The 102,920-nt window shown below is 65.2% G+C and carries 84 protein-coding genes, 1 tRNA gene and 1 riboswitch (1 of these 86 running past the window's edge); of the genes, 24 read left to right on the forward strand and 61 right to left on the reverse strand.

Going from position 1 to position 102,920, the window contains the following annotated elements; all coding sequences use genetic code 11:
* Positions 1-76, forward strand: partial view of a DUF559 domain-containing protein gene (locus BW11_RS01310; protein ID WP_140444404.1) — the final stretch only. The gene continues 875 nt to the left of window position 1, outside the view; the window shows 76 of its 951 coding nt (coding positions 876-951); its start codon lies beyond the left edge, outside the window; its stop codon occupies positions 74-76.
* A gap of 617 nt (positions 77-693) precedes the next feature.
* Here the strand turns inward: BW11_RS01310 and aspS are convergent.
* Positions 694-2,493, reverse strand: coding sequence for an aspartate--tRNA ligase (aspS, locus tag BW11_RS01315; protein WP_043165364.1), 1,800 nt, complete (start codon positions 2,491-2,493; stop codon positions 694-696).
* Positions 2,494-2,574: 81 nt separating this feature from the next.
* The gene (gene hisS / locus BW11_RS01320) at positions 2,575-3,897 is read right to left on the reverse strand and encodes a histidine--tRNA ligase (RefSeq protein ID WP_258184444.1); all 1,323 of its coding nucleotides are present in this window, start codon (positions 3,895-3,897) and stop codon (positions 2,575-2,577) included.
* Between the two features lie 157 nt (positions 3,898-4,054).
* On the opposite strand from hisS, the gene BW11_RS01325 reads away from it, so the two are divergent.
* Positions 4,055-5,473, forward strand: a complete 1,419-nt coding sequence (locus tag BW11_RS01325) for a DUF349 domain-containing protein (protein WP_043165366.1) — start codon at positions 4,055-4,057, stop codon at positions 5,471-5,473.
* 127 nt (positions 5,474-5,600) lie between these two features.
* On the opposite strand, the gene BW11_RS01330 is transcribed toward BW11_RS01325, so the two are convergent.
* Together BW11_RS01330 and BW11_RS01335 are read right to left on the reverse strand one after the other, a co-directional pair.
* Positions 5,601-7,946 (reverse strand): hypothetical protein, encoded by a 2,346-nt coding sequence (locus BW11_RS01330; protein WP_140444406.1) that lies wholly within the window; start codon positions 7,944-7,946, stop codon positions 5,601-5,603.
* Positions 7,947-8,098: 152 nt separating this feature from the next.
* Positions 8,099-9,892: a bifunctional UDP-sugar hydrolase/5'-nucleotidase gene (locus BW11_RS01335; protein ID WP_140444446.1), complete on the reverse strand. Its 1,794-nt coding sequence runs from the start codon at positions 9,890-9,892 to the stop codon at positions 8,099-8,101.
* 167 nt (positions 9,893-10,059) lie between these two features.
* On the opposite strand from BW11_RS01335, the gene BW11_RS01340 reads away from it, so the two are divergent.
* Positions 10,060-11,832: an acetolactate synthase large subunit gene (locus tag BW11_RS01340; RefSeq protein WP_140444407.1), complete on the forward strand. Its 1,773-nt coding sequence runs from the start codon at positions 10,060-10,062 to the stop codon at positions 11,830-11,832.
* 109 nt (positions 11,833-11,941) lie between these two features.
* Here the strand turns inward: BW11_RS01340 and BW11_RS01345 are convergent, their stop codons facing one another.
* The gene (locus tag BW11_RS01345; RefSeq protein WP_140444408.1) at positions 11,942-14,536 is read right to left on the reverse strand and encodes an ATP-dependent Clp protease ATP-binding subunit; all 2,595 of its coding nucleotides are present in this window, start codon (positions 14,534-14,536) and stop codon (positions 11,942-11,944) included.
* Positions 14,537-14,675: 139 nt separating this feature from the next.
* On the opposite strand from BW11_RS01345, the gene BW11_RS01350 reads away from it, so the two are divergent.
* Positions 14,676-15,641 (forward strand): universal stress protein, encoded by a 966-nt coding sequence (locus BW11_RS01350; RefSeq protein WP_140444409.1) that lies wholly within the window; start codon positions 14,676-14,678, stop codon positions 15,639-15,641.
* Between the two features lie 167 nt (positions 15,642-15,808).
* Here the strand turns inward: BW11_RS01350 and pyk are convergent, their stop codons facing one another.
* The 6 genes from pyk to BW11_RS01380 all read right to left on the reverse strand — a co-directional run bounded on the left by pyk (position 15,809) and on the right by BW11_RS01380 (position 23,960).
* Positions 15,809-17,251: a pyruvate kinase gene (gene pyk / locus BW11_RS01355; RefSeq protein ID WP_140444410.1), complete on the reverse strand. Its 1,443-nt coding sequence runs from the start codon at positions 17,249-17,251 to the stop codon at positions 15,809-15,811.
* A gap of 261 nt (positions 17,252-17,512) precedes the next feature.
* Positions 17,513-18,508 (reverse strand): TerC family protein, encoded by a 996-nt coding sequence (locus BW11_RS01360; RefSeq protein ID WP_140444411.1) that lies wholly within the window; start codon positions 18,506-18,508, stop codon positions 17,513-17,515.
* Positions 18,509-18,641: 133 nt separating this feature from the next.
* The gene (gene uvrB, locus BW11_RS01365) at positions 18,642-20,753 is read right to left on the reverse strand and encodes an excinuclease ABC subunit UvrB (RefSeq protein WP_043165378.1); all 2,112 of its coding nucleotides are present in this window, start codon (positions 20,751-20,753) and stop codon (positions 18,642-18,644) included.
* A gap of 6 nt (positions 20,754-20,759) precedes the next feature.
* Positions 20,760-21,365, reverse strand: a complete 606-nt coding sequence (gene coaE, locus BW11_RS01370) for a dephospho-CoA kinase (RefSeq protein WP_140444412.1) — start codon at positions 21,363-21,365, stop codon at positions 20,760-20,762.
* A 116-nt stretch (positions 21,366-21,481) separates the two neighbouring features.
* Positions 21,482-22,954, reverse strand: a complete 1,473-nt coding sequence (gene rpsA, locus BW11_RS01375) for a 30S ribosomal protein S1 (RefSeq protein ID WP_043165382.1) — start codon at positions 22,952-22,954, stop codon at positions 21,482-21,484.
* Positions 22,955-23,075: 121 nt separating this feature from the next.
* Positions 23,076-23,960, reverse strand: coding sequence for a bifunctional methylenetetrahydrofolate dehydrogenase/methenyltetrahydrofolate cyclohydrolase (locus BW11_RS01380; RefSeq protein ID WP_043165384.1), 885 nt, complete (start codon positions 23,958-23,960; stop codon positions 23,076-23,078).
* Between the two features lie 167 nt (positions 23,961-24,127).
* Between BW11_RS01380 and BW11_RS01385 the strand changes: the two genes are divergently transcribed.
* The 3 genes from BW11_RS01385 (at position 24,128) to BW11_RS01395 (ending at position 27,197) form a co-directional block, all read left to right on the forward strand.
* Positions 24,128-25,264, forward strand: a complete 1,137-nt coding sequence (locus BW11_RS01385) for a metal ABC transporter solute-binding protein, Zn/Mn family (protein ID WP_140444413.1) — start codon at positions 24,128-24,130, stop codon at positions 25,262-25,264.
* A 113-nt stretch (positions 25,265-25,377) separates the two neighbouring features.
* Positions 25,378-26,334 (forward strand): ABC transporter ATP-binding protein, encoded by a 957-nt coding sequence (locus tag BW11_RS01390; RefSeq protein WP_052119087.1) that lies wholly within the window; start codon positions 25,378-25,380, stop codon positions 26,332-26,334.
* 26 nt (positions 26,335-26,360) lie between these two features.
* The gene (locus BW11_RS01395) at positions 26,361-27,197 is read left to right on the forward strand and encodes a metal ABC transporter permease (protein ID WP_140444414.1); all 837 of its coding nucleotides are present in this window, start codon (positions 26,361-26,363) and stop codon (positions 27,195-27,197) included.
* Position 27,198: 1 nt separating this feature from the next.
* Here BW11_RS01395 and ispF read toward each other — a convergent pair whose 3' ends face one another.
* Positions 27,199-27,693, reverse strand: a complete 495-nt coding sequence (ispF, locus tag BW11_RS01400; protein WP_140444415.1) for a 2-C-methyl-D-erythritol 2,4-cyclodiphosphate synthase — start codon at positions 27,691-27,693, stop codon at positions 27,199-27,201.
* Positions 27,693-28,289 (reverse strand): CarD family transcriptional regulator, encoded by a 597-nt coding sequence (locus tag BW11_RS01405; protein WP_140444416.1) that lies wholly within the window; start codon positions 28,287-28,289, stop codon positions 27,693-27,695. Before BW11_RS01405 ends, ispF begins: the two co-directional genes overlap by 1 nt.
* Before the next feature lie 140 nt (positions 28,290-28,429).
* Here BW11_RS01405 and glgB point away from each other — a divergent pair, with 140 nt between their 5' ends.
* From glgB to BW11_RS01420, 3 genes are read left to right on the forward strand one after another with little or no spacing between them, the layout of a single operon-like run.
* The gene (gene glgB / locus BW11_RS01410) at positions 28,430-30,685 is read left to right on the forward strand and encodes a 1,4-alpha-glucan branching protein GlgB (RefSeq protein WP_043165509.1); all 2,256 of its coding nucleotides are present in this window, start codon (positions 28,430-28,432) and stop codon (positions 30,683-30,685) included.
* 33 nt (positions 30,686-30,718) lie between these two features.
* A complete protein-coding gene (locus BW11_RS01415) occupies positions 30,719-31,474 on the forward strand; it encodes a response regulator transcription factor (protein ID WP_043165393.1) in 756 nt (251 codons plus the stop codon).
* A gap of 11 nt (positions 31,475-31,485) precedes the next feature.
* Positions 31,486-32,565, forward strand: coding sequence for a cell wall metabolism sensor histidine kinase WalK (locus BW11_RS01420; protein ID WP_043165395.1), 1,080 nt, complete (start codon positions 31,486-31,488; stop codon positions 32,563-32,565).
* On the opposite strand, the gene BW11_RS01425 is transcribed toward BW11_RS01420, so the two are convergent.
* Positions 32,538-33,239, reverse strand: coding sequence for a ComF family protein (locus tag BW11_RS01425; RefSeq protein ID WP_258184454.1), 702 nt, complete (start codon positions 33,237-33,239; stop codon positions 32,538-32,540). The two genes, BW11_RS01420 and BW11_RS01425, sit on opposite strands and share 28 nt — an antisense overlap.
* 48 nt (positions 33,240-33,287) lie before the next feature.
* Complete coding sequence (locus BW11_RS01430; RefSeq protein WP_052119089.1) at positions 33,288-34,112, reverse strand: HAD-IIB family hydrolase; 825 nt, start codon at positions 34,110-34,112, stop codon at positions 33,288-33,290.
* Positions 34,113-34,273: 161 nt separating this feature from the next.
* Between BW11_RS01430 and BW11_RS01435 the strand changes: the two genes are divergently transcribed.
* Positions 34,274-34,702: a metallopeptidase family protein gene (locus tag BW11_RS01435; protein ID WP_081887230.1), complete on the forward strand. Its 429-nt coding sequence runs from the start codon at positions 34,274-34,276 to the stop codon at positions 34,700-34,702.
* A gap of 3 nt (positions 34,703-34,705) precedes the next feature.
* On the opposite strand, the gene BW11_RS01440 is transcribed toward BW11_RS01435, so the two are convergent.
* From BW11_RS01440 to BW11_RS01450, 3 genes are all read right to left on the reverse strand, one after another.
* The gene (locus BW11_RS01440; RefSeq protein WP_140444417.1) at positions 34,706-36,229 is read right to left on the reverse strand and encodes a DUF5719 family protein; all 1,524 of its coding nucleotides are present in this window, start codon (positions 36,227-36,229) and stop codon (positions 34,706-34,708) included.
* Complete coding sequence (locus BW11_RS01445; protein WP_375137616.1) at positions 36,226-39,363, reverse strand: glycosyltransferase family 2 protein; 3,138 nt, start codon at positions 39,361-39,363, stop codon at positions 36,226-36,228. Before BW11_RS01445 ends, BW11_RS01440 begins: the two co-directional genes overlap by 4 nt.
* Positions 39,364-39,464: 101 nt before the next feature.
* A complete protein-coding gene (locus BW11_RS01450; protein ID WP_043165517.1) occupies positions 39,465-39,767 on the reverse strand; it encodes a WhiB family transcriptional regulator in 303 nt (100 codons plus the stop codon).
* A 364-nt stretch (positions 39,768-40,131) separates the two neighbouring features.
* On the opposite strand from BW11_RS01450, the gene BW11_RS01455 reads away from it, so the two are divergent.
* Positions 40,132-41,604 (forward strand): LCP family protein, encoded by a 1,473-nt coding sequence (locus BW11_RS01455; RefSeq protein WP_258184455.1) that lies wholly within the window; start codon positions 40,132-40,134, stop codon positions 41,602-41,604.
* A gap of 182 nt (positions 41,605-41,786) precedes the next feature.
* Here BW11_RS01455 and BW11_RS11735 read toward each other — a convergent pair whose 3' ends face one another.
* Entirely contained in the window at positions 41,787-42,380 is a 594-nt protein-coding gene (locus tag BW11_RS11735) for a hypothetical protein (protein ID WP_140444418.1), read from the reverse strand.
* A gap of 4 nt (positions 42,381-42,384) precedes the next feature.
* On the opposite strand from BW11_RS11735, the gene BW11_RS01465 reads away from it, so the two are divergent.
* Both BW11_RS01465 and BW11_RS01470 read left to right on the forward strand, forming a co-directional pair.
* Positions 42,385-43,332, forward strand: a complete 948-nt coding sequence (locus BW11_RS01465; protein ID WP_258184456.1) for an LCP family protein — start codon at positions 42,385-42,387, stop codon at positions 43,330-43,332.
* A 169-nt stretch (positions 43,333-43,501) separates the two neighbouring features.
* Positions 43,502-43,780: a WhiB family transcriptional regulator gene (locus BW11_RS01470; protein ID WP_043165403.1), complete on the forward strand. Its 279-nt coding sequence runs from the start codon at positions 43,502-43,504 to the stop codon at positions 43,778-43,780.
* 91 nt (positions 43,781-43,871) lie between these two features.
* Here BW11_RS01470 and BW11_RS01475 read toward each other — a convergent pair whose 3' ends face one another.
* Positions 43,872-45,362 carry a sensor histidine kinase gene (locus tag BW11_RS01475; RefSeq protein ID WP_043165404.1) on the reverse strand — a complete coding sequence of 497 codons (1,491 nt, stop codon included), beginning with the start codon at positions 45,360-45,362 and terminating at the stop codon, positions 43,872-43,874.
* A 202-nt stretch (positions 45,363-45,564) separates the two neighbouring features.
* Here BW11_RS01475 and BW11_RS01480 point away from each other — a divergent pair, with 202 nt between their 5' ends.
* A complete protein-coding gene (locus BW11_RS01480) occupies positions 45,565-46,443 on the forward strand; it encodes a hemolysin III family protein (protein ID WP_181162449.1) in 879 nt (292 codons plus the stop codon).
* Positions 46,444-46,539: 96 nt separating this feature from the next.
* On the opposite strand, the gene BW11_RS01485 is transcribed toward BW11_RS01480, so the two are convergent.
* From BW11_RS01485 to eno, 9 genes are all read right to left on the reverse strand, one after another.
* Complete coding sequence (locus BW11_RS01485; protein ID WP_140444420.1) at positions 46,540-47,019, reverse strand: GreA/GreB family elongation factor; 480 nt, start codon at positions 47,017-47,019, stop codon at positions 46,540-46,542.
* Between the two features lie 124 nt (positions 47,020-47,143).
* Positions 47,144-47,548: an FKBP-type peptidyl-prolyl cis-trans isomerase gene (locus tag BW11_RS01490; protein WP_043165408.1), complete on the reverse strand. Its 405-nt coding sequence runs from the start codon at positions 47,546-47,548 to the stop codon at positions 47,144-47,146.
* A 122-nt stretch (positions 47,549-47,670) separates the two neighbouring features.
* The gene (locus tag BW11_RS01495) at positions 47,671-49,131 is read right to left on the reverse strand and encodes an L-serine ammonia-lyase (RefSeq protein WP_043165410.1); all 1,461 of its coding nucleotides are present in this window, start codon (positions 49,129-49,131) and stop codon (positions 47,671-47,673) included.
* A 71-nt stretch (positions 49,132-49,202) separates the two neighbouring features.
* Positions 49,203-49,772 carry a hypothetical protein gene (locus BW11_RS01500; protein ID WP_043165413.1) on the reverse strand — a complete coding sequence of 190 codons (570 nt, stop codon included), beginning with the start codon at positions 49,770-49,772 and terminating at the stop codon, positions 49,203-49,205.
* Positions 49,773-49,878: 106 nt separating this feature from the next.
* A tRNA-Leu gene (locus BW11_RS01505) sits at positions 49,879-49,958 on the reverse strand.
* A 74-nt stretch (positions 49,959-50,032) separates the two neighbouring features.
* Positions 50,033-51,031, reverse strand: a complete 999-nt coding sequence (locus tag BW11_RS01510; RefSeq protein WP_043165415.1) for a Ppx/GppA phosphatase family protein — start codon at positions 51,029-51,031, stop codon at positions 50,033-50,035.
* 97 nt (positions 51,032-51,128) lie between these two features.
* On the reverse strand, positions 51,129-51,683 hold the full coding sequence (locus BW11_RS01515) for a DUF501 domain-containing protein (protein ID WP_043165417.1): 555 nt from the start codon (positions 51,681-51,683) through the stop codon (positions 51,129-51,131).
* Positions 51,684-51,686: 3 nt separating this feature from the next.
* Positions 51,687-52,277, reverse strand: a complete 591-nt coding sequence (locus tag BW11_RS01520) for a septum formation initiator family protein (protein ID WP_375137614.1) — start codon at positions 52,275-52,277, stop codon at positions 51,687-51,689.
* A gap of 75 nt (positions 52,278-52,352) precedes the next feature.
* A complete protein-coding gene (gene eno, locus BW11_RS01525; RefSeq protein ID WP_043165421.1) occupies positions 52,353-53,651 on the reverse strand; it encodes a phosphopyruvate hydratase in 1,299 nt (432 codons plus the stop codon).
* Between the two features lie 318 nt (positions 53,652-53,969).
* Here eno and BW11_RS01530 point away from each other — a divergent pair, with 318 nt between their 5' ends.
* Positions 53,970-54,455, forward strand: coding sequence for a GNAT family N-acetyltransferase (locus BW11_RS01530; RefSeq protein ID WP_043165423.1), 486 nt, complete (start codon positions 53,970-53,972; stop codon positions 54,453-54,455).
* A gap of 295 nt (positions 54,456-54,750) precedes the next feature.
* Complete coding sequence (locus BW11_RS01535) at positions 54,751-55,398, forward strand: hypothetical protein (protein ID WP_043165425.1); 648 nt, start codon at positions 54,751-54,753, stop codon at positions 55,396-55,398.
* Positions 55,399-55,587: 189 nt separating this feature from the next.
* Here the strand turns inward: BW11_RS01535 and mfd are convergent, their stop codons facing one another.
* The 4 genes from mfd to BW11_RS01555 are packed head-to-tail and all read right to left on the reverse strand — an operon-like array spanning position 55,588 to position 63,592.
* Entirely contained in the window at positions 55,588-59,178 is a 3,591-nt protein-coding gene (gene mfd / locus BW11_RS01540) for a transcription-repair coupling factor (RefSeq protein ID WP_052119092.1), read from the reverse strand.
* A complete protein-coding gene (pth, locus tag BW11_RS01545; RefSeq protein WP_043165427.1) occupies positions 59,168-59,767 on the reverse strand; it encodes an aminoacyl-tRNA hydrolase in 600 nt (199 codons plus the stop codon). The genes mfd and pth overlap by 11 nt, the downstream gene beginning before the upstream one ends.
* A gap of 58 nt (positions 59,768-59,825) precedes the next feature.
* Complete coding sequence (locus tag BW11_RS01550) at positions 59,826-60,338, reverse strand: GNAT family N-acetyltransferase (protein ID WP_043165522.1); 513 nt, start codon at positions 60,336-60,338, stop codon at positions 59,826-59,828.
* 17 nt (positions 60,339-60,355) lie between these two features.
* Positions 60,356-63,592, reverse strand: coding sequence for a UPF0182 family protein (locus BW11_RS01555; RefSeq protein ID WP_043165429.1), 3,237 nt, complete (start codon positions 63,590-63,592; stop codon positions 60,356-60,358).
* Between the two features lie 236 nt (positions 63,593-63,828).
* On the opposite strand from BW11_RS01555, the gene BW11_RS01560 reads away from it, so the two are divergent.
* Positions 63,829-65,181, forward strand: a complete 1,353-nt coding sequence (locus tag BW11_RS01560; protein ID WP_258184463.1) for a glycoside hydrolase family 3 N-terminal domain-containing protein — start codon at positions 63,829-63,831, stop codon at positions 65,179-65,181.
* A gap of 143 nt (positions 65,182-65,324) precedes the next feature.
* Here the strand turns inward: BW11_RS01560 and nadD are convergent, their stop codons facing one another.
* From nadD to glyA, 4 genes are all read right to left on the reverse strand, one after another.
* Entirely contained in the window at positions 65,325-66,044 is a 720-nt protein-coding gene (gene nadD, locus BW11_RS01565) for a nicotinate-nucleotide adenylyltransferase (protein ID WP_375137617.1), read from the reverse strand.
* 14 nt (positions 66,045-66,058) lie between these two features.
* A complete protein-coding gene (locus BW11_RS01570; RefSeq protein ID WP_181162450.1) occupies positions 66,059-66,679 on the reverse strand; it encodes a phosphoribosylglycinamide synthetase in 621 nt (206 codons plus the stop codon).
* Positions 66,680-66,738: 59 nt separating this feature from the next.
* Entirely contained in the window at positions 66,739-68,046 is a 1,308-nt protein-coding gene (locus BW11_RS01575) for a glutamate-5-semialdehyde dehydrogenase (protein ID WP_181162442.1), read from the reverse strand.
* 155 nt (positions 68,047-68,201) lie between these two features.
* Entirely contained in the window at positions 68,202-69,509 is a 1,308-nt protein-coding gene (gene glyA / locus BW11_RS01580) for a serine hydroxymethyltransferase (RefSeq protein ID WP_140444421.1), read from the reverse strand.
* A 339-nt stretch (positions 69,510-69,848) separates the two neighbouring features.
* Between glyA and thrC the strand changes: the two genes are divergently transcribed.
* Complete coding sequence (gene thrC, locus BW11_RS01585; RefSeq protein WP_140444422.1) at positions 69,849-71,339, forward strand: threonine synthase; 1,491 nt, start codon at positions 69,849-69,851, stop codon at positions 71,337-71,339.
* Between the two features lie 36 nt (positions 71,340-71,375).
* On the opposite strand, the gene BW11_RS01590 is transcribed toward thrC, so the two are convergent.
* The 4 genes from BW11_RS01590 to BW11_RS01605 form a co-directional block, all read right to left on the reverse strand.
* On the reverse strand, positions 71,376-72,155 hold the full coding sequence (locus BW11_RS01590; RefSeq protein ID WP_140444423.1) for a DUF1648 domain-containing protein: 780 nt from the start codon (positions 72,153-72,155) through the stop codon (positions 71,376-71,378).
* A 48-nt stretch (positions 72,156-72,203) separates the two neighbouring features.
* The gene (locus tag BW11_RS01595) at positions 72,204-72,905 is read right to left on the reverse strand and encodes an ABC-2 transporter permease (RefSeq protein ID WP_181162443.1); all 702 of its coding nucleotides are present in this window, start codon (positions 72,903-72,905) and stop codon (positions 72,204-72,206) included.
* Between the two features lie 8 nt (positions 72,906-72,913).
* On the reverse strand, positions 72,914-73,852 hold the full coding sequence (locus BW11_RS01600) for an ABC transporter ATP-binding protein (RefSeq protein ID WP_140444425.1): 939 nt from the start codon (positions 73,850-73,852) through the stop codon (positions 72,914-72,916).
* 63 nt (positions 73,853-73,915) lie between these two features.
* Entirely contained in the window at positions 73,916-74,293 is a 378-nt protein-coding gene (locus tag BW11_RS01605; RefSeq protein ID WP_043165441.1) for a GntR family transcriptional regulator, read from the reverse strand.
* Positions 74,294-74,641: 348 nt separating this feature from the next.
* On the opposite strand from BW11_RS01605, the gene BW11_RS01610 reads away from it, so the two are divergent.
* A complete protein-coding gene (locus BW11_RS01610) occupies positions 74,642-75,262 on the forward strand; it encodes a GNAT family N-acetyltransferase (protein ID WP_140444426.1) in 621 nt (206 codons plus the stop codon).
* Between the two features lie 13 nt (positions 75,263-75,275).
* Here the strand turns inward: BW11_RS01610 and yidC are convergent, their stop codons facing one another.
* The 5 genes from yidC to BW11_RS01635 all read right to left on the reverse strand — a co-directional run bounded on the left by yidC (position 75,276) and on the right by BW11_RS01635 (position 80,222).
* Positions 75,276-76,280: a membrane protein insertase YidC gene (yidC, locus tag BW11_RS01615; RefSeq protein ID WP_258184467.1), complete on the reverse strand. Its 1,005-nt coding sequence runs from the start codon at positions 76,278-76,280 to the stop codon at positions 75,276-75,278.
* Between the two features lie 143 nt (positions 76,281-76,423).
* A complete protein-coding gene (locus tag BW11_RS01620; RefSeq protein WP_140444428.1) occupies positions 76,424-76,786 on the reverse strand; it encodes a hypothetical protein in 363 nt (120 codons plus the stop codon).
* Between the two features lie 72 nt (positions 76,787-76,858).
* Entirely contained in the window at positions 76,859-77,530 is a 672-nt protein-coding gene (locus BW11_RS01625) for an HAD family phosphatase (RefSeq protein WP_140444429.1), read from the reverse strand.
* Positions 77,527-79,308 carry a DNA repair protein RecN gene (gene recN / locus BW11_RS01630; RefSeq protein WP_140444430.1) on the reverse strand — a complete coding sequence of 594 codons (1,782 nt, stop codon included), beginning with the start codon at positions 79,306-79,308 and terminating at the stop codon, positions 77,527-77,529. The genes BW11_RS01625 and recN overlap by 4 nt, the downstream gene beginning before the upstream one ends.
* Entirely contained in the window at positions 79,308-80,222 is a 915-nt protein-coding gene (locus tag BW11_RS01635; RefSeq protein ID WP_140444431.1) for an NAD kinase, read from the reverse strand. Before BW11_RS01635 ends, recN begins: the two co-directional genes overlap by 1 nt.
* Before the next feature lie 236 nt (positions 80,223-80,458).
* On the opposite strand from BW11_RS01635, the gene BW11_RS01640 reads away from it, so the two are divergent.
* Both BW11_RS01640 and BW11_RS01645 read left to right on the forward strand, forming a co-directional pair.
* Positions 80,459-81,922: a TrkH family potassium uptake protein gene (locus BW11_RS01640; RefSeq protein ID WP_043165448.1), complete on the forward strand. Its 1,464-nt coding sequence runs from the start codon at positions 80,459-80,461 to the stop codon at positions 81,920-81,922.
* A gap of 92 nt (positions 81,923-82,014) precedes the next feature.
* Positions 82,015-82,668, forward strand: a complete 654-nt coding sequence (locus BW11_RS01645) for a TrkA family potassium uptake protein (RefSeq protein WP_140444432.1) — start codon at positions 82,015-82,017, stop codon at positions 82,666-82,668.
* Between the two features lie 73 nt (positions 82,669-82,741).
* On the opposite strand, the gene BW11_RS01650 is transcribed toward BW11_RS01645, so the two are convergent.
* The 13 genes from BW11_RS01650 to argH all read right to left on the reverse strand — a co-directional run bounded on the left by BW11_RS01650 (position 82,742) and on the right by argH (position 95,750).
* Positions 82,742-84,220: a TrkH family potassium uptake protein gene (locus tag BW11_RS01650; protein WP_140444433.1), complete on the reverse strand. Its 1,479-nt coding sequence runs from the start codon at positions 84,218-84,220 to the stop codon at positions 82,742-82,744.
* A 49-nt stretch (positions 84,221-84,269) separates the two neighbouring features.
* Positions 84,270-85,115 carry a TlyA family RNA methyltransferase gene (locus tag BW11_RS01655; protein WP_375137615.1) on the reverse strand — a complete coding sequence of 282 codons (846 nt, stop codon included), beginning with the start codon at positions 85,113-85,115 and terminating at the stop codon, positions 84,270-84,272.
* Complete coding sequence (locus BW11_RS01660) at positions 85,108-85,317, reverse strand: hypothetical protein (RefSeq protein WP_043260107.1); 210 nt, start codon at positions 85,315-85,317, stop codon at positions 85,108-85,110. Before BW11_RS01660 ends, BW11_RS01655 begins: the two co-directional genes overlap by 8 nt.
* Positions 85,314-86,372 carry an HAD-IIA family hydrolase gene (locus BW11_RS01665; RefSeq protein ID WP_181162444.1) on the reverse strand — a complete coding sequence of 353 codons (1,059 nt, stop codon included), beginning with the start codon at positions 86,370-86,372 and terminating at the stop codon, positions 85,314-85,316. Before BW11_RS01665 ends, BW11_RS01660 begins: the two co-directional genes overlap by 4 nt.
* The gene (locus BW11_RS01670) at positions 86,369-88,273 is read right to left on the reverse strand and encodes a tetratricopeptide repeat protein (RefSeq protein WP_140444434.1); all 1,905 of its coding nucleotides are present in this window, start codon (positions 88,271-88,273) and stop codon (positions 86,369-86,371) included. Before BW11_RS01670 ends, BW11_RS01665 begins: the two co-directional genes overlap by 4 nt.
* 163 nt (positions 88,274-88,436) lie before the next feature.
* The gene (tyrS, locus tag BW11_RS01675; protein ID WP_140444435.1) at positions 88,437-89,759 is read right to left on the reverse strand and encodes a tyrosine--tRNA ligase; all 1,323 of its coding nucleotides are present in this window, start codon (positions 89,757-89,759) and stop codon (positions 88,437-88,439) included.
* Positions 89,760-89,856: 97 nt separating this feature from the next.
* The gene (locus tag BW11_RS01680) at positions 89,857-90,708 is read right to left on the reverse strand and encodes a putative ABC transporter permease (RefSeq protein ID WP_181162445.1); all 852 of its coding nucleotides are present in this window, start codon (positions 90,706-90,708) and stop codon (positions 89,857-89,859) included.
* Positions 90,705-91,205: an HD domain-containing protein gene (locus BW11_RS01685; RefSeq protein ID WP_140444436.1), complete on the reverse strand. Its 501-nt coding sequence runs from the start codon at positions 91,203-91,205 to the stop codon at positions 90,705-90,707. Before BW11_RS01685 ends, BW11_RS01680 begins: the two co-directional genes overlap by 4 nt.
* A gap of 208 nt (positions 91,206-91,413) precedes the next feature.
* Positions 91,414-91,809, reverse strand: a complete 396-nt coding sequence (locus tag BW11_RS01690) for a rhodanese-like domain-containing protein (protein WP_140444437.1) — start codon at positions 91,807-91,809, stop codon at positions 91,414-91,416.
* Between the two features lie 49 nt (positions 91,810-91,858).
* Positions 91,859-92,668 carry a thiazole biosynthesis adenylyltransferase ThiF gene (gene thiF, locus BW11_RS01695; RefSeq protein ID WP_140444438.1) on the reverse strand — a complete coding sequence of 270 codons (810 nt, stop codon included), beginning with the start codon at positions 92,666-92,668 and terminating at the stop codon, positions 91,859-91,861.
* Between the two features lie 30 nt (positions 92,669-92,698).
* Entirely contained in the window at positions 92,699-93,568 is an 870-nt protein-coding gene (locus BW11_RS01700) for a thiazole synthase (protein ID WP_081887440.1), read from the reverse strand.
* 59 nt (positions 93,569-93,627) lie between these two features.
* Positions 93,628-93,822: a sulfur carrier protein ThiS gene (gene thiS, locus BW11_RS01705; protein ID WP_043165460.1), complete on the reverse strand. Its 195-nt coding sequence runs from the start codon at positions 93,820-93,822 to the stop codon at positions 93,628-93,630.
* Positions 93,823-94,144: 322 nt separating this feature from the next.
* Positions 94,145-94,247: riboswitch (TPP riboswitch) on the reverse strand.
* A 30-nt stretch (positions 94,248-94,277) separates the two neighbouring features.
* Positions 94,278-95,750 carry an argininosuccinate lyase gene (argH, locus tag BW11_RS01710; protein WP_043165461.1) on the reverse strand — a complete coding sequence of 491 codons (1,473 nt, stop codon included), beginning with the start codon at positions 95,748-95,750 and terminating at the stop codon, positions 94,278-94,280.
* Positions 95,751-95,935: 185 nt separating this feature from the next.
* On the opposite strand from argH, the gene BW11_RS01715 reads away from it, so the two are divergent.
* On the forward strand, positions 95,936-97,084 hold the full coding sequence (locus BW11_RS01715) for a macro domain-containing protein (RefSeq protein WP_140444439.1): 1,149 nt from the start codon (positions 95,936-95,938) through the stop codon (positions 97,082-97,084).
* Between the two features lie 125 nt (positions 97,085-97,209).
* Entirely contained in the window at positions 97,210-97,938 is a 729-nt protein-coding gene (locus tag BW11_RS01720; protein ID WP_258184471.1) for a vWA domain-containing protein, read from the forward strand.
* A 138-nt stretch (positions 97,939-98,076) separates the two neighbouring features.
* Here the strand turns inward: BW11_RS01720 and BW11_RS01725 are convergent, their stop codons facing one another.
* Both BW11_RS01725 and BW11_RS01730 read right to left on the reverse strand, forming a co-directional pair.
* A complete protein-coding gene (locus tag BW11_RS01725) occupies positions 98,077-101,316 on the reverse strand; it encodes a type I restriction endonuclease subunit R (RefSeq protein WP_140444440.1) in 3,240 nt (1,079 codons plus the stop codon).
* Positions 101,313-102,854, reverse strand: coding sequence for an RNA-binding domain-containing protein (locus BW11_RS01730; RefSeq protein WP_140444441.1), 1,542 nt, complete (start codon positions 102,852-102,854; stop codon positions 101,313-101,315). The genes BW11_RS01725 and BW11_RS01730 overlap by 4 nt, the downstream gene beginning before the upstream one ends.
* Between the last annotated feature and the right edge of the window lie 66 nt (positions 102,855-102,920).

The following is a 102,920-nucleotide window of genomic DNA, read 5'->3' on the forward strand; positions in this document are numbered from 1 at the left end:
GAAACTCGCCATACACGCGCGCAAGGGCGAGTATGCAAGAGCGACCCGGGCGCGGGGAAACGCACGCGGGAGGTGATGGCACGGCGTGTCGTGCATCCGTCGCCCGACGATCACATAGCGTGATGGCCCCGACCGGCGACCAAGACCAGTTACACTTACCGAGACACTCCCCCATCGCGCGATCTCGTTCCCCATGAAGCAGTGACTTTCCCATGAAGCGGTGAGGCGTTTTTGAGAAACGGCGAAATAAAGCCGTTTTCCATCACCGCTTCATGGACAGGTCACTACTTCATGGGCAAGTCACCGCGTCATGGGCACTCCAAAGACTCGATGGGGATGTGAGTAAAAGGGTTTAGGGATGGGGTTTAGGGATGGGGGTGACAGTGTGACAGGAGGTAATGGAAAGTAACGGGAGATGAAGGGAGATAACAGGAGTAACGAAGTAACGAAGTACGGGAGGAGATGGTAACTGTGCAGGGTAACGGGGTAACGAGGTAACAGGAGGAGATGGTGACTGTGCAAAGTGACGGGAAGTAGCAGGAGGTAACGAAGGCAACGAAAGCAACAGAAGGTAACGAGGGTAACAGGAGGTGCGAAGGAGGCATACGAGGAGGCATACGAGGAGGCATACGAAAAAGGTGAGGCCATGCACTATGCATGACCTCACCTTTCATCCCCTAATGGCGAAACGGATCAGTCCTGATCCTCGTCCGGGTCGTAGTCGACGCCGGTCTCGGCACGCTGCTCGGCCGAGATCGGGGCCGGGGCACCGGTCAGCGGGTCACGGCCGCCACCGGCCTTCGGGAAGGCGATGACGTCGCGGATCGAGTCGGCGCCGGCGAGGATCGACACGGTGCGATCCCAGCCGAGGGCGATGCCCGCGTGCGGCGGGGCGCCGTACTTGAAGGCGTCGAGCAGGAAGCCGAACTTCTCCTGAGCCTCCTCGGAGCCGATGCCGAGGACGTTCAGGACGCGGTCCTGGATGTCGTCGCGGTGGATACGCACGGAGCCGCCGCCCATCTCCTCGCCGTTGCAGACGATGTCGTAGGAGTCGGACATGGCGTGCTCGGGATCCTTGTCGAACTTGTCGATCCAGTCCTTGCTCGGCATGGTGAACGGGTGGTGCATGGAGGTCCACTTGGAGTGGCCGACCGCCACGTCGTCGTCGTCCGGATCGTCGGTGGGCTTGAACAGCGGGAAGTCGACGACCCACGTGAAGGCGAACTTCTTCGGATCGAGCAGGCCCTCACGGCGGGCGAGCTCGACTCGCACGGCACCCAGCAGCAGCTGGGAGGACTCGCGGGAGCCGGCGGCGAAGAACACGGCGTCACCGTTCTCGGCGCCGACGGCCTCCTTGAGGCCGTTGCGCTCCTCTTCGGACAGGTTCTTGGCGACGGGTCCCTTGAGCTCGCCGTCATCGGCGAAGGACACGTACGCAAGACCCTTGGCGCCGCGCTGCTTGGCCCACTCCTGCCATGCGTCGAACTGGCGACGCGGTGTGGAGGCGCCGCCCTTGAACAGGACCGCGCCCACGTACGGGGCCTGGAACACGCGGAACGGCGTGCCCTTGAAGTAGTCGGTGAGCTCGACGAGCGGGTTGCCGAAGCGCAGATCCGGCTTGTCGGAGCCGTACTTGTCCATCGCGTCCTGCCAGGTGATGCGCGGCAGCGGCAGCGTGACCTCGTAGCCGGCGGACTTCCAGATGGCGGCGATGACCTTCTCGGCCATGGCCATGACGTCCTCCTGATCGACGAACGCCATCTCCATGTCGAGCTGGGTGAACTCGGGCTGGCGGTCGGCGCGGAAGTCCTCGTCGCGGTAGCAGCGGGCCAGCTGGTAGTAGCGCTCGACGCCGGAGACCATGAGCAGCTGCTTGAGGAGCTGCGGGGACTGCGGCAGCGCGTACCAGGAGCCGGGCACGAGACGGGCCGGCACGACGAAGTCGCGCGCGCCCTCCGGGGTGGACTTGATGAAGGTCGGGGTCTCGACCTCGGTGAAGTCCATCTCCTCGAGCGCGTGGCGGGCGGCCTTGGTCATGTCGGAGCGCAGCTTGAGGTTGTACTGCATGGACGGGCGGCGCAGGTCGAGGTAGCGGTACTTGAGACGCACGTCCTCGCCGGGCAGCTTGTTCTCGGACTCGTTCTCGAGGGCGGTGGACACCTGGAACGGCAGCGCGTCGGCCTTGGCGAGGATCTCGATGTTCTCGGCCACGACCTCGATCTTGCCGGTGGCCAGATGGGTGTTCTCGTTGCCGTCCGGGCGCAGGCGGACCTCGCCGGTGACGCGGATGACGAACTCGCTACGCAGCGGGCGGGCCACCTCCTCGTCGTAGATGACGACCTGCACGAGACCGGTGGAATCGCGAAGATCGATGAAGGCGACGCCGCCGTGGTCGCGACGACGGTCGACCCAACCGGCAAGGGTGACCTTCTGACCGACCAGGGCCTCGGTGACCTCGGTCGCATGGTGTGTTCTGTAAGCCGTCTGGCTCATGCTTCCTCTTTCAGTGATTCAGTTTTCAGTGATCACAATGTTGGTTTTTCCGCCGCGCGCAGGGCACGGAGACATGAAAAATCAGCCAATGACAACGGTTTGCCGGGCATTAACAGTATCCGGCTCCCACGACGTGGCGTCGGCCGGGGCCTGATCGCCGGTGACGATGTTCTTGACCTCGTCTCCCGCGCCCTCCTGACCGGGGAACCACACGTAGGGGATGCCGAGCTTGTCGGCGTACTTGATCTGCTTGCCGAGCTTGGCCGCGGTGGGCGCCACGTCGGCGGCGATGCCGCGCGAACGCAGCTCTGCCGCGATCCGGTTGGACGCGGCGCGATCGGCCTCGTCCCACACGGCCACGAGCACGCTGGCCGGGGAGACGCGGCTGGCGTGCGCGCCCGCGGTGTGCAGCATGTAGCTGACGAGTCGGCTCAGGCCGATGGACAGGCCGACGCCCGGGTACTTGCGGCTGCCCTGCGAGGCGAGGTTGTCGTAGCGTCCGCCGGAGCAGATCGAGCCGAGGGAGGCGGCGCCGTCGAGGAACGTCTCGTAGACGGAGCCGGTGTAGTAGTCGAGTCCGCGCGCGATCTTCAGATCGGCGATCACGGAGCCGGGGCGGATGGCCGCGGCCTCGTCGACGATCATCGCGAGCGTGGCGAGGCCCTCACGGGCCAGCGCGTACGCCTCGGAGTCGGTGGCGATGCCGTGCGACGCGCACAGGGCGTCGAACCTAGAGGAGAGCTCGGCGCCGTCGGCGGCGGTCAGCTCGGCCAGTTCAAGGCAGGCACGGGCCTGCGACTCGTCCGCGCCGCAGTTCTCGACGAGCAGGCGAGACACCTCGTCGGCACCGATCTTGTCGATCTTGTCGATCTCGCGCAGCACGCCCTCGATGTCGGTCAGGCCCAGTCCGCGGTAGAAGCCCTCGGACAGCTTGCGGTTGTTCGCGTGCACGGTGGCCTTGGGCAGACCGAACGCGCGCAGGCGCTCGAGCGCGGAGACCATGACCAGCGGCAGCTCGACCTCGTAGTGGTCGGGCAGCTCGCCGGCACCGATCACGTCGATGTCGGCCTGAACGAACTCGCGGAAGCGGCCCTCCTGCGGACGCTCGCCACGCCAGACCTTCTGGATCTGCCACCGCTTGAACGGGAACGCCAGCTGGCCGGAGTGCTCGACCACGTACCGGCTCAGCGGCACGGTCAGATCGAAGTGCAGGCCAAGCCGCTCCTCGATCGGAGTGTCGGATTCGTGTCCGACCTCCTGCAGACGGGACAGCAGGTAGATCTCCTTGCTGGTCTCGCCCTTCTTCAGCAGCGATGCCCCGGTTTCCACGGCACGAGTCTCGATGCCGAGGAAGCCGTTGAGCTCGAAAACTTCACGGAGCGTGTCGATGACACGCTGCTCCACAACGCGTTCAGAGGGGAGCCACTCTGGAAATCCTGATATTGATGCGCCTTTAGCCACGAAATCAATATAATAGGTGAGGGTTGCGTCAACGTTGTGGAATTCCTCCATGACGTAGGGACGTACACCGCACATACTTCCAAGCTGTAAGGAGCTGGCCATGGCCGACGAAAACGCCACCGAACCCGTGAACACCACCGAGACGACCGAGCAGGCAGTGAAGCCCGCTGCGCCCAAGCCGAGCGCCATGCCGAAACCGCATGCGCCCTCCCCGGCCGCCTTTGCGAAGAAGGCTCCGGCCGCGCATGTCGCCGCCCCCTCCCCCGCCGGGTTCTCGGAGGCGGACATCAAGCAGGCCGAGACCTTCGGCCGCGTGGACGACAACGGCACCGTGTTCGTCAAGGAGGGCGAGTCCGAGCGCGAGGTCGGCCAGTTCCCGGACGTCTCCAAGGAGGAGGCGCTGGCGCTGTACGCCCGTCGCTATCTGGATCTCAAGGCCAAGCTCGACACGCTCGAGGCGCGCCTGAAGTCCAAGAACATCAAGCCGCGCGAGATCGACGACTCGATCAAGATGCTCGCCGAGGAGACCGAGGCCCCGGCCGTCGTGGGCGACATCTCCTCCCTCAAGGCCCAGTTCGAGGCGCTCAAGACCGCCGGCGAGGCCAAGAAGGCCGAGATCTCGGAAGCGCGCAAGGCCGCCATGGCCAAGGCCATCGAGGGCCGCACCGCCATCGTCGAGAAGGCCGAGGCGCTGGCCGCCTCGCTGGGCGAGAACACGAACTGGCGTTCCACCGCCGACAAGTTCCGCGCCCTGTTCGACGAGTGGCAGGCCCACCAGCGCAACAACGTGCGCATCGACAAGAAGGACGCCGACGAGCTGTGGAAGCGCTTCTCCGCCGCGCGCACCACGTTCAACCAGGGACGTCGCAAGTGGGCCCAGGCGCGCGACAACGAGCGCAAGGAGGCCCGCACCGTCAAGGAGGAGATCATCAAGGAGGCGAACGAGCTCAAGGACTCGACCGCCTGGGGTGAGACCTCCCACAGGTTCCAGGAGCTGATGGATCGCTGGAAGCAGGCGGGCCGTGCCGGCCGCAACGAGGACGACGAGCTGTGGGCACAGTTCCGCGAGGCCGCCGACGCGTTCTTCAACGCGCGTCAGGCCGATCGCGATCAGATCTCCGCCGACGAGAAGCAGAACCTCGCCGCCAAGGAGGAGCTGCTCGTCAAGGCCGAGGCGCTGGTCCCCGTCGCCGACGAGAAGGCCGCCAAGCACGCCCGTCAGGAGCTGGCGAAGATCCAGGAGGAGTGGGATCAGATCGGCTACGTGCCGCGTGACGACATGCGCCGCATCGAGGGCCGTCTCGACGCCGTCGACAAGCAGATCAAGGCCGTCGAGGACGCCGCATGGAAGCAGTCCGATCCTGAGGCCGACGCCCGCAAGTCGAGCTTCGAGGAGCAGCTCAACGCGCAGCTGGCCGAGCTCGATCAGAAGATCGCCGCCGAGTCGGATCCGAAGAAGAAGGCCAAGCTGGAGGCCGAGAAGGCCACCAAGGAGCAGTGGCTCAACGCGGTGAAGTGATGTCCGGCATCACACGATCAATCGTGTGATCACAGGTTCGCCAAGACGAATGGCCGGTCGGCGTAGGATGCGCCGACCGGCCATTCGTCGTTTCGGATGTCGTTTCGGAAGATGTCGTTTCGGAAGGCTAGCGTTTGCGGGTGCGGGTCGTGTAGTTCTCCAGATGTCGTCCGATCGCCCCGATCACGATGCGTCCGGTGTCCGGGTTCCACGCGAAGTAGACGCGCAGCGAGGCATCGTCCTCCCGGTTGCCGATGCGCAGATGGGGCTCCATGAGCAGGGTCCGGCCGTGGTCCTCGATCTGGCGCAATCGCATGAACTTGGCGTCGCGATGCGTCTGCTGACCTTCGTTCTCGGCCAGTTCGAACCCTCCCACGTCCGGGTACGTCCTGAACCGGTCGCCCGGATTGCCGCTGCCCTGACCGGTGGCGTAGATGTCGTAGACCGCCGTGCACATCAGCTGCATGGCCTGCCAGACCAGAGACGGTTTGGTGACGCATTCGCGCAGCGTGCGCCATGCGTTGTCATGCACGCTGATGCGATCCGGATACAACGTCTCGTAGAAGCGGACGATGTCCTGATCGTACCGACTGTTGGACACCCGGCTGTTCGAGACGAGTTTCGCGGGCAGCTTCGCCGAAAGCAGTCCACGTGCGGCCTCGAGTTCCGCCGCCACGCCGGAGCCCGCCACACGCGCCATGATGCGCTGCCTCAGCTGCTCGTTCTTGCGAGTCAGCTCGCCCATCCGTCGTTCGTATTCGCGCGCCTCGTGTTCGAGCCGTCGGTTGTCGTCGTTGAGCAGGGCGATGATCTGCGCGTCCTCGTTCTGGTCCGCCATGGTGCGCATGCCAGTGACGCCCGTTCCGCCCGTCGCGCCGTTGCCGTTCGCCGCGACTTCGACCTGACTGTGTTGCGCCGTCATGGCCCGCAGCTCACGTTCCGCCTTGTTCGCGCGCCCCTTGAGTGCGATCTTGTCGGCGCGCAGACGCATCATCGACCGTTCGAGCAGATCGCGTTCCTCGTCCATCAGGTTCTGCCGGCGTGAGAGACGGTCGTTGTCCTTCTCCAGATCGCGGATTCTGTCGTCGTATGCGGCCCGTTCGCGTTCCGTCTGCCGCCCCAGTCGTTCGATCCTGTTCGTCGCCTCCTTGAGCTGGCGTTCAAGACGCACCGATTTCGCCGTCTCCTCATGCCGGTTTCGCACACGCAGGATGGAGTCCACGTCCACCGTCATGTCCGGCATCCGCTCTTCGAGCAGGTCGCGCAGCAGCAGCGTCGCCGCGTCCCGGGTCCGGGTGCCGTCGGTCGGCGGCCAGATGGCGTCGCGCCACGTCGTCCCGTCAGTCCGCGTATCCGTAGTATCCGTAATATCCGTATCCGCAGTATCCGCGACGGACCGTGTGAGGCTCCGATACGCGTCGATCTGCACGCGGGTCACGCTCGGATGCCGGCCCAGTTCGGCCGTGATCAGTCGCGCCAGCTTCGGATCCTCGTCCGGATCGTCATCACATGCCGGAAATGCGGGATGCGCCGCGTAGACGCGCACGGCGTCGGCGCGCGGTGACGAGCCCGGCATCCGTGCGTCGAAGACGCGGCGGATCTCGCCGATGGCGCGCATATCGCGCGGCACGCACACCATCATGTCCGGAAACAGCATGTCGTGCAGCGCGTCGACGTCGATCAGGGGACGCCGCGTACCGGCGTCGAGGCCGACGACCGCCAGCGGCACGTCGCGCTTGGGATCGGACACGATGTCCCACAGGTCGTGTGCGCTGATGCGGGAGCGCGTTCCGTCCTGCGCGACGCCGTCCCTCCCGTCCGCATCAGGCGCGGCCGGCTGTGCCGTCACAGTCAGATCCATCATCGTCAGCGGCACGCTGGAGCATTCGCAGATGAGGCGCTCGTTGTCGATCAGGAACCGCAGCAGGCGCGGCGGACGGGGATCGGGAACAACCTGTGCGACGCCGAAGCCGGATCGCTCGTCACGATACGAGACCGCGATATCCACGACCAGCGAACGGGCGTGACGGGCCGCACCGTCGTCCGGCTCGGACAACGCGATGTCGGTGCGCCACATCCGCGGGAACCGACGCAGCGACTCGTCGGGGTCCATGACCGTGACCCGCTCCTGCACACGGCACGCCCACGTTTCGATCTCACCGTCCGCTCCCCTGATGCTGCAGGCGGTGCCCTGCACGTCGGATCGGGCGTGACGCAGAGTGCTCACGAAGGTCATCTTCGGCAGATCACCGCCCATCTCCCATGAATTCCAGTACCGCTTGGGCCAGAACATGGCGTTGAGATACTCCACGGAATACGGTGAGGCGTCCTTGCCGTACGTGTCCTCCAACCAGTCGCGCACCGACCAGACGATGGCGTGGATGAGTCTGCTGCGACCCTCCCCCGCAGGCCGCGGTACACTGAGCCGAACACTGAACCGTGTGCGATACCACGCGGTAAACCCTTGCTCCACATCGTCTCCTTGACGTGCCGATACGTGCCACGAGCACACGGCCGTCATGCATGCCCCATGTAATGACCGACATTCACTCATCGGACCACTTACATGGCCATGGTATCACCGTTCATCCTGCGTTTACCGCGGAATGGACGCGACGGGATGGTTCACACCAGCACGGTGCCGGTCACGGGCGCCGAGAATCCGACCTTCGGATGACGTGAGAGATAGTCGACGAGCGCCTGCCCGTATCCCTTGTCGAGCTCCCGGTAGTCGGTGCCGGCACGGAAGGCGGTGTATCGGTCTCCTCCCTGCAGGAGGAACGAGTTGGATGCCGCGATGACCAGATCGTCGTCGTCGATCGGCCTGCCGTCGATCTTCAGGTCGACGATCGAGACGCTGCCGGCGTCCTCGACGCTCTCCCCCGGCACCAGCGGCGACTTGCCGTCTGTGGTGTACCGGTAGGAGACGTTCGACGACACGCCGAGACGAGAGACGACGAGCCGGCCGGCCTTGCCCCTCCACTGCTGGGCGAGCACCGCCTTGAGCTGGCGTCCGGTGAGCACGCGCTTGGCCACCTTGAACTGCAGGGCCATCATGCTGTCCACCTCGCGCAGGCTGATCTTGCCGTCGCCGTTCAGGTCAAGGTTGTCGGTGCGCAGGCTGCCGTCGTTGGAGAAGCCGATGACGGGGATGCGGTCGCCCGCGTAGAAGGCACGTCGTACCGCGTCGCGTTCGGCGTCGGCGACCAGCATGCCGAGCGCGCTTTCGGTGCCGTGCGAGGCCACCTTGCCGAAGTACGCGCCCTTGGCGGTGGTGCCGACCACTCGCGAGCCGACCCGATCGGCCCGATCCGCGGCGTCGGCGTAGATGTCGTCCGTGCGCCTGACGATGGGCGCGGCGTCATCGGCGCCCGCCGACTGCCATGCCGCCTGCCCCACATGCGCGCCGTTCCAGCCCTCCACGAGTCCCTTCAGATCGTAGACGCCCTTGGCGTTGGCGGTCTGGGTCATGCCGTTGCCGAGGTCCACGTCACGCACCTCGACCTTGGCGTGGCGTCCGGAACCGGTGATGACCAGATCCTGCACGGCCATCTGTCTGCCGAACGACCCCGCCTCGATGACCGGCGCGCCGGCGGCGGTGCGTCCGCGCTTGATGGCGTGGCTGTGGCCGGTGTAGACCAGATCCACGTTGCCGTCGATCGCCTCGCCGCGCTTCGTGCCTTCAGCGGCGCTGGCGTCGGCGTGCAGGAGCGCGACCACCGCATCGGCCTCGCCGTTGGCCTCGCTGCCGTCGCGCAGCCTGTCCGCCACGCGGTTGATCGCGTGGACGGCGTCCTCGGTCAGATCGGCGTCCTTGGTGATCTGAGGAGTGGCCACGGCGCCGAGCGCGTCGGTCAGCGCGCCGACGAATGCGATGCGCTTGCCGTTGACCTTGCGGATCACGTAGTCCTTGACGCGGCTCAGCTTGCCGTTCGGTGATTTGTTGGCGGCGGAGACGTTCGCGCACAACCAGTCGATGCCGTTGGCCGGGTCCGCGATGCGGTCGTTGAAGTCCTTCACGCCGCGGTCCAGCTCGTGGTTGCCCATCGCGGAGATCGTCAGCCCCCATGCGCGGGCCATGTCGAGCGTCGGGCGATCCTGCTCGAACGCGGATTCGTACGGGCTGCCGCCGACCAGATCGCCGGCGGAGACCTTCACCATGGCTCCCGGGTTGTGGGCTTCGGCGAGCGCGAACGCCGAGGCGTTGTCCTCGCCGCGTTCGACGTGTCCGTGGAAATCGGTGATGTCGGCGATGGTCACCGTGCGCGTGTCGGATGCGCCGGCCCCGGGGAAGAGTGTGATTCCCGGGTTTGTCGCGGAGGCGCGGGGAACGATGAAGGCCGTTGCGGCCAATGCGATGACGACTGCGATGACGACCCCCGGTCGCCTGCCGGCCATTGTGCGCCGGCCCAACTTCATCCTGCTCACGTTTGCAACGCTATGCCCGGCGATTGAACGCATGTGGTGCCATACGCAACTCCGAGGTGAATTTCCGCCGACGCATCGGTGCGACGACGGTGGCACACCATTTCCGCTCGTGATAGGCAACACGCATACGTAACATTGTCCGTTTAGATTCCTCTTGCATGACATCAGCAGTTGAGGAACAAGTGCAGGAACAGCACTGCAGCACCCGGAACAACAACATTGACAACGACGTCACGGACACGTCGCACACCGCTTCGAAGTCCAGGACGCATGTGCGCACGGTGGCCGATCTGTTCGTCGAATGCCTCGTCAACGAGGGCGTGAAGACGATGTACGGCATCCCCGGCGAGGAGAACATCCCGCTGATGGAGGCGATCGCCCGCGACGGACGCATCCGATTCATCCTGACGCGCCACGAGCAGGGGGCCGGTTTCATGGCGGCCACGCAGGCGCATCTGACCGGCAGACCGGGCGTGTGTCTGGCGACGCTCGGGCCGGGGGCGCTCAATCTGACGCTGCCGGTCGCGCAGGCGAATGCGAGCACCGTGCCGTTGGTGGCGATCTGCGCGCAGGGCAATGTGACGCGCCTGTATAAGGAGTCGCATCAGATCGTCGATCTGGTCTCAGTGTTCCGTCCGCTCACGCAGTGGACGTCGATGGTGGTGGAGCCGGCGTCAGTGCCGGAGATGGTGCGCAAGGCGTTCTCGATCGCGCAGCGCAACCGCCCGGGTGCGACCTGCCTGATCCTGCCGGAGGATGTGGCCGAGATGCCGGCGCCCGAGGACGCGCATCCGCTGCCGCTGCCCGATCCGATGGACTTCGCGCCGACCGAGGACACGATCGCGCGCGCGGTCGACATCATCCGCAGCGCGAAGCATCCGATCATCCTCGCCGGCAACGGCGTGGCGCGAGGTCACGCCGAGAACCGTCTGCTCGAGCTCGCCGAACAGCTCAACGTGCCGGTGGCGACGACGTTCGAGGGCAAGGGCGTGATCTCTGATCGCATCCCGCTGGCGCTCGGCGTGGTCGGGTTCATGCGTCACGACTACGAGAACTTCGCGTTCGACGAGGCGGATCTCATCATCGCGGTCGGATTCTCGATCCAGCAGTTCGATCCGAAGAAGATCAATCCGAACGACGACAAGACGATCATCCACATCAACACGTTCATCGAGGACACGGACGCGCACTATTCGACGGCCCTGAACATCATGGGCAACATCGACGCCACGTTGAAGGCGTTGATCGCCGCGCTGCGCGAGCACCGGATCACGTTCGGCGTATCGCATCCGAAGATCCACGAGCTGCTCACGGACGAGTACGACGCGTATCTTCACGATGACTCGTTCCCGATGAAGCCGCAGCGCATCGTCGCCGACACGCGCCGCGCGATGGAGACGGACACCGACATCGCACTGGTCGATACGGGCGCGCTGAAGATGTGGATGGCGCGCCTCTACCCCACCTACTATTCCAACACATGCGTGATCGACAATTCGCTCTCCACGATGGCGTGGACGCTGCCCGGCGCGGTGTCCGCCTCGCTCGAGCATCCGGGCAGGCCCGTGCTCGCGGTGATGGGCGACGGCTCGTTCATGATGAACGTGCAGGAGATCGAGACGGCGGTGCGCGTGGGCGCGCGCATCGTGATCCTCGTGTGGGTGGACGAGGCGTACGGTCTGATCAAGTGGAAGATGGACATCCATGACGGGGCGCACGAATACGTCGACTTCAACAATCCGGATGTGGTCGCGCTCGGCATGAGCTTCGGCGCGAAGGGCCATCTGATCGAATCGGCGGACGAGCTCTACCCCGTGCTGCGCGCGGCGCTGCGCTCGGGGTCGGGCATCGACATCATCGCCTGCCCGGTCGACTATTCGGAGAACATGAAGCTCATCGACAAGCTCGGCGAGGTCGATTTCAGCGGCTGAGCGATGGTGGGGTCCGATCAGCCGATCGGTCCCGAAACGACATGAGGTCCCTGATTCCTTGGAATCAGGGACCTCATCGGCTATTGGGGGAACCGAGAATAACCGGCCGTCACTCCTGAGGAGCGTCGGCGCCGTCGGCTTGAGCCGGGGCGTCACCGGACGCAGCCGGAGCGGACGCACCGACCAGCTCGGGCTTGTCGTCCTCGCCCTCGGCACCGTCGGCCTTCGGCTCCTCGAACGCCTCGCCCTTGAAGGTGAATTCACCCAGGATGCCCTCGCCCTCGGAGTCGACCACCACGCGCTGGCCGTCCTTGAGATCGCCCATGAGGATCTTCTCCGAGATGGCGTCCTCGATGTCGCGCTGGATCACGCGACGCAGCGGACGGGCGCCGAGCAGCGGGTCGAAGCCCTTCTGCGCGAGCAGGTCCTTGGCGGAGTCGGTGAGCTCGAGCGACATGTGACGCTCGAACAGACGATCGTTGAGCTGCTTGATGTCGAGGTCGACGATCTGACGCACCTGCGGCTCGGTGAGCTGCTTGAAGACGATGATGTCGTCCAGACGGTTGAGGAACTCGGGGCGGAACTGCTGCTTGAGTTCGGCGCTCACCTGCTCCTTCATGCGCTGGTAGCTCGACTCGGTGTTGGAGCCGAGGTTGAAGCCGGTGTTGGCGGCCTTGGCGATGTCGCGCGTGCCGAGGTTGGTCGTCAGGATGATGATCGTGTTCTTGAAGTCCACCTTGCGGCCCTGGCCGTCGGTCAGATGGCCGTCGTCCAGCACCTGCAGCAGCGTGTTGAAGATATCCGGATGGGCCTTCTCGATCTCGTCGAACAGGACGACGGAGAACGGCTTGCGGCGCACCTTCTCGGTGAGCTCGCCGCCCTCCTCGTAGCCGACGTACCCCGGAGGGGCACCGAAGAGACGCGAGGCGGCGTACTTCTCGGAGAACTCGGACATGTCGACGCGGATCAGCGCGTCCTCGTCGTCGAACAGGAACTCGGCGAGGGTCTTGGCCAGCTCGGTCTTGCCCACGCCGGTCGGGCCGGCGAAGATGAACGAGCCGGACGGACGCTTCGGATCCTTGAGGCCCACGCGCGTGCGGCGGATCGAACGGGACAGTGCGGAGACCGCCTCGTCCTGACCGATGATGCGCTTGTGCAGCTCGGCCTCCATGTTGAGCAGCTTCTTCGACTCGGCCTGGGTGAGCTTGAACACCGGGATGCCGGTGGAGGAGGAGATGACCTCGGCGATCACGTCCTCGTCCACGACCATCTTGGAGTCGGATTCGCCCTCATGCCATGCGGTCTGCCTGGCCTTGAGATCGGCCTGCATCTTCTCGAGGCTGTCACGCAGCGACGCGGCCTTCTCGAAGTCCTGGTCCTTGACGGCCTGCTCCTTCTCGGCGGAGACCTTGGTGACCTTGTCCTCGAGCTCCTTGAGCTCCGGAGGCGTGGTCAGACGCTTGATGCGCAGACGCGCGCCGGCCTCGTCGATCAGGTCGATGGCCTTGTCCGGCAGGTTGCGGTCCTGGATGTAGCGCGCCGACAGTTCGGCGGCCGCCTGCAGGGCGCCGTCGGTGATGGTCACGTGATGGTGGTTCTCGTAACGGCCGCGCAGGCCCTTGAGGATCTCGATGGTCTCGGCCACGGTCGGCTCGTGCACCTGGATCGGCTGGAAACGACGTTCGAGGGCCGCGTCCTTCTCGATGTACTTGCGGTACTCATCGGTCGTGGTCGCGCCGATGGTCTGGAGCTCGCCACGCGCGAGCATCGGCTTCAACATGTCGGACGCGCCGAGCGCGCCGTCGGCCGAGCCGGCGCCGACGATCGTGTGGATCTCGTCGATGAACAGCACGATGTCGCCGCGCGTCTTGATCTCCTTGAGGACCTTCTTCAGACGCTCCTCGAAGTCGCCGCGGTAGCGGGAGCCGGCCACCATGGAGCCGAGGTCCAGCGAGTAGACCTGCTTGCCCTTCAAGGTCTCCGGCACGTCTCCGGCCTGAATCTTCTGGGCGAGGCCCTCGACGACGGCGGTCTTGCCGACGCCGGGCTCGCCGATCAGCACCGGGTTGTTCTTCGTGCGGCGGCTCAGGACCACCATCACGCGCTCGATCTCCTTGGAGCGGCCGATGACCGGATCGAGCTTGCCCTCGGCGGCCTCCTGCGTCAGGTTGCGGCCGAACTGGTCGAGGATGGCGGAGCCGGTCTTGTTGGACTTGTCGGCCACGCCGCCGGCGTTCGCCAGATCGCCCTTGGCATCGGCGGTGCCCGAGTTGCCGCGGATCATGTCGATGGTGGTCGAGCGCAGCTCGCCCAGATCGACGTCCATCTTGATGAGCACCTGGGTGCCCACGCCCTCACCCTCGCGGATGAGACCAAGGAGGATGTGCTCGGTGCCGATGTAGCTGTGGCCGAGCTGCAGCGCCTCGCGCAGGCTCAGTTCGAGCACCTGCTTGGCGTGCGTGGTGAAGGGGATGTGACCGTTGGACGTCGCGTTGCCCTTGCCGATCATCTCCTCGACCTGCTTGCGGGTGGCGTCCAGCTCGACGCCCTTCGCGGCGAGCGCCTTGGCCGCCACGCCCTCACCCTCGCGGATCAGGCCGAGCAACAGATGTTCGGTGCCGATGTAGTTGTGCTGAAGGGCTCGCGCCTCTTCCTGCGCCAACACGATCACGCGCCGCGCACGGTCTGTAAACCGTTCGAACATACTTGTCCTTCCTCAATTGACACTGTGGTTCACTCTAGCGATTCGCGATGACGTTTGGCGACTTACCGCCCATATTCCGCTCAAAACGTATCCGTGGCCATTATGCTGATGGTATAGCCACATTGATAGGAGGCACATGATGACCACACAGCAGTTTGACGCCGACATCGTCGTCGGTGTCGATGGCTCCGACGAGTCGTTCGCGGCGTTGAAGTGGGCGCTGCGCGAGGCGGCTCTGACCGGGCAGACGATCAACGCCGTGTTCGGCTGGACGCAATCGTGGGATATGGGTTCCGAGCCGGACAGCGAGGAGGCGTGGGCCCAGATGCGCCACGACATCGCCACCCAGCTGCGGCAGTGGGTGGATAAGGCGTCTGAGGGCATCGACTTCGATCCCGAGCATTTGAAGCTCACCTCGGTGAAGGCGTCCGGCACGTCCGCGCTGCTGCAGATCGGCAAGGATTCGCAGCAGATCGTGGTCGGCCGTCGTTCGCTGGGACGTGTGGCGCGCTGGTTCATGGGATCCCTGTCCGCCTCGCTCGCCGAGGAGGCGGAGGTGCCGGTGACGGTGGTGCGCATCGCCGGCAGCGAGGACGAGACCGTGACCGACGACATCGCCAACGCCCTGACGCCGGTCGAGGAGAAGGTGCATTACGTGCCCAGCGAGGGCGTGGTCGAGGAGTCGCGTCGTCCGATCGTGGTCGGCGTGGACGGCTCCGAAACCTCGAAGCGCGCGCTGAAGTTCGCGATGCACGAGGCGCAGGTCCACGATTCGCCGCTGCATGTGCTGTTCTGCTGGCAGCTGCGCGATCTCGGCCACATCGAAGGGTATGAGAACTCGGTGGCCCCGATCGAGGTCGGGCAGCGCCGCGCCGAGGAGCTGCTCAATGCTCTGATGAGCGATACCGCGGTGCCGGAGGGACTGGCCGTCCAGACGCATGCGTTCCACATCCCCGCCTCGAAGGGCCTGATCGCCGCCTCACGCTACGCCAGCCATCTGGTGGTCGGTTCGCGCGGCCTGAGTGGTCTGGACGCACACTTCCTTGGATCGGTCTCCCGTCAGATCGTCAACTTCGCCGAGTCGACCGTGACCGTCGTGCACTGACGGCATGCGCGTTGATGCGTCGCGTGCGTGCGTATCAACGCATCAACGAGTGATCCCCCACCCTAAACGGATGGGGGATCACTCATATCCATCAGATCACACGCACCGTTGTCAGTGCAGACGGCTCATTCCTCCGGTCTGACTGACGGCGGTGCGGTTGGCGCTGATCAGTCGCAGGCGCCGACGGTGTGGACGTAGATGGAGTCGGTGCTGCCCGGCTGGTGCAGACCCTGGGCGGAGCTCAGGATGACGACCTTGTCGCCGTCGGAGACCTTGCCGGCCTCGCGCAGGATCTTGTCGGTGAAGACCATGAGATCCTTGCGGGACTTGTCGTGGTAGTCCTCGTCGAGCAGGAACGCCTCGGTGCCCCAGGACAGAGCCAGCCAGTGGTAGGTGTGCACGTTGTTGGTGATGCCGTAGATCGGGGCGGCCGGACGCTCGCGGGAGACGCGGTGCACGGTGTTGCCGGTCTGGGTGTAGGCGACGATGGCCTTGGCGTTGAGCTTGTCGGCCAGGTCGACGGCGGCGGAGGAGACGGCGCCGGTGGAGGACATGTCCAGGTTCTTCAGAGCCGGGATACGGTCGAAACCGTGCTCGGTGGCGAAGCCGGAGATACGGGCCATGGTGGAGACGGTGACGGCCGGGTACTCGCCGACGGCGGTCTCGTTGGAGGTCATGGTGGCGTCGGCGCCGTCGAGGACGGCGTTGGCGCAGTCGGAGGCCTCAGCGCGGGACGGAACCGGGGAGTGGACCATGGAGCCGAGGACCTCGGTGGCCACGATGACCGGCTTGGCGTACTGGCGGGAGAGCTCGATGATGCGCTTGGTGGCCAGCGGGACCTCCTCGAGCGGGCACTCGACGGCCATATCGCCACGGGCGGCCATGATGCCGTCGAAGGTCTTGACGATGTCCTCGAGGTTCTCCAGAGCCTGCGGCTTCTCGATCTTGGCGACGATCGGGATGCGACGGCCTTCCTCGTCCATGATCTCGTGGGCGCGGTCGATGTCGGTGGCGAAGCGCACGAAGGACATGGCGATGATGTCGGCGCCGGTGCGGATGGCCCAGCGCAGGTCCTCCTCATCCTTCTCGGTCAGAGCCGGCAGGGAGACGGCGACGCCCGGCAGGTTGATGCCCTTGTGGGAGGAGACCGGTCCGGCGACGACGACCTTGGTGTGGACGTTGTTGCCCTCGACCTTGGTGACCTCGAGGCGGACCTTGCCGTCATCGATCAGGATCGGATCGCCCGGGTGGCAGTCGCCCGGCAGGCCCTTGAAGGTGGTGGAGGTGATGTGCTCGTCGCCCTCGACGTCGTCGGTGGTGATGACGAACTCCTGGCCTTCCTTGAGCTCGACCTTGTCCTCGCCTTCGGCGTTCTTCTTGAACCAGCCGCAGCGGATCTTCGGGCCCTGCAGATCGACCAGCACGGCCACGTTGCGGCCGGCGGCCTTGGAGGCCTGACGCACGTTGTTGTAGACCTTGAGGTGGTCCTCAGGCGTGCCGTGGGAACGGTTCAGACGGGCCACGTCCATGCCGGCCTCAACGAGGCTGGTGATGCCTTCAAGGGACTCGCTGGCGGGGCCGATGGTGTCGACGATCTTGGCTTTGCGCATGTTGCCTATTCCTAACTTTGCAACGGACGGAACCGGAATGGCTCCGTTTTCCACTACAGCAGTGTACTAGGTTCCCTCCGGTGAATCCAGTTTTTCGCAAGGCGTGTTGTTAGCGCTCACAACCCAATAGCCGCAACAATGGGAACGCTCACGGAATCAGCCCTTCCAAGGCAATTCCGTGAGCGTTCCCATAGCGTTCACGATGCGGTAAACATCGCATCCGTCCCTTGGCCGGCGGCGGTTCCGTCTCCGGCCACGCCGTCACTTGGACGAGGCAGCGGGCTTCCCCTCCACCTGCTTCATCTTGACGACGGACGCGATCGCGGCGCCGCCGATCGCCACGACGATGACCGCCAGCGACAGCCAGGTCGGCACCTCGGGCACCCAGTGGACGCCCTGACCGCCGTTGATGAACGGCAGGGTGTTGCCGTGCAGGGCCTCCATGATGAGCTTGACGCCGATGAAGCCCAGCACGATCGACAGGCCGGCGGGCAGGTAGACGAGCTTGTCGAGCAGTGCGCCGAGCAGGAAGTACAGCTGCTGCAGACCCAACAGCGCGAACACGTTCGAGGTGAACACGAGGAACGGGTCCTTGGTCAGGCCGAAGATCGCGGGGATCGAGTCGAACGCGAACATCACGTCGGTGGTGCCGATCGCGAGGAAGACGATGAGCATCGGCGTCCAGTAGCGTACGCCGTTCTTGGTGGTGCGCAGCTTCTCGCCGTCGTATTCGTTGGAGATGCGGATCACCTTGCGCAGCGTGCGGATGATGCCGTTCTCCTTGTATTCCTCGTCATCGTCTCCCCCGGCGATGAGCTTGATGGCGGTGTAGATCAGGAACGCGCCGAAGATGAAGAACACCCAGGTGAAGCGGGTGATGAGCGCGGCGCCGATGAGGATGAAGATGCCGCGGAAGATCAGCGCGACGGTGATGCCGACCGACAGCACGAACTTCTGCAGCTGCTTCGGCACGGCGAAGTTCGACATGATGATGACGAACACGAACAGGTTGTCGACCGACAGCGAGTATTCGGTGAGCCATCCGGAGTAGAACTCGATGGCGGGCTTCGAACCGGCGAAGTACCATATGAATCCGCCGAAGATCAGCGCCATCACCACGAAGAAGGCGATATGCTGCACGCATTCCTTCGTGGAGGGCACATGCGGCCGCCGTCCGATGACGAACAGGTCGACGATGAAGAACAGGGCAAGCACCACGAACGTGGCGATTTCAAAAGCAAGAGGGGTTTCGGCCATGATTCATTACCCTAACCCATCATGTTGACGCCTATGTATCCTGTTCCGCCCCGTCTCATGCCCATCATCTCGACCTCCATCCCGTTCTCCCGGCGAGCTACATGAGGTCTCCCGGCCGGGCCTTTCCGGAAACCTACTTGCCGGCCTCGGTCATCTGCCGCAGCTCCTTCTTGAGGTCGCGGATCTCGTCGCGCAGGCGCGCGGCGAGCTCGAACTGGAGCTGCTCGGCGGCGGTGTGCATCTGCTCGCTCAGCTGGCGGATCAGATCGGCGAGATCCTGCGCCGGCAGCCCCGCCTTGAGGATCTCCTCATGGCGCCTGTCCGCCTCCGTCGGGTCGTACACCGGCACGCCGAGATGCGTGTTGCCCGCTTTGCCGGCGTTGCGATAGCCGCCTTCGAGCAGGGTCTGGGTATCGACGTCCTCCTTGGCAAGCATGTCGTTGACGTCGCTGATCTTCTTGATCAGCGGCTTGGGGTCGATATGGTGCTCCTTGTTGTACGCGATCTGCTTGGCGCGGCGGCGTTCGGTCTCGTCGATCGCCTTGCGCATCGCGTCGGTGGTCTCGTCGGCGTACATGATGACGGTGCCGGACACGTTTCGCGCGGCGCGGCCGATCGTCTGGATGAGTGAGCGATAGGAGCGCAGGAAGCCCTCCTTGTCGGCGTCGAGGATCGCGACGAGCGACACCTCCGGCAGGTCGAGGCCCTCGCGAAGCAGGTTGATGCCGACGATCACGTCGATCTTGCCCTCGCGCAGCATACGCAGCAGCTCGACGCGGCGCAGCGTGTCCACGTCGGAATGCAGGTATTCGACCTTGATGCCGCGTTCGATCAGGTAGTCGGTCAGATCCTCCGCCATCTTCTTGGTGAGGGTCGTCACCAGCGCGCGCTCGTTGCGCGAGACGCGGTCCTTGATCTCGGCCAGCAGATCGTCGATCTGCCCCTTGGTCGGCCGCACCTCGACCTTCGGATCGAGCAGGCCGGTCGGACGGATGATCTGCTCGACCACCCCGTCGGACAGTCCAAGCTCGTAGTCGCCGGGGGTGGCGGACAGGTAGACGGTCTGGCCGACGCGCTCCAGGAACTCCGGCCATTTGAGCGGACGGTTGTCCATCGCGGAGGGCAGGCGGAAGCCGTGTTCGACGAGCGTGCGCTTGCGTGAGGCGTCCCCCTCGTACATCGCGCCGATCTGCGGGACGGTCACGTGGCTTTCGTCGATGACAAGCAGGAAGTCGTCGGGGAAGAAGTCGAGCAGCGTGTGCGGAGGCGTACCGGGGGCGCGGCCGTCGAAGTGCCGTGAATAGTTCTCGATGCCGGAGCACACGCCCACCTGCGTGAGCATCTCCAGATCGTAGGTGGTGCGCATCGTCAGCCGCTGCGCCTCCAGATCCTTGCCCTGTTTCCTGAGTTCGGCGACGCGCTCGTCGAGCTCCTCGCGGATGGTCTTCAGCGCCCGTTCCATGCGTTCGGGGCCGGCCACGTAGTGCGAGGCCGGGAAGATGTGGACCTGTTCCTCATGGGCGATGACGTCGCCGGTCAACGGATGGAGCGTTGAGATGCGGTCAATCTCGTCGCCGAAGAACTCGATGCGCACGGCGAGCTCCTCGTAGACGGGGATGATTTCGACGGTGTCGCCGCGCACGCGGAACGTGCCGCGGGTGAAGGCGATGTCGTTGCGCTTGTATTGCATGTCGACGAACCGGCGCAGCAGCTGGTCGCGGTCGATCTGCATGCCCTCGCGAAGCAGCAGCATGCGCCCCGCGTATTCCTCGGGCGTACCGAGGCCGTAGATGCACGAGACGGTGGCGACGACCACGCAGTCGCGTCGGGTGAGCAGGTTCGCGGTGGCGGCGTGACGCAGTCGCTCCACATCGTCGTTGATGTTGGAGTCCTTTTCGATATAGGTGTCGGTCTGCGGGATGTACGCCTCAGGCTGGTAGTAGTCGTAGTAGCTGACGAAGTAGCTGACGGCGTTGTCGGGCATGAGCTCGCGGAATTCGGCGCACAGCTGCGCGGCGAGCGTCTTGTTCGGTTCGATGATGAGGGTCGGCCGCTGGAGACGTTCGATGAGCCACGCGGTGGTGGCGGTCTTGCCGGTGCCGGTGGCGCCCATGAGCACGACGTCGTTCTCACCGTCCTCGATGCGTCTGGCGAGCTCCTCGATGGCCTGAGGCTGATCGCCGGACGGTTTGTACGGCGATTTGACGACGAACGGCTTGTTCGTGCGCTCGATGTTGAATCCCATAAGGCCTTATAGTAGCTGTTCCGCGTTCGCCCACCGATCAACCGCGGCCATCATCTCGCCCACGGGCCGCGAAGAATCGATGACGACGTCGGCGATGGCCTCGCGCTCGGCACGGGTCGACTGGCTGCGGATACGCGCCTCGGCCTGCGTACGCGTCATGCCTCGCGTCGAGACCATGCGTTCTATCCGGGTCTCGACCGGCGCCTCGACGGTGATGATCCAGTCAAACCGGAACGGGATCTCGCCGATCACCTCGGCGAGCAGTGGCACATCATGCACGACGACGCGCGTCTCGGGGTGATCACGCTCGATGCGTGCAGCCTCCTTATAGATCAGCGGATGCTCGATGGCGTCGAGCCGCTCACGCGCACCGGGTTCGGCGGTGTCGCCGAAGACGTGCTCGGCCACCCACGCACGGTTCATCGACCCGTCCGGATTGAGCGCGTCGGGACCGAACTCCCGTGCGATCCGCGGCAGCGCCGCTCCCCCGGGCTCGACGACCCTGCGCGCCAGAACGTCATAGTCGATGTGCAGCGCGCCGAGCTCGACGAGATGCGCGGCGACGGTGCTCTTGCCCGCCGCAATGCCGCCGGTCAGTCCGATTCGTATCATGACTCGCCATTCTACGAAGAAAAACGTACGAGCATACGAGAAAACCCCGGCTCCCTTTCGGGAAGAACCGGGGTTTTCCTAGGCGTTACGCCACAAGTTCAGCGACGAGGCGGAACTCACTTGCCGAGGAGCTGGTCGCGCAGGGCGGCGAGCTGATCGGAGTCGGCGAGGGTGCCGGCGGAAGTGGACTCGGAGGAGTAGTTGGACACCTCTTCGACCTTCTCTTCCTTCGGAGCCTGGCCGTCGGCGGCAGCGGACTCGTCCGCGTGCTCAAGTTCCTTGGCGACGAACTCCTTGTGCTCCTCCCACAGCTGGTGGGCGGCCGCGTACTGGGCCTCCCACTCCTCACGCTGCTTCTCGTAGCCAGCGATCCACTCGTTAGTGTTCGGGTCGAAGCCTTCGGGGTACTTGTAGTTGCCCTGCTCGTCGTACTCGGCCGGCATGCCGTACAGCGCCGGATCGAAGTCCTCGGAGGCCGGATCGACGGAGTCGTTGGCCTGCTTGAGGGACAGGGAGATGCGGCGACGATCGAGATCGACGTCGATCACCTTGACGAACACGGTCTCGCCCGGCTTGACCACGGTCTCCGGGTTCTCGACGTGACGGTTGGCGAGCTCGGAGATGTGCACCAGGCCCTCGATGCCGTCCTCGACGGAGATGAACACGCCGAACTGGACGATCTTGGTGACCTTGCCCTTGACGATCTGGCCGGGGACGTGGGTGCGGGCGAAGCGCTGCCACGGATCCTCCTGGGTGGCCTTGAGCGACAGGGAGATGCGCTCGCGGTCCAGATCGACGTCCAGGACCTCGACGGTGACCTTGTCACCGACCTTGACGACCTCGGACGGGTGGTCGATGTGCTTCCAGGACAGCTCGGAGACGTGGATGAGGCCGTCGACACCGCCGAGATCGACGAAGGCGCCGAAGTTGACGATGGAGGACACGACACCCTCGCGGATCTGGCCCTTCTTGAGCTGGGACAGGAAGGTCTCGCGAACCTCGGACTGGGTCTCCTCGAGGTACTGACGGCGGGACAGGACCACGTTGTTGCGGTTCTTGTCGAGCTCCAGAATCTTGGCCTGGATCTTCTGGCCGATGTACGGGGAGAGGTCGCGGACGCGACGCATCTCGACCAGGGAAGCCGGCAGGAAGCCACGCAGACCGATGTCGACGATGAGGCCGCCCTTGACGGCTTCGATGACGGTGCCCTCGACAACGCCGTCAGCTTCCTTGATCTTCTCGATGTCGCCCCAGGCGCGCTCGTACTGGGCACGCTTCTTGGACAGGATCAGACGGCCTTCCTTGTCTTCCTTGGTGACGACAAGGGCCTCGACGGTGTCGCCGACCTTGACGACCTCGTCGGGATCGACGTCCTTCTTGATGGAAAGCTCGCGGGAGGGGATGACGCCCTCGGTCTTGTAGCCGATATCCAGGAGGACCTCGTCGTGATCGATCTTGACGACGGTACCCTCGACCAGATCACCATCATCGAAGTTCTTGATGGTGGAATCGACTGCCTTGATGAAGTCCTCTTCGGTGCCGATGTCGTTGATGGCGACCTTGGTGACCTCAGTGTTGTTCTCTGCCATGTAAATGTATGGTTTCTAATAGTTGGATGGATAATTACTCGTTCTTAAGTTATTCGCGCACCCCTAAAGGCACACAAACGTCTACAATACCGCCAGCCCTGCCCAAAATATGAGCGAAATCCTAGGCGTGTCGCAGTTGCCGTTCGGCCATCTCGACGACGTTGGCCAGGAGCATGGCGCGGGTCATGGGGCCCACTCCCCCGGGGTTCGGCGAGTAGGCGGAGGCCTTGTCGTAGCAGGCCTTGTCGATGTCGCCCTTCACGCGCCAGCGGCCGGCCTCATCGTCGTAGACGCGAGAGACGCCCACATCGAGCAGCACGGCGCCATCGGCGATCATGTCCGGCTTGACGAATCCGGCGGAGCCCATGGCGGCGACGATCACGTCGGCGCGGCGCATATGGTCGACGACGTCGCGCGTGCCGGTGTGGCACAGCGTGACGGTGGCGTTGACGGCACGACGCGTGAGCATGAGCCCGATGGTGCGGCCGATGGTGATGCCGCGGCCGAGCACGCACACCTCCTTGCCGGCGAGATCGATGTCATACGCGCCGAGCAGTTCGATGACGCCTCGCGGCGTGCACGGCAGCGGGGTCGTGACGTCCTCGCGCACGTGCAGCACGAGTTCGCCCAGATTGTACGGGTGCATGCCGTCGGCGTCCTTGGCCGGGTCGATCAGGTCGATGATCGCGTTCTCGTCGATCCCGCGCGGCAGCGGCAGCTGCACGATGTATCCGGTGCATGCGGGGTCCTCGTTCATGTCCCTCACGGCTGCGGCGATGTCGTCGAAGCTCGCGTCGGCTGGCAGCTCGTGCTTGATCGATCGGATGCCCACCTCGGCGCAGTCGGCGTGCTTGCCGGCCACGTACTTGACCGAACCGGGGTCCGATCCCACCAGCAGGGTGCCCAGCCCCGGCTCGACGCCGGCGGCCTTCAGCCGTTCCACGCGCGCCCGGAGCCCTTCCTTGATCTGCGCCGACACCGCTTTGCCGTCAAGTCGTATGGCCATATCTCGCTCACCTCTTGTCAGGTTGGTTTTCAGGTCGATTGTCAGGTCGGTTCGGATTCACCGGGAAACCTCCATCGAACGGACCGGGATGCTACTACGATAAAGACCATAAGGTATCGGATCGGTTTCGTCGAAGTGGACTCCAAGTATCGGAAAGGGCGGCAGACATGAGCAGGAATCATCGCACTCGGGCCACGAGAGGGGCGCTGGCCGCGCTGATCGCATCGGCGCTGCTGTTCGCAGCCGGAGCGTGCGGCACCTCGAACACCACGCAGGTCGAGCAGCCGGATTCCCAGACGAAGACGCAGGAGAAGACCGGCGCAATCACCGTGGTAGCATCGATCAACCAGTGGGGATCCCTCGCCGAGGAGATCGGTGGCGACGACGTGAAGGTCACGTCGGTGCTCAGTTCGACGGGCGTGGACGCGCACGACTTCGAGCCGAAGACCTCGGATCTCGCCGCGCTGAGCAAGGCGGAGATCGTCGTGGCCAACGGTGCCGGGTACGACACGTGGGCCACGAAATCGCGCGCCTCCGACTCCACGCTCGTCTCGGCGGCGCAGATCGTCGGCGCGATGGACGGCGACAATCCGCATCTGTGGTTCTCGAAGGACGCGCGCAGCGGCATGGCCAAGGAGCTGGCGGATGCGTTCTCGAAGGCGAGACCGAAGAAGAAGGCCGAATTCGCCAAGCGTCTCAAGGCGTGGCAGGCCGAGGAGGACGATCTCGACGCCGCGATGACGAAGTTCGCCAAGGCGCATCCGAACGCCAGCTACGCAGCCACCGAGGCGGTGGTCTACTACCTGATGAGCGACATGTCCTTCGAGGACGTCACCCCGCGCGGATACGAGCAGGCGGTGGCCAACGGCGGCGAGATCGCGCCGGCGGATCTGCAGACCTTCCAGAAGCTTGTCGAGGACAAGAAGCTCGACGTGCTGATCAACAACACGCAGGAGGCCACGGACGCGACGAACATGCTCACCGGCGCCGCCGGCAGGGCCGATGTGCCGGTGGTGGACGTCAGCGAGCAGATGCCCGACAAGTACGACACGCTCGATGACTGGATCGAGGATCTGACCGAGAGGATCTTCACGGCCGTCGATCCGGAATACGACGACGACTCCAACGACGGGCAGACCGATCCGGACGCGCCAGCCGACGGGCAGGACCAGTCCGGGGAGCAGTCCAGCCAGGACCAGTCGGACGGATCGGCGACCACCGGCTGCTCGAACGGCGACGGCACCGGCGACTGCACCGGAGGCGACGACGGCTCCAACGCCGGCCAGCAGGACCCCGGCAAGTAGGGCTCAAGCAGGGCTATTGAGAACGGTTGTCAACATCATTTGCGATAATCCCCTTTCGGCAGGACAGTGACCAGCGGCAGAAATTCGCTGGCAGATCCGCGAAGGAGAATCGCATGAACGATCGGCACAGCGACGCCGGCGCCAGCACACCCACCGACGCCATCGTGTTCCGTGACGCCGCGATCAGGCGCGGTGACAGGATGATCTGGCAGCATGGCGACTTCGCCATCCCCGCCGGATCTGTCACCGCGATCGTCGGCACGAACGGCACGGGAAAGACCACGATGATGAAGGCGGAGCTGGGACTGATCCCACTCGCCTCGGGCTCGGTCACGGTGCTCGGCAAACCGGCGGGCGAGGCGAACCGGCTCATCGGCTACGTGCCGCAGAGCTACACATCGGGTATCGACTCGAACCTCACGGCCGAACAGTCGGTGCTGCTGGGTCTGACCGGCACGCGTTTCGGCATCCATCCGATCACCAGAGCCCAGCGTGCGCGGGCGCATCAGGCGATGGCCTTCGTCGGCATCGACGACAAGTCCGGATACCGTCTGTCCGAGCTCTCGGGAGGTCTGCGCCAGCGCGTCGCCATCGCACAGGCCATCGTCTCCGACCCCAAGCTGCTCATGCTCGACGAGCCGCTGGCCAATCTCGATCTGGCGTCCCAGCATTCGGTGGCCCATCTGCTCGCCCGTCTCAACCAGGAGCTCGGCATGACCATCCAGATCGTGGCGCATGACCTCAACATGCTGCTGCCGATCCTGACGGGAGCCGTCTATCTGCTGGATGGGCACCCCCACTACGCGGACATGCGCAAGGTGCTCGACTCACAGCTGCTCACTCACCTGTACGGCACCAACGTGCAGGTCGTGACCACTCCGCAGGGCGACATGTTCGTCACCCCCTCGCTCGACGAGCCGGAAGGCCAGCCGATGGACATGCACACGGTCGACGAGGTGGCCGAGCTGCACCATCACGCGCATACGCCGTCGATGCACCATGCGCAGTACGCGGAGCACGACGCGTCGCAGGACGCCACTCAAGACATCAAGGGCATCAAGGGCATCTGACATCAGGGCATCATAAAGGAGTGACGATGAGCCATATCAGTTTCAGCTTCGACCCCAATTGGATGGACACGCTCACCGCGCCGTTCATGACCAACGCGTTTCTCGCCGGCCTGTGCATCGCGTTCGCGGCCGGCGTGATGGGCTACTTCACCATCGCCCGCCATTCGACGTTCGCCGCGCACGCGTTGGCCCACATCGGCCTGCCCGGCGCGACTGGCGCGGTCCTGCTCGGATTGCCGGTCTCGGTGGGTCTGGGCGCGTTCGCGCTCGGCGGCGCGCTCGTCATCGGCGCGCTCGGCAAACGCGTTTCGGAACGCGAGATCGCCACCGGCACGGTGCTCGCGTTCGCCACCGGTCTGGGCCTGTTCTTCGCCCGACTGTCGTCGTCCGCATCCCAGCAGATGCAGTCGATCCTGTTCGGTTCGATTCTGACCATCACCAACGGTCAGATCCTCGGATTCGCGATCTTCGACGTCGTGCTGCTCGCGGCACTGGCGATCATCTACCGTCCGCTGCTGTTCAGCTCGCTCGACGAGCAGGTGGCGCAGGCCAAGGGCGTGCCGATCGGCTGGATGAACGTCGCGTTCATGGCGATCATGGCCGGCGTCATCACCATCGCCGTGCCAGCGGTGGGCACGCTGCTCATCTTCGCGCTGGTGATCACCCCGGCGGCGGCGGCGAACATCCTCGTCGCCTCGCCGCTCAAGGCGATGATCGTCTCCGGCGTGATCTGCCTGATCTCGATCTGGGGCGGATTGGTGCTCGCCGCGATGTTCCCCGCTCCCCCGAGCTTCATCATCGTGACGATCTCCACCCTGATCTGGGCCGTGGCCAAGGCGATCGAATCGGCGCGGCACAGGTAGGTTATTCGCACTCCTCAACCAGAGCCGAGGCGATGGCGGCGATGCCTTCGCCTCGGCCGGTGAATCCCATGCGGTCGGTGGTGGTGGCAGTTACGGATACCGGGCATCCGACCGCTTCGGACAACGCGCGAACGGCCTCGGCACGGTGACGGCCGATCTTCGGACGGTTGCCGATGATGGCGACGGACGCCGAGGACGGCGTGAAGCCATGTGATTGAAGATAGGCGACGGTCTCGCGCAGCATGGCCACACCATGCATGCCGGCACCGTGAGCGTTCGACCCGACGCCGAACAACGAACCGATATCACCGAGCCCGGAAGCCGACAGCAGCGCGTCGATCAGCGCGTGCGCGGCTACGTCGCCGTCGGAATCCCCCTCGATGCCGCTGCCCTCGCCGGGCCATTCGATGCCGGCGAGCCACAACGGGCGTACAACGGCCTCCGCGGCGTCAGCGGAGGCGAAACGATGGGCGTCGAAACCCTGACCGATGCGCATCAGCGCTTGCGGGTCTTTTTCTTCTCGACGTCGATGCGGGCCATCGTCTCCGAGGCCGCCTCCTCGGGGGCCTTGGTGTGATGCTTCTCATCGCCGGGCTTCGGCTCGCTGTAGCCCAGATTCACGTCGAGCAGACGCTGGGCCTCTTCCTCGTCGATCTTCTCGGACAGGGAGATCTCCGAGGTGAGGATGGAACGGGCCTTGGTCAGCATGCGCTTCTCGCCCGCGGACAGACCGTGCTCGTCCACGTCGCGCTGCGCCAGATCACGCACCACCTCGGCGATCTTGTTGACGTCACCGGTGGCGATCTTCTCGACGTTCAGCTTGTAGCGACGGGACCAGTTCATCTCCTTCTCGACGATGGGGGTGCGCAGGATCTCGAACACCGTGGCGACCTCGTTCGCGTCGACGATGTCTCGGACGCCGACCTTCTTCGCGTTGTCGACCGGCACGTTGATCACCAGGCCGTCGGAGGACAGCACCGACAGCTGCAGGTATTCGCGGGTGACCCCTCTCACGGTTCGTTCGGTGACCGCCTCGACCCTCGCCGCGCCATGACGCGGATAGACGACCATATCGCCGACCTTGTAACCCATGAAACCTCCGCTGGAGCAGACTGCAGAAAAAACCTGAAAAAGTATGCCACACCCCGTGGACCTGCGTATTGAGCCGGAAACGTCCACGATGCGACGCGCCAATTCCACGATGATAACGTTTGTAGCCGTACACTATGGGCATGGCTACTAACACAAACATCAATGACGATTCCTTTGCAGTGCCCGTTGACCAGGGTGCGCTCACCCAGGTCAGCAACGCGGAGTACTACAACCCCCACGAGGTCCTCGGCGGACATCTGGGAGAGGACAAGTTCGCCGCATACACGACCATTCGAGTCCTGTGCCCGAATGCGAAGTCCGTCTCCGTCCTGACCCAGAACGCCGAATTCCCCGCCGTGCACGAGTACAACGGCGTATTCGTGGCCGTGGTGCCGTCCCTCAAGACGGAGGACGGCTACGGCGTGCCCGTCTACCGCATCAAGTACTCGTACGAGGACGGCGTCGAGCACGTCGAGGACGATCCGTACCGCTACCTGCCCACCGTCGGCGACATGGACATGTACCTGTTCGGCGAGGGCCGCCACGAGCGTCTGTGGGACATGCTCGGCGCGCACGTGCTGCGCTATGACGATCCGATGGGCGGCGCCGACGGCACGCCCGGCGAGCAGGTCGAGGGCGTCTCCTTCGCCGTGTGGGCGCCGAACGCCCACGCGGTGCGCGTGATCGGCAACTTCAACGGTTGGAACGGCCGCCGCCACGCGATGCGCGAGCTCGGCTCCTCCGGCGTGTGGGAGATCTTCATCCCGGGCGTCAAGGCCGGCGAGGTGTACAAGTACCAGATCCTCAACGCCAACCACGAATGGGTCGAGAAGGCCGACCCGATGGAGCGCTCCCACGAGGTGCCGCCGGCGACCGGTTCGATCGTCGTCGAATCGCAGCATGAATGGGGCGATGACGCATGGATGGACCACCGCCGCGTCACCGATCCGATGGACCGTCCGATCGCGATCTACGAGATGAACGCGCACAGCTGGCGCAAGGACGTGAAGAACTACCGCGAGCTGGCCGACAAGCTGGTCCCCTACGTCACCAAGCTCGGCTTCACCCACGTGGAGTTCATGCCGCTGACGCAGTACCCGTTCACCGGCTCCTGGGGCTATCAGGTCACCGGCTACTACGCGGTCGACTCCCGTCTGGGCTCCCCGGACGACTTCAAGTACCTCGTCGACAAGCTGCACGAGGCCGGCATCGGCGTGATCATGGACTGGGTCCCGGCCCACTTCCCGAAGGACTCCTTCGCGCTCGGACGCTTCGACGGCACCCCGCTGTACGAGGATCCGGATCCGACCCGTGGCGAGCACCCGGACTGGGGCACCTACATCTTCAACTTCGGGCGCAACGAGGTGAGGAACTTCCTCGTGGCCGACGCCTGCTTCTGGCTGGGCGAATACCACGTCGACGCGCTGCGCGTCGACGCCGTCAGCTCGATGCTCTACCTCGACTACAGCCGCCAGCCCGGCCAGTGGCACCCGAACATCTACGGCGGCCGCGAGAACCTCGAGGCCATCGACTTCCTCAAGGAGGCCAACGCCACCGCGTACAAGAACAACCCGGGCATCATGATGATCGCCGAGGAGTCCACCGCGTACGCGGGCATCACCGCCCCGACGAGCGCCGGCGGCGTCGGCTTCGGCCTCAAGTGGAACATGGGCTGGATGCACGACACGCTCGAGTACCTGCACGAGACGCCGATCAACCGCAAGTGGCACCACAACGAAATCACCTTCTCGATGGTGTACGCCTACTCCGAGCACTACGTGCTGCCGCTGAGCCACGACGAGGTCGTGTACGGCAAGGGCTCGCTGTACGGCAAGATGCCGGGCAACGGCTGGGACAAGTACGCCGGCGTGCGCTCCCTGTTCGCCTACCAGTGGGCGCATCCGGGCAAGAAGCTCACGTTCATGGGCAACGAGCTCGCGCAGTGGGGCGAATGGGACTACAACAACTCCATCGACTGGGCGTGCCTCGACTGGCAGGACCACATCGGCGTGCAGCAGATGGTCGCCGACCTCAACGAGTTCTACAAGAAGCACCCGGCCCTGTGGACCCAGGACTTCACCCCCGAGGGCTTCCAGTGGCTCACCAGCGACGACGCCGACCACAACACGCTGAGCTTCCTGCGCATCGGTTCGAAGGGCGAGCAGCTCGCGGTGGTCGTCAACTTCGCCGGCGAGGCGTGGCAGGACTATCAGGTGGCCCTGCCCAAGGGCGGCAAGTGGACCGAGGTGTTCACCACCGACGACAAGAAGTACGGCGGTTCAGGCATCTCCAACGGCACCTTCGAGGCGGATGCCGGCGAATACCATTCGCGTCCGGCCTCGGCGAAAATCACCGTCCCCGCGCTTGGAGCTGTATTCTTGAAGCCAGAAGACTGATTCATACACAGTCGAAAGGCGGAAACAGAAACCATGCTCAATACCACGGCACGTCAACAGACAACGCCGCGCACCGTGCTGGTCGTCGAGGACGAACCCACGCTGGCGACCGCCATCGCGCAACGCCTGGCCACCGAAGGGTGGACCGCACGCGTTGCCGGTGACGGCGCCAGCGCCGTTCAGGCGGCCAGTCAGCTCAAGCCCGATCTGGTGATCATGGACATCATGCTGCCAGTGATGGACGGACTGGAGGCCACCAAGCGCATCGTGGCCGCCCGTCCGGTGCCGGTGCTCATCCTCACCGCCCGCGACGACGAGGCGGACAAGGTCATCGGTCTGGGCGCCGGCGCGGACGACTACATGACCAAACCGTTCTCGATGCGCGAGCTCATCGCCCGATGCAAGGCGTTGCTGCGCCGCGTCGAACGCGCCAAGGTCATCGCCAAGAACGCGGAGAACGAGAAGATCCTCGACTTCGGCTCGCTGGTCATCGATCCTGCGCAGCGTACGGTGAGCGTCAACGGCACCTTCGTGCACCTGACCCCCACCGAGTTCGACCTGCTGGCCACGCTGGCGCGCAAGCCCAAGTCGGTCCTCAAGCGCGAACAGTTGCTCGAGGAGGTCTGGGACTGGGTCGATGCCTCGGGCACCCGCACCGTCGACAGCCATGTCAAGGCACTGCGCCACAAGCTCGGCCCGGACATGATCCGCACCGTCCACGGCGTCGGATACGCCTTCGAGCCTCCGGCACCGCAGACCGAGACCGCATCCGAACAGCCCGGCAAGTGAGCTCCAAGCCCATGGCCGCACCACACTACCCCGTAAGAGAGGGCGCACGCGTTCGCCGCGTGCGCCCTCTCGGCATGTTCTCCTCGCTCAAGCTCGAACTGGGCGCACTGATCGTCATCGCCACCGCCATCGCATTCGCGATGTGCTGGTTCCTGCTCAAATTCGGCTGGAGCGGATGGATCGCCATGCCAGTCGCCCTCATCGTGGCGCTCGGCATCACCTACTACTTCTCACGCGGGCTCACCGCACGTCTGCGCCAGCTGCGCGACGCCGCCGAGGCGATGGCCGACGGCGACTACACCGTGCGCGTTCCCATGGACGAGTCCAGCCACGACGAGGTGGGCCAGCTGGCCCGATCATTCAATGAGATGGCCGCCGAACTCCAGCACGCCGATCAGACCCGCCGCGACCTCATCGCCAACGTCAGCCACGAGCTGCGCACGCCGGTCTCCGCCCTGCAGGCTCAGGTCGAGAACATGGCCGACGGCGTGACCGACCCCACGCCCGCGAATCTCGAAGGCATCCTCGACCAGACGCAGCGGCTCACCGATCTCATCGCCTTCCTGCTCGATCTGAGCCGTATGGAGGCGGGCGCCGCGAGCCTCGAGATCGAACGGTTCAACTTCGCCGACTTCCTCGACGATACGATCGAACCGCTGGAGCTGGCGGACGGCGGGCACGCGCACGACATCCACGTACGGGTGAACGACGACATCGAGATGGAGGGCGATCAGGACCGTCTGAGGCAGCTGTTCACCAATATCATCGGCAATGCGCTCAAGCACTCCCCCGACGGCACGACGGTGCTTGTCGAGGTGCACGAGGACGTCGGACACGGCACCGTGGTCACGAACGTCGTCAATTTCGGCTCGCGTATCGCTCCCGAGATCCGTTCCGACATCTTCCGCCGGTTCGTCAAGGGCAAATCCGGTCCCGGCACCGAGTCAGGCGGCACCGGTCTGGGACTGTCGATCGCACGATGGGCCGCGCAGCTGCACGGTGGCACCGTACGGGTGGTCGATGACGTGCGTGGCGCCGATTTCGAGATCGTCCTGCCGAAGCATCACGACGCGGGAGAGTCGGAGTCATAGTGCGGGGTCGCGGCCAGCGCCAACCCCGCCAGAACCCGCGCGCCCGCCGTCTCCAATGCGACGGCACAGGCGCGCATCGTGGCACCAGTCGTCACGATATCGTCGACGATGACAACCGTTCGTCCAGCCACCCGGCTCAAGGAACGATTGCGCACCGTCAATCGCCCGCCCATTCGTGAGGCGCGCTGATCCGCGCCGGCGGTCTCCACGGCCTTGCCGTCGACGACGCGGGCGGCGATCCGCAATGCCGGATCCACCCGTGCATCAAGACCCGACGATCGGTAGTAGGCCGCGACAGCCCTCGCCAGCGGCATCAGATGACGCCGTCCGCGTTCGGCCAAGGAACTGGCCGATGAGGGCGCGGGAACGACGAGCAGCGCGCCGTCCAAGGCCACCCCCTCGATCGGCAGCGCGCGACGTGCGAGCGCGACGATGCACTGCGCGAACTCGCGGTCGCATTCCTCATCGCCGTGATCCTTCCATGCGAGAATCGCACGACGGACGTTTCCGCCATAGACGGCGCCGGCGTAGGCATATCCCGTCACGGCTGCGGGGAACGGCAGGGCGATCACCTGGTCGAACAGGTCTCGGCATGAGGGGCAGAGCGTTTCGTCGGGCCGATCGCAGCCTGCGCATCCGCGCGGCAGCAGCAATCCCAGCATCCCTGCGAACACGCCGGATGTTCTGCCGGATACGCCGCTTCCCCCGTTCATGATCAGCGACTACGCCTGACGCGGCGGCTGTTCGGGATGCCATTCAGGCAGACGTTCGAGCAGACCGTCGACGAAGCGGATCGTATCGGCCGGACAGGAGACTGCGACGCCCATCGCACCTGCTTCGGCGGCGGGGTAATCATTGCCGCCAGGCGTCATACGGTCGCCGACGAAGACGATATCCGCCACCTGAATGCCGGTGCATGCGGCGAGCTCGCGAATGGCGAACGCCTTGTCGATGCCACGGCCAGCCACGTCGACGCTGGTGTAGCCGCCCGCATGCACCTTGAGATCGGGCAGGTCGTCGGCCACGGCCCGGGCCAGACGCTCCTTGAGCTCACCGGTCGGGTCGAATGCCTGCTTGGCCTCGAGCGGGGCCTGCTGGCCGAGCACGGAGAACGTGATCTGCGAGCCGCGGTCCTCGATGCGTTCGCCCCAGACGTGCTCGAGCCACAGTCCCTGCTCGCGTGCGTGACGCTCCAGACTGGCGGCGGCGCGGGCACGCTGGTCGGCATCGAGATCATGGCTGAAGACGCAGGACCACTCGTGCCCGTTCCAGCGCAGATATCGGGTGCCGCTGGTGGGCATCAGATGAAGATTCGCGAGGATCGCCCGATCCTCCAGCACGTCGAGGATCTGGCTGACGACGAGTGAGTATCGTCCGCCGGTGATGACCGCCACCGGAATGCGACGGGTGAGTTCGGAGAACCGGGAGGCCATCTGAGGCTTCATCGGCAGCTTGGAATTGGCAAGCGTGTTGTCCAGATCGAATCCGACAAGTCGGGTATGGGCAGCCAGAGCATCCAGATCCCATTCGTTCCACGGCTTGATCATCGACCGTACCTCCCATCCGGTTCCCGGCGCGATCCACAACGCCACCACCCGCAACGTCACCGCCCGCAGTGTCATCGTGCGATTGCACCGCTGTAACGGTATCCTAGCGCAACCGCACCGGCATCGGGCGTTCCTCGCCGCCTTGACCTACAGTGGAGGGCATGCTTGATGCCCCTTGGAATGAACGAGTCTACCGCAATCGTCATGGACGCGGCACGCGTACCCCCATGTTCGGCACACGTTTGCCACGATACCGTACGCGTTCCGGCATATTCGACGATCTGGTCGCCGCGCACATCCGCCGTCTCGCGGAGGCGTGGCCGGACCTGATCAAGCCGGTGCAGTTCGCCGTGGAGGACGTGCCGCCGTCCGATCCGGTGCCGTGGGAGACGGAGCCGAGTCTCAATTCGCGCGCGTTCCCGGCCGATCATGGCGCGCCGGCGCGTATCGTGCTCTACCGGATGCCGCTGCAGTCGCGTACGCGGGGGCGCGATGAGCTGCAGTGGGCGATCCGCGACGAACTGGTCATCCGGCTGGCGGAGCTGTACGGGCGCAGGCCCGAGGAGATCGATCCGGACTTCGAGTGGTAGGGTCTAGCGGACGATGGTGTTGTCCTGGGTGGAGCGGATCGTCGCCTCGCGCACGGTGAGCGAACTCGGTTCGTAGGCGGCAAGACCCGCCACCTTGGTGTTGTCGAGTCCGCCGCCGCCCAGCCGCACGCCCCATGCGACCGCCCTGTCCGCGCTTTCGACGAGCACGGCATCGCCCTCGCCCTTGAGCGTGGAGGCGCCGTTGGCCTTGATGGTCACGTCCTTCGCGTCGCCGGCCTTGCCGGTGTCGTCCATGAAGGTCAGCGTGACGGTGGTCTCCTTGTTGGTGGTGTTGATGAGGGTGATCGTCGCGTCGAGCCCGTCGGGCAGGGCGGCGCCGTCGAAGTGAGACACGGGGACCGCGGCGAGGGAGGCGAAGTCCTCCTGACCGTCGGCCCCGGACCGGATGGCGCGGGCCGAGGCGACGAAATCGTCGTCGCCGGTGGCGAGGATGCCACGGGCCCCCTTGGGGGCCTTGCCGAGGTCGAGGACGGTGACGCGCCCGTCCTTGAGGGCCTTTTTGCCGATCGAGGAGAGGCCGTCGTCGGTGACCCACGAGAGATTCACATCCCCGGCCTTGCTGCCGTACGCATACAGCGTGATCTCGTCATCCTGCGACACCGAGGGAATCGCGTTGAGCGTCGAGGCGGCCGAGGAGGGCATCGTGAAATCGGAGCCCTTCGGCGTCAGCCCATCGGCGTTGACGGAGGCCACGTATGCGGCCACGGGCATCACGTCGCTGGTGATGGTCACATACAGACCGTCCTGATCGGGGGCCGCCGCAGACAGGTCGACGACGGTGGTGCCGCCGGCCGCCACGGTGGCGGTGCCGGAGGTGGACAGGCTCATCGTGCCGGAGGACGACGTACCGATCACCTTGAGCGAGACGGTCGTGGCCTTCGAAGACGGGTTGGCGATCGTCATGCGGCGGCTGGCACCGGTACCGGTACCCGGCAGCAGGAACGAGCTGCTCATCGACGGAGTGACGCAGGTGGCGGCGGAGATGCCGCGCAGGTCGCCCTTGGAGGCGTGCGAGGCGATGACGCCGGCGTGGCCGGATCCCTCGGAGGCCTCGAGCAGGTTGGTCTCGAGCAGACGGTCGGAGTCGACCTTGTCGCGTCCCACCATGGCATCCGTGCTGCGCGGATTGGCGGGGGCCTTGAGCGAGAGGACGGCGTCCGAGGAGGATGCGCTGAACGGAGAGGCCGTGGAGGCGTAGACCGATCCGAACGCGGCGAACGACGCCGAGGTGGTCAGGTCGCCGTCAGAGGCGCGGTATTCGCTGTCGCCCCAATCGGTGGCGTCGGGCAGCGTCATACGGGCGGGGCAATACGACTGCACCGTCTGCTGGATGATGCGGTGCGAGGCGACGACGCCCGATGTGGCGCGATCGACGAACCACTGCGGCATCGACCCGATGGACAGCCAGACGAAGGCGGCGATCAGCACGACGCTGGTCAACGTCGCGAGGACGACACGTGCGACACGCCATAGGCGCGAGGCGATGGGTGATGTGGTCTGGTTCATGCCTCCCCCTCACGCTCCTGACGGAGCGCTTCATCGTGACGGCGTGGCGCCGCCACGAGCACGTACAGCAATGTGATCACGCCCAGACTCGTCAGCCAGGCGAACCGCCATGGGCTGCGGCGCATCTCGTTGAGATGAGTCTCGTCGACGCCTATCGCGTTGCCTTCGGCGGCGGTGAGACGATAGTAGGTGCCGTCCGTGTCGGTGACGACGGCCTGCGTGCCGTCCGAGGCGGTGATGTTGGTGGACAGCTGGGACGAACCGGCGCCGTCGGTGACGACGAAGAGTCCGCCGAAGCCCATGGCGGTCAGCTCGTTGATTGCATCGGAATCGCTGTTCGACAGCAGACGCGAGGCGAGCTCGCCGATCTTCAGGTCGTCGCCGTCATACTGGCCGACCGCCTGACGCGCCCTCCACGCGGGCGAGGAGTCGACCAGATCGCCGCGCGACGTGTGCATGATGGCGTAGCTGACATCAGTGTGCGATTCGGCGTCAAGCGCCAGCACACGCTGGTTCGGCGTCCGTTCGAGCGCGTCCATCGCGACCATCGGCAGTCCCGAGTCACTCACCGACACCGCACCGGAGATATGGCGCGCAGTGGAGAAGCCGATCCACGAGACGGTTCCTATGGCCAACACGCAGCACAGCAGTGTGCGTCCGGCGACGACGAATCCGTGACGGACCCGTTCGACGGACTTCCTGCGTGTCTCCACGCGAGTCGACTCGTGCGTGGAGGATTCACGCAGCTCGACGAAGCGTCGTACGGCGCCCCCGGCCACCAGACACACGCAGGAGAGCGCGCCGAGCACCGCGAACACCAATCCGGGAACCACCGATCCGGCGATCGCACCGCGCTGGTCCACGCCGATCGCGACGCGCGCCGACAGCAGGCTCAGAGCGCCGCCCGCCACGATCACGATCCACATCATGCGGGAGGCGCGCAGCGCGAACGGCAGGAACAGCGAGACGACGGCGAGCGCGACGAGCAGTGCGAGCGCGACGAACGTGGCGGAGGCGAAGGGGTCGGCGATGAACGCCGTCCACGTGAATCCGGCGTGTTCGTCGAAGCCGAAGGCGCGCACGATGACGTCGGTGAGGTTCAGTGCGGCCGGGTGTCCGTTCACATCGGACAACGGCAACGTCATGTCGCCGAACAGCTGGCGCCATTCGCCCGCTTCGGCGTGGCGGATGGCGTTGACGAGCGTGGGTGCGGCGAGCAGGGCCGCCGGCAGCGGCATGAGCAGCAGCATCGGGCGGTGGCGCGGCACGAACAGCAGGAAGACGAGGAAGACCGCCAGCAGCGGGATGAGCAGCTGGGGTTCGGCGGCGACCGTCGGCATGTAGCACAATGCGGCGGCCGCGGCGGCCTGCACGGAACGGTGCGGGTGGATTCGGTCCTCGGTGTGGTAGAGGCCCACGGCGCGGAAGGTGAAGGCGAATGCGGCCGGCAGGAACACCATCACGGTGAGCATCGGCAGGTTGGCGGTCGTGTACAGGCCGAGCGCCAGGGCGAACGACACCCACATGAGTCCGGTGATGACGCGTACCGCGTCGGAGCGGGTGAAGATGCCCGCCAGCGCCCAGAACGCGAACGCGGCCATGGGGGCCGACAGGAAGAAGAGCAGCGTGGTGGCCGCGGCGACGTGCCCGCCGGTGAGGACGGAGGCGGCGAGCAGCACCCACAGCCATGGTGCGGGCGGGGCGGCGATGCCGGATCCGATGCCCCACACCCATTGGGTCGTCGCTGCCTCGGCCAGTGCGCCAAAGGGGACGTTCGTCGGCAGCCATTGCGCCGAGTGCAGCGATCCGCCGCCCATCGCGGAACGGAACAGGGACCAGTCAAGCGCGAGCACGACGAGGAACGCCACGGCGGCCATCGCGCAGGCGAGTCCCCAGCGTCGGATCAGGCGCATGCGCAGATGGGATCGGACCAGCGGGCTGAGCAGCACGGTGCCGCGCTGCTCCTCCAGTGCGCGTGCGCGTTCGCGCCAGCGGGCCAGCTGGTCGCGGGTAACGGTCAGCACGGCGAGCTGACGATGTGTCACCGAGGTCTGCAACGCCACGGCCCGGCGTGCGTTGACGCCGCCGATCACGCCGGCCAGAGCACGCCAGGGCAGGCACAGTTCGCACAGTCCCTCGTACGGCTGCTTCGCGGCAAAGCGTCTGAGCGCCCGGCCGATGGCGGTCACGAGCGAAATCACCCATACCAGCGGCCATAGGGGCATGGGGATGTCGGTGTAGCGGTAGCGCTGCCATGCGCCGAGCACCCTCATCGAGGGGTTGAGCTCGCCGTCCTGGACGGGCTCGCCGTTGCGGGTGCGCAGTCCCTCGAAGCGTGCGCGGCGGTGGGCGATGCGTGCGCGCGGGGCGACGACGACGCGGCCTCCCGAACGGCAGATTCTGCGGCACAGGTCCGCGCCCTGCGCGTATGTGGTGAACCAGTTGGACAGGCCCCTCGAGGATCGGGCGATGTCCAGCGGGACGAGCGCGCCGGCCATCGAGACACGGAACACGTCGGTTCGGGTGTCGTACTGCTCCTGATCGGGTTCGCCGTCCACGACGAGCGTGTGCGTGCCGTGACCGGCCGCGTAGGCGCCGACGTTGTGCAGGTGGGTGCCCTCCCAGTCGAGCTGCTTGGCGCCGATCAGCGTGGCACCCGGCGTGTTGCGCCACGTCTCGACCAGTTGCTCCAGGCAACGGTCGTCGGCGGGACGCGAGTCGTCGTGCAGCAGCCACAGCATCTGCGTGGAGTAGTCGATCCTCGCCTGCTCGATCGCGTGTGAGACGGCCTCGCCGAAGGAGCGCGCCCCCTGCGCGCGCACCAGCTGCACGCTGATGGACGAGGCCTCCGGGAAGCTGTCGAGCGGTTCGGAACCGGCCGAGACGACCTCGAACGACAGTTCGATCGGATGCGACGTCTCTCCCGTGCAGTCGGCGATGATGATGGCGCCGGGAAGCACGCTCTGACGCAGTACGGCCGCCAGTGTGGCCGGCAGGAAGCGTAGGTCCCTTTCGACGGTGATCAGCGCGGCGACGGATCGTTCGACGCTCTGCGTATGCGTGTAGGGGCGTGAGGACAGGGCGTCGTTGACGATGCGACGCACGCTTGCGGCCGCGATGCCGGGTTCGGCCACGCCGTTGGCTCCGTTCGTTTCGTTCGATCCGTCCGCACCGCTGATACCGCTGATACCGGTAATGCCGGACGGTTCGGTGCCGAGATCATCTCGATCCGCGCTCACGCCTGCTCCTTGTGGGTCTTCTTGTACCGGCGGCGTTCCCGTTCGCTCATGCCGCCCCAGATGCCGAAGCGCTCGTCATGGTCGATGGCCCATTGGAGGCACTGCTCACGCACCTCGCACTGCGCGCACACCCGCTTGGCGTCGCGCGTGGAGCCGCCCTTCTCGGGGAAGAACGCCTCCGGATCGGTCTGCGAGCATAGCGCCTTGTGCTGCCAGGAGATGTCGCCGTCCGGTGAGAACAACCCCCACAGTAGCTCGTTCAAAGGCTCGTCGGCGGAATCATCGGCAATCCCCCACATGCGCATCATCCTCCTTAGCCTCGCCGGGCCTGTTCACGCCACTAAATTACACACATGCGATTTCCCGTTTGTCAAGTGGACCCGTGTTGGTACGACCATTCGGCATGATGTGTGGTATAAGCCCGGGCGTCACCGCTTGAGTGCGGCCTGTCCACTGTAATACGGTCCGGCGCGGTACGCATACGCCTGTCCGGGACGGCGTTCTTGGATGTGGTATCGAACAAGGTGGCGGTATTGCGTACTTCGGGGAAATTCGGTGAAGGTCGATTCCCGCATCCGCGAGGCAACGCCCGTTCAGACGTCGTTTTCTCTCGTCTGCCGTACAATCGAGAGGATTTGACCCCGATAGGAAGGTTTTCGTCCCGTGAGTTCGAAGCGATCCGCCCCAGGTGTCCCCAATATCAACAGTTGGAACGGAGCCCCGCGTCATAGCGGCACGGCGTTCCGCGTGCAGCACCGTCTGCGCAACACGCTGGTATGCGTCGTCGTCGCCCTGCTCGTGTTCGTCAGCACCGCCGCGGCGGCGACCTACGTCAACATCGACGGCATCATCCACGGGCAGAAGGTCGATCTCATCGGACAGAACGGCGAGGCGGTGGCCACGTCGATCGTGGACCCGAACGCCGGCCAGCCGCTCGACATCCTGATTCTCGGACAGGACACGCGCTCCGGCGACGAGAACCTCGCGATCGGCGGCAGCGACACGACCCTCGAATCGAACCACAATTCGGACACCGCGATGGTGATGCACGTCTCCGCGGATCGCAGGTTCATCGAACTGGTGTCGATCCCGCGCGACTCGATCGTGGACGTGCCCAGCTGCACGACCACCAAGGGCGAGATCAAGGCGCAGCGCAACGTCATGTTCAACACGATCTTCGCCAACGCCTACGAAACCGGCGGCGACCTCGCCTCGGCGGCCAGCTGCACGGTGAACGCCGTCAACTCGCTCACCGGCCTCGACATCCAGAACTTCGTCGTCGTCGACTTCGCCGGGCTGACCTCGATGATCGACGCGATCGGCGGCGTGGACGTCTGTCTGCCGACGCACGTCTACGACGGCTACACCGGCATCAACATCGACGCCGGATGGAGGCACCTCGACGGTCTGACCGCCACGCAGTACGCGCGCCGCCGCCACGGCGCCGACACCGACGGCACCGACATGGAACGCACCGCCCGCCAGCAGTATCTGGTCAAGCAGCTGCTCGCGCAGGCGCTCTCCAAGAACCTGTTCACCCAATCGGGCGACCTCTACCAGCTCGCCAAGGCGGCGCTCAAGTCGCTCAACATCTCCACCGGTCTGGCCAACACCACCACGCTCGCCGGTCTGGCGATGAGCATGAAGGACTTCAAGACCTCGAATCTGTACACGCGCACGGTGCCCGTCACCGACTGGGTGCGGGACGCGAACCGCGTCGTGTGGACCTCCGAGGCGGATACGCTGTGGGCGAAGATGCGCAACGACAAGCCGTTCGTCGACTCCTCGGATTCCTCGTCGAAGGGCGATTCCGCGCAGACGGACCAGTCCTCCGGCGATCAGCAGAGCACCGATCAGCAGAACGCCGACTCCACGCAGGCCGACCAGTCGGGCCAGTCGGGTCAGTCGGGTCAGTCGGGTGCCGACCAGTCTCAGTCCACACAGACGCAGACCCCCACCCCGGCCAACACCAAGGTGGCCGACGGCGTGGAGAAGAATGCGCAGGGTCAGCTCATCGACACCGCCACCGGCGGCATCATCGACGCGAAGACCGGCATCATCCACAACGCCACCACGAATGTGGTCATGGGCATTTCCGACTCGTACCTCAACAACGTGGTGTGCAAGGTCAAGTAGACCGATTCCCGGACAGGCCGCTCGCAGACCAATCACACACCGATCACGTGGCGCATACTTGTGCCGGAAATGAGAAAATACCCATCGCGTCGCCCTCCCGCGCGGCGCGATGTGCAACAGTGACAGAAGTCCAGATTCGTTACGGGGAGGCATAGCGTGCAGCAAGGCGATAGGTCCAACCCTCAGGAGATTCCGCCGAGTTTCATCCCCTCGGGTTCCCGCCGCCGCTCCCAGCCCACCGGTCCGATCATCGACTCGGGCTCCCTCAACGCCTCCAGGGGTCGACACGCCGGCACCCCCGAGGACGAGCCGGCCCCGATCACCTCGAATCCGCCGAGCTTCAACCCCGACGCGCGCGGATCACGCCGATCCGGCCAGTCACGGCGGGCCTCCCAGGGCACGCATGCGACGCACACTACGCATGATGCCGCGCAAGGCGCCCATGCAGTGGACTCCCCCGCCGAACATGGCGCCTCCGCATCCGCGATGCCGGCCTCGTTCACCCCGCGCCGCAGATCGGAGGCGCGACGCTCCTCCGCCTCTCCTCGCGTGGCCGGACGCGCGTCGGCATCATCGTTCTCGGCTTCGTCCATGCCGGGATCGGTACCCCCCGCACGCACGCCACGCCGCTCATCCGGCTCGACCAGCGCAACGCCGCCGGCAAGGCCGTCCCTCTCCCGCCCCGCCGGCGGATCATCGGCATTAGGCGTATCCGCAGTCAGACAGGGCGACCAAGAGTTCCATCCGATCCGTACGGTGCCTGTCGGCAGAATCATCCGCATGGTGATTCTCGTGCTCGTCGCGGCGCTACTGCTCACCATGTTCGGCACATGGCACTGGGTGGATTCACGGCTCAACAAGGAAGACGGATGGCTGACCGGCTCCTCGAACACGACCGGCGAATCCTGGCTCATCCTCGGCTCGGACGAGCGCGACGGCACGGCCGGTGGCTCCGCCGACGACACGCCAGGCTTCCGCACCGACACGATCCTCGTGCTCACCAAGCCCTCGCACGGACCGAGCTCCCTGATCTCGATCCCCCGCGACTCCCTGACGCAGGTGGACGGTCTCTACATGAAGATCAACGCCGTCGCGCAGATCAAGGGGTACAAGTCTCTGGTCGGCGAGGTCGAGCAGATCACCGGACAGCACATCGACCACATCGCCAAGATCCAGTTCGGCGGTCTCAAGAACGTGGTGGACGCGATCGGCGGCGTGAACCTGTGCTATGACCACACGGTCAACGATCCCGATTCGGGACTGAACTGGACGTCCGGATGCCATATGGCCGATGGCGGCACCGCACTGGCGTTCTCCCGCATGCGCTATTCCGATGCGAACGGCGATTTCGGCCGTGCGCAGCGCCAACGTCAGGTGATCGCCGCGATCGTGAAGAAGGCCGCCTCCTCGGAGGTGATCGCCAACCCCGCCAGACTCACGAAGGTCGCCGATGCGGGACTCACGGCGCTCACCGTGGACGACCGGACGTCCCCGTTCACGCTCGTGCAGATGGCGCTCGCATTCAAGGGGGCCACCGGTTCGGGCGGCGTGACCGGCAGCGTGTACTGGAGCAACCCCGACTATCGCGTCTCCGGCGTCGGCTCCTCGGTGCTGCTGGACGATTCACGCAACCTCGAACTGTTCTCGCAGCTCGCCTCCGGCAAGCACAAGGCGGGCACAGTGGGTACACTCGCCGAAAGCCAGACCGCCTCCGGATCGGCCGCGTGAACGACTACGCTCCCCGGGCGCGCCAGACGAATCGCGAACCGCCCGGCGCGCCCGGGGAGGCGCATGAAATATCTCTTTTAAGGGAAAGTCTTGAAAAACGGCCCTGAACGTGCTTAGGTAGTACGTACTGGATGCGAATTTCAGGGCTCGGACAGGAAAGGAAACGACGATGAGCAGTGCTTTCGATTGGCGTGCCAAGGCTGCGTGCCGTGACAAGGATCCGGAATTGTTCTTCCCGGTGGGGAACACCGGTGCGGCCTATCAGCAGATCGAGGAGGCCAAGGCCGTGTGCCGCACCTGCAAGGTGATCGACGCATGCCTCAAGTGCGCACTGGACACGAATCAGGATTACGGTGTGTGGGGAGGCCTGAGCGAGGACGAGCGTCGTCAGCTCAAGCGCAAGGCGATGCGCCTGCGTCGCTCTCAGGCCATGCAGATGCAGGTCTGAATCCGTTCTCACAGCCACTACAGCTGCTGACGGATCGTCAAGGGGCTCCCGGTTCCGATGCACCGGGAGCCCCTTGGTTTTTACTTACTCCTTACTCCGCCTGAGCGGCCCTGAGGATCATATTGAGGACCACTCGGGTGCCGCCGCCGCGGCGGGGCTCCCAGTTGACGGTGCCGCCGAAGTCGTTGGTCACGAAGGTGTTGATGATCTGCGTGCCGAGGCCGGAACCGGAGGACTTGGCCATGCCGCCCTGCGATTCGGAGCCGAGACCGGTGCCGTCATCCTCCACGACCACGTTGAGGTTCGAGCCGGAACGGCCCACGGAGATCGTGATATGGCCCTGCGTGCGTCCCTCGAACCCGTGTTCGACGGAGTTGGTGATGAGCTCGGTGAGGACCAGCGACAGAGGCGTCGCGTCCTGGGCGGGCATCATGCCGAACTTGCCGACGAAGTCGATGGAGATGTGCTGGTCGCGCATCGTGGCCACGTCCACGGCCATCTTGAGCAGCCCGGCGATCACCTTGTCGAAGTCCACGACCTCGTCGACGGTCTGGCTCAGCCCCTCGTGCACCATCGCGATGGTCTGCACGCGGCGCTGCGCCTCCTTGAGCTCCTTGCGCACCTCCTCGGACTTGGTCTTGCGCGCCTGCAGTCGCAGCAGCGCGGAGACGGCCTGCAGGTTGTTCTTCACACGGTGGTGGATCTCGGAGATCGCCGCGTCCTTGGTCTGCAGCTCCTGCTCGCGCCGGCGCAGCTCAGTGACGTCCCGACACAGCACGATGCTGCCGACACGTCCGTTCATGTCGTACAGCGGCAGCGAGCGCACGGAGACGGCGGAGCGCTTCGTCGTGATCTCCGAGTCGACGGCGGCCTTGCCGCTGAGCACGAGCGGCAGCTGCTCGTCGACCTGCTCCTTCTGCTCCTCGAGCAGATCGGTGCCCAGTTCGCTCAGGTAGTGGCCCTGCATGGTGATGAGCAGGCCCAGACGACGGAAGCAGCTGATGGCATTGGGCGAGGCGTAGCGTACGACGCCGTCCATCGTCAGGACGATGAAGCCGTCGGCGACGCGCGCGACATGGCGCTGGCTCATCACCGAATCGGAGTACGGGAACTGTCCGCGGGGGATCATCTCGTAGAGCTGCTTGCCCGCGTTGATGCTTTCGGATTCGTAGCGGCCGTTGGATTCGCGGGTGGCCATGTTGGTCTCGCGCACGACGAGGCCCAGGGTCTTGCCGTTGTGGCGCACGGGAGCGTAGACGTTGCACACGGTGGACTTGCCGACGGTCCTGAGCACCGTGGAGCGGAAGACGACCGCCGATTCCATGGCGGCGTCGAGCTCGCCGGTCATCGATTCGGGCATGATGTCGCCGACGACGTCGTCGGTGCGCAGGGTCATCACCGTGGAGGGACGGCACTGTTCCGCCACCACGTACCTGCCGTCGCCGTTCTGCATGATGAGCAGCAGGTCGGCGAAGCTCAGGTCGGCGATCACCTGCCAGTCGGCCACCAGCTGGTGCAGCCATTCGCGATCCCTGTCATCGAGGTCAGGGCGCGTTGCGAGTATCTGTGAAAAATCTGCCATGCGTCCATCATACGCATGCCGTTCCTCGTCGTCGTCGCACGGTTCGATAGGGTTACGTTCAACAGACTGCGTTCGATACGCGAGGTCTGCGTGTTCGCAGATCACTGCTTGACTTTGATATAACCTACGGTATCGTAGGTTACGGTAACGTAAGTTACGAAAACGTCAACATCACGACAAGTCCGGAGGCGACGACACGATGATGACCGACGAGGAGATCCAGGCACGGCGGCAGGCGGTGACCGAGGCGAGGGAACAGGCGCTCAAGGCCCAGGCCGATGCGGCTCGGCTGAAGGCGAAGCTCAAGGCCGAACGCATCCGTTCGAAGGCGGAGGCCAAGGCCAAGCACGTCATCGCCAAGGGCGAGGAGCGCGCGGCACGGCTCGAGGGCATCGCGCCGGCCGAGGTCGAGCGCAAGATCCGTCTCGACGTGCACGGCCGTCCGAAACCCGCGATGCGCGGCTGGATCCATGCGGTCGCCGCTCCCCTGTCGCTGGCGGCGGGCATCGTGCTCATCTGCCTCGCGCAAGGGACGGGGCTCAAGTGGGCGTGCGCGGTGTTCATGGTCGCCTCGCTGGTGCTGTTCACCAATTCGGCCTGCTACCATCTGGGCGACTGGAGCCCGCGCGTCACCGACGTGCTGCGGCGCATCGATCACGTGAACATCTTCCTGCTCATCGCCGGCACGTACACACCGGTCTCATTCGCGCTGCAGCCGTTCTGGCGCAACTTCATCATCATCTCGATGTGGGCGTGCACGGCGGTGGCGATCATCATCCACGTGATCTGGATCAACGCGCCGCGATGGCTGTACACGCTGGTGTACATCGTGTTCGGCATCTACGGTCTGGCGTTCATGGCGCTGTTCTGGACCTCGCCGTATGCCGGTCCGGCCGTCGTGGTCCTGCTGTGCTCGGGCGGCGCCTGCTATATCCTCGGCGCGATCGTCTATGCGCTGCGTCGGCCGGACCCGTGGCCGAAGGTGTTCGGCTTCCACGAGATCTTCCACTGCGGCACCGTCGCCGGATACGCATGCCACATGGTCGCGATCTACATGGTGATCGTGACGCTGTGGGTGTGAGTCGGCAGGTGTGAGCCGACATAGGCAGATGCATACGCATGAACCCCCGCCACCTGAAGGTGTCGGGGGTTCATACGATAGGCCGAAATAAGCCGATCAGACCAGCGGCTTGGAGTCCTTGATGGTCACGGAGATCTCACGGCCGTTGGGGGCCTTGTAGCTCACGGTGTCGCCGGCGTTGGCGCCGTTGATGGCCGCGCCGATCGGCGACTCCGGGCTGATGATGTCGTGGTCTGTCGCGATCGCGAGGTCGCGCGTGCCGAGCACGAAGACCTTCTCGCGGCCCATCACGTCGAGGGTGACCAGCGAGCCGTCGCCGACCTTGCCCTCCGGCGGGGCGGTCAGGATCTTCGCGTTGCGCAGCTTGACGGTGAGCTCGTCGATGCGGCCCTGGTTGACGCGCTGGGCCTCACGGGCGGCCTGATAGCCGCCGTTCTCGCTCAGATCGCCCTCGGCGCGCGCCGCGGACACCTTGGCGAGGATCTCGTCGCGGTATTCGCCCTCGCGCCAGACGAGCTCCTCCTTCATCTTGTCGTAGGCCTCCTGCGTGAGCAGGATCGTCTTTTCCTCGGTCATAGTCGTGGTTGTCCTCTCTTGAAAGTGGATATGCGTACCAATACGAGAAAGCGCCGGATGTCATTCCCGGCGCCTTCCCTGAAAACTTCTAGCGAATCCGATATGCGGCTGTATGGGCCCGAATTCAGCGCGTGGAGATGATGTCGATGACGAACACCAGAGTGTCGCCGCCGCCGATGCCGGCCTGCGGGACGCCACGGGAGCCGTAGCCGTACTCCGGCGGGATGGAGACGATCAGACGGGAACCGACGTTGTGGCCCGGCACGGTCTGATCCCAGCCCTTGATGACCTGTCCGACGCCGATGCCGAAGCTGGCCGGCTGGTGACGATCGAAGCTGGAGTCGAACGGCTTGTCCTTGCCCCACACGACGCCGTGATAGTTCACGGTGACGGTGTCGCCGCGGCGAACGATCGGGCCGTCGCCCTCGACGACCTCGACGACCTTGAGACCGGCCGGCGCTTCGGTGGCCGGGAACTCGATGACGGGCGTGGAGCCGAACTCGGCCTGCACGGAAGGCATATCAGCCATGGGTTTCCTCCTTAGGATGCCTTTGGATGGCGTCCTCGACTGGACATAATGTCGCTCATAATAGCACCGAACGGCACGGTCCGCACCGTTTCGGCCCATGGATTATCCACATCGACGAACGTTCAGCATTCGACTACGTTGACCGCGAGACCGCCCTTGGACGTCTCCTTGTACTTGGCCATCATGTCCTCGCCGGTCTCGCGCATCGTCTCGATGGCCTGATCGAGCGTGACGATGTGCGATCCGTCGCCGAGCATGGCCATGCGCACCGCGTTGATCGCCGTGTTCGCCGCCATCGCGTTGCGTTCGATGCAGGGGATCTGCACGAGTCCGCCGACCGGATCGCAGGTCAGGCCCAGATTGTGTTCGATGCCGATCTCGGCCGCGTTCTCCACCTGTTCGGGAGTGCCGCCCAGCACGGCGGCGAGTCCGGCCGCGGCCATCGAACAGGCCGAGCCGACCTCGCCCTGACAGCCGACCTCGGCGCCGGAGATCGAGGCGTTGCGCTTGAACAGGTACCCGATCGCACCTGCCGTGAGCAGGAACGTGACGACGCCCTCCTCGTTCGCGTCGTCCATGAAGTGCCAGTAGTAGTGGAGCACCGCGGGGATGATGCCCGCCGAGCCGTTGGTGGGCGCGGTCACGATACGCCCTCCCCCGGCGTTCTCCTCGGAGACGGCGAGCGCGAACAGGTTCACCCATGCGGCGTCGGAGGATTCGAGCACGGCATCGCGCCGGGAGCGTCCGCGCTTGAGCACGTCGGAGTTGGAGGCGAGCCGCTCGTACATGCGCGGCGCGCGGCGCGGCACGTCGAGTCCGCCGGGCAGTGACTGTTCGGCGGATGTGCATCCGTGGTCGACGCATTCGCGCATGACCCTCCACACCGTGTCGATGTCGGCGCGGACCTGCACGGCGGAGCGGGTGGCGGTCTCGTTGGCCCAGACGAGTTCGGCGATGCTCAGGTGGTGTTCGCGGCACAGGGCGACGAGTTCGGAGCCCGAGGAGAACGGGTAGGGGGCGTCGGGGCCGAAGTCGGTGGACGAGCCCTCGTCCCGGTCGGCGAACGACGTGCCCTCGGGAGGCTTGTCATGGATGCCGATCATGAGATCGTCGGGCGCGCCACGGCGGATGAATCCGCCGCCGATCGAGTACCAGACCTGCTCGTCGACGAGGTTGCCGTCGTCGTCGAACGCCTGGAATCGCATGCCGTTGGGGTGGGCGGCCATGCGGCGCCAGCGGTCGAAGACCATATCCCGGTCGTAGTCGAAGCCGATGCGTCTGACGCCGGCGAGGTTCAGCGTGTCGTCAAGCGCACAGGTCTCGCGGATGCGCAGCATGTGCTGCGTATCGACCGTGGCGGGAACGTTGCCTTCGAGTCCGGCCATGACGGCGCGGTCGGTGCCGTGGCCCAGACCGGTCAGGGACAGGGATCCGTAGAGCGTGACCTTGACCCGGGCGGTGCGGTCGATGAGATCCGAGTCCCGCATCGAGGAGACGAAGGCGTGGGCCGCGACCATCGGCCCCACGGTGTGCGAGGAGCTCGGCCCCACGCCGATCTTGAACATGTCGAGCACGCTGAACATGGCGATCCTCCTTTTCAATCCGATGACGGGACTAACGGGATGAACGGGATTGGACGGTCTCTTCTCGGGGGCTAGCTGGCCAGCGCGGAGAACATCATCGCGCCGACGACGATGCCGAGCGCCGCCAGCACGATCTGCACGACGAGCAGCCCCACGGCCAGTCCCCTGCGCGAGGCGAGACTCCTGCCGTACGCCTGCGCAAGCATGTAGGCGATGAAGCCGAACACCGCGTAATTGACGGTCAGGGCGGCGATGTCGCCGTTGGAGAGCACGACCCCGTTGAGCGGCTGGTCGAGCGAGTTCATGAGGCTGCTCATCACGAGCATGCCCCACACGCCGTAGCCGAGCGCGCCGACCACACCGTAGGCGATCGGCCTGAACTTCTCGCGCATGCGCAGCGTGAACGATTCGACGCACCACAGCAGGGCGAATCCGACGATGTAGGTGAAGGCGACGGCGACGAGCACGACCATGAGCGCCCACGGCACCAGCGAGGCCACGTTGCCGATCATCGACAGGTAGAAGCCGGAGCAGGCGATCGCCCCTACGCTCAGCACGGTGCCGGCGATGATGTTCTGCGCGAGCATGATCGGCAGTCCGGTGACGGTGTCCTTGTCGACGGTGGTCCAGCTGGACGGCATGGCGGGTCTCTCCTTTTTTCTCGTAACGAAGCTGCCAGCAGGTTATCCGTCCATTGTTTCGACGACGTATGTTGACGGTGATGTACGCGGCCGTCCGGGTCTTGGGTGCCTCCAGCGGGACTCGAACCCGCAAGCCGAAGCGATCGATTTTAAGTCGACTGCGTATACCGATTTCGCCATGGAGGCGCTGGCCGCGAGGGCCAACCGTTCTATTGTACGCTACCGTACGCTCGTGCTCGACGTCACACTCCGACTGCGGTCTACGCGGCGAGCAGACGGCGACCGTAGTCGAGGACGATGCCGTCAAGCAGGCCGTGCTCGCTGGCGATGTACGAGTCGATCGTCTCGCCATGCGTACGCTTCGCGGCCTCGCTGACCTTGGCGAGCACGCGGTTCCACACGAGCGCGCCGCCGCCCACCACGTCGATGCGCCCGGGGTGGATCGTCTTGTATTCGCGGCGTTCGGCGCGGGTCATCCTGAGGAACCGGTCGTCGATGGCGTAGGCGTCCGCAAGCGACATGCGATGCCCGTCGACGGCGGTGTGATCGTACTGCCTCAATCCCATGGCGAGCGCCGTCATCGTGGTGACGGTGCCCGACACGCCGATGATGGTGCGGGCGCGGCCGGCCGGAACGGTGCGGAACGCCTCGTCGATGTGCTCGTCGATGTCGGCGACGGCTTCGTCGATCTCCTCCTGCGTGGGCGGATCGGTCCTGAGATGGCGTTCGGTCATGCGCACCGATCCGATGTTCATCGAGAACGCGGCCTCGACGCGCGTGGCGGGTTCGTTCACGCCATCCCCGCCGAGGACCAGTTCGGTCGAGCCGCCGCCGAGATCGACGACGAGGTAGGGGGCGGGCAGATCGCCGCGGTTGACGACGGACGTGGCGCCGAGGAAGCTCAGATCGGCCTCCTCGGTGCCAGGGATGACCTCGGGGCGCACGCCGAGGATCCGTTCGATCCCGTCCTCGAACTCCTCGCGGTTCTCGGCGTCGCGCGTGGCCGAGGTGGCGACGAAGCGGATGCCGTCGACCGGATGGTCGGCGAGGATCCCGGCGAACTCGCGGGCGGCGGTGTAGGCGCGTTCGAGCGCCTCGTCGGCGAATCGATGGGTCTTGTCGACGTCCTGTCCGAGACGGATGACGCGCAGTACGCGCGGAACGATCTCGGTCATGCCGTGTTCGTCGACGCGCACGACCTTGAGCCGGATGGAGTTGGTGCCGCAGTCGACGCCTGCGACGGTTACCGCCTTGCCCATGATGAGCCCTCCTGTAATGGGTTATGCTATGTGCTTTGCCGTTGCTTTTTCTATTGCTTTCTCGTTCGTATGACCTAGTGTCTGCCGACGCCCCGCATCACTCCACGCTGCAGCGGCATACGGACGGATCGAACTCGTCCCTGACGCGCTCGAGGACCATGTCGCCGATCGGGTTGGCGCCGGGGCCCATGACGAGGGACTGGGCGATGAGCGCGTGCAGGCACTTGACGCGCACGGGCATGCCGCCGGCGGAGGTGCCTTCGATGTGCTCCTCGCTGTCGCCGAGCTTCACCGCGATCTCGTGACGGAACGCGAGATAGTACTGGTGGGCCTGCTCGTAGGCGGCCTTCACGTCCTCGTCATGCTCGACCAGTTCGGTGTAGTCGCGCATCGCGCCGTCGGCCTCGACATGCGAGGCGGCCTTGACGGCCTCGGGGCTGGTCAGATAGCAGGTGGTCGGGAACGGCACGCCCCCGGGCAGCAGGGGCCTGGTGACGACCGCGAGCGGCCTGCCGCACGCGCACCGGGCGCCCACGGCGACCATGCCGCGCGGATAGCGCCCGAGTTGCCGTTCGACGATGGCGTAGTCCTCGTCGGTGGCGGGGTGCTCGAGGATGGCGTCCGCCAGAGCGGACGGATCGATGTGGCTCACTGCTTACTGTCCCTTCGTGTCCTGGTTGTTCGAGGTCTTCGTCTGCTGGCTGCTGTCCAACTGGCCATCGGCCTGATCGTCGTTCTGATCGCTTTGGTCATCCGGCTCGTCGGCCTTCTTGAACGCATATGCCAGTTCACTGTACCAAGGCAGCTGCTTCGACGTGTCCGTGCCTGTCGATGCTGATTCCCCGCTTGTGCCGTCCTCGGCCGCGTCGTCTCCCGTCACGGCCTCGGGATGCTGCACGAGTACGGACTGCTCGCCGGGGAAGACGAATCCCAGGCGTTCCCGGGCCTGAGCCGCCACATAGTTCTTGTCGTTCCAGCGGGAGATGTTGTTCTCGAGCTCCTGCTTCTGGGCGATGAGCGCGGCCTCCTCGCGCTTGAGACTGTTGAGATGCGCCAGATCGGTGGCGTAGGTGTTGAACGTGGAGACGAGCTGGATCGCTCCGACCGCCACGATGAACAGCGAGACGAAGAAGGCGATCGGTCCGAAGTTGCCCGAGCGTTGGCGCTTCTTCACGTTCGAGGCCTTGCCGTCCTTCGGTGTGCTTCGGTTCCGTGTGCTCATGGCATATAAAAATACCCGTCGCATTCGACGGGCGAATGCGACGGGTACCTGATGCCTTATTCAGTCGGCCGGAGTACGGCTCGGCGAGTCGTCACAGACTCACTTGGCGATGTACTTCTTGCAGGCCTTGAAGGCGCTGTAGCCGGCGTACTGAGCGGTGGAGCCGAGCTCCTCCTCGATCTCGAGCAGGCGGTTGTACTTGGCAACGCGCTCGCCACGGGCCGGGGCACCGGTCTTGATCTGGCGGGTGTTCTTGGCAACCGCGAGGTCGGAGATGGTGGTGTCCGGGGTCTCGCCGGAACGGTGGGAAACCATGGAGGTGAAGCCGTTGGCGGTGGCCAGCTCGATGGCGTCGAGGGTCTCGGTGACGGAGCCGATCTGGTTGAGCTTGACCAGCAGGGAGTTGGCCGCACCCAGATCGATGCCCTTCTGCAGACGCTTCGGGTTGGTGACCAGCAGGTCGTCGCCGACGAACTGGAGGCGATCGCCGAGCTTGGCGGTGATCTTCGCCCAGTCGTCCCAGCCCTCTTCCTGGTACGGGTCCTCGATGGAGACGATCGGGTACTCGTCGATGAGCTGCTCGTAGAAGTCGAGCATGTACTCGGCGTCGCGCTCGTCGCCCTCGAAGTGGTACAGGCCGGTCTCCTTGTTGTAGAACTCGGAGGAGGCCACGTCGAGGCAGATGCCGATCTGCTTGCCCGGCTCGTAGCCGGCGGCGGAGATGGCGTCGACGATGTAGTTCAGGGAGTCCTTGTTGGACTTCAGCTTCGGGGCGAAGCCGCCCTCGTCGCCGAGGCCGGTGTTCAGGCCTTCCTTCTTCAGAACGTTCTTGAGGGTGTGGTAGACCTCGACGCCGGCGCGCAGGGCCTCGTGGAAGGAGTCGAAGCCGTACGGGGAGATCATGTACTCCTGGATGTCGGTGGCGAAGTCAGCGTGGGCGCCACCGTTCATGATGTTCATGTTCGGGACCGGCAGGATGTGGCCGTTGGTGCCGCCGATGTAGCGGTACAGCGGCAGGTCCGCGGACTCGGCGGAGGCGTACAGGGCGGCCAGGGAGACGCCGAGGATGGCGTTGGCGCCGAGACGGCCCTTGTTCGGGGTGCCGTCGAGCTCGATCATGAGATCATCGAGCGCGCGCTGGTCGGAAGCGTCCAGACCGATGACCTTCGGAGCGATCTCCTCGTTGACGGCCTTGACCGCGTTGAGGACACCCTTGCCGCCGTAGACGGACTTGTCGCCGTCACGACGCTCCCAAGCCTCGGCCTCGCCGGTGGAGGCGCCGGACGGAACCAGGCCAAGACCACGGGCGCCATCCTCGGTGTCGAGAACGACCTCGACGGTCGGGTTGCCGCGGGAATCGAGAATCTGACGCGCGTACACGCTTTCAATTGCTGCCACAACTGCTCCTTTAACGTTATGTTGTGATGACATCGTCAAGAATAGTGCGATTTGTGGACTACGCGCAAGAGGGGCGCAAAGCGTGTTGTGAGCGCTCACAGTTATTGGAAATACACCAAAACTACGCCTAATGTTACCTCGCCGTTCGTCTGGATGGGGTAAGGACATGACGGCAAAGCCGAGCATTCGACGATCAGGTTCAAGCCCCTCTTATCAGTGGAGCCGGCCCGTGAAACGGATCTGAGGGGTGGTCGATGAATGCGTGCCTCCCGGTGCAAAATGCCGGTTCACCGATATACGATCGGTACACTGGGCCATATGGACGAATCGCATATCCGCCGCGCGCAGAAGCGCGACATCCCCGAACTGCACCGGTTGTTGCGTCAGGTCGCCGACGTACACCACAACGGACGGCCCGACCTGTTCAGGCCGAACGCGACAAAGTACACGGACGAGGAGCTGGCCCGTATCGTCTCGGATGACGAGACGCCCGTGTTCGGCGTCTTCTCGGACGATGACGACGCGACATTGCTCGGCTACGCGTTCTGCGTGTTCCAGCGCCCGCAGCACAATCATGTCCTGACCGACATCACGACGCTCTACATCGACGACATCTGCGTCGACGAGACGGCGCGTGGGCGAGGCGTCGGCACTGCGGTCTACCGGCACGTGATCGACTTCGCCAAGGCGAACGGCTGCTACAACGTGACCCTCAACGTGTGGTCATGCAACCCCGGCGCGCAGGCGTTCTACGAGGCCATGGGCCTGAAGCCCTACAAGATCGGCATGGAGACGATCCTGTAATTCCGTCGGTGTCTCCCGCGGGTGTTTTCCATCCCGCGGTAACGCGCCACATCACGCGGTGAAATCCCCATGGAGCGGTGTTTGGCCCATGACGCGGTGACGCAAAACGGCTTAATTCCGCCAATTCACAAAATGCGGTCACCGCTTGATGGGTATTTCACCGCTTCATGTACTCTCACACCGCATGATGGCTGCATGCATACGCGGGCGTGGGAAGCGTACATTCCGCGGGATAATGGGAAGAGAACGGCATCAACGCAGATGCCACCCATCCGCGCGCTGAAGGGAGACGGCGATGAGACACGCAACCGGTCGGACCGGCCCGAAAACGACAGCCGGCATCATTACAAGGGCGATCGGCGCGACGATGGCGGCCGTCCTGTGCCTCGCCGCCCTGACGGGATGCGCCGAGGATTACAGCGGCGTCTTGGTCGACAACGAGTACTGCACCGGCCGGAAGTCGGACGCGCAGTACGACTGGCCGTGGTACGACTCCCTCAATGAGTTGGAGCAGGCTTCGGACGTCATCGCGTATGTGATGATCACCGGATGCACCGCGCCGGACGGCGCAGGCGACGACACCGACACCGCCGGCTACGACACGGTGATCAACGCCGCGGTGCTCGGCGGCGCTTCGGCAGACGATGAGGAACGGACCGATCGGATCGACCCGCCTCCCGCGGGCGAGACCATCGTCATTCGGGGGTACACGGCCGAGGGATCCGGCGCGGGCAGGCTCACTGTCGGCGAACGGTACGTGTTCTTCCTCGACGCGGGAGCCGGGGAAGCAGACGGATATTACGAGATGACGCCGGCCCTGAGCGTGTTCCCGGTGACGGGAAGGACGGCGAAGGAGCCGTCCGTCTCAAGGAACGCCGACGGCTCGTTCGCCCTCACCGACTCGCTGGTCGCCCGGCTCGGCATCGCGGACAAGGCCGAATGATCATCGCCGTTTGCTTGACGCCGGAGGTCCGGCAACTTCGGACACGCTACGCGCGCATCCTGCCGGCTCGGCTGTCGCCTCACACACCGGCTACAAACGGCTCTGCCGTTTGCTTGACGCCGGCGGTCCGGCAACTTCGGACACGCTACGCGCGCATCCTGCCGGCTCGGCTGTCGCCTCACACACCGGCTACAAACGGCTCTGCCGTTTGCTTGACGCCGGTGTCCATGCGAGGTCGTTGAGGAGGTCGCTCACCCAGTCCATGACCTGCTCGCCGGGCATGGGCTTGCCGCCGAGAGTGCCGGCGAACGGGGTCGGGATGATCATCTGATGCGTGACCGGACGGTACTGGAATCCCTTGTAGATGCGAGACATGCGCATCAGGATCGACTCGGGCGGGTCGACGCGGCCGACGCGCAGACGGTTCGACTGGGCGAGGATCTCCGAGATGCCGAGCTTTCGTGCCTTGAACTTGAGCCTCGCCACACCGAAGAGCATCTCGAACTCCTCCGGCAGCGGACCGTAGCGGTCCGTGAGCTCCTCGGCGAGTTCCTTGAGATCCTGCTCGTCGCGGGCGGCGGCGAGCTTGCGATACGCCTCGAGACGCAGCTTGTCCGAGTCGATGTAGTCGACCGGGATCGACGCCTCGACGGGCAGGTCAATGGATACGTTGAGCGGTTCGGAAGCCTTGTCCGGCTCCTTGTAGGCCTCGACCGCCTCGGAGACCATGCGCACGTACAGGTCGAATCCAACGCCCTCGATGTGTCCGGACTGCTGATCGCCGAGCAGATTGCCGGTGCCGCGCAGCTCCAGATCCTTCATCGCCACGTCGAAGCCGGAGCCGAGTGCCGTGTTCTGCGCGATCGTGGCGAGACGGTCGTGCGACTGCTGGGTGAGCGTCCGGCTCGGATCGTACAGGAAGTACGCGTACGCGCGTTCGCGGCCGCGGCCGACGCGACCGCGCAGCTGATGCAGCTGGGAGAGACCGAAGCGGTCCGCATGATCGACGATCAGCGTGTTCGCGTTCGAGATGTCAAGTCCTGTCTCGATGATCGTCGTGCACACGAGCACGTCGATGTCACGATGCCAGAAGTCGCGGATCACCTGATCGAGCTGCTTCTCCCCCATCTTGCCGTGCGCGACGGAGACCCTCGCCTCGGGCACGAGCGTGTGGATCCTGTCCGCCACGCGCGCGATGTCCTCGACGCGGTTGTGCACGTAGAACACCTGACCGCCGCGCAGCAGCTCGCGTCGGATCGCGGCCGTGACCTGCGCGTCCTCGTACGCGCCCACGTAGGTGAGCACGGGCAGACGGTCCTCCGGCGGGGTGGCGAGCGTCGACATCTCGCGGATGCCGGTGACGGCCATCTCCAGAGTGCGCGGGATCGGCGTCGCGGAGAGCGAGAGCACGTCCACATTGGTGCGCAGGGCCTTGAGCGTCTCCTTGTGCTCGACGCCGAATCGCTGCTCCTCGTCGATGATGACGAGTCCCAGATCCTTGAACTTGATCTTCGGATTGAGCAGCTTGTGCGTGCCGATGACGATGTCGACGCCGCCCGAGGCGAGTCCGTCGATGGTCTCCTGGATCTCCTTGGGCTTCTGGAAGCGGCTCATCGCCCTGACGGTGACGGGGAACCCCTCGTAGCGTTCGGTGAACGTCTCGTAATGCTGCTGGACGAGCAGCGTGGTGGGCACGAGCACGGCCACCTGCTTGCCGTCCTGGATGGCCTTGAACGCGGCGCGCACCGCGATCTCGGTCTTGCCGAAGCCCACGTCGCCGCAGATCAGACGGTCCATCGGACGCGGCTTCTCCATGTCGGCCTTGACCTCGTCGATGGTGGTCAGCTGGTCGGGCGTCTCCTGATACGGGAACGCGTCCTCCAGCTCCTTCTGCCACGGCGTGTCCGGGCTGAACGCGAATCCGGGAGTGCGCTGACGGGCCGAATACAGTTTGACCAGATCGTCGGCGATCTCCTGCACGTGCTTGCGCGCCTTCGCCTTGGTGGCCGCCCAGTCGGAGCCGCCGAGCTTGTTGAGTTTCGGGGTTTCGGCGCCGATGTACTTGCTGACCTGATCGAGCTGGTCGGTGGGGATGAACAGCTTGTCCGGCGGCGCGCCGCGCTTGCTCGGCGCGTATTCGATGACAAGGTACTCGCGCGTCGTCCTGTTGGCGCCGGTGCCGATCGTGCGCTGGCGCATCTCGACGAACCGGCCGATGCCATGCTGCTCGTGTACGACGTAGTCGCCGGCCTTGAGCTCCATCAGGTCGATGGCCTTGCGACGGCGCTTCGGCGTCTTCGCGACGCCCACGGCCGACGTGCGGCCGGTCAGATCGCGTTCGGTGAGCAGTGCGACGCCGGCGCTCCGATCGACGAAGCCGTCGAGCGCCTGCGAGCGGATCGTCTCGAAGCGGGTGATGCCGGTCTCGTTGATGGCGCGCTTGAGACGCGCGAGCGTGCCCTTCGCGCCCGCGGTGATGACGACCTTGAGCCCCTCGTCGATCAGGCCTTCGATGCCGGCGGCCGCCTTCGACTCGTCGCCGCGGTACTCGGCCGGGTTCTTGGCGTCGATCTGCACGTGGCCGGGACGTGTGGAGTCGACGGTGAAGCTGGTCAGGTCGATGACGTCGTGACCGGTGAGGTTGAGGCTGCGCACGGTCTCCTCGAAGTCGAGGAAGCTCGCCTGGTCGAAGCTGATCGGGGCTCCCGCGCCGTGACCGGAGGCGGCGACGTGCCAGCTGGCCGCGAGGAACTCGTTGGCGGTCTTGGTCAGATCGTCGGCGGCACGGCGCAGCTTCTCCGGATCGGACAGAAGGATGACGGCCGTCCCGGGCAGCATGGCGGAGACGGGCTCCATGTCGTCGATCAGCGCCGGCATCAGCGATTCCATGCCTTCGACGGGAATCGCGTTGGCGATGGATTCGAGCATGTCCTCGGCGTTCGGGATCGACCCGATCAGCGCCTTGGCGCGGGCGCGCACCTTGTCGGTGAGCTGCAGCTCGCGGCAGGGCGTCGCCCAGATGGTCTTGAGGCCATCACCGTACGTACGCTGGTCGGAGGCGTGGAACTCCTTGATCTGGTCGATCTCGTCGCCGAAGAACTCGATGCGCACCGGATGCGGGGCGGTCGGCGGGAACACGTCGAGGATGCCGCCGCGCACCGCGAACTCGCCGCGGTCCATGACGAGGTCGACGCGCGTGTACGCGTTCTCGATCAGGCGTTTCGCGGCCTCGTCAAGCGGCAGGTCATTCCCCCGCGTGAAGACGAGCGGTTCGACGTCGGCGAGACCCGAAACGACCGGCTGGATGAGCGAGCGGACCGGCATGACGAGGATGCGGACGGGGCCGAACATCGGATCCGTGTCGCTCGGATGCCTCAGCCTGCGGAAGACGGCCATGCGGCCGGCGACCGTGTCGGCGCGGGGACTGAGCCTCTCATGCGGCAGCGTCTCCCACGCCTCGAGCTGGGCGATGTCGTTCGGATCGCCGTCGTACCAGGAGCGTAGAGAGCCGACCATCTCCTCGGCCTCGCGGCCGGAGGCGACGACGAGCACGACCGGGCGGGGCTTGACGGCGCCGCCCTGTGCGATGGCGGCGGCGATGGCCGGACGGACGCCTTCGGGCGCGCCGACGACGATCGAACCGTCGATGTCATCGGTCTCGTCGATGCCGCCGGAGACGACCTTGCCGAAGACGGGGTCTCGATTCAGGGATTCGAGAATGCCGGCGAGCGAGCCGTTGACGAGCGTCTGCTCGGGAGTGATGCCGGACTCAGCGGCCATTGAACTTCTCCTGGGTCCTGGCCAGTCCGTGGAAGATGATCTCCTCGGCGGCGTCGGCGCCGTCGGCGAGGAAGTCGGGCAGCTGCTTGCGCTGGTCGGGGCCAAAGCCGCCGAGCACCCAGTTGACGGTGTTGTCGTGCGCGTTGGCGCCGCGCTTGGCATGGCCGACGCCCATGCGCACGCGCGCGTACTTCGGCGTGCCGAGGGAGCGGTCGATGGACTTGATGCCGTTATGTCCGCCCGCGGAGCCGCCGGCCTTGACCTTGATGCGGCCGAACTCGAGATCCATGTCGTCGTGGATGACGACGATGTGGTCGGGTTCGATCTGATAGTAGGCGGCGATCGAGGCGACGGCGTTGCCGGACTCGTTCATGTACGTCAGGGGCTTGGCGAGGAAGAACTTGACGGTGCGTCCGTCGAGGTTCATGACGGAACGGCCAAGCATCGCGAGCCCCTTGTGGTCGGCGAAGTTCACCGACCAGCGTTCGGCCAGCACGTCCGCGGCCATGAACCCCATGTTGTGGCGCGTGCCCTCATATTTCTTGCCGGGATTGCCCAGTCCTGCGATCAGCCAGAAATCCGATGCCATGTCACTCCTTATGTTCCTTGAAAACCTTAAGGATTGTACCCATAGCGTCGGAAACCCGTTAGAGATCGAGATACCAATACGACATATCGTGCATCACGCCTCTCGCATCGGTGGCTGCGGCGGGCAGTTCGCCGAATCCGGTGAAGCCGAACCGGCGCATCAGGGCGATCGATCCGGCATTGTCGGCGAAGATGACGCCGATCGCCTTGCGCATGCCCCGGCCCTTCGCCTCGTCGAGGAGATGGCTCAAGAGGAACGTGCCCACCCCCCTGCCTCGCCATGCGGGGTCGATGTAGTAGGCGAGGTCGGTGACGCCGTCGTACCCGGCGCGGTCGTAGAACACCGACAACGCGCCGAAGGCGATGGTCTTTCCGTCATCGGCTTCGACGATGAACACCCCATAGGGCGGCTTGTGGGATTCGACCCACTGGCGGCGCTGCTCCAAGGTGCGGGGAGTCAGGTCGGCGGTGGATCCGCCCTCGATGACCGAGGCGTTGTAGATGGCGGTGATGGCCGCGAGGTCCTCCGACCCCGCGGCCCGGAAATGGTACGGCGGCGATGACACGGACATGACTCCCGAGATCAGGGTCACTTGTCCAGTTCGAGGGCCTTGTTGAGGGCCTCCTCGAGACGCTTCTGGGCTTCGCCGTAGGAGGCCCAGTCGCCGTCCTTCATCGCGGCCTGCGAGTCCTTCATCGCCTGCGAGGCGTCGGTCAGCGCCTGCTGGAGTTCAGGACTACGGGCGGCCGACGATTCGGAACCGGAGTCGGTCTTTTCGTCGGTCTTGTCATCGCCGGCCGACGACGAGCCCTCGTCACCGGTCTCGTTCTCGGCATCGCCCGCGGCGGCACCGGAGTCGCCCCCGAACACCTGGTCGAGCGCGCCGGTCAGCGTGTCGTCGAAGCCGACCTGATCGCCGAATGCGACGAGCACCTTCTTGAGCAGCGGGAACGACGTGGCGCCCGACGACTTCACGTACACGGGCTGCACGTAGACGAGGCCGCCGCCCAGCGGCAGCGTCAGCAGGTTGCCGCGCACCACCTGCGTGGATCCGGACTGCAGCAGGTTCAGCTCCTTGGACACGTCGGCGTCCGCGTTGAAGTTGTTCTGCGCCTGTCCGGGGCCGGGCACGTTGGAGTCCTTCGGCAGCTCCTGCAGTCGCAGAGTGCCGTAGTTCGGACCGATCTTGCCCTTGGTGGATCCGGCGTCCGAGTCGACGGAGAGGAAGCCGGTGAGGATCTCACGCGTGGACGTGCCGGCGGGGATGTACGAGGAGGTCAGCGAGAACACCGGCTCCTTGGTGCCGCCGGTCTGCAGCGTCAGATAGTAGGGCGGCTGGAGGATGTCCTGATTCTGCTGGGACTGCGATTCGGTCGGGTCGACCGGCGTCTGCCAGAAGTCCTCGCCGGAGTAGTACTGGCTGGCGGAGGTGACGTGGTACTTGGAGAGCAGTTCGCGCTGCACCTTGAACAGGTTCTCCGGGTAGCGCATGTGGCTCATCAGGTCGCCGGAGATCTCGGACAGCTGGTGGTACTGGCCGGGGAAGACCTGCTCCCACGCCTTGATGACCGGATCGTTCTGATCCCACACGTACAGGTCCACCGAGCCGTCGTACGCGTCGACGGTGGCCTTGACGGAGTTGCGGATGTAGTTGGCCTGCTGCGATCCCAGTCCCCTGACCGTGTTCGAAGAGACGGTGGTGGAGTCCTTGGTGGCCGAGCCGAGTTCGGTCATCTGGGAGTACGGGTAGGCGTCGGAGGTGGTGTAGCCGTCGACGATCCACTTGACGCGCCCGTCGACCACCGCCGGGTAGACGCGGCCGTCGAGCGTCAAATACGGGGCCACCTTGGCGACGCGTTCGCGCGGGGAGCGATCGTAGAGAATCTGCGATTCGCTGGTGACGCGATCGGAGAAGAGGATCTGGTCAGAGCCGAAGCGGATCGCGTAGAGCAGGCGGGAGAACAAGTTGCCGACCGACGGACCGCCGTTGCCGTCGAAGGTGTTGGTGGCGCCCTTGGATCCGGTCGGATAGTCGAACTCCCATGCGGCGGTGCCCTTGGGCGCGCCGACGATCGAGTATTCGCTCATGTTCGGAGAGAAGTAGATGCGCGGCTCGTACTTCTGCGATTCGGTGAGCTTGCCCTGGGTGGGGATGCCGGATTCGAAGAACTGCGGCTGTCCGTCGGGGGTCACCTTGTTGCCGTAGGCTGCGACGATGCCGTAGCCGTGCGTGTACACGGTGTGGTCGTTGACCCAGTTGCGGTTGTCGTTGCCGGCGAGGTCGAGCTCGCGGGCGGCGATCACCGTGTCCTGGCTCTTGCCGTCGATCTCGTACTTGTCGACGGCAAGCGAGTCGGCGAAGGTGTAGTACTGCTTGGACTGCTGCAGCTGCTTGAACGTCGGGGAGACGACCTGCGGGTCGAGCAGTCGGATCTGCGCGGTGGTCTCGCCTTCGGAGCTCAGCGCGCCGGATTCGCCCTTCGTGGCGACCTTGTAGTTCTCGGTCTTGAGCTTGTCGAGACCGTAGGCGGCGCGAGTGGCGTCGATGTTGCGCTGGATGTAGGTCGATTCCATCTCCTGCGCGTTCGGGTTGACGCGGAAGCGCTGCAGCAGCGTCGGCCACACCACGGTGAGCGCGATGGAGACGACGGCCACGACGGCGATCGCGACGACCGGGGTGCGCCACGCCCTGAGCGCGGCGGCGGCGCGCACGCCGATCGGCGCGCTGCCTTCGAGCGCATGCGAGCGCATGAGCCACACGCCGAGCACGACGCCGAGAATGGCGACGAGCGCGGCCATGACGAACGTGACCGGAATGGTGGCGTGGACGGTGGTGTAGGTGGCACCGGTGATGCGGCTGCCCTGTTCGGTGAGGCTGGCGAACACGCCGACGATCATCTGCGCGGCGAGGCCGAACATGTTGAGCATGAGCCAGATGCCGATCTGACGGCGGGCTCGTTTGGTGATGGCGAACAGGCCGCGGCCCTTGACCGGCATGGTCAGGCGGATGCCGCCCATCATCACGTGCGTGGCGACGGAGAAGACGATGCCGATGAACAGCAGCATCGAGACGGCGGAGATAGCAAGCCTGAGCCCCGGCAGGATGAACACGTAGAAGCCGTTGTCAAGTCCGAACTGGGGGTCCTTCACGCCGAAGGACTGCGCGTTGAACATGAGCAGCACGTCGGACCAGTTCGCGTTGAACTGGGCGCCGAACATGACGCCGACGATCGCGGAGACGACGACCGCCACGCGTCGGGCGGTCTTCGAACTGACGGTCTGCTTGACCTCGACGACGTCGCCGTTGATGCGGATCGTCGAACCGTCGGAGGCGTCGGGACGGGCGCGGATGGCGAGCCATGCGGAGACGAATCCGACGATCGCCATGACGAGGGCGTAGGCGGCCCACAGGCCGATCTTCACGCCCAGTTCGACCCACACGACCGACTGGAAGCCGAGCTGGCCGTACCACATGAGGTCGGTGATGAAGCGGGAGAGGCCGAAGAAGAGTCCGACGAGGATGACGAGCACGAGCACGAGTCCGATGAGGACCTTCGTGCCACGGCTCGAGCCGTAACCGGACGGTCGGCTCGGCTGGCGCGTGATGCGCGGGAACTGCGGCCCGCGGGGAGGCCGACCGCCGCCGTTCGCATTGCCGGAGGCGTGATGCTCGTCGCCGTCAGCCTCCACGTTGATGATGATGGGGTCGTCGTCGGCCTGTCCGTTGCCGCTGCCGCTGCGTCCCCCGTGCGGTCCGCGCGATCCGCGGGGGTTACGCGGATCGAAATCGGGATCGAACATACCGAGAAAATCTGAGAAAGACATGGTTACAGCCTACAAAAAGGTCAGGAATGTCAATAATCACCCGTTCGCCTGAGGCCGATCGACCGGATTGCGCGCAATACGACGCATGATGCCACATTGTCTCTTCGCCCACGGTGAATGACGATCGACCGGCGCCGGGACCGGGGAGCATGGCTCCGGGTATTGTCGTGTGCGATATCGCGGATATCGTGAATGGCGATCACAACGATTGGTGACGGGAACGTGAGGGACGAACGATGGCGAGGCAACGGGAGCATGGCGGCAGGCGGCGCGACGTGTACGGCAGGGCCGGTCGACAGGGGCAGCACGCCGGGCGACGCCCCATACGACGCCGGGGCGCGGGTACTAGAGCGATCGCGCTGACGCTGACCGCGCTGGTCGCCGTGGTCGCGCTGGTCGCCGCGTTCCTTCTCGTACCGGATCTGCGCCGGATGATCGGTTTCGGCGGTTCCGGGGACGATGCGGCGAGCACGTCGTCGAATCCGTCATCGGATCGGTCGTCGCAGGCGGACGGTGACGTGTCGCGCGGCACGGCCCCCTCCCCCACCGACCCCGCTCTGACGAAGGCGCGCAGGCTGGTCGCGGACATGAGCCTCGAGGAGCAGGTGGGGCAGCTGGTGATGGCGCCGCTGTTCGCCGGCGATGACGCGTCGGTGCTGAAGACGGCGATCGCGGATCGTCATGTCGGATCGGTGCTGATCATCGGCAACTGGAGGAACGGCGTCACGGGCGTACGCAAGGCGACCGATGCGCTGCAATCGTACGCGCCGGACGGCAATCGCCTCATCATGGCCACCGATCAGGAGGGCGGCCTGGTGCAGCATCTCAAGGGCACCGGATTCGACACGATGCCGAGCGCCGTGCAGCAGGGTACGATGTCGACGGATGCGCTGCGCCAGTCGGCCGCCCGATGGGGCACGCAGCTCGGGGAGGCCGGCATCAACGTGGATCTCGCGCCGGTGCTCGGCACGGTGACGATCGAGAGGAAGTCGAACGCCCCGGTTGGCGCGCTCGATCGAGACTTCGGTCTCGACGCGGCCGGCAACGCGGCGCATGGCGCGGCGTTCGTCGAGGGGATGCGCGACGCCGGCGTCCAGTCGTCGATCAAACACTATCCGGGGTTGGGCGCGGTGCAGGGCAACACCGACTTCACCGCGAACGGCATCACCGACACGACCACCACCGCGGACGGCACGCAGATCGGCGCGTTTCATACGGTGCTCGATCAGGCGAAACCGGCGATGGTGATGATGTCGCTCGCCACCTATCAAAGAATCGACCCGAATAACCCGGCCGCGTTCTCCCCGACGATCGTCGATGGGCTGCTGCGCGGCACGCATGGCTTCGACGGCGTCGTCACCTCCGACTCCCTGTCGGCTGAAGCGGTGGGCCACATCCCCACCGACCAGCTGGGCGTCAAATTCATCGAGGCCGGCGGCGACCTCGCCTGCATCGGTCAGAGCGCCGACATCGAGCCCATCCTCAATGGCCTCAACGCGAGGGCCAACAGCGATCCGGCGTTCGCGCAGAAGGTCACCGAATCCGCCACCCGCGTCATGCGGCTTAAGGTGCAAATGGGACTGGCCTAGCGGAAAAAACGCAACATCCGGGATCAACGAAGTGGCGGTCGGGCGTTCATCGTGTTGAGACCGTAAAGACTTGGCCAGCGCGGCCCGGAGCGAGTCGCAATGAGATGAACGCCCGACCGCCACGTCCCACGCATGAAACCGGACTACGCCCGATACAGCCCGTGCTTGCCGATGTACTGCACCACGCCGTCGGGCACGAGATACCACACCGGCTCGTCGTGCTCGGCCCTTCGCCGCACGTCGGTGGAACTGATCGCCAGCGCCGGGATCTCGAGCGTGTCGACCTTACCCTCGGGCAACTTCACGCCTTCCGGCGAGGAGTAGCCCGGACGCGTGACCGCGACGAAGTGTGCGAGATCCCACATCTTCTCCGCGTCCTTCCACTGCATGATCTCGGCGACCGCGTCCGCGCCGGTGATGAAGAACAGGTCGGCGTCCGGGTGCTGGGCGCGGATGTCGCGCAGCGTGTCGATCGTGTAGGTGACGCCGGGCCGGTCGATGTCGACTCGGCTGACGGTGAACTTCGGGTTGGAGGCGGTGGCGATGACCGTCATCAGGTAGCGGTCCTCGGCGTTGGTGACGTGCTTGTCGAGCTTGAACACCGGCCGTCCGGTGGGCACGAAGATGACCTCATCGAGGTCGTACACCCATGCGACTTCGGAGGCGGCGACCAGGTGGCCGTTGTGGATCGGGTCGAAGGTGCCGCCCATGATGCCGATGCGCGGAGTGGCGTGCCAGTTGCCGCGTGCGGAGCGACGCATGCCCGCACGCCCCGCCATGCCTTCGGCCCCGCCGGTGCCGGGCGCGCCGACGTTGGACATGTTGGCCGTGGCGGACACGGAGTCGGCGGACAGATCGGCCATCCGGCGTTCCTCGCTCACGCTCGCTCCCCCTTGTAGATGCCGTCTCCTGCCGTGGTGCCGTCCGACTCGCGCTCCTCGGCCCGTTCGGTCTCCTGTTCGATCTCGGCGGCCGTCGGATCGTCGTCCTTCGGGTCGATCTTGCCCATGTCCTCGTCCCATTCGTCCTGCACGACGCGGCGGATCTCCGCGAAAGTCGGCAGGGGGAAGTCGGGTTGGAACATGCGGCGCACCTCGGCCACGCGTTCGGTGACGCGGATCAGGGTGTCGGTCATGCCGTCGACGTCGCCGTCGCGTTCGAGCGCGGAGAATCGGGCGATGTACTCCTCCATCATCTCCATGTGGCCGCGCATGGCCTTGAGCTGGGCGTCGTCGAGATCGACGACGTCGGGCGCATCCTCGTCGGGCCAGCCGATGAGCACCGCGTCGGCGTACTCGAGGGAGGCACGCTGGGAGGCGGAGGCGATGCCGTCCTCGATCTGCACGAGGAAGACGTAGCGTACGATGCTCAGGCGTTCGGCCGCGATCTTGAGCCCGCAGCGCGGATCGTCCAGATCGAGGTCGGTGCGCAGTTCGGTGATCGGCACGCTCATGCCGTCGTCGGCATTGTCGATAGCGGTTCCGTTGGTCTCGTTCATGTCGTTCTTGTCGCTCACGTCGTTCATATCGTTGGTGGTCGTGGTCGTCTCGTTGCCGCTCATGCGCGTACCTGCCCCCGGCCGTAGCCGATCCATTTCGTCGTGGTCATCTCGGTCAGTCCCATCGGCCCGCGGGCGTGCATCTTCTGCGTGGAGATGCCCAGTTCGGCGCCGAAGCCGAATACGCCGCCGTCGGTGAATCGCGTGGACGCGTTGACCATGACGACCGCGGAGTCGATGCGCGAGGTGAACTCCTCGATGGCGGTGTAGTCCTCGGCGATGATCGATTCGGTGTGTCCGGTGGAGTGCGTGTTGATGTGGTCGATGGCCTCGTCGAGCGAGTCGACGACCTTGACGCCGATCTTCAGGGCCAGGTATTCGGTGTCCCAGTCCTCGTCATTCGCGTGGACGAGCAGGTCCGCCGGGTGGTCGGTGGCGTCGATGATCGCGTAGGCGCGTTCGTCGGCGTGGATCTCGACACCTCGCTCGAACAGGGCGGCGGCCGCGTAGGGCAGGAACACGTCGGCGACGTCGGCGTGGACGAGCAGCTTCTCGGCGGCGTTGCACACGCCGACGCGCTGCGTCTTGGCGTTGATGAGGATCGGGATGGCCTTGGCCGGGTCGCCCGAGGCATCGACGTAGATGTGCACGTTGCCGGCACCGGTTTCGATGACGGGCACCTTCGAGTTGGCGACGACCGCCTGGATGAGACCCTTGCCGCCTCGCGGCACGAGCAGGTCGATGTGGCCGCGCGCCTCCATCATCGCGGTGGCGCCGTCGCGTCCGAAGTCGTCGACGGAACCGACGAGCGCCGGATCGTAGTCGCGCGCGCGCAGCACGTCGCCGATGACGGCGAGCGTCGCGGCGTTGGTGCGTTCGGCCGCGTGCCCGCCGCGCAGGATCGCGGCGTTGCCGGATTTGAGGCACAGGGACGCGACGTCGACGGTGACGTTGGGTCGCGCCTCGTAGATCATGCCGATGACGCCGATCGGCACGCGCGTCTGGTTGAGGCGCAGGCCGTTGGGCAGGGTGTAGCCGCGCACGATCTCACCGATCGGATCGGGCAGCGTGGCGACGTGGCGCACGCCGTCGGCGGCGGCCTTGACGCGCGCCTCGTCGAAGCGGAGACGATCGAGCTTGCCCGCGTCCATGCCCGCCTCGCGCGACGAATCCATGTCAAGCGCGTTGGCGGCGGCGATCTCGCCGGCCCGGGCATCAAGCGCGTCGGCGATCGCGTTGAGCAGGGCGTTCTTGGAGTCGGTGTCGGCCTGCGCGAGCGATCGTTGGGCGCGGGCGGCGGCGTCGGCGCGGGCGCATACCGCGTCGAACACGGTTGACGGAATCATGGCTTCCTCACTGTTCGTCATAACCATCCACCTTAGCGCACGTTGAGGTCAGATATGGGGCCTGATGCACCGATGTCGGGCCGAATATGCCGCGAGGCCCCCGCCTGCTGACGGGAGCCTCGTCGATCGGCTACGGATCGGCCGGAATCCCGGTGACCGGAGCCTTCTTGGTGGATCTAGTGGATCTGGTCGAGATCCGGGTAGAGCGGGAAGTCCTCGACGAGCTTGTCGACGCGGGCCTTCAGCGCGTCGACGTCGGCGGACGGGCCGGCGGCGAGCGCGGTGCCGATGATGTCGGCGACCTCCTCGTACTCCTTGGGTCCGAAGCCGCGGGTGGCAAGCGCGGAGGCGCCGATCCTCAGGCCCGAGGCGACGGACGCGGGGCGCGGGTCGAACGGTACGGTGTTGCGGTTGATGGTGATGCCGCAGGCGGCGAGGAGGTCCTCGCCCTGCTTGCCGTCCATTTCGCTGTTGCGCAGGTCGACCATGACGAGGTGCACGTCGGTGCCGCCGGTCAGGACGGTGATGCCGTTGGCCTTGACGTCGTCAGCGAGGAGTCGCTCGGCGATGATCTTGGCGCCGTCGAGGGTGCGCTGCATGCGATCCTTGAACTCGGGGGTGCCGGCGACCTTGAAGCTGACGGCCTTGCCGGCGATGACGTGCATGAGCGGGCCGCCCTGCTGGCCGGGGAAGACGGAGGAGTTGAGCTTCTTGGCGTACTCCGCACGCGCGAGGATGAAGCCGGAGCGCGGGCCGCCGAGGGTCTTGTGCGCGGTGGAGGAGACGACGTCGGCGTACGGCACGGGGCTTGGGTGGAGTCCCGCGGCGACGAGTCCGGCGAAGTGGGCCATGTCGACCCAGAACTTGGCGCCGACCTCGTCGGCGATCTCCTTCATCGCCTTGAAGTCCTCGATGCGCGGATAGGCGGACCAGCCGCCGATGATCATGGCGGGGTGGGTTTCGAGGGCGCGCTGGCGGATGATCTCCGGGTCGATGCGGAAGGTCTCGGGGTTCACGCCGTAGGCTTCGGCGTGGTAGAAGCGACCGGAGAAGTTGATCTTCATGCCGTGGGTCAGGTGTCCGCCGTGGTCGAGGGCGAGGCCGAGGACGGTGTCGCCGGGCTTGACGAGCGCCTGGTAGACGGCGGCGTTGGCCTGCGCGCCGGAGTGGGGCTGGACGTTGGCGTATTCGGCGCCGAACAGCTTCTTGGCGCGTTCGCGGGCGATGGTCTCGATCTGGTCGACGTACTCGCAGCCGCCGTAGTATCGGCGTCCCGGATAGCCTTCGGCGTACTTGTTGGTGAGCACGGAGCCCTGGGCCTGGAGGACCGCGCGCGGCACGAAGTTCTCGGAGGCGATCATCTCGAGGCCGTCCTGCTGGCGGTGCAGCTCGGAGTCGAGCAGCTCGGCGATCTCGGGGTCGGCGGCGCTGATGGGCGCGTTGAAGGCGTCGGTGGCTTTCTGGGCGAGTGGTGAAGCGGTCATCTGTGCTCCTTTGTCGGTGTGGGCAACGACTGGCATGCCGTTTGGGCGTCGAGTGTACGACGTGTTTGTGGCCATGCTGTTTCCTGCACGTGCCGAATTGGGCGAATTGTCCCGGCGATTGGCAGAAAACCACGGGACATGCCGTCTCGGCATATGGACTTGACCATGCTTTCCCCCCGATCGGCAGACACGCCCTCGGCGTCTGTTGGCCACCCGTCCCGTCGGGCGATCTGTCATGCGAGACGCCGCACCGTCTACGCCCATGCCGCACGCTAGACTGGTGGGGATTCGTTTCACCCCTTAAGGCTTTCGTCATTTTCAAGGATTAAGGATTCAACCGTGGCAACCACCTTCCATTCCACACGCTCCACCACCGACTCGCTGACCGCCAAGCAGGCGATCCGCAAGGGAATCGCCGATGACGGCGGCCTGTTCGTCTCGGACGAACTGGGCAAGACCAAGGTGGACGTCGCCTCGCTCGCGGGCAAGTCGTACCAGCGGATTGCCGCCGAAGTGCTCGGCGCTCTGCTGCCCGACTTCACGGCCGAGGAGCTGGGCCAGTGCATCGCCGACGCGTACGGCGACCAGTGGTCGGACGATCGCATCACCCCGCTGAAGGAGCTGGGCGAGGACTACATCCTCGAGCTGTTCAACGGCCCGACCTCCGCGTTCAAGGACGTGGCGCTGCAGATCCTGCCGCGTTTCATGGCGCACACCACGCCTGCCGGAGGAGATGCGGACGAGAGGATCATGATCCTGACGGCCACGTCGGGCGACACCGGCAAGGCGGCGCTGGCGGGCTTCGCCGATGCGCCGGGCACCGCGATCACCGTCTTCTACCCGGAAGGCAAGGTCAGCCAGGTCCAGGAGCTGCAGATGGCCACGCAGGCGGGCTCCAACGTGAACGTCGCCGCGGTCGAGGGCAATTTCGACGACGCGCAGACGGCCGTCAAGAACATCTTCGGCGACCATGAGCTGGCCGCGCGCCTCGCCGCCGACTCGCACGTCGTGCTCTCCTCGGCGAACTCGATCAACGTGGGCCGCCTCGTGCCGCAGGTCGTCTACTACTTCTCCGCGTACGCGCAGCTGCTGGAGCGTCAGATCATCAACGTGGGCGACGAGGTCGAGTTCGTCGTGCCGACCGGCAACTTCGGCGACATCCTCGCCGGCTACTACGCCAAGCTCCTCGGCCTGCCGGTCAAGCACCTCGTGGTCGCCTCCGACAAGAACAACGTGCTGTTCGACTTCCTGACGACCGGCACGTACAACCGCCAGCGCCCGTTCTACCAGACGATCAGCCCGTCGATGGACATCCTCGTCTCCTCGAACCTCGAGCGCATGCTCTACTACTTCTCCGAAGGCGACACGCGCCTGATCACGATGCTCATGAACGACCTCAAGAACTGGGGCACGTACGAGATCCCGGAGGACCTGCTGGCCAAGATCCGCCAGCTGTTCGGCTGCGGCTGGGCGAACGAGGACCAGGTGCGCGAGATGATCGCCGACTGCTGGAAGCGGAACCGCTACGTCATCGACCCGCACACCGCGTGCGCGTACTTCGTGGCGCAGCAGATGCCGCGCGACCCGCTCACCCCGCGCGTGATCCTCGCGACCGCGAGCCCGTACAAGTTCCCGCGCGTCGTCAACGAGGCGCTCGGCTTCGACGCGACCGGCACCGATTTCGACTGCATGGACGTGCTCGCCCGCGAGACCGGCACCACCGCCCCGGCCGCCCTGCGAGGCCTCGAGACCGCCGACGTGCGCTTCGACACGGTCGTCCCGATCGACGGCATGGAGCCCTTCGTCGAACAGTCCGCCAAGGCCCTGTGATCGAATGATGGAATCGGCCTAACGCGACCGATTCCATCACAGTAAAGCGCTGAGGGCGAAGGGGAGGCCTATGACGACGAGCAGGAGGATGACGGCACCGACCCAGACGACGGGACGGGCCATGTTGACCGTCCAGCCGACGCCGAAACGCTTGGGCACCCAGACTGCCGGGTCGTCACGGTTTGCGTAGATGACGCCGCCGTACCAGTAACGGTCCTCGTCCCACGGCATCGTCTCGTCGTCCGCTCCCCCAGCGTCGACCCGCGAGCCGTTCTGTCCGTAGAACAGCACGACCACGATGCCGCCGACGAACGCGAGCATGCCGGCGAACGTACCGGCCAGCCCGACCGTACCGAGATCGAGCACTCCGATCGTGCCGAGCTGCACGGTCATGCCGATCCCCGCGGTCACGGCCACGCCGACGACCAGCACGTACACGCTCCACGCGCGTGCCATCGACGCGTACCGCCGCGCCGAATGCACCGGCGAGTCCGCGTCGACCGGACGCCTCGCATACAGGACGGCCGCATGCGCGCCGGTCATCACGGCGGCGAGGATCAGCTCCGTGAGCGGCGCGAACCAGATCACGAACGGGCTTTTGTCGGCCCATCCGTCGACGACCCCGGCGGCGTTTGTATGGATCGGCACACGCTGCGGCATGCCGCCGTACCCCGCATATCCGACGATGATCGTCGTCGCGATGATGACGACGTAGACGAGGTCCCACCACAGCGACAGCGGCCGCGCGAACGTGTCGTCGGCAACGACCGCCATGCGTTTCGCACCCGTCGCCGTCCAGCCGCGTTCACGCTTCATCGTATTCCCCTTGATCGCTGACCGTTGACGTCAATCTACAGCTCCAGACTACAGCTCCTTGGCGAGATAGAACCGGCAGGAGACTCGGAACGAGACCGCAAGCGCGAGCGCGGCCGTGGCGATGCCGATGACGGTGAGGATCGGGACCAGCATCATGTTGCCGGCCAGTGCGACGACCTCATCGAGGACTCGGTCGAGCACGGCCTTGGGAACCAGCGCCGTCACCGCGGCGAGACCGCCCACCGCCGCGAAACAGAGCGCCAGAACGACGACCATGAACCAGATCCCGACCTTCTGGATGGAGAACCGGTACATCAGCGGGCAGAGCAGGGACACCATGATGAGATACACCCATATCAGGCAGACGGAGATCCCGCCGAAGTACCCCGCGCCCGCGGCGCCGACGACGGCCAGCCCAGCCCACGTGAGCAGACAGGAGACCAGCAGCAGGCCGGCGGAGGTCAGCAACAGCAGATACCGCCCCGCCACCTGATGCCGGCGCGACACCGGTATCAGACCATTCAGCCAGCCGCCGTGCCCTTGCTGCTCGTACATGAACGGGTACATCAGGATGAGCACGTAGATGTATATGGCGGCGCCGAACACGCCGCCGGTCAGGGCTTCCATATGGGCCGCGGCGACGGCCGTGACCAGCACCGGCACGGCAAGCACGGCGGCGGGGACCCACATCCACCCCTGGGAGGAGACCTTGTGCCAGTCCATGCGGTACGCCCGCAGAACCGATCGCATCGTGGGGTTCATTGCTCCGATCCTTTCCCTGCGGCTTGCGCGTCGCGCGTGTTGGTGAGTCTGATGATGTCGTCGATCGACGCGGGTTCGACGCCGAGACCGACCCGTCCGTGAAGCGCGCGGCCGACGCCCTCGGCGCGCACAAGCGCATCGAACCCCGTCTCATAGGCGTGGACGCCGACGGCCGCGCCGCGCATCGCGTCGTCAAGATCGTCGGGACCGCCCTTGACGATGCGGAACGACTCCTCGAACTCGTCCTTCGGGCCGGTGTAGTAGAGCCGCCCGCCGGTGATGTAGGTGATGAAGTCGGCCGCGCGTTCGAGGTCGGCGGTGATGTGCGTGGAGAACAGGACGCTGCGCTCGCCGTCGGCGACGAAGTCGCGCAGCAGGTCCATGAGGTCGTCGCGGGCGAGCACGTCGAGGCCGGCGGTCGGCTCGTCGAGGATGAGGAGCCTTGCGTCGTGGCTCAGGGCGATCGCGAGCATGAGCTTCATCTGCATGCCGCGGGAGAGCTCGCTGACACGCTTGGCCGGGGCGAGGCCGAATCGCTTCAGGTATCCGTCGAACTTGACGGCGTCCCACGTCGAGTACATATCCGCCATCGTGCGGCCGACTTTGCCGACACGCCACTGGTCGACGAGGTAGCTGGAGTCAAAGACGACGCCGAGCCGGTCCTTGACTTGCTCCTCATCGGCGATGCCGTCAAGACCGAACACCCGGATCTCGCCGGCGTCGCGACGGACCATGTTGAGGATGAGCTTGATGAGGGTCGACTTGCCGGCGCCATTCGGGCCGATGAGTCCCATGATGTAGCCGGCCGGCAGGTCGAAGGTCACGTCGTCGAGCATGAACCCGGAATCATAGTGTTTCGTGACGCCGGTGACGGACAGGATCGGCGTCCCGCCGCCCGGACCGCCGGACACGACGTTCACATTCGCGGTGTTCATCGCGTATCTCCTTTCATATGACTGCGGCCACCCCGCACGACGCCAACGGCGCACGCGGGGCGGTCATCGCTGCCTGCGATACTCCTGAACGAGCATCGACCCGACCTGTTCCAGCGGCAGGCCCGCGGCCTTGGCGGCCGAGACCGCCTCGGCGAGGCTCGCCCGCACCCGGGTTTCGAGCTGACGTCTCATCAGCTCGTTGCCCTTGTCCATGACGAACGTGCCCTTGCCCTGGATGTTCTGCACCACGCCCTCGTCGGCCAGTTCGTTGTACGCCCTGGTGACGGTGAGCACGGAGATGCGCAGCTCCTTGGCGAGCTTCCTCAGGGAGGGCAGCGCCTCCCCCGCCTTGAGCTCGCCGTCCAAGACGGCGGTGCGGATCTGGGTCTTGATCTGCTCGTAGATGGGTTCGCCGGACACGGATGAGATGATCAGCTTCATTCATGCCCTCTTTCCATAGGTGTGATTACCGTCCAGCTGTTTAGCTGTTATACATAACAGTATAACTATTATGGCTGACTGTCAAGGTCAGCGCCATAACAGTCATGCAGCGAATCGTTCTCAATAACGAAAGTGTGAACCAACCGAACGATTCCAAACAATCGAACATCACCCGAAATCATTGAGATTCCGGCGTTCCCCGGTCACATATGTGCGATTGACGCAGCGTCAACCCTCACACGTTTGCTATTGAGAACGCTTCGCTGCAAGCCGCATGTGAATAGACGGTTAACGCCGTCGTGCCGGAGCCATCACCCTGCATACAATGGCCGCACGAAGGGAGCCATCATGCCAGACAACGCCGTTACCTTGCGCAAGACCGAACCGAATGACTACCCGCTGCTCGAGCAGTGGTGGAACGACCAGAACGTCGCCAACGGAGCACGTGTCGACACCGCCCCGATCCCCGGCGACGCCGTCGACAAGCTGTTCCACTCCTTCAGCGACGAGGATTCCGACCACCGCTTCGGCCGAACGATCCTCGACCCGAACGGCAACCCGGTCGGGCACCTCGCCGCGTGGGATTCCGTCGACCCGGACCGCAACCCCACGATGGCGATCCTCATCGGACCGTACTTCCAGGACCGCGGCTACGGCAGCCAGGCCATGAAGCTCGGCATCCGACTCGCCGCCGAACAGCTCGGGGCGAAGACCATCACCGTCAAGGTGTGGTCGTTCAACCTGCGCGCCCGCCACATGTACGAGTCGCTCGGCTTCAAGGAGGTCGACCGCAACCCGAACGCCGTGAACCGCGACGGACGCTCCTTCGACGAGGTGATCTACAAGGCGCCGGTCAGCCGCCTGCTGGACCGCATCGCCGCCGAGGTCGTCGAACGCGAGGAGGGCGAGGAGCTGGAGCGCCGCCGCTACGAGGCCGAACGCCCCTCCGACCTGCTGCCGGTGCGGTAGGCGCGACCGGCTCCTACGCGCGACGGTGACTCGCCTTGATGACCGATCGCCGTCGCGCGCGGGGGTTCCGGGTGCGGGCGTTCTGCTCCCGCCCGCGACGCTCGTTGGCGACGACGCGCGCCGCCTCGGCCAGCTCCCGTTCGATCGAGGGCAATCCCGCGGCGGCACGACGGGCGTTCTCACGCGCATGGTCGCGCGCCTCCTTGCGCTCGCCGGCGACGGAGCCGGGAGTCGGGAACCAGCGCAACTGCACGAGCGTCTGCGCGAGGTTCCATAGGTTGTTCGTCATCCAGTAGAGCAGCACGCCGAACGGGAGCGTGAACCCGGAGACGACGTAGATCGCGGGGAACAGGAACGCGGCCATCCGCTGCGTGCGGAACTGCGGCGATTCCATCGTCTCGCGCGGCGTGTTGCGGTGGATGAGTATCCATTGCATTGCGAACATCGTCAGGCACATGATCGCGACGACCGTGACGATGACGGCACGCGAGCCATCGCCCGACGCCGTGCCGAACGATTCGGACAGGCGTACTCCGGCGATCGACGACGATTCGACGTCGCCCGCGATCGCCCGGTCGAGTCCGCCGAGCGGCTCGGACGCGCCGGACGCGATGGCCGGCAGCGATTGCAGCACGTAGTACAGGGAGCACAGGATCGGCGCCTGGATGAGCGCCGGCATGCACGAGCCGAGCGGGTTGGCGCCGGACTCCTGCTGCAACGCCATGATCTCGCGCTGCATCGCCTCCTTGGAACGCGGGTCGCTGCGCGAGGCGTACTTGCGTTGGATGCGTTGGATCCTGGGCTGGATGGCCTGCATGGCGCGCATGCCGTGCATCTGTCGGACGAACAGCGGGATCAGGCATACGCGGATGACGACGACGAGGCACATGACCGCGAGGCCCCATGTGGTGCCGGGGCCGTCGGGCATGCCGAGGGCGGTGAACAAGGCGTGGATGAGGGTGAGCAGCTGGGCGATGACCCATTCGATGGGTCGCAGCGCCTGAAACAGGAAATTCATGGGATTCATGGGAAAACGCTTCTCCGATGCAAAGGACAAAAGGATCTGAACCGTTGGCGGACCGACGAAATGGGTCCGCGGGAATACGGCCTGTGCCGCGGCGCAAGCCATGCCGGGCAAGGCGAAAAATCACAGAGAAATGTTCAGATCCGAGGATCGGGAAGCGTGTAGCGCGCCCAGCTGGGCACCCACTGCGGGCGCGACCATGAGCGCACGGCGTTCATCACGCGGGTGTCGAAGCGGAAATCACGCGGCAACGGCCGACGTGCGGCGATGGCTCCTGACGAAACGGACACGCATACGACGCGGCGAACCGCAACCGCGAGGACGGTGACGACGCACGGGACCACCAGCGCGGCGATCAGGGTCAGACCGGAGGCATGCGGCGCAATCGTACGGAAGGCGATCCCGAAGGCGACGGCGGGCAGCAGGAACACCGCGAAGACGGCGAACAGCATCAGGTACGCGGCATAGCCCAGCCGCGTGCTCACCCTGATGCCGTCCATGCCCGTCGTGCCCTTCGTCCGATTGCCTGATTGACCGACCACCCGATTCGATCGACGCCGCCCAGTATACGCCTACAGGTCGCGCGGGGCGTTGCGGAAGTCGAAGAGGACGCCGTCGGCGAGCTCGCAGATCTCGGGCCAGTCGGCGTCGGAGGAGTCGTCGTGCATGGCCCAGACCGTCATACCGACGGATTTCGCGGAGCGGATGGCGACGAGCAGGTCCTCGAAGACCGTGCAGTCGGCGGGTTCGACGCCGAGACGGCGTGCGGCGAGCAGGTAGACGTCCGGACGGTCCTTGCCGACGTCGTTGGCGTCGTCGACGGAGACGATCTCGTCGAAGAGGTCAAGCATGCCGACGTGGCCCAGCGCCGGTTCGCGCAGGCGCGGCGGCAGGGAGGTCGCGACGCCGAGGCGCACGCCGCGGGCCTTGAGCTCCCTCAGGTAGTCGAGTGCGCCGGGTTTGGCCTCGACCTGCGTGGCGTAGGCGACGCGCGCCATCTCATCCCACTCGTCCATGAGCTGCTCGGGCGTGTCATTGAGGCCGAAGCGCGCGATCGTGTATTCGGCGATCTGCCTGAACTGCATCGGCGCGACCTTGGCCATGTAGTCGTCGGGCACGGGGATACCGCGGCGGGCGAGGAAGTCGATGTCGACCTGATCCCATACGCCCATCGAGTCGAGGAGCGTCCCGTCCAGATCGAAGATCGCGGCCTTGCGTGATCCCTTGTTATCAGCAGTGGTCATAGGTCGCTCTCCTTGAGCAGTTCGCGGGCATGGTCGAGGGAGGCCTCCGATTCGGAGCCGGAAAGCATGCGGGCGATCTCGCGCACGCGGGCGTCGTCGCGCACCTCGGCGACGGTGGTGACGACGCCGACCGCGTCATCGTCGGCGTCCGGCGGCTCCTTGGTGACGACGAACTGCGCGTCCGCCCAGGAGGCGACCTGCGCCAGATGCGTGACGACGATGACCTGCGAGCTTACGGCGAGACGGGCGAGGCGACGCCCCAGTTCGACGGCCGTCTTGCCGCCGACGCCGGCGTCGACCTCGTCGAAGATGAACGTCATGTCGGCGTTCGCCACGCCATCATGTCCGGCGCGCATGTCCGCGGCGGACAGCTCCATCGCGAGCATCAGACGGCTCAGCTCACCGCCGGACGCGCTCTTGCCCATCGGCCTTTCGGGCGCGCCCTCGTACGCGGTGAACAGGAATGCGATGTCGTCGCCGCCGTTCGCGTCGAGCGGATCATCCCCTTCACGCGGAGTGACGGCGATGCGCAGCGACGCGCCGTCCATCGCAAGCGAGGACAGCTCCCCGGTGACGCGCGAGGCGAGTTCCTCGGCCGCCCTTCGTCTGGCATCCCCCAGCTCGCCGGCGGCCGCGAGCGCGGCATGGTAGAGCCGCGTGCGCTCGCCCTCCAGTTCGGCGAGCTTCTCCGGGGAAGCGTCGAGGTCCTCGATGTCGAAGGCGGCCTTGTCGCGCCATGCGATGACGTCCTCGATGGTCGGCCCCCAACGGCGGGTGAGTTCGTCGAGGTCGTGGATACGGGAGTTCAGCGTGTCGAGGTCGACGTCGCCGAGATCCTCGTCCAAATGGCCGGACAGGGAGAACACGACGTCCGCGAGATCGGCGTTGAGCGATTCGAGCCGGTCGGCGAGTTCGGTGAAATCGCCCGAGGCGTGGATGGCGCGCAGCGCCTGCGCGGCCTGCAGCAGCTGTTCGGAGGCGCCGACCGTCTCGGGGTCGCCGTCATAGCCGACCTGCCCCGGGTCGAGGGCTGCGAGTGCACGGGAGACCCCTTCGGCGATGTCCGCGGCGTTCTCGATCCGGTCGCGCTTGGCCTTGAGCTCCTCGATCTCGCCGGGATGCGGGTCGGTCTCGTTGATGCGTGCGATGGATTCGCGCAGGTAGTCGGCCTGCTGCCGGGCGGAGGACTCCTGCGAGCGCAGCCGCTCGAGCCGCCCGTCCATGTCCGTCAGCGCGCCGAATGCCGTGCGGTAGGCCGCGAGCTCCGCCTCGTCCGCGGCGACGTGGTCGAGGAACTCCCGCTGACGTGCCTGCGAGGCGATCCTCAACTGTTCGGCCTGGCCGTGGATGGTGACGAGTCGGCCGGCGACCTTCGCCAGCACGGAGCGTGGCACGGTCTTGCCGCCGAGTACGGCGCGCGAGCGGCCGTGAACGGGCACGGTGCGCGCGAGGAAGAGTTCGTCGTCCTCCGGTTCGATGCCAGCCTGACGGGCGATCGCGGCGGCGTCGAGCGAGTCGTCGTCCTCACCCTCCCCCGTGCCGTTCGCGGACGTGTCCCCGGACGGCGACAACGCGAAGATGCCCTGCGCCCATGCCTTGTCGGCGCCGGGCGAGACGCGCTTGGCATCGGCCGGACCGCCGGAGATCAGCGAGAGGGCCGACAGCAGCATCGACTTGCCGGCACCGGTCTCGCCGGTGATCGCGGTCATGCCCGCGGCCGGCGCGATGATCGCGGAACGGATGGGGCCGAGCGAGCGGATGGAGAGCTCCTCAAGCATCAGCTGGCATCCTCCGATCGGGTTTTCTGCCCGTGGGCGGCCTGTTCTCGCCATCCGACGACCGGCAGGTCGAACTTGGTGACGAGCCGGTCGGTGAACGGCGCGCCGGAGAGCCTCGCAAGCCGCAGCGTCCCGCGCGAGGCGCGCACGTCGACGCGCGTGCCCTTCGGCAGGGCGCGCTGGCGGCGGCCGTCGCAGCAGATCCAGCCGTCGGACATCGAATCGTCGAGGATGGTCATCGTGAACGTGGAGTCGGCGCCGATGATCAGCGGGCGGGCGAACAGGGCGTGCGCGGCGAGCGGCACGAGCTGGAGGGCCTTCACGTTCGGCCACATGATCGGCCCTCCCGCGGAGAACGCGTACGCGGTGGATCCGGTGGGCGTCGAGACGATGACGCCGTCGGCGCCGAACGAGCTCATCTCCACGCCGTCGACGCTGATGGACAGTTCGACCATCTTGCCGCGGTCGGCGCGTTCGAGCGTGATATCGTTCAGCGCCCAGTTCTCGATCGGCCTGTCGGCGCCGGGCAGCCACACGTCCACGTGGGCGATCATGCGCTCGTCGATCGAATAGTCACGTTCGGCGATGCGTCGGATCGCCTCGTCCATCTGGAAGCTCTCGAACTCGGCGAGGAAGCCGACGTGCCCCATGTTGACGCCGATGATGGGCGTGCGCGTGCAACGCACGAGTTCGGCGGCGCGCAGGATCGTGCCGTCGCCGCCGAGCACGACGACGATCTCGGTGTCCTCCCCCACGACAGCCGGCTGCACGTCGAACGCGGGCGGCTCGAGGTTGTCGACGATCCTGACCTCGAAGCCGGCGTCGCGCAGCTGACCGACCGCTTCGGACACCACCGTGCCGCTTTGACGCAATCTGGTGTGAGTCACCACCACCGCATGACGGACACCGGCCATCGCATCCCCTTTTCCCGTGAAGCACGTCAAGAATTCGGACAAATGTTTCAATACGCTTCAATCCTAACCGACGCGAGCGAAGAGCGGAACACGCTGGCCGGGATGTTGTTGCCTATCACCTCGCCGGCGCCAGGCAGACGCAGCCAACGCACGGTGGGGAGCATGGGGCATACAATGCGAGGCGTAAGGAATCCGTTAGCAAGGTGCATCGCGCACGCCGCGCGAGAGGGAGACGAATGACGAACCCCGTCTTTGACGAATCCTCCTCGAACCGCGAATCCTCGCGCGGCTTCGCCTGGTGGTTCTCCGGCAATTCGTTCGCGAAGGCCGCCGACGAGGACCGGCGCACGCACGCACGCGGCTTCGTCCAGCACATGGTCTCCCGCCCGGGGCAGCTGACCATACTGTACTTCCTCGTGCTGGTGGTCGTCTCGACCACCCTGCTCATGATCCCGCCGTCCACGCCGAGGGGCGAGACGACGACGTTCTCTACCGCGCTGTTCACCGCCGTCTCCGCACTGTCTACATGCGGCATCTCGATCGTCAACTCGACGACGCACTGGACGCTGTTCGGACAGGCGGTGCTGCTCGTCTCCGTCCAGCTCGGCGGCATCGGCGTGATGACGTTCGCCTCGCTGATCACGCTGGCGATCAACCGGCACATGAAGGCGGCGCAGCGGCTGCTGACCGCCACCGAACTCGGCACCACGAAGCTCAGCGAGATCCGGGGCGTGCTGAGCGTGGTCCTCACCGTCTCCCTGATGATCGAGGCGATCACGTTCGTGGCGCTGTTCCCGGGCCTGCTCAACGTCAATTCGGGCGACTGGCGCAAGTCCCTGTGGGAGTCGCTGTTCTTCGCGGTCATGTCGTACAACAACGCGGGCTTCACGCCGGACAACGCGGGCCTGCACGTCAACAGCTGGGGCGTGGGACTGCCGATCATGATGTCCGCGTTCTGCGGCACGCTCGGCTTCCCGGTGATCCTCAACCTGATCCGCTGCGGCCGCAGTCATCTGCCGCCGCGCAAGTGGAGCCTGCACACGAAGATCACCCTGATGGGCACGTTCCTGATCGTGGCGCTCTCCCTGACCTGGTTCCTCCTGGTCGAATGGGACAATCCGTTCCTGTTCAAGGACGCGGACGTCAACACGCGCATGCGGTACGCGATGGTCGCGGCCGTCATGCCCCGCTCCTCCGGATTCGACCTGACGTGGGTGCCGCAGGTGAGCGAGCCGACGAAGGTGTTCATGAGCGCGATCATGTTCATCGGCGGCGGCAGCACGTCGACGGCCGGCGGCATCCGCGTGACGACGTTCGCGATCATCCTGCTCGTATGCCGCGCCTCGTTCACCGGGCGCAGGGACGTCAACGCGTTCCGCAGACGCATCCACACGCGCGTGGCGATGACGGCGGTGAGCATCACCACCACGTGTCTGATGCTGGTGTTCGTCTGCTCGCTGGCGCTGATGCTGGTCTCCGGCGCGTCGCTGACCGACGCGCTGTTCGACTCCTGCTCGGCGTTCGGTCTGGGCGGGTATACGGTGGGTGTTGCACGCGAGGACAATCCGGCGGCGCTGGCCATTCTCGCCGCCGCGATGGTCGTCGGCCGTCTGGGGCCGATGACCATCGCCTATTCGATCAGCCGTCCGCGATCGCCCGAGGCGATACGATATCCAAGCGAAACGGTGGTGGTCGGATGACGGACGACGGAACCTGGCTGGCGAGACTGGTCGGAAGGATCCAAGGGACTTCAGGCAAGGCACAGGGCAAACCACGAGGAAAGGGGCAACCGATGGCGAAGACAGGCAAGAGCGTACTGGTCGTGGGGCTGGGACGCTTCGGCAGCGCGGTGGCGACGACGCTTGACGCGGTGGGTCAGGACGTGCTCGCCGTGGACAAGGATCCGGAGCTGGTGGCACGCTGGTCGGCCCGCCTGCCCGTGATCCAGGCGGACATGACCGACGTGCAGGCCATCGAGCAGATCGACGCCTCCCAGTTCGACACGGCGGTCGTCGCGATCGGCGACAGCGTCGAGGCGTCGGTGATCACCACCGGCAACCTGCTCGACGCCGGCGTGATCGACCTGTGGGCGAAATCCGTGTCCGTGGAGCATGCGCGCATCCTGCAGCGCATCGGCGCCCGGCACATCATCAACGCGGAGACCGACGCCGGCAAGCGCGTGGGTCATCTGGTCTCCGGCAACTACCTCGACTACATCGAGATCGAGGGCGCGCACACGGTCGTCAAGATCCACACGCCCTCGCATGTGGCCGGCAAGTCGATCGAGGACGCGAAGGTGCACGAGCGCTACGGCATCACCGTGGTCGGCATCAAATCGCCGGGCAGGGAGTTCCAGTACGGCTCCAAGGAGCTCGTCATGCACCGCAACGACGAGCTGGTGCTCATGGGCAAGGAGGATCAGATCGACAAGTTCATCCGGGGGTGACGACCGCTTTTTCACGCGGGTCCGGCTCCCCTGACAAGGGGAGCCAAGGGAATAACGTCCACTCTTGCAGGGACTAGCCGACGGAGACGGCCTCCTGCGGGTAGTGGATGACGGTGTCGTCCTCGGAACGGGTCTTGTTGATCGCGTAGGCGATGGTCATCGGGCCGATGCGGCCGAACGCCATCACCGCGGCGAGGATGTAGAGCGACGGCGTGTTGCCGGCGTCGGCGACCCCCAGCGTGTATCCGCCGAGACTGAACGCGGAGCACGTCTCGAACAGCGTGTCGGTCAGCGATCGTCCGGTCACCTGCATGAGGGCGATCGAGGCGACGAGCACCACCGTCGCGCAGGACATCGTCACGCTCACCGCGGTCTTGAGCACGCGGTCCGGGATATGGCGGTGGAACGCGTTCACCTCGCCGCGTCCGCGGAACGTCGAGACCATCGTCATCACCAGCAGGGCGAACGTGGTCACGCGGATGCCGCCGGCCGTGGATGAGCTGCCGCCGCCGATGAACATGATCAGGCACATGTACACCTTCGTGGTCTCGCTCACCTGCGGCACCCACGACAGGTCGAAGCCGGAGGTGCGCGGCGCCACGGCCACGGACAGCGCGCCGCGCAGACGGGTGGGTACGTCCGCGTTGCCGAACAGGAACGGGTTGTTCCACTCGTCGAGCAGGAACCACGCCAGCGAGACGCCGACGATGATGAACGTCGCCGACAGCGTGATCTTCGTGTTGAGCGTCCAGGACCGCGGACGGATCCGGTAGCGGAACGAACGCAGCAGATCGAGGATCACCGGAAAGCCGAGCGTGCCGCAGAAGGCGCTGATCAGAATCGGCAGTCCGACGCCCCAATGGTCGACGTGCAGACCGGCCGCATCCGGCGTGAACCCGGTGTTGTTGAACGCGGCGACCGCGTAGAAAAGCGATTCCCACGCCGTGCGCCGCCATTGCAAATCGTTGAGCTTGAGGAGCGGGGGGAACAGCACGAGGAAGGTGATGAACTCCATGAGGACCGTGGTGCCGAGCACGATGGACAGCACGCCGCGCGTCTCGCCGATCTTCGAGGTGCCGAGCTCGTGGGCCGTCACCAGCTGCTGGGAGACGCGCAGCCGCTGGTTGGTGACGATCATGATGAGGGATGCGAACGTCATCACGCCGATGCCGCCCATCTGGATGGCGATGAGGATGATGGCCTGACCGAAGATCGTCCAATGCTCGGTCATGTCGACCACCGGAATGCCGCAGGTCGACAACGCGGAGATCGCGGTGAAGAACGCCACATGGAACGAGGTCGATCCCTCCTGACGCGAGGATGCGGGCAGGAGGAGCAGCATGGTGATGGTGAACGTCAGCAGACCGAAATAGCTGATGGTGAGGGTGCCGGGCCGTGCCAGCATCCGATCGCGCAACGGCTCGCGGTGCTGTGAACGGCGATTCCCCGCCCCGCCTGCCGATCCCAGGGACAATCCCGAGGAGAACCACCATGACAGTCCTCGGGATGTGTCGCCGTTCGCCTCACTCTCATCGAAATCATGGTCGGACATGGCTCCATCGTGACTCGAGGCGTGGATGAAGGGCCCGGACCGGGGTCGGTCAGGACCGGCACACGGCGTAGAGCAGCCATTCGGCGTTGCCGTGGGTGCCCTCGATGGGGCTTGGGGCCGTCGCCACGACGTCGAGCCCGTGTTCGCGCGCGCATGCGACGATGTCGTCGAGCGCCTGTCTGCGCAGGGACTCGCTTTCGACGATGCCATGCCGGTCAAGTCCCTCGCGGCCGACCTCGAACTGCGGTTTGACGAGCAGCACGACGCGCGCGCCCGGTGCGGCTATGCGGGCGATCACCGGAATCACGTACTTAAGGGAGATGAAGGAGACGTCGGAGACGATCATCGCCGGACGGTAGGGCAGGTCGTCGGCCTCGACGTCGCGGATGTTGACGCCGCTCATCTCAATGACGCGCGCATCGCCGGCGACACGAGGGTCGAGCTGACCGTGGCCGACGTCGAGCGCGATGACATGCGCGGCGCCGCGGCGCAGCAGCACCTGAGTGAATCCACCGGTGGACGCGCCGATGTCAAGACAATCAAGGCCCGCGGGGTCGGCAAGACCCTCGGCCGCGAACCGGTCGAAGGCGCCGACGAGCTTGTACGCGCCTCGCGAGACGTAGTCGTCGCCCTTGTCGACGACGATGCGCATGCGAGACGTATCGCCGTCAGCGCCCGACGTGTCGGTGCCACCAGCAGTGGCGGCGGCGCCGACTGCGAACGACGGCTTGGTCACGACCCTGCCGTCGACGGTGACCTTGCCGGCCCTGATGAGCCGCTGCGCCTTGGAGCGCGAGTCGACCACTCCCCCGGCGACGAGCCACAGATCGAGTCGGTCGGGCATGTCGGGCATGTCGCCGGCCGGGCCGGACGTGTTGAATTCGACGTCACCCATGGTGCGCACCCCGCCCGTGGGACGCGTCCGGACCGCTGCCGATCGCGTCGAGTTCGTGCTGCAGATCGTCGAGCACGCCGCGCAGCGCGTCGATGCGTCGATCGTCATCCATGCTTCCGATGTCGGCGAGCTGCGGGAACCGTTCGATCAGCGGATCCCGCAGCGACCGTTCGTCGTCGGGGTTGGCGGGAGTCACGCTCACAGCGCGAACTCCGGCAGGTCGATCGCGCTCATGTCCGCGCCCGAGTCGGCGGCCTGCCATGCGGCGCAGACGGCGGCGCGCAGCGCGTCGACCGAGGTCGCGTCGCAGACGGCGATCGTGCCGGAGGCGGCGTCGAACGCGGCGCTCGCCTCGCCGCACGTCCAGCGGCCACCGCCCTGATCGACGGGCTCGGGCATGACCTCGCCCAGTGCGCGCAGATCCGGCGCGATGTAGGTGGGGCGCAGGTGCGCAGGAGCGAGCATGAGCTCGTGTGGGTTGGTGACGCCGGTGAGGACCGCGAGCGAATCGTAGCCGCCGCGGTTGCCCGCCTCGATGTCGGTGTCGAGACGATCGCCGATCGCGATCGAATGCTCCTTGGGCACAAGATCGAAGCCCTCGGAGGCGTTGAGCTCGCGCGCCTCGTCGTACATGAACGATTCCGGCTTGCCGGCGGAGGCGACCGGTTCGACGCCGGTGGCGGCGATCACGGCACGGATCATCGAACCGCAGCCCGGGGCGATGCCGAGCTCGCGCGGAATCGTCAGATCGCGGTTGGTCACGAAGTACGTGGCACCCGCCTCGACCGCGAACGCGGCGTTGGCCATCATCTGCCAGGTCATCTCCGGGAACCATCCCTGGATGACGGCGGTCGGATGCGCCTGCGGGTCGTCGGTGACGACGAGTCCGGCGCGGGTGACCTCCTCGCGCAGGTGCTCGGCGCCGACGACCAGCACCGTTGAGCCGGCGGGCACGGCCTTGGCGACCATGCGCGCGGCCACCACGGACGAGGTGATGACCTGCCAGGGTTCGACGTCGAGGTCGAAGCCCCTGAGCTGGTCGGCGACGACCCTCTGGAAACGCGACGAGTTGTTCGTCGTGTACTCGATGGTCATGCCGGCCCGTTCGGCCGCACGGATCGAGTCGGCGGCGTATTCGACCGGGTTCTTGCCACGGTAGACCACGCCGTCAAGGTCGAGCAGCGCAAGCTGGTAGGCCTCGGCGAGCGGCTTCGTGGTGCCTTTGAGCAATCGCGTCGTCATGCCGGTCTCGCTCATGCCTCGGTCTGCTCGCTCGGCTCGTCGGACTCCGCCTCGGCGTGCTCCTCGACCTTCTCCGTCTCGTCGGATTCGGGCTCGTCGTCCGACTCGGCGCCGTCCACGACCTCCTCGGCCGGGGCCTGCGTCTCGTCCTCGTCGGCGGATTCGCCGTCGACGCTCTCGGACGACTCGTCGCCATGGTTGGCGTCGTCCTCGGGCGCGTATTCGGCGTCCTCCTCGGTGATGCCGAGTTTCTCGAGGATCTCCGGATCCTCCAGATGCTCCAGATCGTGGTCGATGACCACGTCGTCGCTCTCCTCGTCCTCGTCGAAGTCGGCGTACTGGTCCTCGAGCTTCTCGATGACCTGATCGAGGTCGATGGCCTCGTCGTTGCGTCCGGCCTCCTCGAGGAACAGCTGCTCGGCCTGCAGCGCACGCATGCGGTAGGCGCCCGGCAGACCCTTGGAACGGCCGAGGGTGTGCACGATCTCGATGGCCTTGTCCCACAGCTTCAGGTCGGCGAGCGCACCGGCGTAGACGAGGAACATCTCGGCCTTGGACTCGCCGCGCAGCATCTTCGCGTCGTCGGAGGAGACGATCTCGATGGCCTTCTTCGGGTTGCCGAGACCACGCTCGCAGTCGGCGATGAACGGCAGGTAATCGGTGAAGCCATTCATGCGGTACGCGGTGCGGAACTCGCGCAGGGCGAGCTTGTAGTCGCCCTTGCGGTAGGCGATGAAGGCGAGCGTCTCGCGTGCGAAGTCGATGCGGGAGGCCTGCTTGGCGGCCCACTGGGCGTGCTCGAGCGCGGCTTGCGGATCGTCCTCGATGAGCGTGTAGGCGGCCAGGATGTGCAGGCCGATGTTCTCGGCGTGCTCCTTGGACAGGCCGCGCAGACGCTCGCGCTCGTCCTTGGAGAGCATGGCCCACACGAGGCCCTTCGGCATCTTCGGCTCGTTCGGACGACGATCGGTGTACGGGTTCTGCGAGGGGAAGCTCATCGTGCCGTCGGAGTTGCGGCGCGGACGGCTCATGTACTCGGTGCGCTTGTGCTCGCGGTATTCGCGCTTCTCCTCGTCGGTGAACGAACGGCGCTCGACGTTCTGCTGGTCGCGGTTGCCGCGGTCGTCGCGGCGATCGTCGCGCTGGTAGCGCGGGTTGCCGTTGTCGTGGCGCGGGCCCTTGTGGAAGTCCTTGCGGAAACCGCCCTCCTTGCGGGGGCCCTTATGGAACTCGCGACGCTCCTCGCCCTCACCGGCACCCTCACGACGGTCGTCACGACGGAAATCGCGATCACCATCCTTGCGGAAACCGCCCTTGCCGCCGTCACGGCGGAAGCCGCCGCGATCGCCGTCACGACGCGGGCCCTTGTGGAAGTCCTTGCGGAAACCGCCGTCCTTGCGGAAACCACCTTCCTGGCGGGGGCCCTTATGGAACTCGCGACGCTCGCCGCCCTCACCGGCACCCTGACGATCCTCACGACGGAAATCGCGATCGCCATCCTTATGGAAGCCGCCGGACTTGTGGAAGTCCTTGCGGAAACCGCCCTTGCCGGCGCCGTAGCCGCCACGGCCATTGCCGCGGAAACCGCCGTCCTGACGCGGCCCCTTGTGGAACTCGCGACGCTCGCCGCCCTCACCGGCACCCTGACGATCCTCACGACGGAAATCGCGATCGCCATCCTTGCGGAAGCCGCCGGACTTGTGGAAGTCCTTGCGGAAACCGCCCTCGCCGCCGTCGCGGCCGCCGGACTTGCCGTAGCCGCCGCGGGAGCCGCCGAACGACTTGCCGCCGTTGCCGCGCGGCTTGAAGCCCTTGCCGCCGCGGCCGGACGGACGGCCCGAACCGGAACCTCCGTGACCGTAGCCGCCCTTGCGTCCGCCGAACGACTTTCCGGAACGCTCGTTGCCTTCTGCCATATGTATGCCTTTCCTCGTGTGGATCCGTAATCGAAGAGTGGATCCCCAAACAATCAAATGAAAAAACGGTTATGTGGGAAGCGCCATGCAACCGCCGTGGAAGGCGATGCCGCGCCCCGCATGCAGGCGGTCCCCGATGTTCCACCGGGGACCGCGTATCGGATCAGTGCCTCTCGACGGCGCCGAGGGCCTTCTTGCCTCGGCGGATCAGCGCGAAGCGCCCCTGGAGGAAGTCGCCCTCGCCGAGCACGGCCTCCTCGTCCTCGACACGCTCGTTGTTGAGGTAGACGCCGCCGGACTTGATCGCGCGGCGCGCCTCGGACGCGGTCTTGAACAGGCCTGCGCTCTGGGCGGCGTCGATCACGCGATCGCCGGCCGCCGCGGACGGGAAGACGTGCTCGCCGTTCTCGTCGACGACCTTGAAGCCGTCGAGTACGGATTCGAGCGTGTCATCGTCGATCGTGTTCAGGTCGCCGCCGCGGCCGAACAGTGCGGAGGAGGCGTCGATCGCGGCCTGCGTCGCGGCCTCGCCGTGCACGAAGCTGGTGACCTCCCAAGCGAGCGCCTTCTGCGCCTCGCGCTTGCCCGGATTGGTCTTCGACTCCTCGACCAGTCGTTCGATCTCGGCCTTCGGCAGGAAGGTGAACGCCTTGAGCAGGCTCTCCATCTCCACGTCCGGGCGGTTGATCCAGAACTGGTAGAACTTGTACGGCGAGAGCATCGTCGGATCGATCCACACGGCGTTGCCCTCGGACTTGCCGAACTTCTTGCCCTGCGCGTCGGTGATGATCGGGCTGGTGAACACGTTGACGTCCACCCCGCGCACCTTGTGGATCAGGTCAAGGCCGGAGGTGAGGTTGCCCCACTGGTCGGAGCCGCCCAGCTCGAGCGTGCAGTGGTATTCGTCGTACAGGTGGAGGAAGTCGTTGCCCTGCAGCACCTGGTAGCTGAACTCGGTGAAGGAGATGCCGTCCTCCGAGTTGAGACGACGGGCCACGGTGTCCTTGGCGAGCATCGTGCCGAGTCGGAAGTTCTTGCCGACATCGCGCAGGAAGTCGATGACGTTCATCTGCGCGGTCCAGTCGTAGTTGGACACGAAGCGCACCGGGTTGGCGCCGTCGGTGACGAGGATGCCGCCGATCTGCTTCTTCAGCCTCTCGGCCCAGCCGGCCACCACGTCCTTCGGGTTGAGCGTGCGCTCGCCCGACTGGCGAGGATCGCCGATCAGACCGGTGGCGCCGCCGACCAGGGCGATCGGGTGGTGACCCGCCGCCTGCAGGTGACGCATGTTGATGAGCTGGACGAGGTTGCCGATGTGCAGGGACGCGGCCGTCGGATCGAACCCGCAATAATAGGTGATCGGCTCTCCGTTCAATGCCGCCGCGAGTCGATCCCGGTCCGTGGACTGGGAAATCAAACCGCGCCATTCCAGTTCATCGAGCAGGGTGTCGAATCCCGCCTCTTTGAAGTCGATGACGTGAGCCATAACCTTTGTCTCCCTATCGAATTGTGGGCATAATGCGTCTTACAGTGTCGCAGAACAGGCCGACAGCTCTATTCGTCAGGGGGCCGTAAAAGAGGAGCTACCTGCGGCCCTCGCCGCGGCGCAGCTGCCTGAACGCCTCGCGCAGCTGCTCGAGCGTCTCGTTGTTGCGCACGGTGCGCAGCTTCGGGAACGAGGCGATCATACGACGCTGCTGACGGTTGAACACGGAGTCGGCGGTCTCGCGAAGACGCACCATGAGTTCGGACGACATCTGCCGGCCTGAGCGCAGGGATTCGCCGACCATATCGCCGAATCTGCCCGGCGCGCCGTTGAACGCGTCGCCGAATGCATCGGATGCGCCGTCGACCATATCGCCGACCCTTTCGCGCATCGCGCCGCTGTATCTGGCCGCGACCGCCTTGAACCGTTCGAGGCTGTCCTCGAGGTCGATGATGCCGATCACGGTGATGATCGTGTCGGCCACGGTCAGCGCGAACAACGTGACGAACAGCCAGTGGATCACCATGATCGGGATCATGGCGGTGACACGCGCCACCTCGGGCTGGACCACGTCGACGATCACCACTCCCCCGATGCCGAAGATCAGCGCGCCGTACAGGCAGATGCGTCCGTTGAGGTTGAACGGGAAGTTCGAGTAATCCCACCAGCGTGCGTGGAACAGCAGCTCCATCGCCCACGAGGTCACGTATTCGAGCAGGCACGCGCCGACGGCCGAGATGACGAACAGGAGGATCGGATTGCGGACCTCGCCGAGCACGACGACGCCCAACACCGCGCCGGTGCCGTAGATCGGGCACAGCGGTCCGTTGAGGAAGCCACGGTTGACGGGGCGCCGCTCCTGAACGGACACGAGGATCGACTCGTACACCCAGCCGCAGAAGCTGTAGAACAGGAACCACAGGAACAGGTATTCGACCGTGAGGATCACGCAGGCACCTCGCCCTTGTTGAACCGGTCGAGCGAAAGCGTCTCGCGCGTGGCCGAGAGCTTGTCGGCGATCGTGACGAGATACCCCTCGACGTACCGCGGGGGCGTGGGGGTCATCGGGAACATGTGGTTGGCGATCGAATCGCGTTCGATCGCGTTGAGACGGAAGTCCCGCAGGGCGTTGCGCAGGGCGGCGCCACCATGGGTGAAGCCGTGCAGGCGGTGTTCGCCGTCGTCCCAATCGTGCCAGTCGTACAGGAAGTAGTCGTGCAGCAGGGCGGCGCGGATCAGCGATTTCAGGTCGACGCGACGCCACAGGTGCGCCCGGTCGGCGATCCACACCGCGAGGCACGCCACGCGGATCGAATGGGCGAACGTGGAGACGTTGCCGTGCTGGAAGCAGCGCCGTTCGATCTGCATGTGCCTGTGTTCGATGACTTCACGGCCGTGTACGGCCACCAGTTCCTGAATCTGCGTGCGTGTGAGCAGACGTGCCACGGTTCGGTCCTTTGCGGGTTTGCGATGTGCGGGGATTGCGCGGTCGCTCGACGGTCACACGGGACATGTCGAGCGATGTCAGGACCGATTGTACGGTCGTCCCGTGGCTTGGGCTTTCATCCCTCGGAACGATTTCCACCGGGCCTTCACCATTTGCGTTCATGTTGCCCGAAGTCGCCATTCACCGGCGATCGCCCCGCGAGCCGCTTTACGCCAGTCCGTGCGACTCGGCGTATTCGCGGTAGGCGCGGAACCCTCCCTCGAGGCTCGCCACGTCGTAACCGCGGTCGGCGAGGATCTCGGCGACCTCCTCGCTCCACCAGCCCTCGGTGCAGTAGACGACGACAGTACGCGTCTTCGGCACGGTCTTGAGCACCTTGGCCAGCGGGTCGAGGGGCGCGTTGATGGCGCCCTCGATCGGGTAGGCGGCCACGTCGGCCGGTTCGCGCAGGTCAAGCAGCGTGACGGCCTTCCCCTCTCCCCTCGTTTCCGAGGCGACGATCGCGGCGAATTCGGCCGGGCCGATGCGCCGGAACGCCGGCCCGTCGTCCGCCGTATCGGAGACATCGGCATCATTCGCGTGAAGCTGCAACGCAATGGACATGTGCTGTTCTTCTTCCCCTTCGTATGGATTCGTCCGGAACGTTCGGATCTCAGATCGCGCAGGCCGGCTGGATGTAGTTGTCCGGGTCGAGCGTGGTGATCGTCGGCCTGTCGCCGCACACCGGACAGTCGGGTACGTGGTCCGGAAGCGGGACGCGCCGGATGTTCATCGTCAGCGCGTCGACGGTGAGCATGCGTCCGACCAGCGGCTCGCCCACGCCGATGATGAGCTTGAGCGCCTCGGTGGCCTCGAGGCTGCCGATCACGCCGACGACCGCGCCGAGCACGCCCGCCTCGCGGCAGGTCGGCACCTCGCCGGCGGCCGGCATGTCGCCGAAGATGCATCGGTAGCAGGGGCCATGCCCTGGCACGACGGTCATCACCTGACCGGCGAATCCGACGACGCCCGCATGGATGAACGGCCTGCCCGCCAGCACGCAGGCGTCGTTGATGAGGAACTTGGCCGAGAAGTTGTCGGTCGCGTCGATCACCAGATCGTATCGGGCGATGAGATCGGCGATGTTGCCGGCGTCGACCGGCTCGTCGTAGGTCTCGACGGTCACGTCCGGGTTGATCGCGCGAACCGAGGCGGCGGCCGACTCCGCCTTCGGTTCGCCGACGTTCGCGGTGGTGTGGATGATCTGGCGCTGCAGGTTGCTCAGGTCGACCGTATCGCCGTCGACGATGCCGATTCGCCCGACGCCGGCTGCCGCCAGATAGAGCGCGACCGGCGAGCCGAGCCCGCCCGCGCCGACGATGAGGACGCTTGCGGCGAGCAGCCGCTTCTGCCCTGCGACGCCGACGCCGCGCAATATCAGATGACGGGAATACCGTTCGAGCTGTTCGTCCGAGAACGCCATGCCAGATGCCTCCTAATTAATTCGGCTCTCTCAGTGCAGGTAGCCGGTGGTCGGGCTGGACGGCACGGCGTGGCCTTCGGTCACCTTGCCGAGGCCCGACAGGTAGGCCGCACGGCCGGCGTCGATCGCGTGCTTGAACGCCTCGGCCATGAGCGGGATGTTGCCCGCGGAGGCGACGGCCGTGTACGCCATGACCGCGTCCGCGCCCATCTCCATCGCGTCGCACGCCTGGCTGGGGCGGCCGATGCCGGCGTCGATGATGACCGGCACATGGGCGTTCGCGATGATGATCTCGATGAAGTCGCGCATGCGCAGACCCATGTTGGAGCCGATCAGCGAGCCGAGCGGCATGACCGCGGCGGCGCCGGCCTCCTCGAGCTGACGCGCGGCGATCGGATCGGGGAACATGTACGGCATGACCACGAATCCCTCCTTCGCGAGCATCTCGGTGGCGCGGATCGTCTCGGCGTTGTCCGGCAGGAGGTACTTGGTCTCGTGTTCGATCTCGACCTTGACGAAGTCGGTGTGGCACACCTCGCGGGCAAGGCGGGCGATGCGCACGGCCTCCTCGGCGTTGCGCGCGCCGGACGTGTTCGGCAGGAGCGTGATGCCTTCGGGGATGTAGTCGAGGACGCTGTTCTCGGTGGTGGTCGCGCGGCGCAGCGCCATCGTGACGATCTGCGTGCCGGCGTGCTCGACGGTGGCCTTGATGAGGTTCAGGTCGTAGCGGCCGGAGCCGAGGATGAAACGGGACTGGAACTCGTGGCCGCCGAGGTTCAGCGGCTTGTCCTCGACGGGCAGGATCGGCGCGGAGGTGCCGACCGGGTTGACGACCGCCGGCTGCGGCGGCAGCGGCGTGGCTTCGACGGATGCCTCGGTGACCGGATTGATGTTGCTCATGATGTTTCCCTTCATTGCCTTCATTGGTGTATTGATGTGGTTGCGAGACGCTCTACGCCTCACCCGCCCTGAACGAACTGCACGATCTCCATGACGCACTGGTCATCGAGCATCGTCTCCTCGCGACGCTCGCGCGGGATGATCTCCCCGTTGAGTTCGATGGCCACGCGGCCCGCCCGGTATCCGTGCGCGTCGAGGTATTCGGCGACGCTGACCGGCGCCTCCAACGTGACCTGCTCCCCGTTGACCTGCATATGCTCCACCCCTTTCGGTGTTCGTAGGGCATGCCCTCCATATCTCCTGCGGCAGCCGTGTATGGCACGACGACCGCATGAGCCGGCATGACCGGTATGAAAAAGGGCGCACGAATGTAAGCCGTACCCTAAGTGGTGCGCCCATCCATGTGCCCTGACATGCGACCATGCGTGCGCCGGATTCGCAGCCGGACGAGTAACGACCGCGGATCCCGCGCTCGCATGGCTAGATTATGAGTTGTTCAGTTATGGGTCTTTCGGCGAACGATCCGCGTTCCGACTGAGTCGAGGAACCGGCTCCGTATGATCGGATGGACGGCAGGAAATCATGAACAACGATTCCTTACGGCGGCATGACCCGCGTCAAGTTCCCCGGTCGAAGCTTTGCACTTCCTCTCAGCCTTTCGGCTCCCGTTCGTTATGAGGCCCAGTCTAGATGGCGACGATGACAACCGTCAGAACGTGCCCGGAGTCTTGTAGGACGGGCCGTCGGAGGTGGAGTCGGCGAAGACCCTGAGCTCCTCCAGCTCGCGCTTGGCGTCGACGATCTGCTCGCGCACGCGGCCGTAGGCGGTGCCGCCCTTGCCGTTGCGGGAGTCGACCGAACCGTGGCTGGAGAGCACCTCGCGCACGCCCGGCGCCTTGTCCGCGGGCAGGAACGCCGCGAAGGTGGAGATGAAGTCCTCGTCGGTCAGATCCCACAGCTCCTGGCCGCGGCCCTCGGCGATCTTCACGCATGCGCCGGAGAGCTCGTGGGCGTGGCGGAACGGCACGCCGTTCTTGACGAGCCATTCGGCGATGTCCGTGGCGAGCGCGAAGCCGGTCGGCGCCTCGGCCTCGAGACGGTCGGCGTCGAAGCGCATGGTACGCACCATGCCGGTGAACGCGGGCAGCAGCACCTCGAGCGTGTCGACCTGGTCGAACACGGCCTCCTTGTCCTCCTGCAGATCGCGCGCGTACGCGGTGGGCAGACCCTTCAAGGTGGCGAGCAGACCGGTCAGATCGCCGATCAGTCGTCCGGACTTGCCGCGCGCCAGCTCGGCGATGTCCGGGTTCTTCTTCTGCGGCATGATCGAGGAGCCGGTGGAGTAGGCGTCGTCGAGCTTGACGAAGGCGAACTCCTGCGTGTTCCAGATGATGATCTCCTCGCTCAGACGGGAGATGTCGACGCCGGTCATCGCGGCGACGAACGCGAATTCGGCGACGAGATCGCGCGAGGCGGTGCCGTCGATCGAGTTGTCGGTCACGCGGGAGAAGCCGAGCTCGCGGGCGACGGCCTCCGGATCGGTGCCGAGCGTGTTGCCGGCGAGCGCGCCGGAGCCGTACGGGGAGGCGTTGATGCGCTTGTCCCAGTCGACGAGGCGTTCGACGTCGCGCAGCAGCGGCCAGGCGTGGGCCATGAGCTGGTGGGCGAGCAGCACGGGCTGGGCGTGCTGCATGTGGGTGCGGCCGGGCATGACGGTGCGGCCGGCCTTCTCGCTCTGGGCGATGAGGGCGTTGACGAGGTCGAGCAGGAGCTTCGCGATGACGCGCGAGTGGCGGCGCAGCCACATGCGGATCAGGCAGGCGATCTGGTCGTTGCGGGAGCGGCCGGCCCTGAGCTTGCCGCCGAGCTCGTCGCCGGCGATGTCGATGAGGCCGCGCTCCAGTGCGGTGGCCTCGTCCTCGTCGTCCTCGATCGGGGCGAAGCTGCCGTCGTCGACGTGTCGCTGGAGGGTGTCGAGCGCGTCCTCCATGCGCTTGAGCTCCTCGTCGGTGAGGAGCCCGGCGCGGCCGAGCGCGCGGGCGTGGGCGCGCGAGCCGGCGATGTCGTCGTCCGCGAGTCGCCAGTCGAACTGGGTGGACTTGGACAGACGGGCGAGCTCGGCGGACGGACCGGAGGTGAAGCGGCCGCCCCACAGGGCGAGATGTTCGGTGTTTTCGGCCATATGCTGCTCCTTTACGATGCTGGTTGCTTGGGTTGCTATGCGTTTTCGACCGTATGCCAGACTATCAGCGTTGCGCTACATAGCGTCGGGATTCATGGGGATGAATCCGTTTGCGATGAATATCCGCGGATATCCTATTGAGTGTATCGATGAGCGTATCGAGGTATCGCATGAGGGAGACCGTCATGCCGTTGCACCTGGTTCGGCAGGACATCACACGCTTGGATGTGGACGCCGTCGTCAACGCGGCGAACACCGCGCTGCGCATGGGAGGCGGCGTGTGCGGGGCGATCTTCCGCGCGGCCGGCGCATCTCGCATGCAGAAGGCGTGTGACCGCCTCTCCCCCATCCGAACCGGGCAGGCCGTGGCGACTGCAGGCTTCGACCTGCCGGCGCGGTACGTGATCCACACTGCCGGACCGGTCTGGCAGGGCGGCGATCACGGTGAGGAGACGCTCCTGCGCGCCTGCTATCGCAATTCGCTGACTCTGGCGGTGCGTCTCAAGTGCAGCGGTATCGCGTTCCCCCTGATTTCGAGCGGCATCTACGGCTATCCGAAGGCGCAGGCGCTCGACGTCGCCGTCGACGAAATCCGGCGCTTCCTGGATTCTTCAGAGGAGACACCGGAGGAGACGCCGAAGCGGGATGACCCGGACCATGGCGACGATCCGGCCGATCGAACGGATCTCGACGTATACCTGTGCGTGTTCGACAATGAGGCCTTCGCCGCGGGAACCGCGTTCGACCGGCAGCTGCGGGCATACATCGACGACCATTACGTAGCCAGCCACACCGATAGTCGACGTAGGCGCATGATGGCGATGCGCGAACTCGGCTATCCGAACGATGACATCGTCAACGACGGCGAGTCGGAGCTTCGTCTGGAATCACCGACTCCCCTGGCGCAATCCGTGACGAGCCTGAGCCCGACACCACGATCGGCCGCACCGGTAAGCGCTCCCCACTATTCGCAACGCGATGTGCTTGCCGATCTGGACGAACCGTTCAACGTGATCCTCTTGCGGCTCATCGACTCCAAGGGATTGAGCGATGTGGATGTGTACAAACGAGCCAATATCAGCAGGAAACTGTTTTCGAAAATACGATGCGGCAATGGGTACATGCCCGGCAAGAAAACGGTGCTCGCACTGGCGATCGCGCTGCGACTCGATCTCGACGAGACTGATGATCTGCTGGCATGCGCCGGCTACGCGCTATCCCACAGCGTGAAATTCGACGTGATCGTCGAATTCTTCATCACCCATGGCGTGTTCGATGTGCTCACCATCAACGAGGTCCTGTTCCGGTACGACCAGCCGCTGCTTGGGCAGTGACAGTCTGGTCCGTCGGACATCGCGTCACTGCGATGTCGCCTGCAAAGCGACCCATGCCCTCCTCCATGATGCGATGCTCGTCTCATCACCGGCAAAGCGCCGGAGATGAACGAAAGGAACGCATCATGATGGAACAGCTGAAGCACGGTATCGGCAGCGACGACCGCACCGACACCATTCACACAGGATCGGAACGAACGGAACTGGTATTCGTGGTGGATCGCAGCGGATCGATGTCCGGGCTTGAATCGGACACCATCGGCGGGTTCAACGCCATGCTTGCCAAGCAACGAGCCATCACAGGGACATGCACGGTGACGACCGTACTGTTCGACAATCGTCTGGAGACGTTGCACGATCACATCGACCTGCACGCGGTGAAGGACCTGACGCCCCACGACTACTGGGCGCGAGGCAGCACCGCACTGCTCGATGCGATCGGCTCGACCATCGACCGCATCGTCTCCGTGCAACGCCATACCGCGGAGGCTTTCCGCGCCGACCATGTGCTGTTCGTCATCATCACCGACGGGTACGAGAATGCGAGCCGTCGGTATTCGCTGCGGCGAATACGCAGCATGATCGAGTTGGAACGCACCCGATATCACTGGGAATTCGTATTCCTCGGCGCCAACATCGACGCCGTGCAAACGGCGGATGATTTCGGCATCGCGCCCCAATGCGCCGCCGATTTCCATGCCGATGGGCAAGGGGTCAAATCATCGTTCGCTGCCGTGTCACGCGCCGCGACGGCCGTACGAGGAGGCGTGAGGCTCGAAGCGGCCTCCGCCACCGCCGTGTTCCAAGACGTACGCGAGGACTATCGGTCGAGGGGGCGGTCGAAGCGACACTGAGGACTGTGCCAGGATCGTATTGCCGTCATCAGCCCGAAACCTCTCGCTGAACAAGGCATAACGAGATGCCACTGCCGTCATCCGATGGATACCTCTCGCGAAGCGCCCTCTCAACGAGAGGTATCCATAGTTAGGCAGTTAGGCAGCCTTTGTACCGGATTTGACGCTGTTCATGATTTCCGCGTCGACGTCGAAACCACCTTCGAGCACAAAGCGACGCAGCAGGGTACGCACCGTCCTGTTCACCTTTGGCTGCGATATGGCCGTGTGCAGGTATGCCTCGAGTGTGTTCCTCGAACGTTTCTTGTCGACCGAGTTGAACAGTGCGTCCAGTCGTCCGAACTCGTTGATGTTCGTTTCGTTGACGAGTTTGCCAGTGAACTCCTCCACCAGCGAACGCTCAACACCGAATCGGTCGACAAGCTTGCCTATCTGCTCTTCTTTCTCCCGGCGAGAATATCGGGTGATGTAGTCGCGCAGCGTCATGCCGTCCTCCACGCCCACATCGCCACGTTCCACGTCGTGCAGGAACAGTTCCGCCAGTCGCTGCTCGTCTGCGGACAACGTGGCGAACGACCGATGCAGCAGTTCGGATGCCTGTTCCAGCTCGGGGCTGTCCTCGCGCAGCGCCTTGAGCCATTTGGTGAAGTTGGCGTTCATGTAGTCCGTGTCGATCGGACCGGTGTCGATGGCGGTCAGATAGCCGTCCAGTTCGTACGGCGCCTCCATATCACCTCCACCGGTCTCATTGCCATCGGAACCACCCTCGAACAGTTCCTTATAACGTTTCGCCAAAATGAGATAGGTGCGCTCGTCGAGCTCGGGGCGCACGATCGTCTGGCTACCGTCCTCGTCCGTAATCGCGTACGACTCCTTGTCCCAATCGAACCCCTGCACCTTCGCCGATTCCAAGAACCGGTTCAATGCGATGAATTCCTTGGCGAACTTGCGTTTGGCCTCCTCCGATTCTGGCAGATGGCGCAGGTCTCCGTGCCCGGATGAGGAGAACACGTCGAGGATCTCCTTGTAGCGGGCATCCATGGCCGCCACGTTCTGCGGCAGTTTCTGCACGAACAGGTCGAGCGGACGATCGCCGGAATAGAGCTTGACCGCGCGTTCGATGTTGCGGCGCATGGTATGCGGCTTGCGGTAGTAGCGGATGACACCGAACGGCTTGTCCGGTCCGAACAACCGGTTGGTGCGGCTGAACGCCTGGATGATGCTCTCGTATTCGATGACCTTGTCCAGATACAGCGTGTTCACCCATTTCGAGTCGAACCCGGTGAGCATCTGGTCCACGACGATGAGCAGATCAAGACGCTGATCGCGTTTCGCGTCGATTCCGCCGTATGGTGTCTTGTGCGACAGGCGCGTCGAGATGTCCTTCTTCATGGCCGGCCATGTCGGGATGGTGAATTCCTTGCCGTATGCCGTGTTGTAGTCGCCAATGATCTCGGACAGAGCATTCTCTTTCACGGTCGCCCCAGCGTTGTTGTCGATGTTCGGGTCGAACAACGCGGTGATACGCAGCTGAGGCGCACGCTCCTTGAAGAGGCGATAGTAGCCGATCGCCTCGGGGATGGAGCTGGTGGCAAGTATCGCGTGGAACTTGTTCGCGTGGCTCAGCACGGGGAACTGTTCGAGGATGTCCGCAACCACCATGTCCTCGTGTTCACTGCCGATACCGTACTGGTCGTTCCCGAGGAAATCCTCGATGCCGGTGATCTTCCGTCCACCGTTATCGGTCAAGGAAGCCATCGGCACCTCGTTCTTGTTCATGTAGCGCTCATAGACCTCGGCCTTGGTGGGGTCGGCGAGCGCCTCCTCGACGCTGTCGGCCTTGGCCTGATCCAGAGCCACGGCCTTTCGTACGTCCGAATCCTTGTAGGTGGTGACCATGGTCGGGTCGAACCCGAGCACATTATGATCGCGGATGCCGTCGGCGATGCTGTACCGGTGCAAACATCCGCCGAAAATCATGGACGTGGTGGAGTTCTTCTTCTGGTTCTCATCGAGGATCGGCGTTCCAGTGAACCCGAAGTACAGCGCGTTGGGGAAGGACCTGCGAATGTCCTGCAACATGTCGCCGAAGGTGGAACGGTGACATTCGTCCACGATGAAGACGATGCGCTTGGCCGCCATGCGGTCGAGCTCGGCTTGGGTGACGCCGCCTTCTCCCGGTTTGATGTTGCTCATCTTCTGGATGGAGGTGACAATGAGCGTGTTCTTGGGATCGGTACTGGTGAGGCGATCCCGCAGCACACCAGTGTTCTCAGTGCCTTGCACATCATCCTCGTCGTCGGCGAAGCTGCGGTATTCCTTGAGCGACTGCGTACCCAGTTCGATGCGGTCCATCAGGAACACGACCTTGTCCGCATCCTTCGAATCGGCGATGAGCTGCGCCGATTTGAAGCTGGTCATGGTCTTGCCCGAACCTGTGGTATGCCATACGTAGCCGCCGCGTCGCCCAGGCGTCTCGGGGCGAGACTCCCAATCACAGGTGCGCACACGGTCGGATATGGCGTTCGCGGCGATGTACTGGTAGCTGCGCAGAACCTTGAGGCAGCCGTCCGAGGAGTCGGCGACGGTGTAGAAGCCGATGAGCTGATGGGCCATCGGGATGGACAGCAGGCCGGCTGTGCCCGATGTGCCGCCGATGAACCGCTTCCATTCGTCGGTGCCGGGTTTGTTGCCTCCGCAGATGGGCTCGTTGTTGAAATCAGCCCAGTGGAAGTAGTAGCTCGGGTTGAATCGGTCGACTCCAGGATTGGCGAAGTACACGGCGTCGTCCGGGGTCATACCCACGAAGATCTGCACGAGTCGGAACAATCCGGTGAACACGCCTTCATGCGCGTATTTCTCGATCTGCCAGGTCGCCTGACTGACCGGGATGCCGCTGCGCTTCAATTCGATGTGGATGAGCGGCATGCCGTTGATGAGCAAGGTGATGTCGCCGCGCCGCGAGTCGAGCATCTTGTTCCTAGCCGGGTAGACCGGCTGCTGGGCGATCTGGTAGACGCTTTTGCCGCCGGCGATCTCCCTGCGGTCGTAGATGTAGAGACTGACCTCCTTGCCGAAGTGCGCGGTATCCTCCTTGTTGTCGCGCATGATGGAGATGGTCCGCCCGTTGACGAATGAATTAAGGGCGAGCGGTGTGCGCAGCGTCTCGATCTGTTCGAGGATCTGCGCCATCTCGCCGTCAGTCAGAGGATACTGTCCGAGACAGTCCACGCCGCAGTTGTTGCGGTAGAGGATGCCCTTCCAGTTCTCGAGCAGATCCTTCTCGGTCGGATAGCGCAGCACACCGTCCGTCCAGCCGTGTTGTTTGAGCACCGAGATGACGCTTTCCTCGAATTCCGATTCCCTGTCGAAGATCATCGCCCCGTTCCTCCTTGAATCTCCCAGTGACCCGATTTGCGCGACCCTACTCGTTTGAGCAGACCAGCAGCGACCAGCACATCGACATCCCTGCGCACGGTGGCCGATGACACACCCACAGCGCGGGAAAGCTCATCATACGTAATGTCCGGCTGCGCAGTGATGGTGTCCATCACCGTTGTCTGACGACTGGTTATCTGCTCACCGGATGTGCTTATCTGCTCGTTTATCTGCTCATCCGATACGTTTATCTGCTCACCGGATGTGCTTATCTGCTCGTTTATCTGCTCATTATTCGTCACTGGAATGAGCTCAAGCGTGAGCGTCGTTCGCTCCGCCTCGCCGAACGTCTCCTCGATCTGCGGTTCGGGGAGTCCCGCCTCCGCCCATGTGGCGAAAACATCGGGTATGCCGGTTCCGGCCCGCTCCCCTACATCGATGAGCCCGAACATCCTCATGATGCCGGCGTTGCGCGGATCGGACATGCCTCCCAGACGCATCTGCTCGACGCCCGTTCGCACGTTCCCCGGATTCTCGAAGACGAGACGCGACGGTTCGCATCGCACCACCACGCCACGCACGCCGTAGTAGTCGGCGTTGAACAGGCAGTTCGCCAAGGCCTCACGGACCGCCTTGTGCATGGGGGTATCATCCACTCGGAAAAGACCGTCCAGTTTGAACGGCACTTTGAGCACCGACGTGAGCTTGCGGCTCACCTGGAAGAAGAAGTCGAAGACGTTGCCCGACCATAATCCGTCACCTGAATGTACGCGGTCGGTCCAGCGTATCGACGGGTCGAGCGCCTCACGGTAATCGAGGAAATAGTTCGGGCATTCCCGGAGGATGTCATAGTCGTTGCCGAACATGAGCATGCCGGCAAGTGTGGGGTGCAGCTTGCCATCCTCACGACTGACGGCTGCGGCGCCGATGGCCCGCAGGAACGGCTCGGTCCCGAGGGGATTCCACGAACTCTGCGCATGCGCCGTTTGGAAACGCATGCGATAGCCTCTGATGCTTTCGGCGTTGAGATCCGAGACGGAGAACTCGTCAAGTACCTTGCCGTCCATGCCTTCGGATGCCTGATCGCGCACCATGGATACGATTTCGCTTCTGGTGCAGCGGTAGTCACCTTCGCCTCTTCTGCGGTAGGTGCCGTTGTAGAGGTCGTTGTTGATGTGGACGGGACGCTCCTCGCGTGGAGCGCGGGGAACATGGATGGCGACGACTGCACCGCCATCCGTTTCCAGCAGTTCGACTTCGGACTCGATGGGCAGTACGGCACTCACCTTGGAGCGGTTGCTCACCGTGTTCCAGAAATCCTGACGCAGATGCTCGGCTTCGGGCCGTGTGAGTCCTACCGTCTCGAACGTGCCGTCACCGCGTTCCTTGACGCCGAGCAGGATGACTCCGCCGTAGGTGTTGGCGAACGCGGAGTAGGTTTCCCACATGCTGCGTGGCAATCCGCCCTTCGCGGCCTTCGCCTCGATGCGGTTGTTTTCCCGGTACGAATCAAGCCGGGCGATGTCGAACGTGTCCATGATTATCTCCCGTCACACGAACATCTTGTCAAGCAGCGATTTTTTGATGTTCCGCAGCAATTCCAA

It is taken from the genome of Bifidobacterium sp. UTCIF-38 (assembly GCF_006454495.1).
In the GTDB taxonomy this organism is placed as follows: Bacteria; Actinomycetota; Actinomycetes; order Actinomycetales; family Bifidobacteriaceae; genus Bifidobacterium; species Bifidobacterium callitrichos.

What these genes read in the sequence shown, in the direction of transcription:
- BW11_RS01720 (WP_258184471.1), top strand. Translation starts at nt 97,210, where the DNA reads ATGATGGAACAGCTGAAGCACGGTATCGGCAGCGACGACCGCACCGAC.
- thiS (WP_043165460.1), bottom strand. Translation starts at nt 93,822, where the DNA reads ATGCAGGTCAACGGGGAGCAGGTCACGTTGGAGGCGCCGGTCAGCGTC.
- aspS (WP_043165364.1), bottom strand. Translation starts at nt 2,493, where the DNA reads ATGAGCCAGACGGCTTACAGAACACACCATGCGACCGAGGTCACCGAG.
- BW11_RS01725 (WP_140444440.1), bottom strand. Translation starts at nt 101,316, where the DNA reads ATGATCTTCGACAGGGAATCGGAATTCGAGGAAAGCGTCATCTCGGTG.
- pth (WP_043165427.1), bottom strand. Translation starts at nt 59,767, where the DNA reads ATGGCATCGGATTTCTGGCTGATCGCAGGACTGGGCAATCCCGGCAAG.
- BW11_RS01340 (WP_140444407.1), top strand. Translation starts at nt 10,060, where the DNA reads ATGACATCAGCAGTTGAGGAACAAGTGCAGGAACAGCACTGCAGCACC.
- BW11_RS01430 (WP_052119089.1), bottom strand. Translation starts at nt 34,112, where the DNA reads ATGATCAAGCCGTGGAACGAATGGGATCTGGATGCTCTGGCTGCCCAT.
- argH (WP_043165461.1), bottom strand. Translation starts at nt 95,750, where the DNA reads ATGGCCGAAAACACCGAACATCTCGCCCTGTGGGGCGGCCGCTTCACC.
- glgB (WP_043165509.1), top strand. Translation starts at nt 28,430, where the DNA reads ATGGCTACTAACACAAACATCAATGACGATTCCTTTGCAGTGCCCGTT.
- BW11_RS01535 (WP_043165425.1), top strand. Translation starts at nt 54,751, where the DNA reads ATGAGACACGCAACCGGTCGGACCGGCCCGAAAACGACAGCCGGCATC.
- BW11_RS01570 (WP_181162450.1), bottom strand. Translation starts at nt 66,679, where the DNA reads ATGAACGAGACCAACGGAACCGCTATCGACAATGCCGACGACGGCATG.
- BW11_RS01620 (WP_140444428.1), bottom strand. Translation starts at nt 76,786, where the DNA reads ATGGACGGCATCAGGGTGAGCACGCGGCTGGGCTATGCCGCGTACCTG.
- BW11_RS01395 (WP_140444414.1), top strand. Translation starts at nt 26,361, where the DNA reads ATGAGCCATATCAGTTTCAGCTTCGACCCCAATTGGATGGACACGCTC.
- BW11_RS01470 (WP_043165403.1), top strand. Translation starts at nt 43,502, where the DNA reads ATGAGCAGTGCTTTCGATTGGCGTGCCAAGGCTGCGTGCCGTGACAAG.
- recN (WP_140444430.1), bottom strand. Translation starts at nt 79,308, where the DNA reads ATGCTTGAGGAGCTCTCCATCCGCTCGCTCGGCCCCATCCGTTCCGCG.
- BW11_RS01635 (WP_140444431.1), bottom strand. Translation starts at nt 80,222, where the DNA reads ATGGCCGGTGTCCGTCATGCGGTGGTGGTGACTCACACCAGATTGCGT.
- BW11_RS01350 (WP_140444409.1), top strand. Translation starts at nt 14,676, where the DNA reads ATGACCACACAGCAGTTTGACGCCGACATCGTCGTCGGTGTCGATGGC.
- BW11_RS01550 (WP_043165522.1), bottom strand. Translation starts at nt 60,338, where the DNA reads ATGTCCGTGTCATCGCCGCCGTACCATTTCCGGGCCGCGGGGTCGGAG.
- coaE (WP_140444412.1), bottom strand. Translation starts at nt 21,365, where the DNA reads ATGATACGAATCGGACTGACCGGCGGCATTGCGGCGGGCAAGAGCACC.
- BW11_RS01625 (WP_140444429.1), bottom strand. Translation starts at nt 77,530, where the DNA reads ATGACCACTGCTGATAACAAGGGATCACGCAAGGCCGCGATCTTCGAT.
- BW11_RS01670 (WP_140444434.1), bottom strand. Translation starts at nt 88,273, where the DNA reads ATGGCAGAAGGCAACGAGCGTTCCGGAAAGTCGTTCGGCGGACGCAAG.
- BW11_RS01405 (WP_140444416.1), bottom strand. Translation starts at nt 28,289, where the DNA reads ATGGGTTACAAGGTCGGCGATATGGTCGTCTATCCGCGTCATGGCGCG.
- BW11_RS01650 (WP_140444433.1), bottom strand. Translation starts at nt 84,220, where the DNA reads ATGTCCGACCATGATTTCGATGAGAGTGAGGCGAACGGCGACACATCC.
- BW11_RS01700 (WP_081887440.1), bottom strand. Translation starts at nt 93,568, where the DNA reads ATGAGCAACATCAATCCGGTCACCGAGGCATCCGTCGAAGCCACGCCG.
- BW11_RS01325 (WP_043165366.1), top strand. Translation starts at nt 4,055, where the DNA reads ATGGCCGACGAAAACGCCACCGAACCCGTGAACACCACCGAGACGACC.
- BW11_RS01645 (WP_140444432.1), top strand. Translation starts at nt 82,015, where the DNA reads ATGGCGAAGACAGGCAAGAGCGTACTGGTCGTGGGGCTGGGACGCTTC.
- BW11_RS01450 (WP_043165517.1), bottom strand. Translation starts at nt 39,767, where the DNA reads ATGTGGGGGATTGCCGATGATTCCGCCGACGAGCCTTTGAACGAGCTA.
- BW11_RS01595 (WP_181162443.1), bottom strand. Translation starts at nt 72,905, where the DNA reads ATGCGATCGGTTCTGCGGGCGTACCGCATGGACTGGCACAAGGTCTCC.
- BW11_RS01360 (WP_140444411.1), bottom strand. Translation starts at nt 18,508, where the DNA reads ATGGCCGAAACCCCTCTTGCTTTTGAAATCGCCACGTTCGTGGTGCTT.
- BW11_RS01475 (WP_043165404.1), bottom strand. Translation starts at nt 45,362, where the DNA reads ATGGCAGATTTTTCACAGATACTCGCAACGCGCCCTGACCTCGATGAC.
- mfd (WP_052119092.1), bottom strand. Translation starts at nt 59,178, where the DNA reads ATGGCCGCTGAGTCCGGCATCACTCCCGAGCAGACGCTCGTCAACGGC.
- BW11_RS01495 (WP_043165410.1), bottom strand. Translation starts at nt 49,131, where the DNA reads ATGTTCAGCGTGCTCGACATGTTCAAGATCGGCGTGGGGCCGAGCTCC.
- glyA (WP_140444421.1), bottom strand. Translation starts at nt 69,509, where the DNA reads ATGACCGCTTCACCACTCGCCCAGAAAGCCACCGACGCCTTCAACGCG.
- BW11_RS01600 (WP_140444425.1), bottom strand. Translation starts at nt 73,852, where the DNA reads ATGAACACCGCGAATGTGAACGTCGTGTCCGGCGGTCCGGGCGGCGGG.
- BW11_RS01490 (WP_043165408.1), bottom strand. Translation starts at nt 47,548, where the DNA reads ATGGCTGATATGCCTTCCGTGCAGGCCGAGTTCGGCTCCACGCCCGTC.
- yidC (WP_258184467.1), bottom strand. Translation starts at nt 76,280, where the DNA reads ATGAATTTCCTGTTTCAGGCGCTGCGACCCATCGAATGGGTCATCGCC.
- BW11_RS01665 (WP_181162444.1), bottom strand. Translation starts at nt 86,372, where the DNA reads ATGAGCGAGACCGGCATGACGACGCGATTGCTCAAAGGCACCACGAAG.
- BW11_RS01500 (WP_043165413.1), bottom strand. Translation starts at nt 49,772, where the DNA reads ATGCCGTCCAGCTGGACCACCGTCGACAAGGACACCGTCACCGGACTG.
- BW11_RS01520 (WP_375137614.1), bottom strand. Translation starts at nt 52,277, where the DNA reads ATGCGACGGGTATTTTTATATGCCATGAGCACACGGAACCGAAGCACA.
- BW11_RS01335 (WP_140444446.1), bottom strand. Translation starts at nt 9,892, where the DNA reads ATGAAGTTGGGCCGGCGCACAATGGCCGGCAGGCGACCGGGGGTCGTC.
- BW11_RS01480 (WP_181162449.1), top strand. Translation starts at nt 45,565, where the DNA reads ATGACCGACGAGGAGATCCAGGCACGGCGGCAGGCGGTGACCGAGGCG.
- BW11_RS01380 (WP_043165384.1), bottom strand. Translation starts at nt 23,960, where the DNA reads ATGGCCATACGACTTGACGGCAAAGCGGTGTCGGCGCAGATCAAGGAA.
- BW11_RS01385 (WP_140444413.1), top strand. Translation starts at nt 24,128, where the DNA reads ATGAGCAGGAATCATCGCACTCGGGCCACGAGAGGGGCGCTGGCCGCG.
- BW11_RS01575 (WP_181162442.1), bottom strand. Translation starts at nt 68,046, where the DNA reads ATGACGAACAGTGAGGAAGCCATGATTCCGTCAACCGTGTTCGACGCG.
- BW11_RS01485 (WP_140444420.1), bottom strand. Translation starts at nt 47,019, where the DNA reads ATGACCGAGGAAAAGACGATCCTGCTCACGCAGGAGGCCTACGACAAG.
- rpsA (WP_043165382.1), bottom strand. Translation starts at nt 22,954, where the DNA reads ATGGCAGAGAACAACACTGAGGTCACCAAGGTCGCCATCAACGACATC.
- BW11_RS01530 (WP_043165423.1), top strand. Translation starts at nt 53,970, where the DNA reads ATGGACGAATCGCATATCCGCCGCGCGCAGAAGCGCGACATCCCCGAA.
- BW11_RS01605 (WP_043165441.1), bottom strand. Translation starts at nt 74,293, where the DNA reads ATGAAGCTGATCATCTCATCCGTGTCCGGCGAACCCATCTACGAGCAG.
- BW11_RS01415 (WP_043165393.1), top strand. Translation starts at nt 30,719, where the DNA reads ATGCTCAATACCACGGCACGTCAACAGACAACGCCGCGCACCGTGCTG.
- BW11_RS01345 (WP_140444408.1), bottom strand. Translation starts at nt 14,536, where the DNA reads ATGTTCGAACGGTTTACAGACCGTGCGCGGCGCGTGATCGTGTTGGCG.
- ispF (WP_140444415.1), bottom strand. Translation starts at nt 27,693, where the DNA reads ATGCGCATCGGTCAGGGTTTCGACGCCCATCGTTTCGCCTCCGCTGAC.
- BW11_RS01715 (WP_140444439.1), top strand. Translation starts at nt 95,936, where the DNA reads ATGCCGTTGCACCTGGTTCGGCAGGACATCACACGCTTGGATGTGGAC.
- BW11_RS01590 (WP_140444423.1), bottom strand. Translation starts at nt 72,155, where the DNA reads ATGAAGCGTGAACGCGGCTGGACGGCGACGGGTGCGAAACGCATGGCG.
- uvrB (WP_043165378.1), bottom strand. Translation starts at nt 20,753, where the DNA reads ATGGGATTCAACATCGAGCGCACGAACAAGCCGTTCGTCGTCAAATCG.
- BW11_RS01560 (WP_258184463.1), top strand. Translation starts at nt 63,829, where the DNA reads ATGGCGAGGCAACGGGAGCATGGCGGCAGGCGGCGCGACGTGTACGGC.
- BW11_RS01435 (WP_081887230.1), top strand. Translation starts at nt 34,274, where the DNA reads ATGCTTGATGCCCCTTGGAATGAACGAGTCTACCGCAATCGTCATGGA.
- BW11_RS01640 (WP_043165448.1), top strand. Translation starts at nt 80,459, where the DNA reads ATGACGAACCCCGTCTTTGACGAATCCTCCTCGAACCGCGAATCCTCG.
- BW11_RS11735 (WP_140444418.1), bottom strand. Translation starts at nt 42,380, where the DNA reads ATGATTCTGCCGACAGGCACCGTACGGATCGGATGGAACTCTTGGTCG.
- BW11_RS01555 (WP_043165429.1), bottom strand. Translation starts at nt 63,592, where the DNA reads ATGTCTTTCTCAGATTTTCTCGGTATGTTCGATCCCGATTTCGATCCG.
- BW11_RS01610 (WP_140444426.1), top strand. Translation starts at nt 74,642, where the DNA reads ATGCCAGACAACGCCGTTACCTTGCGCAAGACCGAACCGAATGACTAC.
- BW11_RS01465 (WP_258184456.1), top strand. Translation starts at nt 42,385, where the DNA reads ATGGTGATTCTCGTGCTCGTCGCGGCGCTACTGCTCACCATGTTCGGC.
- BW11_RS01440 (WP_140444417.1), bottom strand. Translation starts at nt 36,229, where the DNA reads ATGAACCAGACCACATCACCCATCGCCTCGCGCCTATGGCGTGTCGCA.
- BW11_RS01510 (WP_043165415.1), bottom strand. Translation starts at nt 51,031, where the DNA reads ATGGGCAAGGCGGTAACCGTCGCAGGCGTCGACTGCGGCACCAACTCC.
- BW11_RS01730 (WP_140444441.1), bottom strand. Translation starts at nt 102,854, where the DNA reads ATGGACACGTTCGACATCGCCCGGCTTGATTCGTACCGGGAAAACAAC.
- BW11_RS01390 (WP_052119087.1), top strand. Translation starts at nt 25,378, where the DNA reads ATGAACGATCGGCACAGCGACGCCGGCGCCAGCACACCCACCGACGCC.
- BW11_RS01655 (WP_375137615.1), bottom strand. Translation starts at nt 85,115, where the DNA reads ATGGGTGACGTCGAATTCAACACGTCCGGCCCGGCCGGCGACATGCCC.
- BW11_RS01420 (WP_043165395.1), top strand. Translation starts at nt 31,486, where the DNA reads ATGGCCGCACCACACTACCCCGTAAGAGAGGGCGCACGCGTTCGCCGC.
- thiF (WP_140444438.1), bottom strand. Translation starts at nt 92,668, where the DNA reads ATGGCGTTCTCGGACGAACAGCTCGAACGGTATTCCCGTCATCTGATA.
- nadD (WP_375137617.1), bottom strand. Translation starts at nt 66,044, where the DNA reads ATGGCCGATCTGTCCGCCGACTCCGTGTCCGCCACGGCCAACATGTCC.
- tyrS (WP_140444435.1), bottom strand. Translation starts at nt 89,759, where the DNA reads ATGGCTCACGTCATCGACTTCAAAGAGGCGGGATTCGACACCCTGCTC.
- BW11_RS01690 (WP_140444437.1), bottom strand. Translation starts at nt 91,809, where the DNA reads ATGTCCATTGCGTTGCAGCTTCACGCGAATGATGCCGATGTCTCCGAT.
- pyk (WP_140444410.1), bottom strand. Translation starts at nt 17,251, where the DNA reads ATGCGCAAAGCCAAGATCGTCGACACCATCGGCCCCGCCAGCGAGTCC.